Origin of the sequence: Bradyrhizobium sp. WBAH42, from assembly GCF_024585265.1 — a bacterium.
In the GTDB taxonomy this organism is placed as follows: Bacteria; Pseudomonadota; Alphaproteobacteria; order Rhizobiales; family Xanthobacteraceae; genus Bradyrhizobium.
In genome coordinates this window covers 1,410,813-1,523,483 of sequence record NZ_CP036533.1, presented here as the reverse complement: position 1 = coordinate 1,523,483, position 112,671 = coordinate 1,410,813, and the positions used below count along the sequence as shown (strand labels likewise).

Genomic DNA, 112,671 nt, shown 5'->3' with positions numbered 1-112,671 from the left:
GCGGTGCCGAACTGCGCCAGCATGTGGGTGAAGATCGAGATCGTCAGCACTGATTGCAGCGGCGAGAAGCAGGCGATGGCGCCGACCTTCAGGATGTCGAAGAACATCGCCCATTGGATGCGCAGGCCGCGCAGCTTCAACGTGATCCGCGCGCGGCCGGAGAACAGGTACCAACTCATGATGCCGATATTCATGGTGTAGGCGATCAGCGCGCCGGCGGCGACGCCGCGCATGCCGAGCTGCGGCACCGGCCCGAGCCCGAGGCCGAGCGTGCCGCCGAGCACGATCTGCCAGGCCGCGGAGTTGAGGATCAGGAACGACGGCAGCTTCATGTTGCCGGTGCCGCGCAGGATCCCCGCCATGGTGTTGAGCAGCCAGGGCAGCACGGCGCCGCCGAAGAACACCTGCGTGTAGGCGATCGCATGCGTCAGCACATCGCCGCGGCCGCCGAGCATCTCGAGCAGTTTTGGCCCGAAGACCAGCATGCCCAGCATGAAGACGAGGCCGAAGCCGATGCCGATCAGCATCGCGTGCACGGCGAGGATACCGGCGCGCTCGCGGTTGCCGGCACCGAGCGCACGCGCGATGGCCGACGCCACCGCGCCGCCCATGGCGCCGCCGGACATCGTCATGGTCAGAATGATCGTCGGAAACACCAGCGCCATCGCCGCCAGCGCCTCGACGCCGAGCCGGCCGACATAGGAGGTCTCGGCGATCACGACACAGATGCCGGCCGACAGGCCGATCACGTTCGGCCAGGCGAGCGAGAGCAGCGTGCGCAGGATCGGCCCGTCGGTCAGCGCGCTTCTGATCGGCGGTGGAGGCGGCGGCAGCGGGCGCTCTTGCTCATCGACCGGGATTTCGGCGATGTCGGACATGTCCTCTCCCGGGCGCAGCCGCCGTTTGCGGCGCGGCAAATTACTTGGTGTGCCAAATGACTTCGTTCGCGCGAAAGGCGCGGCTGAGGCTTGTTAGCACGGCGAGCCCCGATTCCGCCTGCGCCGGATGCAGGCGTGCCCTGCGGCAGCGCATTTCAAGCGGTGGAATTACGGCACTTCTCCTCTTCTCCCTCTCCCCGTTCCTACGGGGCCGCGACGAGCTTCGCTCGCGCTGAGAGGGTTGGGGTGAGGGGCCGCTTCCGCAACAACGGTGACAGCCGGACTCGCGGAGACTCCCCCTCACCCGGAATTTGCTGTCGCAAATTCCGGCCTCTCCCCGCACGCGGGGAGAGGCGAAGCGCGGCGACACTGTCGCTCACTCAATCGTCCAGACCAATGGCGGACGGCCGCCTGCAGCGGCGCGCATCTGCACGCCGATATGCCGGCCGCAGCCTGCAGCGAGACCCTCGAACAATCCTTCCAGCACCTTGGCGCAGGCGCGGTGAGTGTCGGCGACGTTGTCCATCAGCTTCCAGCTTTGCTGCCGGATCTCAAAGGTGCCTTCCGATCGTGTCATCTCGGCTGCATCATCCTGCGTGGCGAGCAGCGCGCTCAGGAAGGATGCGAACTCTCGCGCGCCGCCGCGGGTCATCGCCAGCGCCGCGGCAACCTCGTCGAAATATTGCATGCCGATCAGCTTGCCGGTGAGGTGCAGCAGATAGCCGGCATCCTCGGGGCCGAACAGTTGCACCATCACGGGCGCGGCGGTGCGGACATATTCCATCGCGTAATTGCGATAGGCCTTTTCCAACCGCGGTCTTGGCCAGCTCGCGATCGGCAATGCCGGCGCCGTCTTCGCATCGAACAGCGGCGCTTCCAGGTGCCGCGCGAACACCAGGCGCTGGTCGAGCTCGAGCGGATGGTCGTAGAGATGATAATAGCCTTCGAGCCCGTCCTGGCCGTCGACGCTCTGCTTGGTGCAGACGAAGCCGAGCCTGAGATCGCCGAGCGCAACGCCGTTGTTGGCGTGCCAGCCGCGCAGCATTGCGCGGGAGACTTCGCCCGGCACGCCGCAGATCGCGGTGCCCTTCCAGATCCAGCGCGGCGGCGGATAGCGGATCCAGGCCTTGCTGTCGCTCTCATACATATATTCGACATGCACGCCGCCGATCCAGTTGGAGAGATAGTGATATTGCGCAGCCGCGACCGCCGGCGGCAGATGGTCGATTCCGAGCTTTTTGAGCCCCGGCAGGAAGCGCTCCTGCTGCTGGCGGCGGAACACGCGGAAGACGAACTCGGCGGCATCCGCCGTGCCGCGGCGCGTGACGACGGTGAGGATGAGGCCGGTGAAATAGGCGTGGTAGAGATCTGCGACTGCGCGCCAGCGCTTCCATTGCGCTTCCTGCGCGAGGTCTGGTGCGGCGGTCATGTAGGCTCCCCGATCATGGTTTTGATCGAGTGTGTCACCGCGGCCGGTGACAGGCAACATGACCCGCGTGCAGGCCTCCCTGCACGGCGTTCCGTCAATTCCGCATCACGAATTTTGCGCCGCCTTGGCCGCCCGTTCGCGCTCGACGCGCTCCGTGACGTCGCGCGCCATCGCCACCGATCCCTGCACGGCACCATCTCTGTCCCGCACCAGCGCGAAGGTCATCTCGATGTAGAGCTTGCGCCCGCTCTTGTGCAGCGCGCGGGTCAGCGTCGGCCTGCCCGCAAGCTTCATGGTGCCGCTCGTGAGCGCGGCGTCGAAGGCTTTCCAGTGCGCGGCGCGCAGATGTTCGGGAATGATCAGATCGAGATTCTGGCCGAGCGCTTCGTCGGCGGAGAAGCCGAACAGCGCGGTCGATGCGCGATTCCAGCGCGTGATCGTGCCGGAGCGATCGGAATAGATCAGCGCGTCCGCGGCGTCGTTGATGATGCTTGCATCGAGTTGGAACTGATCGGTCATGTCGCCACCTCGCATGTAGCTGGTCTTGCGCATCGTGACACACATTCGGTGTCATCGCCCGACTTGATCGGGCGATCCAGTACTCCGAGGCAGAAGTGATCAAATCGGGAGGCCGCGGCGTACTGGATGCCCCGGTCCCTGCTCCGCTAGGCTACGCCGGGCCAGAGGGTGCTCGGCCGGCGAAGCTTCAGCGAAGTCGGCAAGCCGGGGCATGACAGTAGAGTGTGCAGCTACACCCGAAAATGCTTCGATAGTTTGAGGCCTTGCGCCTGGTAGTTGGAACCGATGCGCTGGCCGTACATCGCGTCGGGGCGCGCCAGCATCTTCTCGTAGACGAGGCGGCCGACGATCTGGCCGTGCTCGAGGATGAACGGCACCTCGCGCGAGCGCACTTCGAGCACCGCGCGGGCGCCCTGCCCCCCAGCGCCGGCATAGCCGAAGCCGGGATCGAAGAAGCCGGCATAGTGCACGCGGAATTCGCCGACCAAGGGATCGAACGGCACCATCTCCGCGGCGTAGTCGGGCGGCACCTGCACCGCTTCCTTGGAGGCGAGGATGTAGAACTCGCCGGGGTCGAGGATCAGGCTGCCGTCGGGGCGCGCCGAGATCGGCTCCCAGAAATCCTCCACCGCGTAGCCGGCGCGGCGGTCGACGTCGACGACGCCGGTGTGGCGCTTGGCGCGGTAGCCGACGAAGCCGCTCGCCTTCTCGCCCGACAGATCGACCGAGACGGCAACGCCGCCGGACAGGTCCGCATCGTCGATGTCGACGAGGCGCTCGCTAGCATGGAGCGCATCGAGCTCGTCGGGATTGAGGATGGCATCGCCGGTGCGGAAGCGCACCTGGCTGAGGCGCGAGCCCTCGCGCACCAAGACCGGAAACGTTTTCGGACTGATCTCGGCATAGAGCGGGCCGTGATAGCCGGCGCCGATCATGTCGAAGCGGCGGGTGCCGTCGGCGATCACGCGGGTGAAGACGTCGAGCCGGCCGGTCGAGCTCTTCGGATTGGCGGCAGCGACGATCTCCGGCGGCAGCGCGAGGCTTTCGAGCAGCGGCACGATGTAGACGCAATTGGTCTCGAGCACCGCGCCGTCGGCGAGGCTGAACTCGTGCAGCTTCAACTCGTCGATGCGCTCGGCCACCGTGGCGCCGGGCCCGGGGAGGAAGCTGGCACGGACGCGATAGGCGATGTCGCCAAGGCGCAGATCGAGGCTCGCCGGCTGGATCTGGCTCTCGACGAAGTCGTAGGCGGGCAGGATGAGACCTTCTTCCGCCATCGCCGCGATCATGCGGTCGGGCAGGATACCATTGGCGTCGGCGGCGACCGTGAACGTCAACCGGGGGTCCTCATCAGGGGTCAAACGCATCCGGACATGCCGGAAATACAAGTCTTTTACGGCTATCCGATGGACGCCTTGACGGAAAGGGCATTGCGGAATATGAGCATCACTTATCCCGTGGTGATTTGAGCCGGCCGGCTTGCAGCCACGTTAAATAAGTCGCTAAACAGGCCGGGGACCTCTGTGATCCCGGCCCGTGGAGATATCCAGGCCGGTTTTTTTGTGACCGTTTTCGCCTCGACGGTCATGTCGGAGAGGGTCCTATGTCGAAGTCGTCTGCCACTTACCGCCCCGAAACCCGCCTGGTCCATTCCGGCACCCTTCGCTCGCAATATGGCGAGACGTCGGAGGCGCTGTTCCTGACGCAAGGCTATGTCTACGCCAGCGCGGAGGAGTGCGAGGCGCGGTTCAAGGGCGAGGATCCCGGCTTCATCTATTCGCGCTATTCCAACCCGACCATTGCGATGTTCGAGCGCCGCATGATCGAGCTCGAAGGCGCCGAGGCCGCGCGCTCGGCGGCAACCGGCATGGCGGCGGTGACGACCGCGATCCTGGCACCGCTCAAGGCCGGCGATCACGTCGTCGCCTCCCGCGCGTTGTTCGGCTCGTGCCTCTACGTCGTCCAGGACCTGCTGCCGCGCTATGGCATCGAGACCACGCTGGTCGACGGTGCCAATCTCGATGAATGGCAGCGCGCGCTCCGGCCCAACACCAAGACGTTCTTCCTGGAGAGCCCGACCAACCCGACGCTGGACGTACTCGACATTCCCTCGATTGCCGAGATCGCGCACAAGGGTGGCGCGCGGCTCGTCGTCGACAACGTGTTTGCGACGCCGATCTGGCAGAGCCCGCTCGCGCTCGGCGCCGACGTCGTCGTCTACTCCGCGACCAAGCACATCGACGGCCAGGGCCGCTGTCTCGGCGGCATCATCCTGTCCTCGGAAGCCTTCATCGCCGAGCACATCCACAATTTCATGCGCCAGACCGGCCCGTCGATCTCGCCGTTCAATGCCTGGGTCCTGCTCAAGGGCCTGGAGACGCTCGGCGTGCGCGTGCGCGCGCAGACCGACACGGCCGCGCGCATCGCCGAGGTGCTGGCGAGCCATCCCAAGATCTCGCGGCTGGTCTATCCCGGCCGCGCCGATCATCCGCAGGCGGCGCTGGTGAAGAAGCAGATGCGCGGCGGCTCGACGCTGGTCGGCTTCGAGGTGAAGGGCGGCAAGGCGGCGGCGTTCCGCGTGCTCAACGAATTGAAGCTTGCCAAGATCTCGAACAATCTCGGCGACGCCAAGAGCCTCGTCACGCATCCGGCGACCACGACGCATCAGCGCCTGAAGCCGGAAGACCGCGCCGCGCTCGGCATCAGCGAGGGTTTCATTCGCTTCTCGGCGGGGCTCGAGCACGCCGATGACCTGATCGAAGATCTCACCGCGGCGCTGGAGAAGGCGTGAGGAAAGCTTCGTAGGGTGGGCAAAGCGAAGCGTGCCCACCATTCTCGACTACAATGACGAGATGGTGGGCACGGCGCTGCGCGCCTTTGCCCACCCTACGGCTACGCAGCCTCTCACATCGGCCGATACGTTCTCACATCGGCGGGCACGTTCACCCCGAGCTTGATCTGGCCGACGGAGCGGATGATGTCGTCGCCGAGCAGCTGGGCGAAGCAGGCATAGCCCCAATCGTTCATGTGCAGGCCGTCGGCGATGACGAAGCTCTCGACCGGGATCGACTGGTTCTCGTGCCAGTCGCGCATCACCTCGAAGCGCGGGAAGATGCCGACCTTGCGCAGCTCGGCGACGTTGCCGAGCAGCTTGATCATCTTGCCGGCGCTCTCCTTGCGCTGGTTGACGGCCGGCGAATATTGCGGGTCGACCAGCACGATGTCGGTGCCACCGGCGGCCTGAATGCGGCTGATGCCGTCCTCGACCAGCTTGGCCGTATCGGCGGGATCGAGGTTGCGCAGCACGGCGTTGGTGCCGACCTGCCAGATCACGAGATCCGGATGCACGTCGATCACCTGCGTCTGCAGGCGCTTCATCATCTCGGGCGCATCCTCGCCGCCGACGCCGGCGTTGACGACCGTGATGTCGGCGCTCGGATAGTGACGCCGCAGCTGCGCGGCGAGGCGATTGGGGTAGTTGAACTCCGGCGAGCTCGCGCCGAAGCCCGCGGTCGACGACGAACCGAACGCGACGATGACGACGGGCTGTCCGGCGACGAGCTTGCTCGCGACATGCGGCAGCGAGCCCATCGCCTTGGAGCCGCCCTTCGGCGGCAGGCAAGGCACGCGGCTGAAGATGTCGGCGGCGGACTTCGCGACCTCCTTCACCTTGTCGATGGCGCGCGAGGTGACGCCGCGCGGCTCGGACGACCTCGCGGCGACGGTGGTCTGGGACGGCGCAGCGGGCGCTGGATCAGGTGACTGGGCGGGTGCGGGGGCAGGTTGCGCGGGCGTCTGCGCATGCGAGGCGGGCGTCAGCCATAACAGCGCCGCCGCCGCGGGCACGGCCAGCCATGACGTCAGGCAAAAAGGGCGGAGAGAACTCATTAACGCTAGACCTCAATTTTGCTGCTGGGCCGGCTCCAGGTGAGCAGCGTCAATCACGAACTGTGCCAACGCCCGGCCCAGGCAATCATGGACCTGCTTCGCCAGCTCAGGCCCGCGGGACGGGCTGAACAGGTCGAACTGGCCCTGCTCATTCCACTGCCGCATGATCGCGAAACGATCGAACAGCGGAATGTCGTGCTCCTGCGCAACGACGCGCATGTTGTCGAGAAAAGGCTGCGCCGAGATCATGGTCTCGGTGCGCGGGCTGTATTGCAAATTCATCAAGACGACGTCAGCCCCTGCCTTTTGCAGCGCAACAACCCCGTCGGTCACCGCGCCACGAAATTCGTCGGGATCGATGGATCGGATAGCATCCACGGTCCCGGTCTGCCAGATGACCAAAGTAGGCGTTTTTGCTTCCATCAGCTTAACGAAGCTGGACGCGGTCTCCTCTGCCGTTTTCTTGCTCTGTATTTCTACGGAGACGTGCACGACCTCGGACGGCGGCAGCTTCTCCTTGAGGATCGCCTCCATGCGCGCCGGATAGGAGCTGCCCTCCGAGGAAGGAATCGTGGTCGAGCGGCTGCCGATGACCAGGATATCGAGCGGCTTGCCGGCCTTGACCGCCTCGGCGACCTTGGGCAGCTGGCTTTCGCTGGTCAGCAAATAGGACGGCAATTCGCAGGCCGCAGGCACAGGGGACGCGGCAGACGCGGCATCGCCCGCGCGCGCCGTGGGCGCGGCGAGGCTACCGCATAGCAGGATCAGGCTCAGGAGAACCTTCGCCTTCATCAGCCCCCTCCCGCCAGATCGGCGTTGCCGACGGCGTTTTTGGTTTTCGCACCGCTCTTGTCAGCCACACGCTTGTACCACGAAATGACCCAGGCAACCCCCCACATGATCAGGATTCCGGAGAGGCTAATCAACGCATGCATGGCCGGCCCGCCGGAGACTTCGGCGAGGACGAAATGGCCGGCAAAGGCCAGGAAGACGCCGAGGCAGAAGATCTCGAGCGAATGCTGGCCACATAGAATCAATGGTCGCAGCCAGCGCGATTTCAAGCCCGGCCAATCCCGGGGCAGGAAACGCACGGTGAGCGCGGCCAGCGCCAGGAAATGCGTGAAGCGCAGCACGTCGAGGTCGGTCTTGTCGATCGGATACATCCACTGCTCGATCCGCTTCGGCATGAACTGGGACAGCTGCGGCACGTACCAGGTCAGCGTCACGTAGAACGCCGCGACGAGATAGGCGATCGAGATCCACATCGTCACGGGCGAGGCCAGGATGCGCGACATGCGACGCGCACCTCCGAGCGCGCACCATGCACCGAACACGAACAGCAATTGCCAGGCGAAGGGATTGAAGGCCCAGAACCCGTTCGGATAAGCCGAGAGATAAAGATCGTACTCCCAGGTCACCGCGTAGAGCACGACCGAAAGCCCGAGCGTGACGTCCGGCCGCCATTTCATCGACCACAGGATCAGAGGCAGCGCCAGCATCAGCACGATGTAGAGCGGCAGCACGTCCATGTTGACGGGACGGAAGCGCAGCAGCAGCGCCTGCACGATGGTGACGTCGGGCTGCTTGAGGAAGTCCATGATGCCCATCTCTTCGGTGTAGAGCGGGTTCTCGAACCTGGTCGCCACATAGGAGATCTCGGCGAGAAAGATCGTGAACAGGAAGACGTGGGCGACGTAGATCTGCCAGACCCGGCGCAGGATGCGCGCGGTGGCGATGAGAACGCCGCTCTCGAGCATGGCCCGGCCATAGACGAAGGCAGCGGTGTAGCCGGAGATGAAGATGAAGATCTCGGTGGCGTCGCTGAGGCCGTAATTGCGGATTGTGAACCAGGTCAGCAGACTGGGCGGCAGATGGTCGATGAAGATCAGCCATAGCGCGAGTCCGCGGAACAGATCGAGCCGGAGTTCGCGCTCGCCGATGGCGGGCAGCGTGATGGCTGGCGCAGCGGCGCGCGGCTTGGCGCCCGCGGTTCCTGCGATGGTCGATCCCGTCACTCGGTCGGCAATGGTCATCGGGGCCTGGAAACCGTTCCGCAAATCGCGACGTTGAAGCAGTGTAATGGTCCGGCCGTCGTCTCGCAAAGCGCCCGGATCACATAAGGGTGTCTCCCTCGGTGGTGTGCTTTTCCTCCAATTCTGGCGGGACGATGTCGCCAAGGCCGCCCGTAGGGGGTTTGGTTCCCGGGGCGGATTTCGCTATGATGGCAGCCATGTACCGCGCCGTGACCCGCCAGATCGAAGTGACCGTCGAGCCGAACTTTGTTCCGGAGCAATCGTCGGCCGACCGCTCGCGCTACTTCTGGTCCTACACCATCGTCATCACCAATTCGGGCGAGGAGACCGTGCAGCTCAAGACGCGGCACTGGATCATCACCGATGCCTCCGGCCGCCAGCAGGAGGTGAAGGGCGAGGGCGTGGTCGGCGAGCAGCCGATCCTCGCCCCCGGCGAGCGCTTCGAATACACCTCCGGCGTGCCGCTCTCGACCGCCTCCGGCTTCATGACCGGCCGCTACCAGATGGTCAGCGAAACCGGCGAGCGCTTCGAGATCGACGTGCCCACGTTTTCGCTCGACAGCCCGGACAACAAGCGGGTGTTGAACTAGGGGGCGGACTTCGGTGCCGTAGGGTGGGTTAGCCGAAGGCGTAACCCACCATTGTTTGTATCCGCAGAACCAGAAGAGGTGGGTTACGCTACGCTAACCCACCCTACGATGTCCGAGCGCTTGGCGAATAGCCTCTCCAGCCTCGTCATTGCGAGCGCAGCGAAGCAATCCAGACTGCCACCGCGGAAAGGCTCTGGATTGCTTCGCTGCGCTCGCAATGACGAAGGCGACGCTACGCGTCCTCCGCGCCCGCCTCGTGCGGCGTGAACTGGTACATCGACGAGCAGAACTCGCAGGTGACGACGACCTTGTCGTCCTTGACCATGGCGGCGCGGTCGTCGGGCGAAAAGCTCTTGAGCATCGCGGCGACCGCATCGCGCGAGCAGGAGCACCGCGCCTCGAGCACCTGCGGATTGAACACGCGCACGCCGCGCTCGTGGAAGAGGCGATAGAGCAGCCGCTCGCCGGAGAGCTCGGGATCGATCAGCTCGACGTCTTCGACGGTTTCGATCAGCGAGCGCGCCTCGACCCAGGCATCGTCTTCGGTGACGCTGTGCACCTCGGTGCCGTCGGGGGCATCGCCGGGATGCAAGTCCGCCTGCCGCGCGCGCTCCGGCGCCTTCGGCAGAAACTGCATCAGCATGCCGCCGGCGCGCCAGCGATGCTTGCCGCCGTCGCTCGAGCGCCACTCCTCGCCGACCGCGAGTCGCACACGCGTCGGGATCTGCTCGGAGCGCAGGAAATATTCATGAGCAGCATCTTCCAGGCTGCCGCCATCGAGCGCAACCAAGCCCTGGTAGCGGCTCATGTCGGGGCCCTGGTCGATGGTCATGGCGAGATGGCCGCGACCGAGCAGCGTGCCGGAATCTTTTGCCGTGCCCAGGCGCGAGGCATCAAACCGCGCATAGGCGCGCAGACGGTCCGGGGTCTTGTAGTCGACCACCAGGAACGACACCGGGCCATCAGTCTGGGCCTGAAGAATGAAGCGGCCTTCGAATTTGAGCGCCGAGCCGAGCAGCGTGGTCAGCACGATAGCCTCGCCGAGCAGCTTGCCGACCGGCGCGGGATAATCGTGCTTGGTGAGGATGTCGTCGAGCGCAGGGCCAAGCCGCACCAGGCGCCCGCGCACGTCGAGCGCGTCGACCTCGTAAGGCAGCACGGCGTCATCGACCGGAACCGATGATGGCGCGCGAACCGGGCCTTCAGGCCCGGTATTCATGTCAGGAGATTGGAAAACCATGGCGCATTATCTGGGGTCGGTGGGCGGAAATGGAAGGGGAACGGCCGCATTCCGTCGTCCTCAGAACGACGGGCCGCGCAGCCCGGATGGAGCGCAGCGTAATCCGGGGAGATCATTCCGCACGCTGAGAACCCCGGATTTCGCTGCGCTCCATCCGGGCTTCAGAAAGGCTACTTCACCGCGTCGAAGCACCAGGCCAGAATTCCCTTCTGCGCGTGCAGGCGGTTTTCGGCCTCGTCGAACACGACCGATTGCGGGCCGTCGATCACTTCATCCGTGACCTCCTCGCCGCGATGGGCCGGCAGGCAGTGCATGAACAATGCATCCGCCTTGGCCAGCGACATCAGCTTGGCATTGACCTGGTAGGGCTTGAGCACGTTGTGACGGTGCTCGCCCTCCTTGTCGCCCATCGACACCCAGGTGTCGGTGACGACGCAATCGGCGCCGCGCACCGCGGCCTCGGGATCGGTGCCGAGCACGATCGGCGCGCCCGTCGCCTTGATCCAGTCCCGCATGACCTTTTTCGGTGCGAGCTCCGGCGGCGTTGCGACATTGAGCTGGAATTTGAAGCGCTCGGCGGCATGGGCCCAGGACGCCAGCACGTTGTTGTCGTCGCCGGTCCAGGCCACCGTCTTGCCCTCGATCGGGCCGCGATGCTCCTCATAGGTCATGAGGTCGGCCATCACCTGGCAGGGATGCGAACGCCGCGTCAGGCCGTTGATGACGGGCACCGTGGCGTTGGCCGCAAGCTCCAGCAGCGCATCGTGATTGAGGATGCGGATCATGATGGCGTCGACATAGCGCGACAGCACCCGCGCGGTGTCGGCGATGGTCTCGCCGCGTCCGAGCTGCATCTCGGCGCCGGTGAGCATGATCGCCTCGCCGCCGAGCTGGCGCATGCCGACGTCGAACGAGACGCGGGTGCGGGTGGAGGGACGCTCGAAGATCATCGCCAGCGTCTTGCCTTCGAGCGGCCTGACCGGCTGCTGCGCCTTCTGCTTCGCCTTCATGGCGGAAGAGGCGGCGAGCATGCTCTTGAGCTCCGACAGCGGCAGCTCGTTGATGTCCAGGAAGTGCTTTGGAGCTTTGTTGGGCGTCGTGCTCATCAGCTTGCCGCCCGCTTGGTCTGACTGGAGGAGATCGCCGTGCAGGCGCGTTCGAGCCGGCCGACGCTGTCCTCGATCTCCGCTTCGGTGACGATCAAGGGCGGCAGGAAGCGCACGACATTGTCGCCGGCCCCGACGGTGAGCAGCTTTTCGGCGCGCAGCGCCGCGACGAGATCGCCCGAGGGCACCACGGCCTTGATGCCGATCAGGAGGCCCTCGCCGCGCACCTCGCTGACGACATCGGGGTGACGATCGATCACGGAGGCGAGCTTCTGCTTGAGCAGCAGCGACATCTTCTGCACGCGGTCGAAGAAGCCGGGCTTGAGCATGACGTCGAGCACGGCGTTGGCAGCCGAGATCGCGAGCGGATTGCCGCCGAAGGTGGAGCCGTGCGAGCCGGGCCCCATGCCGGCGGCCGCATCAGCGGTCGCCAGCACCGCGCCGATCGGGAAGCCGCCGCCGAGCGCCTTGGCGAGCGACATCACGTCCGGTGTGACGCCGGTGCGCTTGTAGGCAAAGAGCTCGCCGGTGCGGCCCATGCCGGTCTGCACCTCGTCGAAGGCGAGCAACAGGCCGCGCTCGTTGCAGAGCTCGCGCAGCGCCTTCAGGAAGGCCGGAGGTGCAGCACGAACGCCACCCTCGCCCTGGATCGGCTCGATGAGAATGCCGGCGGTGTGCGGGCCGATCGCCTTCTTCACGGCGTCGAGGTCGCCGTGCGGCACCTGATCGAAGCCGTCCATCGGCGGACCGAAGCCCTCGAGATATTTCGCAGACCCGGTGGCGGCGAGCGTCGCCAGCGTGCGGCCATGGAAGGCGCCTTCGAAGGTGATGATGCGATAACGCTCCGGATGGCCCTTGGAGAAGTGATGATGGCGGACGAGCTTGACCACACCTTCCAGCGCCTCGGCGCCGGAATTGCAGAAGAACACGAAGTCCGCGAAGCTCTCATTGCAGAGGCGGCTTGCGAGCTTCTCGCCATCGGGGCTCTGGAACAGGTTCGACATGTGCCAGAGCTTCGTCGCCTGCTCCTGCAACGCCTTGACCAGCGCGGGATGAACGTGGCCGAGCGCATTCACCGCCACGCCCGAGGTGAAATCGAGATAGCGATCGCCATTGGCCGCGATCAGCCAGCAGCCTTCGCCGCGCTCGAAACCGAGGTCGGCCCTGGCGAAAACGGGGAGCAAATGCGGCGCGGCGCTGTTAGTCATGACGTCACTTGAATGTTGCGGACGGTGTGAGGCACGCATTGCGCAACGCACCATTGACCGGCCCCGGAAAACGAAACGTGCCGCCTTTTAAGGGCGGCACGTGGCACTATCTTATGCCTGGAAAGACGGGTGTCAATGCCGCCCGGAAAGCCTCGCGAAACGCTGAATCCGTAGTCTTGCGGTGCCGATTTTGCGGGTTTTTCACCACGGAACATGTGGAAGCGAGTCGGCGGACTCTTGCGCGGGAGTCACGCCATATTGTAGCGTTTGGACTGTCAGATACGACATCTCGTGCAGCAGTTCTGATCCCAAAAGTCCTCATGTACCGGCGTAAACGTTCGGGCGTCTTGAGCGCGCCCGGCGAGCCTTAAGGGATTCTGGCGGCACGGGTTTTTCAAGGCTTTAGGCAATCGCGGCGAAGGCTCCAGGATGGCAGGCGCGCTGCGAGGGAAAGGGTGCAATGACGGTTTTGACCTGGTCCGATGATCGCGTCGAGCAGCTGAAGAAGCTCTGGGAGGCCGGACTTTCGGCCAGCCAGATCGCGGCGGAGCTCGGCAATGTGACCCGCAATGCCGTGATCGGCAAGGTGCACCGGCTCGGCCTGTCCGGCCGCGCCAAGAGCCCTTCATCGGCAGCGCCGCGGCCGCGCAAGGCACGGCCCGCGCAGCACATGATGCGCGTGACGCGACCCGTTGCGCGCGGCAACACCGCGCTGGCGCAGGCCTTCGAGGTCGAGGTGGAAGCCGAGCCGGTCACCTACGACAACGTGGTGCCGATGAGCCAGCGCCTGTCGCTGCTGGAATTGAACGAGGCGACGTGCCACTGGCCGGTCGGCGATCCATCGAGCCCGGATTTCTTCTTCTGCGGCGGCAAGGCGCTCTCGGGCCTGCCCTACTGCGCCCAGCATTCGCGCGTGGCCTATCAGCCCGCAGCGGACCGCCGTCGCGCACCGGCGAAGCCGAGCACGCGCTGAGCTTGCGGAATTAGTTGATCGCCGAGATTACAGCCGTCACACGATGACGGCGCCACCTACTCAGTGTCATCCCCGCGAAGGCGGGGATCCATAACCACAGGGCGCGATCGTTGCGCGAGATGGTCACGCCGAGTCATCGTCAAACCACGTCCCGTGGTTGATCGCGACGAGCGCAAGCGCTCGCGCTGAGATCCCGGGCTCGCGCTGCGCGCGCCCCGGGATGACGGTTGAGGGTGTAGCCGCAGCTCACCACACCAACAGCTCGCAGATCTTACGTCTGCTCGGCCTTCGCGAAGCGATCATCCAGCGCGTAGCCGGCGCCGCGGACGGTGCGGATCGGGTCCTGCTCGCGGCCGAGATTGAGCAGCTTGCGCAGGCGGCCGATATGGACGTCGACGGTACGCTCATCGATATAGATGTCGCGGCCCCAGACGCTATCGAGCAGCTGCTCGCGCGAGAACACGCGGCCGGGATGCTCCAGGAAGAACTCCAGCAGGCGATATTCGGTCGGGCCGAGATCGATCGGCCGACCCGAGCGCGCCACGCGGCGCTTGTCGCGGTCGAGCTCGATGTCGCCATAGGCGAGCACGGTGGCGAGCCGCTCGGGGCTGGCGCGCCTGAGCAGACCCTTCACGCGCGCGAGCAGCTCCGGCACCGAGAACGGCTTGACGATGTAATCGTCGGCGCCGGTTGCGAGGCCCCGTACCCGCTCGCTCTCCTCGCCGCGCGCGGTGAGCATGATGATCGGCAGCTGCTTGGTCTCGGGACGGGTCCGAAGCCGCCGGCACAGCTCGATGCCCGACAGGCCCGGCAGCATCCAGTCGAGCACGATCAGATCGGGAATGTGCTCCTTGAGGCGGGTGTCGGCGTCGTCGCCGCGCATCACCGTCTCGACGTCATAGCCGTCGCCTTCGAGGTTGTAGCGGAGAAGCTCGGTGAGAGCTTCCTCGTCCTCTACCACCATAATGCGTGCGCCCATGTTGTCGTCGCTCCTTAGGTATTCGGCACCGTCGTGGCGAAGGTCGTCATGTCGCCCTTCGGCCGCTTGTCGGTGATCGCCTGGCCCTCGATCATGTAGAACACGGTCTCGGCGATGTTGGTGGCATGGTCGCCGATCCGCTCGATGTTCTTGGCACAGAACATCAGGTGGATGCAGAACGAGATATTGCGCGGATCCTCCATCATGTAGGTGAGGAGCTCGCGGAACAGCGAGGTGCAGATGGCGTCGACCTCCTCGTCGCCCTTCCACACCGCCATCGCCGCCGGCAGATCGTGCGCGGCATAGGCGTCGAGCACGCTCTTGACCTGCTGCTGCACGAGGTCGGTCATGTGCTCCAGGCCGCGGAACAGCTTGAGCGGATGGAAATCCGTCTCCAGCGCCGCGACGCGCTTGCCCATGTTCTTGGCAAGATCGCCGATGCGCTCGAGATCGGTCGCAACGCGCATGGCGCCGACGATCTCGCGCAGGTCGACGGCCATCGGCTGGCGGCGGGCGATGGTGAGCACGGCGCGCTCCTCGATGCGCTTCTGCAGCGCGTCGAGATCGGCGTCGGTGGTGACGACGCGCTGGCCGAGTGCCACGTCGCGGCGGATCAGCGCGTCGACGGAATCGACGATCATGCGCTCGGCGATGCCGCCCATCTCGGCGACCAGGCGAGTGAGCTCCTGAAGGTCGCTGTCAAAGGCCTTTACGGTATGTTCAGAACCCATATTCCGTCTCCTCAGCCGAACCGGCCGGTGATGTAATCCTGCGTGCGCCGATCGCTCGGCGACGTGAAGATCTTGCTGGTGTCGTCGAACTCGATCAGCTCGCCGAGATACATGAAGGCGGTCTTGTCGGAGACGCGCGCCGCCTGCTGCATGTTGTGGGTGACGATCGCGATCGTGTAGTTCTCGGACAATTCCTGGATCAGTTCCTCGACCTTGGCGGTCGAGATCGGGTCGAGCGCCGAGCAGGGCTCGTCGAACAGGATCACCTCGGGCCGCACCGCGACGGTGCGGGCGATGCAGAGGCGCTGCTGCTGGCCGCCGGAGAGCGACAGGCCGGAGGCATTGAGCTTGTCCTTGACCTCGTTCCACAGCGCGCCGCCGCGCAGAGCCTTCTCAACGCGGTCGTCCATCTCCGACTTCGAGATCTTCTCGTACAGACGAATGCCGAAGGCGATGTTCTCGTAGATCGTCATCGGGAACGGCGTCGGCTTCTGGAACACCATGCCGACCCGGGCCCGCAACAGGTTGAGGTCCAGCTTGGCGTCGAGGATGTTGGTCTGGTCGAGCAGCAGCTGGCCGGTGGCGCGCTGGCCCGGATAGAGGTCGTACATCCGGTTGAAGATGCGCAGCAGGGTCGACTTGCCGCAGCCCGACGGGCCGATGAACGCCGTGACGCGGTTGGTGCCGAGCGTCAGATTGATGTTCTTCAGCGCGTGGTGCTCACCGTAGTAGAAATTCAGGTTGCGCGCGGTGACCTTGGCGGGCGCCTCGGGCAGCGGCTGCGAGCCGGGATGAACGGTCGGCGCGCTGACGGAAACAGACATTTCACTCATTTTGCAGTCCTCTCGGCGCCAAGGATGCGCGCGCCAATGTTCAGGGCAAGCACGGTCAGGGTGATGAGCAGCGCGCCGCTCCAGGCGAGTTGCTTCCAATATTCGTAGGGGCTCTGCACGAAGTTGTTGATGGTGACAGGTAGGTTCGCCATCGTCTTGTTCAGGCCGAGGCTGAAGAACTGGTTCGACAGCGCCGTGAACAACAGCGGTGCGGTCTCGCCCGCGACGCGGGCGGTCGCCAGCAGCACGCCGGTGATGAGGCCGGAACGCGCGGCACGATAGGCGATGCGCTTGATCACCAGCGAGCGCGGCAGACCGAGCGCAGAGGCCGCCTCGCGCAGCGGATTCGGCACCAGCAGCAGCATGTCCTCGGTGGTGCGCACGACGACCGGGATCACGATGACGGCGAGCGCGAGGCTGCCCGCGATCGCCGAGAAGCCGCGCATCGGCACCACCACCGCCCCGTAGATGAACAGGCCGATGATGATCGAGGGCGCCGACAGGAGAATGTCGTTGATGAAACGGATCACCGAGGTCAGCTTGTCGTTGCGGCCGTATTCGGCAAGATAGGTGCCGGCGAACAGGCCGAGCGGCGCGCCGATGCCGACGCCGATCACGGTCATGATCAGTGAGCCGACGATGGCGTTGAGCAGACCGCCTTCGTTCGATCCGGGCGGCGGCGTGTTCTCGGTGAAGACCTGGAGGTTGAGCCCGGCCAGGCCGTTGTAGAGCAACGTCATCAGGATCAGCGCGAGCCAGGTGACGCCGAACGCAGCGGCTGCGATGCAGAGTCCGCGAATGACGATGTCCCAGCGGCGGCGGCGCGAATAGATCGGGTTCATGGCTTCACTTCCCCGCCTTGGTTTCCAGGCGCAGCAGCATCAACCGGGCGGCCGCGAGCACGAAGAACGTCAGCACGAACAGCAGGAGGCCGAGCAGGATCAGGCCGGACTGGTGCAGGCCGTCGCTCTCGGCGAACTCGGATGCGATCGCGGCCGAGATCGTGGTGCCCGGGGCGAAGATCGACGAGGAGATCCGGAACGAATTGCCGATGATGAAGGTCACCGCCATGGTCTCGCCCAGCGCGCGGCCCAGCGCCAGCATGACGCCGCCGATGATGCCGACGCGGGTGTAGGGGATCACGACGCTGCGGACGACTTCCCAGGTGGTGCAGCCGACGCCATAGGCGGCTTCCTTCAGCACCGGCGGCACCGTCTTGAACACATCGACCGAGATCGAGGTGATGAAGGGCAGCACCATGATGGCGAGGATCAGGGCGGCGTTGAACAGGCTGAGATAGGACGGGGGACCCGCGAAGATCGCGCCCAGCACGGGAACACCGTCGAACACCCTGATCATGAAGGGCTGGAAGGTGTTGGCTAGGAACGGGCCGAGCACGAAGAAGCCCCACATGCCGTAGATGATCGAGGGGATGCCGGCGAGCAGCTCCACCGCCATGCCGATCGGGCGGCGCAGCCATTGCGGGCAGAGCTCGGTGAGGAAGATCGCAATGCCGAGACCGACGGGAATGGCGATCAGCATCGCGATGAAGGAGGTGACGAGCGTGCCGTAGATCGGCCCGAGCGCGCCGAGCACCGGCGGATCGGCGGAGGGCGCCCAGCGCTGCGTCCACAGGAAGGAGATGCCGTATTCCTTGATCGCCGGGAACGCACCGACGATCAGCGAGATGATGATGCCGCCGAGGATCAGCAGCACCGAGATCGCGGACAACCGCGTGATCCAGTAGAAGGTGACGTCGCCGAGCTTGAACGCGCTCAAGGCCTTGGCGCGATCATATGGACCGGCAGCATCAATCACATTGCTCTCGACAGCCATCTCAGCCACGCCGATCCCCTGTGCCCGTTTTATATACGCTTGTTGTTGGTGGCGGTCCCGTGCCCCGGATGCGGTGCAGCGCGAAGCGGTGCGCCGCTGATCCGGGGCCTGGTGCTTGTGGGTCCCGGCTCTGCGGAGCGGCACACTGGACGATGCTTCGCATCGCCAGGGCCGCACCGCGTCCGGGACACGAGAGCTCTACTTAGCTCTTGATCTCGGCAGCCCAGGTCTTCTCGATCAGCTGGACGACGCTGTCCGGCATCGGGATATAATCGAGCTCTTCAGCCGCCTTGCCGCCGTTCTTGAAGGCCCAGCGGAAGAACTTGATGGCTTCCTGCGAGGCCGCCTTGTCGGTGGCGGACTTGTGCATGAGGATGAAGGTCGCCGCCGTGATCGGCCAGGACTTCTCGCCGGGCTGGTCGGTCAGGATGACGTAATAGCCGGGTGCCTTGGCCCAGTCGGCGTTGGAGGCGGCCGCCTGGAAGGCCTCGACGGTCGGCTGCACCGGCTTGCCGGCCTTGTTGACGAGACCGGTGTAGGTCAGCTTGTTCTGCTTGGCATAGGCGTACTCGACGTAACCGATCGAGTTCTTGGTCTGGCTGATGTTGCCCGACACGCCTTCGTTGCCCTTGGCGCCGACGCCGACCGGCCACTCGACCGCGGTGCCCTCACCGACCTTGCTCTTCCAGTCCGCGCTGGCCTTGGAGAGGTAGTTGGTGAAGTTGAAGGTGGTGCCCGAACCGTCCGAACGGCGGACTACGGTGATCGCCTCCGAGGGCAGCTTCGCGTTCGGATTGAGCTTCTTGATCGCGGCATCGTCCCACTTGGTGATCTTGCCGAGATAGATGTTGGCCAGGGTCTCGCCGTCGAACACCAGCTCGCCGGGCTTCACGCCCTCGAGGTTGACGACAGGGACGATGGCGCCCATCACCATCGGCCACTGGACGAGGCCGTCCTTCTCGAGCTGCTCGGCCTTGAGCGGCGCGTCGCTGGCGCCGAAGGTCACGGTCTTGGCCTGGATCTGCTTGATGCCGCCGCCGGAGCCGATCGACTGATAGTTCAGACCGTTGCCGGTCTCCTTTTTGTAGGCGTCAGCCCACTTCGAATAGATCGGGAACGGGAACGTCGCGCCGGCACCCGTGATGTCGGCAGCAAAGGCTGCCGTCGCCGATGCGGCGACCAAGCCAGCAGCGACGAGAGTTTTGAGGAAATTCATGCTGGTCTCCATACAGGGGAGCGAAGCGCCATCCGCGCCCGATCGCGCTCCCCGTGCCGCCCGTTTAGGAGCGGTCGGCTGTGCTTTTACGAAGGTTTCGTGACAGCTGGATGACACAGTCAACCGACTGAAATCGCTTGATTTTTGGGTCTAAGCCGGCGTCTTGGCCTGGGGAAAACAGGCGGTAAAAGTGGCGCCCTGCCGGGGCACGCTTTCGATCAGAAGCCGACCGCGATGACGGTTAAGAATATGTTTCACCAGCGATAATCCGAGCCCGGTGCCGCCCTGCGAGCGGCTGTCGCCGACATCCACCCGGTAGAAGCGCTCGGTCAGCCGGGGCAGGTGCTCGGGCGCGATGCCAGGGCCGAAATCGCGGACCATGACCCGGATTTCCTGAGTTCCATCAGTGGCCGCGCTCGATGTCAGCGACACGATGACGCGTCCGCCCGAGGCGCCATATTTGAGCGCGTTCTCGATCAGGTTCTCGAACAGGCGGAGCAGTTCCTCCCGGTCGCCCGCGATCATCACCGGCGGCTCCGGCAGGTGGATGTCCACCTCGACCTGACGCTCGCGCGCCAGCGGCTCGAGCCCGTCGGCGACCTGGCGGATGATCGGGACGAGATCGACCAGGGTGTCCGGCCGGACATGGGCCGACAGCTCGACCCGCGACAGCGACAAGAGATCGTCGATCAGGCGCGCCATGCGCGTCGCCTGATTGTGCATGATGCCGAGGAAGCGCTCGCGCGCCTTGGGATCGTCCTTGGCCTGACCCTGGAGCGTATCGATGAAGCCCGACAGCGCCGCCAGCGGCGTGCGCAGCTCGTGGCTGGCATTGGCGACGAAATCGGCCCGCATCTCCTCGACCCGCCGCAACGGCGTCTGGTCGTGGAAGGTCATCAGCATGCATTTGTCAGTGCCGCCGAAGCTGGTCGGCACCGGTACCGGCGTGATGATCAGCTCCATCCAGCGATCGACCGGAACATGATCGAGATAGGTCGCGCGCCGCGGCTCGGTGGTCGCGATGGCCTCGCGCAGCGCGGTGATGATCTCCGGCGAGCGCAGCGCGAACTGGGCGAGCTCGTTCCGGCGCAGCGCCGGCGCGAGCTGGGCGGCCGCGGCATTGAGGTGGACGACGCGGCCGGCGCGGTCGAGCAGCACCGCCGGATCCGGCATGCCGGCAACCACCGCGGCCACCGCCGCGCTCTCAACCGGGTTGATGCGCCTGACGTCGTCGCGGGAGGCGGCGGGATCGTGCAGCCGCCACGGGATCAAGGCGGCCGCCGCGATGCAGAGAAACACGATTGCGGCGTGCAGCGCCGACAATTCGCCGAGCGAGACCACGACGGACAGCGCCAGCGCCGCGGCGATCAGAATGATGGTCGAGTGCCGCAGCCGGTCGGACCAGGGCTGGGCGGAGGGAGAAGAGGGGGCGTCGATCGCCATCGGGGCGGGCTTCTCCTGGGGGCTGTCCTTAAGGACCTGACACCGGTCAGGCGCCGCTGTCGCTGCGCTCTCTCACATAGGCGGCTTCAGGCGCAGGACCAGGGTCCAGCTTGAGCGCCGCCTGTTGCAACCGCTTCGATCGGGCGCCGATGATAACTTCTCGAAACGTCAGCAAGATTACAGATAGGACGAACGGAGACAGATAATAGAGGACGCGGAACAGCAGCATGCCGCCCAGGAGCTCCTCCCGGTCCATCTGCCAGAGGCCGACCAGCATGGCGGCGTCGAACACCCCCAAGCCCCCGGGCGAATGGCTGGCGAAGCCGAGCAGGGTCGCCGAGACGAAGATCACCGCGACCACGACGAAGCCGAGATTGGGCTCGTCCGGGACCAGCACGTACATCGCCAGCGCGCAGAAGCCGAGATCGACGATGCCGATCGCGATCTGGAGCAGCGTCAGCGGGCCGCCCGGCAGCACCACGGTCCAGGGGCCGCGGCCGACCACCCGCGGCTGGGTCCAGACCCAGACCACATAGCCGATCAGCGCCACGATGATCATCAGCGCCAGCGTCCGGTTCAGCCAGGCCGGCAGCTGGTCGATCGAGGCCGCCGCCTCCGGATGGTAGGAGATGCCGAGGCCGAGCACGGCGGCATTGCCCAGCCAGAACGTCAGGCCGGCGAGAAAGCAGATCTTTGCGACGTCGATCGCGTTCAGCCCGTAGGCCGAATAGATGCGGTAGCGCACCGCACCGCCAGTGAAGACGGATGCGCCGACATTGTGGCCGATCGAATAGCTGGTGAAGGCCGCGAGCGCGTTGATGCGATAGGGCACGTGGGCATGGCCGATCGCGCGCGTGGCGAAGAGGTCGTAGAAGGTCAGCGTGAAATAGCCCGCAGCGACGAACAGCGCCGCCATCGCAATCTGGCTCGGCTCGGTACTCTTGATCGCTTCGAGGACCTCGTTGAAATCGATGCCCCGCAGCATGTGGTAGAGCACATAGCAAGCGATGCCGATGACCGCGATGCTGATCACAACTCCAAGCTTATGCAGGATTTGCTTCTGGCGCAGAAACGTCGTCACCCTGCGTATGGCTTCCAGCATCTAGACCTCGAACAACGCTTCAACGGCCAGGGTGGCCGGCGGACAGGCGGACGCGCAGGCATTCAACGAACCCGCGCTGCCGGCGCCGGCATCGCGCATGCCCCCCGCCCCTCCACTAGCGCGTTTTCGGCCGAAGTGGAATTCGGCAATTCGAACAAAAACGCGTGCCTTCAATATTTTAGGCAGGGTTGCGGCTCCCGGTGCAGGGGTTGGCGCTTTCGGCGGCAAGGCCTGGCGCGAATCTCCATGGCGATCCTGCGCAGGGGCCATGAAGTTTTGATGATTTCGGCCGCACAATGTTCCGTCACGCCTTAAGCCGACGTCAATCTATGGGGCCCGCCCGCCTGTTGAAAGAGGGGGCAATCCCGGCATCGTTCCCGGATTTTCCGATGCGCCGGAACGTCGCGGGCTCCAGACCGCACTCAAGGCGCGGTCAAATAGCCGCGGCCATAGGCGCTGGCCTGATCCTCGAAGATCGCCATGGCCGTGGTCATCCGCCTGAAGCCCAGGCGTTCGTAAAAGCCTTCCTTGCCCGGCACGGCGTAGAGGATGATCTTGCGATGGCCGCGGCAACGCGCAAGCAGACGTTCGATCATGTCGCGGCCGAGACCCCGCCCCTGATGGTCCGGGTGCACTGCGACATCACAGAGATAGGCGCAGTCGCGGCCATCGGCGAGTACGCGGCCTGCGCCGACGAGGCGCCCCTGCTCATAAGCGAAGGTTCGAAACATGCTGTTGCCAAACACGAGCGCGAGATCGGCCGGTGTCTTGGTGCCGAGCGGTGCGATGCGGTAGAGCGCGGACAGCTCATCCCAGTCGACACCGGCGAGATCGTCGGACCAGACAATCGACATCGCAAAAGCCTCCCCGGCTCAGTCCCGGGCGGCATTGACGGCCGCCACGATTTCGTCGCCGTCAGGAAAATGACCTTTGCTGCGGCTGGCGACAATCCGGTCGCCGAGCTTCACCTGGAAAACGCCGCCCTTGCCGGGGACGAGATCCGATTCCAGCCCCAGCTGCCGGCGCAACGCCGCGGCCGCCTCCTTGGCGCGCTTCTCATATCCACACGGCCGGCAATAGATGATGGTCACGTCGGACATATCATCCTCCTTCAGGCCGCAAGCTGCGGACGCACCGCTTCGATGCCGGCGATCCAGCCGCCGACCGATCGGCCGATCGCATCGGGGTGATCCTCCTGGAGGTAGTGTCGACCGGGCCCGAGGCGGACGAGCGCGCAGTGCTGCAGCGAGGCCGCGAACGTCTCGGCAAATGCGGGAGTGACGACGGCTCCCGGCTCGCCCGCGAACAGTAGCTTTGGATAGGCGGACGCTTTCAGCGACGCATGAGCCGATTGCAGCGCGTAATAGACATCGGCGGGCTCGCCGGCGATCGGCAATTCACGCGGGAATGCAAGAACGGGACGACGGCTGTCCGGCGTCGGAAAAGGCTCGCGATAAGGCGCCATCTCGTCTTCGCTCAAACTTCGCATGATGCCGCCGGGCAGCACGCGTTCGACGAAGGCGTTCGCCTCGAGGACCATGGCCTCCCCCTCGCCTTGCGTCCTGAATTTTCGGAAAGTTTCGCGCGCAGCTTCCGCCTGGTGAAAATCCTGCCAGGTCGGCATCGGCCGGATGAACTCCATGAAGGCGAGCCCGCGCACGAACGCCGGCCGACGCGCCGCAAGATGAAATGAAAGGGCCGTGCCCCAGTCCTGCGCAACGAGATAGGCCGAATTGATTCCGAGCTCTTCGATCAACGCGTCGAGATAGCGGACGTGGTCGAAGAAGCGATAGGCGATATCGGGTTTGCCGGACCGGCCGAAGCCGATGAGATCGGGCGCGATGCAATGCGCCACCGGCGCCACCAGCGGCAGGATGTTTCGCCAGATATGGGACGACGTCGGATTGCCGTGAAGAAAGAGCGCGACCGGCGCATCCTTCGCGCCCGTCTCGCGATAAGCCATCGTGCTTCCCAGCACGGAGGCGCTGCGGATCTGAATCTCGGCTTGCTGGCTCATGTCGGCTCCTTGAAGACGGTCTTGAAGGCGATGGTCTTGAATCGCTCGAGCGCGCGGGGCGTGCGGTCGACCTTCATGCGCAGGATCGCGCCCTGCCAGGACGCGAGCAGGAAGTCGGCAAGCTCCTCGGGCTCGAATTCGGAATCGATCTCGCCGCTTTCCTGCGCCTCGCTGATGCAGGCCGCGAACGGCATGCGCCACTCGGCAAATATTTCGGCGAGGCGGGTGCGCAGCAGTTCGCTGCTGCCGGCCGCTTCCAGACTGAGATCGCCGATGAGGCAGCCGCGTCCGTATCCGTCGGCTTCGAGGCGGCCGGTGATGATGTCGAGATAGCGTTTGAGCCGCGCCCGCGGCGTCAGCGAGGCGTCTTCAAGGGCCTCCGCCACCAATTCCTTCGTGATCTCGAAATAGCGGTCGAGCACCTCCGAAGCGAACGCTTCCTTGGAGCGAAAATGATTGGTGAAGGACCCCTGCGGGGCGCCCGCCGCGGCGGTGACATCGCGCACGCTGGTGCCGTGATAGCCGGTCCGGAACATGACCTTGAGGCCGGCGTCGAGGATGGCGTCTTTGAGCGAGGGCTTGGGCATGAGCAAATAATACGTACGTACGTATTATTGTCAAGTGCAGCTTTTCCCGGCTCTTCATGACCTCGCTGGGGGAGAAAGCGGGCTCGGCGGCGCGGCTTCAGCCTGCCCGCATGCTGCGCGCGACCACGCGATCGCGCAGCCAGGCGCCGATGGTGCAGCCGACGAGGTAACAGGCGAACATGATCAGGCCGAGGTCGAGCCAGTAACCGAAGCGGCCGGGGACCACATGGGCGAGGGAGGCCGCGACCAGGACGGCGGCAAGCACGGCGAGCCAGCGCGCGGTCACCTTCGAAGTGCCGTTGCCGCGCTGGACCACCGAGATCCAGCCCATGCAGAAGCCCAGCAGCAGCGAGCCGATCAGCCAGCCCAGATGGAACGAGACGAGATAGGGCATCGTCACCTCACCAGAAATTCGATGCGGCGGTTCTGCGCCTTGCCTTCATCGGTGTCGTTGCCGGCGACGGGCTGCGTGCTGCCATGGCCGACCGCGGTGAAACGGCTGGCCGGCAGGCCCGCTCTGACCAGATAGTCGATCACTGCTTGAGCGCGCTTTTCCGAGAGAGCCTGGTTGAAGGAATCCTCGCCATCGGCGTCGGTATGTCCGGCGACCTCGATATTGGTGGTGGGGCAGCGCAGCGCCGTCTCGATGAGACGATCGAGGATGCCGGCCGAATCGGGATCGATGTCCGCGCGCTTGTTGGCGAAGCGGATCTTGCCCTTGGTCAGAAGCTCCGAGAACAATTGCTGGCACACGGTACCGTCGACCGGGCCTGCGGCGGGCTTCACCGTGATCTCCGGCTTGTATTGCCAGTTCTTCGGGAAGTCCTTGCCGAGGCCTGCGCGGATCTCGTTGGCGGCGCCTTCGTAGAGCGCATCGCCCGAGAGCTTCACCTCGCGGTCGGAGACGACGAGCGTGCCGGTCGACAGCCGCGACAGCGCGCCGAGCGCGGCGACGACGGCCGTGTTGAAGGAGCCGGGTGCGCCGATGCTGGCCTTGAGATTGTCGACGACCTTTTCGGTGAAGAACTTTCGCGAGGCGCTGGTGGCAATTGCGGCGTGGACGTTGTTGTCAGGAACGTAGCCGGTGAGCGTCACCGTCGCAGCTACCGGATCCTTGTAGGCCTGGAAGATGTAGGGCGGCGCCTTGATCTCGTTGGCGGCGATCGAAAAGCCCTCGGGCAGGTTCTTCAGCGCAGCCGCGATTGCCTCGCGGCCGCCGAGCTCGCGCGCCATGCCCGACAGGTTGACCTTGGTGTCCGTGATCGTGATCTTGCCGTCCTTCAGCTTGCCGATCTGATCGAGCAGCAGCATCGCGGCGGCCTCGAACCGCGGTGGCGCCCCGCGCGCCAGCCCCATCTGGTCGGCGACTTCGACGCCGCCGACTTCCTTTCGGGCCGCCTCGGTCAGCCGACCCTTCATCGACGGCAGCGGCGCGGAGCCCGACAGCGTCACCCGCACCACGTCGCGCTCGGCGTTCCAGACGAAGGGCTTGGCCTCAGGAACGAGACGGGTCCGGTCGTCGACCAGCCGCACGCCGGGCACGGTTTCGACAGCCATCACCGCGTCGCGGCGCCCCTCCTCGGAGAAGGCGTCCGCGGCCAGGCTGACGTCGCGGCCGTCAACCGCGATCCGGGTCTTGTCCAGAACGGTGTCCTTCAGCGCAGCCGAGCTGCGGGCCGACAGATCGGCCTCGACCGGTAAGGTGTTATTCCAGGCCGCAAATCCCCACATGACGGCAAGGGGGATGAGCCCCGGCCACCATTTACCGGCCCACGAGAAAAGCTTCTGCATTCGACGACCCGAACTCTGGAAACGGAGACAAAACAAACCCTTGGCAGGCTGTCAAACCGGAAATGGCACTGTTCCGAAGGCCCGGGTGGGACAATTGGAATAACTTTTTCTTCAAGGGTTCTTCCGTAAGTTGAGGGCGGAATGCCAAAGTCCCCCACCCGGTCATGAAACAACTGCGTAACAACGTCATCCGCGCCGGGCTGGGAGCTCTCTATTTCAGCGGGGCGCACCACCTGTTGCGCCCGCTTTTGTCGGGCGTCGGCGCCATTTTCATGCTGCACCACGTGCGGCCGGCGCGCGAGGCCGCGTTCCAGCCGAACCGGCATCTCGAGGTCACCCCAGAATTCCTGCGCGCCACGCTGTGCCATTTGCGCTCGCGCGACATCGACATCGTCAGCATGGACGAGCTGCATGAGCGGCTGGTGGAAGGCCGGTTCGACCGCCGCTTCGCCGCCTTCACCCTCGACGACGGTTATCGCGACAATCTGCATTACGCCCTGCCGGTGCTGCGCGAATTTGACGCGCCGCTGGCGGTCTATGTCGCAAGCGATTTTGCCGACGGGACCGGGCGATTGTGGTGGACGGCGCTGGAGGCCGTGATCGCCAAGACCGACCAGATCGACGTCCAGATCGGCAATTCCGCGCTGCGGCTCGATGCGACCACGATTGCGGCGAAGCAGGCGGCGTTCGACCGCCTGCACGACTGGCTGCGCGCGCTGCCGGGCGAGCACGATCTTGCGCGCGAGATCGGGGCGCTGTGCACGGCCTACGGCGTCGACATGGAAGCGCTGTGCCGCAGCTTCTGCCTGTCCTGGGCCGAGCTCAAGTCCTTTGCCGCCGATCCGCTGGTCACGATCGGCGCGCACAGCGTCAGCCATTGCAATCTCGCCAAGCAGGCGGAAGACATCGCCGCGCAGGAGATGGCCACGAGCCGCGCGCGGATCGAGCAGGTGCTGGAGCGCCCCGTGCTGCACCTCGCCTATCCCTATGGCGACCGCGACGCCGCGGGCGCGCGCGAATTCGCCCTTGCCGCATCCGCCGGCTTCAAGACCGCGGTGACGACACGGCCCGGCATGCTGTTCGCGGAGAGCGCCGACTACATGACCGCGCTGCCCCGCGTCTCGCTCAACGGCAATTATCAGGACGCGCGGATCTTGCCGGTGCTGACCTCGGGCGCCGCGACAGCGATGTGGAACGGCTTCCGTCGCATCGCGGCGGCGTAGGCCTCATTCTGCACACGTGAGGGCAAGCGCGCCCTTCCTTGACTCCCCTCCCCGCTCCGCCCACAACCAGCGGCAACCAAGGGAGGAACACATGTTCAACGATCTGTTCTCGCTCCAAGGGCGCATCGCGCTGGTGACCGGCGGCTCGCGCGGCATCGGCAGGATGATCGCGGCGGGATTTCTCAGCGCCGGCGCGGCGAAGGTCTACATCACCGCGCGCAAGGCCGGACCGTGCGAGGAGACCGCCAAGGAGCTCAGCGCGCAATATGACGGCGAATGCATCGCGCTGCCGATCGACATTTCGAGCATCGAAGGCTGCAACAGGCTCGCCGGCGAGATCATCAGGCTGGAGCCCAGACTCGACATCCTCGTCAACAATGCCGGCGCGGCCTGGGGCGCCGAGTTCGACGAATTCCCGGAGAGCGGCTGGGACAAGGTGATGAACCTCAACGTCAAGGCGCCGTTCTTCCTGACCAAGGCGCTGGCCGGCCCGTTGCGCGCGGCGGCAAGCGCAGAGCGGCCGGCGAAAGTGATCAACATCGCCTCGATCGACGGTATCTTCGTCAATCCGATGGAGACCTACTCCTACGCCGCGAGCAAGGCCGGGCTGATCCATCTGACCCGGCGCATGGCGGTGAAGCTGATCCCCGACCATGTCGTGGTCAGCGCCATCGCCCCGGGGCCATTCAAATCCGACATGAACCGCGCCGCGCGCGATCACGGCGACGAGGTCGCAACGCGCGTGCCCGCGGGTCGCATCGGCACCGATGAAGACATGGCGGGCGCTGCGATCTATCTCGCCTCGCGCGCGGGCGACTACGTTGTCGGCAACACCATCGCGGTGGACGGCGGCATCGTCTATGCGAATGCGGGGATCAAGGGCAGCGGATGGGATAGCTGAAGGAGGCGATCGGTACTCCGCTCTCGCCTCATACTCCGCTGTCATGCCCCGGCTTGACCGGGGCATCCAGTACGCCGCGGCCTCGCGGCTCTATGACGACAGTCTCTGGAATACTGGATCGCCCGGTCAAGGCCGGGCGATGACAGTGAGTGCGTGGCGCGGCCATCGCATCTCGCTAGCAGCCGTTACGACTCGATCTTCACGTACTCGAAATCGCCGGGCTTGTTGTCGATGCCGACTTTCGGCGGCGAGATCCAGGAGGCGAACTGGCCGGTCTCGGTGACGGGCTGCATCAATGACGTGATGAAGTCACCGTCGCTGGCCGACGGCAGCCATTCGTCCTTGCGCTTGGCCCAGGTGGCATCGTCGATCAGAATGCCGTCGGGCGTCGCATGCACGTCCTTGAACTCGCCGATGTGGCGATGGAAGGCGACATTGGGCAAGGTCAGCTTGAAGTCGTAGCCCGCGGTCGAGATCACCTTGTTCCAGCGCAGCATACCCTTGACGCAATCCTGGCTGTAATCGTCGCGCAGGCGCATGTTGAGCGCGGTCAGCGCCGGCTCGTCAACCAGCTTGACCTCGCCGTTGATCAGCTTGAGCACCGGATAGGTGGAGTTCTTGAGCTGATGATCGTCGTCGATCTGGGTCTCGTGATAGCGGCCCTTGATGCCGGCGTTGAAGGCGTTGGCCGCGTTGGTCGAGACCTCCGAGCCGAACAGGTCGAGCGAGAGCGTATAGTGCAGGTTCAGCTTCTTCTGGATGGTCGGGAGATCGATGACGCCGAGCGCGCGGACCTTCGCGATGTCCGTGGGATCGGTGATGCCGGCCGCCTTCATCGCATCGCAAGTGCGCTGCACGACGCGGGTGATGCCGGTCTCGCCGACGAACATGTGGTGCGCTTCCTCCGTCAGCATGAAGCGGCAGGTGCGCGACAGCGGATCGAAGCCGGACTGCGCCAGTGAGTGTAGCTGCATCTTGCCGTCGCGGTCGGTGAAATAGGTGAACATGAAGAAGGACAGCCAGTCCGGCGTCGCCTCGTTGAAGGCGCCCAGCATGCGCGGCGCGTCGGCGTCGCCGGAGCGGCGGCGCAAGAGATCGTCGGCTTCCTCGCGGCCGTCGCGGCCGAAATATTTCTGCAGCAGGTAGACCATCGCCCAGAGATGGCGGCCTTCCTCGACATTGACCTGGAACAAATTGCGCATGTCGTAGAGCGAGGGCGCGGTCTTGCCGAGATGGCGCTGCTGCTCGACCGAGGCCGGCTCGGTGTCGCCCTGGATCACGATCAGGCGGCGCAGCATGGCGCGATGCTCGCCCGGGACTTCCTGCCAGGCCGGCTCGCCATAATGCTCGCCGAACGGCACGACGCGGTTCTCTTCCTGCGGCGCAAGGAGAATGCCCCAGCGATATTCGGGCATGCGGACGTAATCAAACTTGGCCCAGCCACGCGGATCGACCGAGTACGCCGTGCGCAAATAGACCAGCGATTCCTGGAAACCCTCAGGCCCCATGTCGCTCCACCAGTCCATGTAGCCGGGATGCCAGCCTTCCAGCGCTTTCAGCACCTGGCGGTCTTCGGCGAGATTGACGTTGTTGGGTATCTTGGTCGAGTAGTCGACGTTCATGATGTTCATGTTCATGGCCGTGCTCCTTGGTCTGTCCCGTGTCCCGGACGCTGCGAGCGCGAAGCGGTGCGCTGCAGAGCCGGGACCCATCGTCTGGTCGCTCTGGGTCCCGGTTCTGCGCAGCGGCATTGCATGCCGCAGCGCGCCCGGGACAGGATCGTCATTAAACCCGCGTCATATCGAATTTCGGCTTCTGGCCGCTGCCGTAGCGGCGCAGCGCGCCTTCCTCGCCGACGGCGTTCGGGCGCTGGAAGATCCAGTTCTGCCAGGCGGTGAGGCGGGCGAAGATCTTCGATTCCATCGTCTCGGGGCCGACGAAGCGCAGGCTCGCTTCCATGCCGGTGAGGCTGTCGGGCGAGAAGCTGGCGCGCTCCTCGAGAAACACGCGGACCTCGTCGTCCCAATCGATGTCGTCGAGCGCGAAGGTGACGAGGCCGAGCTCTTCGGCCTGCTCGGCATCGAGGCTGGTGCCGAGCGTCGCTTCCGCGCGCTCCAGATCGGACGGGTCGGCCTGGAAGCGCGATTGCAGCCGCGTCAGGCCATGGCTCATCGGATACGGGCCGAAATTCATCGCGGACAGTTCGATCGAGGGCGGCGGGCGGTTGTCGCCCTGGCGCGTGCCGATCAACATGTAGGAGCGGTCGGCGGCGAAGACGAGCTCGGCGAGCGTGCCGGCAAAGCAGGAGCCGGGCTCGACCAGCGTCACCAGCGTGCGCGAGGTGACGTCGACGCGCTTGAGCACGCGCTTCCAGTAATGCCTGATCTCGTTGACCAGCCAATGCGCCTTGTTGGCTTCGAGGAAAGCATCGCTGGCGAGCACATGGGCGCGGTCGCCATGGCTCTTGAAGACGAGCATGGCGATCTCGAGCTCGTTGATGCGTAAGTGCAGGATGGCGTCGTCGAGCTCGCGCGCCACCTGCAGCGGCCAGAACGAGGCGCCTTGCGCCATCATGCCGTCGATGTCGGCGGGCGGCGCGGTCTCCGGCGCCTTGATGGAGATGGTGGCGATGCGGGCGGTGCGATCGATGTCGACGGTGACGAGGCCGTAGCGGATGCTGTTTTGGTCGATCAGACGCTTGAGCGGCGTCAGCGCGATGCCCTTGCCGCTGCCCTTGCGGGTCGAGGCCGCCGCAAACTCCTCGGCGCGCTCGGCGATCTTGGCCTCGAGCTTGGAGTTCGGCGCGATCTCGTCGACGAGGCGCCATTGCACGGCGCGCTTGCCCTTCACGCCTTCCTCGATGGTGCAGAAGACATCGGCGTGATCGCGGCGCACCTTGCGCTTGTCGACGACGCGCGTCAGACCGCCGGTGCCCGGCAGCACCGCGAGCAGCGGCACTTCGGGCAGCGCTACGGCGGACGAGCCGTCGTCGGCGAGGATGATGTGATCGGTCGCGAGCGCCAGCTCATAGCCGCCGCCGGCGGCGGAGCCGTTCACGACGGTGATGAAACGCTGGCCGGAATTCTCCGAAGAATCTTCCATGCCGTTGCGGGTCTCGTTGGTGAACTTGCAGAAGTTCACCTTGTGGGCATGCGTGGAGCCCGCGAGCATGCGGATGTTGGCCCCGGCGCAGAACACGCGGTTCTTGGCCGAGCGCAGCAGGACGACCTTCACCTCGGGATGCTCGAAGCGCAGGCGCTGGACCGCGTCGGCCAGCTCGATGTCGACGCCGAGATCGTAGGAATTGAGCTTGAGCAAATAGCCCTCGAACAGGCCGCCATTCTCGTCGACGTCCATGGTCAACGTCGCGACGTCGCCCTCGACCGCGAGCTTCCAATGCTTGTAGCGGGACGGTTCGGTCTGGAAATCGATGAATGTCGCGCCGCCTGCGAGGCGCCGATCTTCCCCGGCCATGAGCCACCCTTAAGCTTGGTTATGCATTTCGAGCGTTAGATGCACAATAGTGCATCTAGCCCAGTCAGTCTAGCCCGAATCTCGGACTCACATGCACTTTGCTTCATCTCGATCGCATGCGCCTCATGCGGCCTGAAGCCCTGGATCGTCCCGCAAGGCGGCCTTTGCGAACTGCGTGATGGCATCGAGGGTGGGTCCCGGGGCCTCGCGATGGGGGGAATGCGCCGCGCCGGCAAAGACATTCAGGTCGACCGGGCAGTAACATTCCTCCTGCGCGATCTCGGCCTGGCGCAGCGTCCCATATTGATCGTCCGCGCCCTGCACGATCATGACGGGCACGCGGATGTAGGCGAGGTATTCGGAGATATCCCAATCGCGGAATTTCGGATCGAGCCAGGCGTCGTTCCAGCCCTGGAAGGCGTTGTCGACGTCCTTGTGCCAGCGCGCGAGCTTTGACCTGAGGTCCGTGGTCTCGAACGTCGTCTTGATCGTGGCGATCGATTTGACCGAGATGTCCTCGACGATGAAGTGCGGCGCGATCAGCACGAGGCCGTTGAGGCGATGATCCTGATGCGCCCCGGCATAGATGGTGGCGATCGAGGCACCATCGGAATGGCCGAGCAGGAGGCCGCGCTTGAACTGAATCGCATCGAGCAGCTTCGGCAGCACGTCCAGCGCCTCGCGGTGCATGTAGTCGAGTGGCCGCGGCAGCGCGACCGGGCTGGACTGGCCATAGCCTGCGCGCGAATAGGCGAAGATGCCCGCGCCCGTGGCCTGCTGGAGCTTCTCCGGGAAATCGCCCCAGAGGCCGACGGAGCCGAGGCCTTCATGCAGCATGACGATGGTAGGGGCGTCGGGGACCAGCGGCGCGAGCCATTTGTATTCGAGGCTGGCGCCGCCGATGCCGAGGAAGCCGGTGGGGGTGAGTTGGGTCATGGTCGAATTCCCATTCCTAGCCAAATGCCGAGATGCTCACCCTCCCCTGGAGGGGGAGGGTCGATTCACAGCGAGCGCAGCGAGATGTGAAGCGGGGTGGGGTGATCTCTCCGCAGATGCAGTGCCCGTGTGGAGAGATCACCCCACCCCGTCACGCGTCTCGCTACGCTCGATCGCGTGCCGACCCTCCCCCTCCAGGGGAGGGTAAGCAAGCGCCACACGCTCAATGCGCCCCTTCCCGCAGCTTGAACCGCTGGATCTTGCCGGTCGCCGTTTTCGGCAGCGAGTCCACCACGTCGATCCAGCGCGGATATTTCCAGGGGCCTATCTTCTGCTTGACGTGCTCCTTGAGCATCTCCTGCAAATCCGTCGTCTTGGCGCCAGGGCGCAGCACGACGAAGGCCTTGGGCTTTAGGAGTCCTTCCGGATCGGCCTCGGGCACGACGGCAGCTTCCAGCACCGCCGGATGCGTGATCAGCGCGCTCTCCACTTCGAACGGCGAGACCCAGATGCCGGAGACCTTGAACATGTCGTCGGCGCGGCCGCAGAAGGTGTAGCGGCCATCCGCGTCACGGACATATTTGTCGCCGGTGCGGGTCCACGGTCCCTCGAAGGTTCGGCGGCTCTTGTGACGCTGGTTCCAGTAGCCTTCGCCGGCCGAGGGCGCATCGACCAGGAGCTCGCCGACTTCGCCGTCGGCAACATCCTGCCCGGCTTCGTTGACGAGCCGCACCGCATAGCCCGGCACCGGCTTGCCGGACGAGCCGTATTTGATGTCGCCGGGCGCGTTCGAGAGAAAAATGTGCAACAGCTCGGTCGAGCCGACGCCGTCGAGGATGTCGACGTTAAAGCGTGCCTTCCAACTGTTGCCGACCGATTCCGGCAGCGCCTCGCCCGCGGAGGTGCAGATGCGCAACGCCTTGCCGCCGCGCTCGCTCTTCATCGTCTCGTCATTGAGCATCGCCGCGAACAGCGTCGGCACGCCGTAGAAGATCGAGGGATTGTAGCGGTTCATCAGGTCGAACATGCGCGCCGGGGTCGGCCGCTCGCTGTTGAGGATCACGCTGGCGCCGACCGACATCGGAAAGGTCAGCGCATTGCCGAGGCCATAGGCGAAGAACAATTTCGCCGCGGAGAGACACACGTCGCTCTCGCGAATGCCGAGCACCTGTTTTGCGTAGGTGTCGGCGGTCGCCTGCAAATTGGAATGGATGTGGCGCACGCCCTTGGGCATGCCCGTTGATCCCGACGAATACAGCCAGAACGCCGGCTCGTCCGGATGCGTCGCGGCGGTGGTGAACTGGTCGCTCTCGGCGGCCAGCTCTTCGGCAAGCTGCTTGTGGCCGTTCTGCTTGGCGCCGGAGACCACGACGTGCTCGAGGTCGGGCATGCGGCCGACGACGTCCTTGATGACGGGATAGAGCGCTTCGGACACGAACAGCACGCGCGCGCGGCAGTCGGCGAGGATGTAGGCGTATTGGTCCGCGGTCAGCAGCGTGTTGAGCGGCACCGGCACGATGCCGGCGCGGATCGCGCCCAGGAACACGATCGGGAAATCGACCGTATCGAGCATGATCATCGCCACGCGCTCCTCGCGGCGGACGCCGAGCCGGCGCAGCATGTTGGCGGCGCGCCGGGTCTGTTGCTGGAGCTCGCCATAGGTGAGCCGCGAGACGGTGTCATCGAAGGCCAGCTTGCTGCCCCTGCCCTCCTCGACGTTACGGTCGAGCAGCCAGGTCACCGCGTTGTAGGATCCCTCGCTCACGGACATCTCTCCCGAATATAGAATTATAATTCATAGAAAGACACCACGGCGGCTTGCTGTCAATGCCAGCAGGCACTATGTTTCATTAAAACGCGCCGCAGGACACCTGTAAAGAAGACTCATGACCGAAAGTCCCGACGCCGAATCCCACTTCCTCGAACAGCTCGGCCAGCGTGTGCGCACCATGCGCGCGCTGCGCGGCATGTCGCGCAAAGTGCTCGCGAAGGTGTCGGGAATCTCGGAGCGCTACATCGCGCAGCTCGAAAGCGGCAAGGGCAATGTCTCGATCGTGCTGCTGCGCCGCGTCTCCGACGCGATGGGCGCGCATCTCGAAGACCTGCTGCCAAGCGCCGATCCGACGCCGGACTGGCAGATGTTTCGCGACCTCTTGCGCAAGGCGACTCCCGGCCAGATCGCGCAAGCAAAGGATCTGCTCACTGGGGGCAGCGCCTCCGCGCCGCGGCGCGCGCCATTCTGCGGCATCGCGCTGATCGGCCTGCGCGGCGCCGGCAAGTCGACGCTTGGGCGGATGCTGGCGAAGAAGATCGGCTGGAGCTTTGTCGAGCTCAACAAGGAGGTCGAGCAGCAGAACGGCCTTTCGGTCGCGGAGATCATCGCGCTCTACGGCCAGGAAGGCTTTCGCCGCATGGAGCAGGCGGCGCTGCAACAGCTGCTGGCGCGCAACGAGCTGATGGTGCTGGCAACCGGCGGCGGCATCGTCTCCGAGCCCCTGACCTTCGACAAGGTCCTGAGCTCGTTCTACACGATCTGGCTGAAGGCCGAGCCGGAGGAGCACATGGCGCGCGTGCGTCGCCAGGGCGATCTGCGCCCGATGGCGGATGATCGCTCGGCGATGACGGAGCTGCGCAACATCCTGCTCAGCCGCGAGCCGCTGTATTCGCGCGCAACCGCGGTGGTGGATACGGCGGGACTGTCGGTCGACGCCGCCGCCGCGCGCCTGATCGATGCGGTGCGGCCGGTGCTGCAGAACGAGGCCCGCAGCTTCGGCCTACGCAGCGTGGCGCTGTAGAGAATGACCGACACGACCACCGCAATCTCCATGTTCGAGCGGATCGGCGGCCGCGCCACGATCGACGCCCTCGTCGACCGCTTCTACGACCGCATGGACACGCTGCCGGAGGCGAAGATCATCCGCGCCATGCATGCGGACGACCTCGGCCTGATCAGGGACGTGCTGAAGCGCTATCTCACCGAATGGACCGGCGGCCCGCGGCTCTATACGCCCGAGAGAGGCCATCCGCGGCTGCGCCAGCGCCATTTCGGCTTTTCCATTGGAGACGCCGAGCGCGACGCGTGGATGCTGTGCATGCGCGGCGCGATGGAGCAGACGATCACCGATGCCATCGCACGGGAGGATCTCGACAAGGCACTGTCGAACCTTGCGGATTGGATGCGCAACCGGCCGTGACAGGGCCGCCTTTGGCGCAGTCCGACGGCGTATCACGTGCCCTGCACCGGGTCATTTGAGTTCCGCCGCGATCGCCTGCTAAGCTCCAGACATGACCGAGATCCTCCGTGACACCGTGCGCGCGGACGCGAGCACACGCGAGATGGCAGCCGTGCTCTACAAGGCGGTGGAGCGCGAGGCGGACGAAAGGTAGCGTGCGATGGACGCGCCTCCCGATGTCGTTCGTCGACCGCCCTCGCCGCGCCTTGCGCGCCTGGTCTCCAGCATTTCGTTCTACCGCGAGCGCGGCATCGGCCTGGCCGCCTTCCGGCACGCCGCGCCGCTTACACTGCCTCTGCTGGTGAATTTGGGAACGCCCTTCCGTATTGCACTCGGACACCAACCTGACACCGCCGATGCGCGGCCGAGTTTCGCGGCGGGTCTGTTTCCCGGACCGGTCGTTATCGAATCCGACGGACACGCCGAATGCGTTCAGGTCGATTTCACGCCGCTCGGGGCGTATCGCTTCTTCGGAGGAGCCGTGCCCGATCTGACCGCACGGATCGTCGGACTCGACGACATTTGGGGGCGGCACGGTAGCGACCTCCGCGCGAGGGTGGCCGAGGCGGCCGGCTGGCAGCGACGATTCGAGATCGTGGAAGACTTCGTGCTTCGCCACGCCGTGCATGAGCCCTCGCCTGAGATCGCTTTCGCGTTGCAGACGCTCTGGCGAGGCGCGGGCGCGGTCAGAATCGCCGACATTGCCTCCGACATCGGCTGGAGCCGCAAGCATCTCACGCGCCGCTTCCACCACGAGATCGGTGTTCCGCCAAAGACGTTGGCCCAGATGCTGCGCTTTCATCGAGCTTGCATCCTGGCCCGGACGGACGGCACAGGCGGCTGGGCGGCCATTGCCGCGGAGGCCGGCTATGCCGACCAGGCACATCTTGCGCGCGATTTCCGCATCTTCAGCGGAGAGACACCGACCGGATGGGCCGCGCGGCTCGATGTCATCGATCCACGACTGATGCGCGACGGCGGCGGCTAGCGCCACGGGGGCGAGACACGGCTAGGTCCCATTTGTTCAAGCCGGCTGGCTTGATCCGGACTAGGGTCGGTTTCGCAACAGACAAGGACTTGCACCGGACTTGGAACGAGCTTGGAGAGTGTCATGAACCCGCCGAACGCTTATGAAGCGCCGCGCCTCTTCCACACCATGCGCTGCAAGGATACGGAGGCGATGATCGCCTGGCTGAAGAACGTTCTCGGCTTCACCGAACGCGTGGTGTACCGCAAGGAGGGCACGGTCGTTCACGTCGAGCTGGCGTTCGGATCGTCGATCCTCATGCTGGGCGCGCATCGCGACGACGCCTACGGCAGACAGGTTGGCGACATCGGCGGCCGGCGGACGGATGCCGTCTATCTCGCTGTTGATGAGCCCGACGCGCTCTATCAAAAGGTCAAGGCCGCCGGGGCGCAGATCGAGATGGAGCCCTACACGACCGATTATGGCAGCCGCGATTTCGCCGCGCGCGATCCGGAGGGCGGGCTCTGGAGCTTTGGCACCTATTGGCCCAAAGTCGGCGAGCAGCCGCTTCCCGGCTAGCGGGCGCTCGCGTCGGACAACGCTCGGGCGCTGCTTGAGCCAGCCGCATCCGCGCCGAGAATGCGCGCTGGCCGACCGTTTCCCCGCTAGATCGACCAGTAATTCGGATGCGGGTAGGGCCGCGAGCGGTCGCCCCAGTCGAACGCGTCGCCATCGAACTCGCACGGGCCGCTGCTGAGTTCGTCCAGCGTCTGCTCGATCTGGAACGCCTGCCGTGCCGGATCGTATTTCAGCGCGCTCCACTGCAGCGGATAATGGTGACGTGTACCGAGCAGCCCGCCGGTCTTGATCACGGCATAGGCGACCGTTCCGCTCATCTTGTCGAGCATCAGTCGCTCGATCGTGCCGAGCTTCGTGCCGTCGCGTCCGTAGACGGCGACGTGCTCCACGCGATCACTGGGAACCATGGTGTGTTGCATGGCGTGCTCCCTGGTCTTGTGTGGAGCGCATTATAGCTGAGTAGGGTGGGTTAGCGAAGCGTAACCCACCTCTTTAGTTTCCGCGTGGACGGAAGTGGTGGGTTACACCTTCGGCTAACCCACCCTACACGCTTACAGCAACTGCGAACGCACCGCCTCCGCACCGTCCCGCAACAGCGGCAGGAAGCGGTCGATCAGCTCCTGCGCCGGCACGCGGTCGACATGCGCGCCCATGTTGATGGCGGCGACGATCACGCCGTCGTAGCGGCGGACGGGGACCGAGATCGAGCGGAAGTGCGGCTCGGCCTCGCGGTCGACCAGCGAATAGCCCTGGGCCCGGTCGGCAGCGATGCGCGCGAGCAGCGCCTTCGGATCGGTCACCGTCTGCGGCGTCAGCGCCTCCCGTTTCATCGTCTTCAGCCGGGCAGCGAGATCGGCGTCGTCGAGTTGGCCGAGCATGGCGCGGCCGACCGAGGTGCAGAAGGACGGCAGGCGGTAGCCGATCTCGAGGCCGCCGGAGAACATGCGCGCCGGACTGCTGCGGGCGATGAACACGACCTCGTCGCGGTCGAGCACGGCCAGCGAGGAGATTTCATTCGCCGCCGTCGCAACGCGATCGAGCACCGGTTGCAGCACCGCGACGAGCTGGTTGGATCGCAAATAGGACGCGGCCAGCGTCAGCACATGCGGCGTCAGCGAGAACAGTTTCCCATCGCCGCTGACGAAGCCGCCGCGCTGGAGCGTGAACAGCATGCGCCGCGCCGTCGCGCGCGGCAGATCGGCAGTGCGGGCGAGATCGCTCAGCGTCATCGGGCCGGCATTTGTGCCGAAGCACTGCAGCAGGCGCAGCCCGCGGTCGAGGGCCTCGACGAAATCCGTTGCGCGCTCGTCAGTCTCAGTCCGCTTCAGCTTGGGCATGTCAGGGGAAAATCCTGCAAAATAGTACTTGCTGGCGCTCCAGCTCATGTCATAATTCGCCCATTCGTTCAATAGGCGAACAGAACGCTTCTCCAGAAAAGGACGCGACCGCCATGATGAGCCAGGAGCAGAACGACCTGATCACCCGCACCGGGCCGAAGGATCCGTGCGGGAAGCTGATGCGGAGCTACTGGCAGCCGGCGGCGCTGGTGGACGAGCTGGAGGGTGCGCGGCCGATCCGTCCGGTGAAACTGCTCGGCGAGAATCTGGTGCTGTTCCGCGATGAGACCGGGCGCTATGGGCTGATCGACCGCCACTGCGCCCATCGCGGCGCCGACCTCGCCTTCGGACGGCTCGAGCATGGTGGCCTGCGCTGCGCCTTCCATGGCTGGCTGTTCGACGCCACCGGCCAGTGCATCGAGACGCCGGCCGAGCCGAAGGATTCCAAGCTTTGCCAGAACATCCGCCAGCGCTCCTACCCCGTCGTCGAGAAGAGCGGCATCCTATGGGCCTATCTCGGCGAGGGTGAGCCGCCGGCGTTCCCGGAGCTCGACTGCTTCATTGCACCAAGCAGCCATACCTTCGCGTTCAAGGGGCACATGGCCTGCAACTGGCTGCAGGCGCTGGAGGTCGGCATCGATCCCGCCCACGCCTCCTATCTGCACCGCTTCTTCGAGGACGAGGACACCTCCACCGCCTATGGCAAGCAGTTTCGCGGCGCCTCCGCCGGCAGCGATCTGCCGATGACGAAGATCCTGCGCGAATACGATCGCCCGATCATCAATGTCGAGCACACCGAATACGGCCTGCGCCTGATCGCGCTGCGCGAGATCGACGAGGAGCGCACCCATGTGCGTGTCACCAACCAGCTGTTCCCGCACGGCTTCGTCATCCCCATGAGCACGGAGATGACGATCACGCAGTGGCACGTGCCTGTCGATGACGAGAACTGCTATTGGTACGCGATCTTCACCAGCTATTCGAACCCGGTCGACAAGCAGAAGATGCGCGACCAGCGGCTCGAGCTCTACGAGCTGCCCGACTACAAATCGCGCAAGAACCGAGCTAACGATTACGGTTTCGATCCGCACGAGCAGCAGACCGCGACCTATACCGGCATGGGCAACGACATCAACGTCCACGACCAGTGGGCGGTGGAATCGATGGGCGCGATCCAGGATCGTACCAAGGAGCATCTCGGACAGAGCGACAAGGCGATCGTGCAGTATCGCCGCCTGCTGCGGCAGGAGATCGAGAAGGTCTCCGGCGGCGAGAGGCCGATGCTGTTTCTGGACGCGGCCAACGCGCGCAGCATTCAGGGGCCAGCGACGATGGACGGCATCGGACCGACGCGGGGCTGGGAGACCTATTGGATGGAAGTCGACGTCAAGCGCCGCCGCGGCGCGCCATGGACCGCGCCGGTGCCGAAGGAGATCGCGGACAACGTGCACCGGCTGACGGCGGCCGAGTGACGTCTATCCTCGTCATTGCGAGCGAAGCGAAGCAATCCAGTCTGTCACCGCGGATGCATTTCTGGATTGCTTCGTCGCAAGAGCTCCTCGCAATGACGGAGAATGTGGCGCATGCTTCGCGCCTCACGACTGGAGGAGTAGCAAAGTGACTTTCGTCGCGCGACATGCGCTGTGGTCGGATGAGCAGAGGGACGCAGCCCAGCGCATGCGCCGCATCGCCGAGGAGAAGAACCTCGAGGTCATCCGCCTCGCCTTCCCCGACCAGCACGGCATCCTGCGCGGCAAGACCATCGTCGCATCCGAGGCGATCGCCTCGCTGGAGAGCGGCTGCTCCATCACCACCACCATGCTGGCCAAGGATACCTCGCATCGCACGGTATTCCCCGTGTTCACGGCAGGCGGCGGCTTCGGCATGAAGGAGATGGAGGGCGCGGCCGACGTGCTGATGGTGCCTGATCCCACCACGTTTCGCGTGCTGCCGTGGGCGCCCACCACGGGCTGGGTGCTGTGCGACCTTTATTTCAACGACGGCCGTCCCGTGCCTTTCGCGACGCGCGGGCTCTACAAGCGCGTCCTCGGTGAGCTCGGCACGCGCGGCCACGATTTCGTCGCGGGGCTCGAAGTGGAATTCCACATCTTCAGGCTCGACGATCCGCATATGCGCGCGGAAGACGCAGGCCAGCCCGGCACGCCGCCCTCGGTCAGCCTGCTCAGCCACGGCTATCAATATCTCACCGAGCAACGCTTCGATCAGATGGAGCCGGTGCTGGAGATCCTGCGCCGCGACATCGTCGCGCTGGGGCTGCCGTTGCGCTCGGTCGAGGTGGAGTTCGGCCCCAGCCAGTGCGAATTCACGTTCCAGCCGAAGAAGGGCGTGGAGCCCGCCGACAACATGGTGCTGTTCCGCAGCGCGGTGAAGCAGATCGCGCGCCGCCATGGTTATCACGCCACCTTCATGTGCCGGCCGAAGCTGCCGAACGTGTTCGCGAGCGGCTGGCACCTGCATCAGTCGATCGTCTCGCGCGCGAGCGGCGACAATCTGTTCATGGCCCAGGAAGCGGCGAAGGATGGCGGCGAGCCGCTCAGCGCGTTCGGCAAATCCTACCTCGCCGGCCTGCTCGATCACGCCCGCGCCTCGACATTGTTCACCACGCCCACCATCAACGGCTACAAGCGCTATCGCTCCTATTCGCTGGCGCCCGACCGTGCGATCTGGGGCCGCGACAATCGCGGCGTGATGATCCGCGTGCTCGGCGGCGCCGGTGATGCCTCAACGCGCCTGGAGAACCGCATCGGTGAGCCCGCGGCCAATCCCTATCTCTACATGGCCTCGCAGATTCTCTCCGGCCTCGACGGCGTCGACCGCAAGCTCGATCCCGGCCCCTCGGCCGACACGCCCTACGAGACCAAGGCGCCGCCATTGCCGAAAAGCTTGCGCGATGCGGTCTCAGCGCTCAAGGACGACCCGTTCTTCCGCGAGAAGCTCGGGGCGGAGTTCGTCGACTACTACACCCACATCAAGAACGCCGAGATCGACCGCTTCCTGTCGGAAGTGACCGACTGGGAGCATCGCGAATATTTCGAGGTGTTTTGAGCAGGTCGGGCTCGCCGGCGCCGGCGCCTCACTTCAGCCGAATCGTGTCCACCCGGCGGCACTGGACGCAAAAATAAACGTGCTCCGCAGGCAGCGTGACTATTCCAGGTAGTGTCGCCAGGAACTTCATCGGGCGCCTGCATTTTGAGCAGATGAGGATCGGCGGCTCGTCTTCGCGATCGGAACTCATACAACAACCGGGGTCTGAAAGCCGCCCGCACGATACTGCCGCGCTGCGCACGCTTCATCTCGGGACAACTACCGGCCTCTATCGGAATCCGGTCAGGCCTTGATCGGCACGCTGCTTCACGCCGGCGTGAGGCGACTTCTTCCGGAATGTTCCGACGACATCGCGCCGGCCCCGGACGAAGCCATTTTCCTCATCCGGCGAAAAACGCCGGAAAGGCAGGCGGCGTACAACGCCTTCCAATGATCAACAACGGAGTTCGGTCATGTGGAGTCAGCTTTTCAGCCTGATCTATCGCCTGTCCTGCCGGACCACCCTGGTCGAGATCGGCGTGCACCGTCTCGCGCGTTGAGCCCCACGGGAATTAGGTAAGATCGATTGACCAGATGACGGGGATTTCCATGCGCAAGCTGATCCTGATCGCTGCGATGTCGCTGCTCGCAAGCCAAGCCCACGCCGGAGGCTCGCGGAGCCTCAGCCTGGCGGCGGCCAATCCGAACCAGCCGGCCACCGAGCAGCCGGCCGCCACGCCGCCGCAGGCGACGCAAGCCTCACCGGCAAACGTCCAGACGCCGGCCGCGCCCGCCGCGACGACACCGACAGCCGCAGCTCCGGCGCAATCAACCACCACGCCGGCGGCAAAGACGACCGAAACGCCAAAGCCGAAACGCCGGCAGCCGTCCGTGGAAGCCCGTGTGATCCGCGAACTGCACCGCCACGGGATCTATTGGTAATCGTCCGGCCGCATCCGCCCGGCAGCTACGCTCACCAGCGATAGCCGAGCGTGGCGATGACGGTGAGCGGCGCACCCCGGTAGCAATAACCGACCTGACAGGTCGTGTAGTGCACATTGAACAGGTTCTTGGCGTTGACCTGGAACTGAAGCCCTTTCAGCTCCTTCGCCGCCTGGCCGAAATCGTATTTCAGCGCCGCGTCGACCAGCGTCACCGAGCTGTTCCTGAACGTGTTCAGATCATCGCCATAGCTCCAGGACATGTAGCGCGCGCCGGCACCGACGCTCAGGCCCGCGAAGGGGCCAGCCAGCGGCAGGGCATAATTCCCCCACAGTGTCACGGTGTGCGGAGGATTGCCGGACGGAAACTTGCCGACCAGCGCGCTGTCGCCGGCCTGCTTGGTGACCATGTCGAGATAGGTGTAGGACGAGGTGATATCGAAACCGTTGCCGAGGCTTGCGAGCCCCTGCAATTCGAAGCCGCGGCTTTGAATCTCGCCGCGCTGGATCGTCACGCCCGCGCCCGTCGTCACCAGGCCGCCATCCTGGGTCAGGTCGAACAGCGCGGCGGTGATGAAGCTCCGCGTCCCCAGCGGCTGATACTTCACGCCGATCTCGGTCTGCTTGCCGGTGGTCGGCTTGAAGAAGGCGCCCGACGGATCGACGCCGAGATTGGGAAAGAACGACGTCGAATAGGCGACGTAGGGCGCCACACCGGAATCGAACACATAGGTCAGTCCTGCCCGCCCGCTATAGGCCTGATCGGACTGCGCCTGTCTCGTCAGCGCGAACAGGTCCTCGCTCGTGGTGCGGACCCAGTCGCTGCGGCCGCTAAGCGTCAGGATCCAGTGGTCCAGCTTGGCCTGATCCTGAATGTAGACGCCGGACTGGGTTTGCCGCTGCGCCGTGGAGGACGAGATCGCGGGATCCGGAATGGATTCCGGCGCATAGACCGGCGCAGCCAGATTGAGATCGGACACGCCGAAGCCGAACCCCTGCTTGTCGGTGAACCTCGACGACGTATAGTCGGTGCCGACCAGGAGCGTGTGCTGCACGGGGCCAGTGGAGAGCCTTGCCTCGACCTGGTTGTCCATGATGGCCGATTGCAGCGTGTCGTGGACGTAGCCGGTATAACGCGACACGACATTGCCGACGGGAACACCGAGAAAGCCGACGTAGCGCGTAACCGCGTCGAGATCGACGTAGCGGAATTTCTGGCGAACGGTCACGGCGTTGTTGAACGCGTGCTCGAACAGATAGCCGACCCGCCCCTGCTCCTGATCGAGCGAATTGTAAGACGGGCTGCCCGTGAAGATATCCGTGGTGGTGCCGGTCCCCGCCGAATAGGTGAACATCGAGCCCGGCGTCTTCGATCTCTGATAGGCGCCGAGAAGCGTGAGGGTTGTCGATTGATCCGGTCGCCAGGTGACGGCCGGAGCGACATAGGTGCGATTGTCCTTGCCTCCCGGCACGAAGACGTCGGCGTCGCGCACCACGCCGGTCAGCCGATAAGAGAATTGGCCGTTGGGATCGATCGGCCCCGAGACATCGAAATTGCCCTGGACGCGATCGCGGTCGCCGAACAGCGTCTGCACCTCGTGGAACGGCTGGCTGGTCGGCAGCTTGCTTTGCAGATCGATCAGTCCGCCTGGCGAGCCGAGGCCATAGAGCGCCGAGCTCGGGCCGCGGACCACGGTGATGCTGTCGACCCCATAAGGCTCCGTCTTGAACACGCCAAGGCCGGCGCCGACGAGACGCAGGCCGTCGAGATAGATGCCGTTATAGGTGATGTCGAAGCCCCGGATCGAGATGGCGTCGAAGCGCGGATCGTAGCCCGAGGCATCGATGCGCACGCCCGGCTCATAGCCGACTGCTTCCGTCAGCGTCTGCACGGCGCGGTCGTTGAGCTCCTTGCGCGTCACGACCGAGATCGACTGCGGTGTCTCCAGCAGGGGCGTGTTCGTCTTGGTGCCTGCGGAGCTGCCGTTCGCGACGTAGCTGTTCTCGCTCGACATCGTGGCGCGACTGCCACCTGCCTCGCGCGCATCCCGGCTTCCGGCTTGCCTGGAGGCGGCATCGCGTTGCGCCGCGACACGGCCGCGCTGCGATGGTGAATTGCGCTGGGTAGACGGGGCGCGCGGACGCACCTGGCTCGGCGCCTCCACGGTGACGGGCGGCAATGTCGCGGCCGTTGATCCCGAATTGGTCCCGGAGACCTGTGCGAGGCTCGGCGTCGACTGCAAAACCGCGCCCAGACCGGCCACACCCAGACCAGCCTTCATCACCCGTTCCCAACCGAACGTTTGCCCGTCGCCACGCCTCATCGTCTTCCCCAAGCTCCGTCTTTGGACAACCCGGGAGTAACCAGATCGAGGCGCACGGCGCCTTTGCGACCGCGCAAATCGCCTTTGATTCCACGTGGAGGCTTTCAAGACTGAGGCCTGAGGCCGCGCATCGCGTGCTGCTGTTACTGGCAGCGGCTCGGCGAATGACCGAAGCGCCTGCGAAAGGCCGTCGCGAAGTTCGCCGGATGGGTGTAGCCGACCCGATAGGCCGCCTCGGTGACCGACAAGCGCTGGTGTATCAGAAGGGATCGTGCGGTATCGAGCCGGCGGGCCCTCAGATAATCGATGGAGCTCTCGCCATAGGCGATCTGGAATTTCTGATTGAAAGATCGTCGGCTCAGGCCTGCGTTGCGCGCCAGCTCGTCGATGCTCCAGGGATAGGCAAGGTCGGCGTCCATCCGCTCCTTGGCCGATTGCAGTCGAATGCGCTGGAGATCTGTCGCCGGATCAACCGCGATCCGGCCGCACTCACCGAACAAGACATGGACGACGATCTCGGCGGCATGCGCCGACAACAACAATCGCGCCGCGTTTCCGGCGACCGGCGGCGAGAACATTTCCGCCGCGACCGCCCGCACCCGCGCTGGTGCGGTCCGCGAGACGATGACCGCACCAGATCTCTCGTCCTTGAACAGCGCCCGAAACGCGGCGCCGAGTCCGAGCTGATCGATGGAAGCTTCGGGCAACGCGAGGCCGATGGCGGGCCGCTCCCCACACCGCACTGAGCGTTTCACGGCGAGGGACTCGCGCACGGCCATCACGCCCATCCGCCTCTCGCCGATTGAGCGCGTCAGAGTGCCGCGGCCAGTGTCGGCTTCATCGAACGCTACCGAGATGAACAGGCCCGGCGCCGCGATTGCAGGCCCCTCGGCGTCTGCTCGAAACTCACCTTTGACGAACACACAGCCCGGATAATCCAGCCATTGGGCGGCCCCTCGCTGTGCGGAACCGATGTCGTCCTGAGGCAACCCGACAATTTGCTCGTAAAAGTCCCGCATCGAATCCACAACGCCGCGCCTTCTTTGACGGCTGACGGCGGCGCGCTCAAGAGCTCAGCGCGCAGTTTGGAGGATTTCGAAATTGGATTTGCTCGAAGGAAGCTTGCGTTGCGCCGGGAAGGCAACGAACGCGTCAGATTCCCAGATATTTGTGCTGCAAGTCCGGCGCGGCCATCAGTTCGTCGGAGGTGCCGCTCCACACCGTCTTGCCGCGCTCGATGATGTAGTGGCGATCGCAGATGCGGGCGAGATGATCGACGTTCTTGTCGACGACCAGGATCGACTGGCCCCGGCTCTTGAGCAACGACAGGCAGTTCCAGATTTCTTCGCGGATCAGCGGCGCGAGGCCCTCGGTCGCTTCGTCCAGGATCAGGAGTTTGGGATTCGTCATCAGCGCGCGGCCGATTGCGAGCATCTGCTGCTCGCCGCCGGAGAGCTGGTTGCCCATGTTGGACGCACGCTCGGCCAGGCGCGGGAACAGCACGTAGATGGCCGCGAGCGTCCAGGGATTATCGCTGTTGAAGCGATCGGCCGCAGCCGCGACCAGGTTTTCGCGCACGGTGAGGTTCGGGAAGATCTGGCGTCCCTCGGGAACGAGACCGACGCCCAGCTTGGCGATTCTGTAGGACGGAAGCTGCCGCACCTCAGCGCCCGCGAAACGAATGGTGCCTGCGCGCGCCGGCGTCAGGCCCATGATGGAGCGGATGGTGGTGGTCTTGCCCATGCCGTTGCGGCCCATCAGCGAGACCATCTCGCCCGGCTTGATCGACAGCGACAGGCCGAACAGCACCTGGGACAGGCCGTAACAGGTCTCGATGCCGTCGACGTCGAGCAGCGTGTCAGTCATGATGCGTCACCACGTGCTGATCGCCGAGATAGGCGCGCTTGACGTCTTCGTTGGCCCGGATCGCGGCCGGATCGCCGGAGGCGATGACGCGGCCATAGACCAGCACCGAGATGCGGTCGGCGAGCGCGAACACCGCCGGCATGTCATGCTCGACCAGCACGATCGAGACCTCCTTCCGCAGCTCCTGGAGCAGCTTCACCATGCGCTGGGATTCGGTGACACCGAGGCCGGCCATCGGCTCGTCCAGCAGCAGCAGCTTCGGCTTGCTGGCGAGCGCAACGGCAAGCTCGAGCTCGCGACGCTCGCCATGGCTGAGCCTGTTCACCACGACATCGGCCCGATGGCCGAGACCGACGCGGTCGAGCGCGGCGTGTGCGGCATCGCGCAAGGGTCGCTCCTTGCGCGCGTTGGCGAAGAAGCGAAACGAGGTGCCGGCATGCGCCTGCGCCGCCAGCGCGACATTGTCGGCGGCGGTGAAGTCGAGCAGCAGCGAGGTGATCTGGAACGAACGCGCAAGACCGAGCGCGCAGCGGCGATATGCCGGCAAGTGGGTAATGTCCCGCCCCGCCAGCGAGACGCTGCCGGAATGCGGCGCGAGATGTCCGGTGAGCTGGCTGATCAGCGTGGTCTTGCCGGCACCGTTCGGGCCGATGATGGCGTGCAGCTCGCCGGATGCGACGTCGAGCGAGACGTTGTCGGTCGCGATGATGCCGCCGAAGCGGCGCACCAGCTTTTCGACGCGGAGCAAGGGTTCAGCCACGGCCAGCCCTCCCGAGCACGCCCATGATGCCGCCGCGGCCGAACAGCACGATGAGCAGCAGCAGCGGCCCCATGATCAGCGCCCAATATTCGGTGATCTGCGACAGGAACTCCTCCAGCAGCAGGAACACCACCGCACCCATGATCGGGCCGAACAACGTGCCCATACCGCCGAGGATCACCATCACCATGAGGTCGCCGGAGCGGGTCCAGTACATCACGGCCGGGCTGACGAAATCGGTGTTGTTGGCGAGCAGCGCGCCGGCCAAGCCACACATGGTACCCGATATGACGAAGCAGACCAGCTTGTAGCGCTTGGCCGGGAAGCCGATCGCCTGCATGCGCTGCTCGTTGGAGCGCAGGCCCTGCACCACGAGACCGAAGCGCGAATTGACGATGCGCCAGATCAGGAAGACGACGCCGAACAGGCAGGCGAGGCAGAGATAGTAGAACTGCACGCGATTGCCGAGATTGATGAGACCGGAGAAGTCGCTGCGATTGTAGATCGTGAGGCCGTCGTCGCCGCCGTAACGCGCCAGCCCCGAGGCGACGTAATAGGCCATCTGCGCGAAGGCCAGCGTAATCATGATGAAGTAGACGCCGCGGGTGCGAAGCGAGAGCGCGCCGATCACGAGCGCATAGATCGCAGACGCGGCGAGCGCGACCGGAAACTGGATGAAGCCGGAACCTAAGCCTTCCTGCGCGAGCATGCCGACGGCGTAGCCGCCGATGCCGAGATAGGCGGCATGGCCGAAGCTCATCATGCCGCCAAACCCCATGATCAGGTTGAGGCTCGCGGCCGCCAGCGCCAGGATGATGATGCGGGTGAACAGCGTCAGGATGAAGATGTTGCCGGACAGCTGCGAATAGAGCGGCAGCAGCACGAGGCCCGCCAGCATCAGGGCCGTGACGGCCTTGCTCACGCTCAAACCCTTCATCGACGGTTGGCCGGAAACAGCCCCTCCGGCCTTACCACCAGCACGATCGCCATCAGGAGATAGATCAGCATGGAGGACAGCGCGGGTGCGGCGGTGGACGCGGCGGCGCCGCTCAGCACCTGGCGGAGCAGGTTCGGCAGGAAGGCGCGGCCGAGCGTGTCGATCATGCCGACGAAGATCGCGGCGAGGAAGGCGCCGCGGATCGAGCCGATGCCGCCGATGACGATGATGACGAAGGCGAGGATCAGGATGTTCTCGCCCATGCCGATCTGCACGGTGAGGATCGGCGCCTGCATCAGGCCGGCGAGGCCCGCGAGCGCGGCGCCCAGGCCGAACACCAGCGTGTAGAGCAGCTTGATGTTGATGCCGAGCGCACCGATCATCTCGCGGTTGGAGGCGCCGGCGCGGATCAGCATGCCGATGCGGGTGCGCATCACGCCGAGATAGAGCAGGAGCGCGACCAGCAGCGCCACCGCGATGATGGCGAGCCGATAGGCGGGATAATGAATGCCGGGCAGGATTGGCACCGGCACCGTGAGCCAGGCCGGCAGCGGCAACGCCAGGCCCGCCGGGCCCCAGATCAGCCGCACGGCTTCATTGAAGAACAGGATCAGGCCGAAGGTCGCGAGCACGTGGTCGAGATGGTCGCGGCCGTAGAGATGCCGCAGCGCCGTCACCTCCAGCACGATGCCGAGCACGAGCGTGGCTCCCAGCGCCATCAGCGCGCCGAGCAGGAAGCTGCCGGTCCACGCCGCGAAGGTCGCGGCGAAATAGGCGCCCATCATGTAGAGCGAGCCGTGCGCAAGGTTGACGAGATCCATGATCCCGAACACCAGCGTCAGGCCGGCGGCGAGCAGGAACAGCAGCAGGCCGAACTGCAGCCCATTCAAGAATTGTTCGACGACGAGCAGCATCAAGACTCTTTCAGGCGCGCGCAGCGTTGCGCCGATGTTCGAACACAGTCGCCATCAGTGAAAGAGCTCCCCCTGCCTCTTCAAGGCCGAAAAATGGGTAATGGCAGTATCGTTCCTAGGCAAGAGCGATTCGACACCAGACATGCACTTTGTTGCATCTCGGCACATGCGGATTGCACCCGGCAGCACGATCTAGAAAACATTTTAGGCTTAAAACAATTCGGAGCAATAGAGGATTTTAGGCATCCGGCGCTTCTTCGTGCAGCAAAGGGGCGCCGATATGCGCCTTGCAATGCAAAAAGGCTGCCGCCCGCCGTGAGGCAACCTGCCGCACTCAAATGACATCACCCTCTCACCGGCTGGCGATGAGAGGGTGCGATCATGTTGCGCCTAGTGCGACGTCATCTGCCGGGGGAGCTCCTCCGGCTCGGTGAGGACGCTGTTGGCCGTCGATGCCTCCAGGGCCGCCATCCGAAACAGATAGGCGAGCGTCGTCAATCCGGTGTCTTCCGCCATCTGCGCCAGCTCGAGCGCCATGTCGGACATGTAGCCGAGATCCTCGTCCCGGATTTGCGCCATGATCTGGCTGTCCCGCATCACGTTCGACATTTCAGGCGCTCTTTCGTTGCGCGGCAGCATGACCGCGGAGGTTGGCACGGGCGATGCAGTCGATCCGCGGACCGTCCTGCTGGACGATGCTCGTCATCCCAATACGGTCGCGCACGACATCGAGCGACTCCTGGCGCATCTCGATGGTCGCCGCCATGGTCCAGGAATTCTCCACCAGCGCCGGCAATCCCAACGGCGTCACGACAAATCCGATGTCGTGGAACCGCGGCAACCACCACGTCTCCATGACGAGGCAGAGCCGTTCGATGCCCTGATCGAGACAGAATTCCTGCGCGGCCGCCATCAATTGTAAATTGAACTCGCCATCGCGGCGCTCGCGCGTGACGAAGAAGCGCGACCACTCCCAGACCAGCGGGTCCGCAGGGCAACCGCGCACCGCGGCGAGATGCGGGAAAACCTCGCTCATCATCGTCGGCCGGGTGGTCGGATACAGGCGGGAGCCGCCGAGCACACGGCGGTTTTCGAGAGCCAGCAGGTAGACCGCGTCCTCGTTGTCGTAGGTGTCGATCTCGCGGCCATCGGGCTTGCGAAGCGCCTCCCATTTCCGCTCCTCGACGAAAATCTCGTGACGAATTCGGAAATGCTGTTCGAGAACGTCCTCGTATAGGTGCCGATTGACGCAAGAAATCACATGAATCATGAAGTCCCCCATGGCTTGAAATGGGGGCAGCCTCAGCGAAAAAGGAAAAATCGACTATTGGGAAATTTCCCAGTAGGCGAAGATTTCAGGGAGTGATGATTCTGTGGCGGATCGCGATGGCGACCGCATGCGTCCGGTTGACGGCGCCGAGCTTGCGCGCAGCAGTTGCAAGATGCTCTTCGGCGGTGCGTTGCGTGATGTGCAGGATCTCGCCGATTTCCCAGGCAGACTTGCCTTGCGAGGCCCAGGCGATCACCTCGCGCTCGCGGGGGGTAAGACGCGTGGACGGATGCGGCACCGGCTCCAGCAAACGGCGGATGTGATCGAAGCCGTACATCCCGATCAGGTGCAGCGCCGGCTTGCTGCGCGCATTGAGATCGAGGTGGACGCCGCCGAGCGAGACGCCGGCCTCATAGCCAGTCAAGCCGTGGATCGGCACGACGAAGCCGCGCGACATGCGAAAATCGGCTGCGCGCCGCATCACCTCGACCGCACCGGGCTCCAGCTCCGGATCGTACGGCGCTTCGGACCATTCGAAAGGGTTCACCGTCTGCCGGCATTTGCGAACCACGGGATCGACCCGGTCGTAGCTCTTTTCGGTATAGAGGCTGAACCACTCCGCCGGCCACTTCTTGGCAAGCACCATCTGGGAAAAGCGCTGCTCGGGATTCGGCAAGCCCGTCACGATGATATGTTCGAAACCGTAGCGACCGAACGCGGTTGCAAGCGCGTCCATGGCGTCCGAAACCTTGGTATGGGCTGCGAGCCCTTCGATGAAATCGAGCGCCTCCCGGCCATAATCAACGGCGGACATCGTAAGTTTCCTGACCCTCGCCGCTCCCGTATAGCACGTATTCGCAGACTGCCTCAATTCGCTATGGCAGTAGTTTCCCGGTGCTCATCCGTTCTGAAGATTTAAACTACTTGTGGCAGAATTGACGCCACGATACACCTGAAGGCGTCGAAGCGGGAAACCAACGATGGAAGACGAGGATATCGCCCTCAACAGTGTGCTCGGCCTGGAATTGAACCGCGTGTTTTTTGCCGTCCGCGAAACCGCAAACAAGCAGAAGATCATCGAGTTTGCGCGCGAGGTGCTGCAGAGCGAGCGCGCGGAGCTGGCCGGGAGCGTGTTGCCGGAAGGGCCAGCGAGCTAGAGTGCCGTTGCAACAGCCGAAGCAACAGATCGCGCCACGAGAACGCCTCTCCATCTGAACGCGCGGATTTTAGTCGAACACTCTGACCGGGAAGTTGCTTCGTCATCATCCGCAACGAGCCTGCTGCGCTCTTACCCTCCCCTGGAGGGGTCCGGGACGAGCGTAGCTCGCCCGAGGGTCGTCTCATATTGAGCGCAGCGAAATGTGAGACGGGGTGGGGTGACGGTCCCTCCGCGACGAACAGTGCCCGAGTGGAGAGATCACCCCACCCCGCTCGCGCTTCGCGCGATCGACCCTCCCCCTCCAGGGGAGGGTAAAGCACCGCGCCTCCGTCCACATCGACACACACTTGCCGCTGGATGACATCGCATCTCTCGTGAGATGATCGCCGCCACGATCTCTTGTCGATGCCAGGGACATTTCAAGGCCATGATGACGCTGCGCCAGGTCGAAGTGATCCGTGCCGTGATGGTGACGGGCACCATTGGCGGTGCGGCGAAGCTGCTCAACGTCTCGGCGCCGGGGATCAGCCGCCTCGTCAAATACACCGAGCGCTCGCTCGGCATCCGCTTCTTCCAGCGCCAGAATGGGCGCTACTTCCCGACGCCGGAAGCCGAGAACATTTTCGAGCAGATCAACGGCGTCTACAAGAAGGTCGACGACCTCTCCGAGATCATCTCCAAGATCGGCCGCGGCGGCCTCTCGGAATTACGCATCGGCTCGGTGCCGAGCATCTCGCAGGTGATGGTGCCGCGCGCGATCGAGCGCGTCCGCCGCCGCTATCCCGATCTCGGCATCGACATCAACATCCTCAAGCTCGAGGAAGCCATCGACTACCTGATGCTCGGCCGCGGCGAGTGCGTGGCGATGAGCTATCGGCTCGAGCATTCCGGGCTCGACTTCATGCCGCTCGCCTCGGGCGAGCTCTATTGCATCGTGCCGCCGGGCCACGAGCTCTCCGGCCGCAAGCAGGTCTCGGCCGCCGAGATCACGCGCTATCCACTGATCGGCATCGATCCCAACGATCCCTATGGCCGCATCATGGCCGAGATCTTCGCGCGCCATCGGCTCGACTACAACATCACCATCCGCGCGCGCTTCGGCACCACCGTCTGCGCGCTGGTGAAGGCGGGGCTCGGCATCGCCATCATCGACCAGTTCACGGTGGCCCATGGCGGCTATCCCGGCATCGAGCTCTTGAAGATCGCCGAGCCGACGCGGTTCGACACCTATGTTGCGGTCAAGCGCGGCACGCCGCTGTCTCTGCACGCCGAATACTTCATCGAGGCGCTGCGCACCGAGATGCGCGCGGTCGAGCCGTCCCGCGGCAGTGGCAAGGCCGCCCCGGCCCGCGGACGAAGGAAGTAACATGATGTTAGGTTTGCAGGACAAAAGGGTAATTGTGTTAGGCGGGGGAAAGACTATCGTCGCAGCTGGAATTGCACAGATTTCCCCGCTAATGGCCGGGGCCGGATGCTCCCAACGAAACGATCGCGAACCATGTCGAAACGCGGATACGCCGCCAGCAAGAAGCTCCTCACCGGCCTGATCGGCGCGCCGATCGCGCATTCCGCGTCCCCCGCCATGCACGAGCGCGCCGCCGAGGCGCTCGGCCTGCGCGGCCATTACCAGCTCATCGAGGTCGCCGGCGCCGATGCGGCCGGGCTGCGCATGATGCTGGAGGGCGTCCGGCGGCTCGGCTTTGCCGGCGTCAATGTCACCTACCCCTATAAGGAAGCGGTCGTGCCGCTGCTCGACGCACTGGCGCCAGGCGCGGCCAGCATGGGCGCGGTCAACACCGTCGTCGTCCGGGATGGCCGGCTGACCGGCCACAACACCGACACCACGGGTTTTGCGCGGGCGGTGATGCCGTTGCTGGCGTCGTCCGGCAACGCCGTCGCCGTGATCGGCGCCGGCGGCGTCGGCAAGGCCATCGCGTTTGCGCTGGCGAGCCTGAAAGTAGCCGACATCCGCATTCTCGACAGCGAGCCGGCGCGCGCCGAGAAACTGGCCGCCCTGCTCGCCTCGCGCGGCGCCCGCGTCGCCACCAGCGTCGAGGACGCCCTCGAGGGCGCGACCGGTCTCGTCAACGGCACGCCGGTCGGCATGCTGCCGAACCGTGACACGCCGGTTCCGGTGGGGCTGCTCAGGGCGGACCTTTGGGTCGCCGACGCCGTCTATTCGCCCTTGATCACGCCGCTGCTGGCCGCAGCGCGAGAGAAAGGCGCCCGGATCATGACCGGCCGCGAGCTCGCGATTTACCAGGCCGCCGACGCCTTCGAACTGTTCACAGGCCTTGCCCCATCGACCGAGATCATGGGAGAGGCTTTTGACGCCGTGATGGCTGCGCGCAGCGCGGCCTATCAGGCAGCTTGAGGCGAAGCGGCCGGATACAAGGCCGCTTGCAAGATTTGAAACGGGAGGAGAGGACGATGAAATCAACGCTAGTGGTGGGCGCATTGCTCACCGTCATCACTGCAACGGGCGCCTTTGGCCAAGCGATCAAGCTCGCCAATGTCGCGGAGCTCTCGGGCGGCGGCGCCACCGTCGGCACGAACTGGAAGAACGGCATCGATCTCGCGATCGAGGAGATCAACGCCAAGGGCGGCGTGCTCGGCCGCAAGCTCGAGGTCAGCCACGCCGACTCGCAGTCCAACCCGGGGGTGGCGCGCGCCCAGGTGCAGAAGGCGCTCGACGCCGAGCCCTATGTGCTGCTCGGACCCGGCTATTCCGGCTCGGTGAAGGTGACCGCGCCGCTCGCGGCCGAAGCCGGCATCGCGCAGATCATGGGCGGCGAAGCCGCCGAGCTGACGCAAGGCGGCAACAAGTTCCTGTTCCGCACTTCGTTCGGCCAGCAATCCTCGATGCCGAAGGTCGCAAAGTACATCCACGACGAGATGAAGGCCAAGACGGTCGCGGTGGTCTGGGTCAACAACGACTTCGGCCGCGGCGGGCGCGACGTGATGATCAAGGAGCTCGACCGGCTCGGCTCCAAGGTCGTCGCCGATCTCTCCACCGAGGCGGGCCAGGCCGACTTCGCCGCCGACGTCGGCAAGATCAAGGCCGCCAATCCCGATGCCGTGTTCGTCTACCTGAATGAAGAAGAGAGCGCGCGCATCCTGAAGGAGCTGAAGCGCCAGGGCGTCACCGCGCCGCTGATGGGCGAGACCACGCTGATCGGCCAGAAGGTGATCGAGCTCGCCGGCGATGCCGCCAACGGCGCGCGCGGCCATGTCGGCCTCACCACCGACGCGCCGGTCGACCTGATCAAGGCGTTCCGCGAGAAGTTCTCCAAGAAGTACAATTACGTCCCTGATCATAACGGCCTGAAGGGCTACCTCGCCGTCTACATGGTGAAGGCCACCACCGAGAAGATGGGCAAGGTCGACCCGAAGAAGTTCGCCGACACGCTGCACGGTCTCACCATCAAGGCCGCGGACGAGCCGGGCATCCTGATGGACGTCACCTTCAGCGACACCGGCGACATCGACCGCCAGAGCTTCCTGGTCGAGGTGGTCGAGGGCAAGCAGGTGGTGAAGCAGGTGCTGCCCAAGGTGAAGTGAGGGTGTTCGCCTCTCCCCGCGTGCGGGGAGAGGCCGGAATTTGCGCGAGCAAATTCCGGGTGAGGGGGAGCCTCCACGAGTCCGACTGTCAGCGACCTCGCGGAGACTCCCCCTCACCCCAACCCTCTCCCCGCAAGCGGGGAGAGGGAGAAGAGAGAGGGGAAAATGTCCAGTCTATTCGATCTTCTGGTCGCGGGACTCGCCACCGGCGCGATCTACGCGCTGGTTGCGGTCGGCTTCACGCTGCTGTGGCAGACCTCGCAGACCATCAATTTCGCGCAAGGCGAGTTCGTGATGCTGCCGGCGTTCCTGATGCTCGCGGCGATGCATGTCGGCGCGCCGTTCTGGCTCGCGATCATTCTCGGCATCCTCTTGTCGATGATCCTGCTCGGCCTCGCCTTCAAGCTGCTGCTGGTGGATCCGATGATGCGCCACGGCGTGCTGCCGCTCGCGATCGCGACCATGGCGCTCGCGATCGGCATCAAGGAGGCCGTCAAGCAGTTCTTCAGCGCCGAGGCTTCGCCGTTCCCCTCGATCGTGCCGACCGGCGACGTCTCCATCCTCGGCCATGCCGTGTCGCTGCAGAGCATCGGCGTGCTCGCGGTCGCCATTCTCGCCGTTCTCGGCCTGACCACGCTGCTGAACCGCACCTCGCTCGGCCACCAGATGCAGGCGGCGGCGCAGAACCCGACGGTGGCGCGCATCATCGGCGTGCCGGTCGAGCGCATGATCCTGCTGACCTTCCTGATCAACGCCTTCCTCGTCGCGCTGGCCTCGCTGCTGATCACGCCGATCTACCTCGCAAAATTCTCGTCCGGTGAGGTGCTGGGCCAGGCCGCCTTCATCGCCGCGATCGTCGGCGGCTTCAACCAGGTGCGCGGCGCGATCGTCGGCGGCCTCTTGATCGGCGTGCTCGACAATCTCGCGGCGGCCTATGTCTCGACGCAGTACCGCGCCGCCGTGCCGATGATCTTCCTGATCGCCGTCATCCTGTTCCGGCCGCAGGGCTTGCTCGGCCGTGCCGAGGAGCGCACCGTATGAGCGGCTTCGCCAGACCCCTGAAGATCGCGCTCGGCCTCGCCATCATCGCCGCGCTGATCATCGTCCCCATGAACTTCAACCGCTACGGCCTGTTCATCCTCAGCCAATGGGCGGTGATGAGCATCGCCGCGATGGGGCTCAATCTCACGCTCGGCTATGCCGGCCAGGTCTCGCTGGCGCAGGGCGCCTTCGTCGGCATCGGCGCCTATGCGGCCGCGATCATGACCACGCATGGCTGGCCGCTGCCGGCGGCGATCCTGGTCGCGATCGGCTTGAGCTTTGCGATCGGCTGGGTGCTCGGCTATCCCGCGCTGCGCGTGCAGCACCATTACCTCGCCTTTGTCACCCTGGCCTTCTCCACCCTGGCCTTCCTGGTGTTCCGCAACGAGAGCTGGCTCACCGGGGGCATCTACGGCATCTCCAACATCCCGCGCCCGCACATCTTCGGCATCGCGACCAACAAGCCGCTGCCGTTCTACTATGTCTGCCTCGGCTCGCTCGCGATCGTCTCATTGGCGGTGTGGTGGCTGATCCGTTCGCCCTGGGGCCGCGCCTTCATGGCGCTGCGGGAAAATCCCTTGCGCGCGCAATCGCTCGGCGTCGACACCCGCCGCTACACGCTGATGGCCTTCGCGATCGGCTCGGCGCTCGGCGGCGCCGCCGGCGCGCTCTACGCGCCCTTGACGCAATATATCGATCCGGTGCCGTTCAACCTGTCGCTCTCGCTCGACCTCCTGCTGATGGTGATCGTCGGCGGCGCCGGCTTCTATTTCGGTCCGTTCCTCGGCGCGATGATCGCGGTGCTGCTACCGGAATGGCTGCGCTTCACGGAAGGCTATTACCTGATGCTCTACGCGGTCGCCGTGATGCTGCTGCTGATCTGGTCGCCGACGGGCATTCTCGGAATCCTCGATCGCTATCTCGCCGAACGCCGCACCAAGGCGGCCTCCGCGCTGCGCGCCGTCGCAAAGTCGCGCCTGGAGACGGTGCAATGAGCGCGGTTCTCGAAGTCACCGACATCAAGAAGAGCTTTGGCGGCATTCACGCCGTCAACGGGGTCTCGTTCGACGTGCGCGAGGGCGAGATCCTCGGCCTGATCGGGCCGAACGGCTGCGGCAAGTCCACGCTGTTCAACTGCATCCTCGGCCAGCTCACGCCGACAGGCGGCGAGGTCAAGCTCGACGGGCAGGTCGTCACGGGCCTGCGCCCCTCCGAGCTCAACAAGCTCGGCGTCAGCCGCACCTTCCAGCTGCTGCAGGTGTTCCCAAAGCTGTCGGTGCGCGAGAACCTGATCCTCGCCGGACAGGAGCACCAGGGCAACATGGCCTCGCGCCTGATCGGCCGCTCCGATGCCGGGCTGACCGAGGCCGCCAACCAGATGATCGGCTTCTTCAAGCTCGACCATCTCGCCGACGAGCCAGCCGGTGGTCTCTCCTACGGTCAGCAAAAGCTGCTCGATGCCGCCATGGCCTTCATGGGCGGCCCGCGCCTGGTGCTGCTCGACGAGCCCGCCGGCGGCGTCAACCCGTCGATGCTGGCGGACCTCAGGGAGCGTCTGGTCGCGATCAACCGCGAGAAGAACGCCACCTTCGTCGTGATCGAGCACAACATGGAGTTCGTGATGTCGCTGTGCTCGCGCGTGATGGTGATGGCGGAAGGCAAGGTGCTGGCGATGGGCCGGCCCGACGAGGTCCGCAAGAACTCCGCCGTGATCGAAGCCTATCTCGGACACTAAAGCGCGATGGAGATTACAATGAATTGTCATCGCGCTTTGGTTTTATTGTTTGAGCATGATCTTGTCGGAAAACCGCTGCGCACTTTTCCGGATCATGCTGTAGGGAGCGAGCGATGAGCGACCCGATCCTCTCTGTCCACAATCTCGTCGGCGGCTACGGCAAGATGACGATCTTGAACGGCACGACGTTTGCCGTTCCTTCAGCCACGATCACGACGATCATCGGCCCGAACGGCGCCGGCAAGTCGACCGTGTTCAAGGCGATCTTCGGCCTGCTCAAGCTGCGTGAGGGCAAGATCAGCTTCGCCGGCCGCGATGTCACCAGTTTGAGCCAGCGCGCGCTGCTCAATGCCGGCATCTGCTATGTGCCCCAGGGCCGCAACATCTTCCCCGAGCTGTCGGTGCGCCACAACATCGAGCTCGGCGGCGTCGCGGCCGACAAGGGCCTCGACCTGCCCAAACGGATCGAGGCGGCGCTCGACCTGTTTCCGGCATTGCGGCGCAAGTCCGCGCAGCAGGCCTCGACGCTTTCCGGCGGTGAGCAGAAGCAGCTCGAGATCGCCCGCTCCCTGCTGCTCGAGCCGAAGCTGGTGCTGGTCGACGAGCCTTCGATCGGCCTGTCACCGCTGATGGTGCAGCAGACCTTCGACATCCTCAAGAGCTTGCGCGACCGCGGCGTCACCATCCTGATGATCGAGCAGAACGCACGCTCGGCGCTGGAGATCTCCGACATCGGCATCGTGCTCGAGCTTGGCCAGACCCGCATGGTCGACGACGCCAGGCGCATTTTGAATGATCCGCGCATCGGGCAGCTCTTCCTCGGTGGCGCCATGGAGGAGAGTGCAGCATGAGCGCGAAAATGCGGATCGCCGTGGCCGGCGCCGGCCTGATCGGCCGTCGCCATATCGAGGTGATCGCGGCATCAAAGGACTGCGAGCTCGCTGGCATCGCCGACCCCTCGCCCGCCGCGACGGATTTGGCCCTGGCGCACAACGTGCCCTGCTATCCCGATCATCGTGCGCTGCTCGGACAAGCGAAGCCCGACGGCCTCATCATCGCCTCGCCCAACACGCTGCACTTGCCGATGGCGCTCGATTGCGCCGAAGGCGGCGTGCCGGCTTTGATCGAGAAGCCGGTGACCGAGACGGTCGCCACCGCACAGCGCCTGTGCGCAGCGGTGAGACGCACCGGCGTGCCGATGCTGGTCGGCCACCACCGCCGGCATAATCCCATCATCAAGTCGGCGCGCGAAACGGTGGCGGGCGGCAAGCTCGGCCAACTCACGGCCGTGGTCGGGCTGTGGCTCCTCAAGAAGCCCGATGATTATTTCAAGGTCGCCTGGCGACGCGAAGCAGGCGGCGGGCCGCTGCTGCTCAATCTCATTCACGACATCGACAATCTCCGCTTCATCTGCGGCGAGATCGTCGAGGTGCAGGCGCTGACCTCGAACAAGGTGCGCGGCTTCGCGGTCGAGGACACTGCCGCGCTGCTGCTGCGCTTCGCGAGCGGCGCGCTGGGAACGGTGACCGTGTCGGATGCGACGCCGGCGCCGTGGAGCTGGGAGCTCGCCTCGGGCGAGAACCGGGATTATCCCAAGCAGGACCAGCCCTGCTACATCTTCTCAGGCACCGCGGGTTCGCTCTCCGTGCCGAACATGGAGCTGTGGTCCTACGCACAGCAACCCGGCTGGTACGCGCCGCTGTCGCGCGCGACCATCGCGCCGCCCGGGTTCGATCCGCTGGTCGAGCAGCTCCGGCATTTCTGCGCAATGATCGCCGGCCGCGAGCAGCCGCTGATCTCGGTCGAGGATGCGATGGGAACGCTTGCCGTCGTCGAAGCCGTCAGCGAGGCCGCGCGCACCGGGCAAACGATCTCGCCGGGGCAGATCATGGAGCAGGCCGCATGAACAAGCGCTCGATCGCCACCGTCTCCCTCTCCGGCGCGCTCGACGAAAAGCTCCGCGCCATCGCCGCCGCCGGCTTCGATGCGGTCGAGATCTTCGAGAACGATCTGCTGTCATTCGGCGCCGGCCCGCGCGACATCGCGAAGATGTGCGCGGACCTCGATCTCGAGATCTGTGCGTTCCAGCCGTTCCGCGATTTCGAGGGCATGCCGGAGCCGCAGCGCGCGCGCAACTTCGCCCGCGCGGAGCGCAAGTTCGATCTGATGCAGGAGCTCGGTACCGATCTCCTGCTGATCTGCTCCAACGTCTCGCCCGCCTCGCTCGGCGGCATTGACCGCGCTGCTGACGATTTTCGCGAGCTCGGCGAGCGCGCCGCCAGACGCGGCTTGCGCGTCGGCTACGAGGCGCTGGCCTGGGGCCGCCACGTCAACGATTATCGCGACGCCTGGGAGATCGTGCGCCGCGCCGATCATCCCGCGATCGGCGTCATCCTCGACAGCTTCCACGCGCTGGCCCCTAGCTTTCCGACCCGCGCCATGGCCTCGATCCCCGGCGATAAGATCTTCCTGGTGCAGCTTGCCGACGCGCCGAGGCTCGAGCTTGACATCCTGTCGTGGAGCCGGCACTTCCGCTCCTTTCCCGGCCAGGGCGACCTGCCGGTCGGCGAGTTCATGGCGGCGGTTGCGGCGACCGGCTATGCCGGGCCGCTGTCGCTGGAAATCTTCAACGACCAGTTCCGCGCCGGCTCGGCCGCACAGACCGCGGTCGACGGCCTGCGCTCGCTGATCCTGCTGGAGGACCAGCTCGCACCGGATTGGCCGAATTTTGCCGGCAAGCCGCTGGCCCCGAAGGCGAAGAGCCGCGGCACCGGCTTCATCGAGTTTGCCGTCAACGAGAGCAAGGCCGGCGAGCTTGCCCGCCTGTTCTCACAGCTCGGCTTCCGCAAGAGCGGCCAGCACCGCAGCAAGGCGGTGGAGCGCTGGTCGCAGGGCAAGGTCGAGCTCGTCGTCAATTGCGAGACCGACGGCTTTGCGCATTCCCACTATGTCACCCACGGTCCCGGCGTCTGCGCCATCGCGCTCGACGTCGACGATGCCGGCCGCGGCATGCAGCGCGCCGAGACGCTGAAGGCGCGCACCTTCTACCAGCCGGTCGGGCCGGGCGAGCTTGAGATCCCCGCGATCCACGGCGTCGGCGGCAGCCTGCTCTATTTTCTCGACCAGGCCGGCAAGAACTGGGACACCGATTTCGAGCCAGTTGCAAGTGACGCAAGCGCCGATGCCCTGCTCGCCGTCGACCATATCGCGCAGTCGATGCCCTATGACGAGATGCTGTCATGGCTGCTGTTCTACACCGGCATCCTCGACCTGAAGCGCCTGCCGCAGATGGAGATCGCCGACCCCAGAGGCCTCGTGCAGAGCCAGGCCGTCATCAACGGCGACCAGAGCTTGCGCTTCGTGCTCAACGGCTCCTCCGCCAACCGCACCCTGCCGGCGCGCTTCATCTCGGAGTTCTTCGGCTCGGGCGTGCAGCATGTCGCCTTCGCATGTCAGGATATTTTTGCGACCGTCGCCGCGATGCGCCAGCGCGGCGCGGGTTTCCTGGACATCCCCGACAACTACTACGACGACATCGAAGCCAAATACGATCTTTCGCCCGAACTGATGGCGCAGCTGCGCGCCAACCACATCCTCTACGACCGCGAGGGCGACGGCGAGTTCTTCCAGGTCTACACCCACATCTTCGACGAGCGCTTCTTTTTCGAGATTGTCGAACGCAGGGATTATCAGGGCTTTGGTGCGGCCAACGCCGGCATCAGGCTCGCAGCGCAGGCGCGCGAGGTGCGCCCGGCCAGCATGCCGAGGGTGTAGGACACTCTCTCCACGCCGTCATTGCGAGGAGCTCTTGCGACGAAGCAATCCAGAATCTCTCCGCGGAAAAATTCTGGATTGCTTCGCTGCGCTCGCAATGACGGAGGAGATAGTTAGGAGGCCCTCTCCCCGCTTGCGAGGAGAGGGAGAGGCAAAGCCTCACTTCATCTTGCACTTGTCGTGGAAACGATCCTGGTCGTTCTCGACAATGGTGGCGACGGTCTTCAGGGCGAGCTGGCCTTCGGAATCCTTGACCACGTCCTGCAGGTAGAAGTTCTGGATCGGAATGTGGTTGTTGCCGAACTTGAACGCGCCGCGCACCGATTTGAAGTTGGCCTTCTCCATTTCGGCCTTCATCGCGTCCTTCTTGGAGGTGTCGCCCTTCACGGCGACGACGGCGCTGTTGATCAGATTCGCGGCGTCGTAGGACTGCGCGCCGTAGAAGGTAGGCCGCAAGCCGGGATACTTCTTGCGGTAGTCGGCGACGAAGCGCTTGTTCTGCTCGTTGGGGAGGTCGTTGACCCATTGCTGCGCGCCGGGCACCCCGAGCGCGTTCTCCTTCTGGAGCGGCAGCGAGAGCTCGTCGATGGTGAAGGCGGTGTAGAGCGGCATCGTGCTCTTCAGCCCAGCCTGCGCATATTGGTTCAGGAATTGCACGCCCGCAGCACCTGGATAGAACACGAAGATCGACTCGGCGCCAGAGGCGCGCGCCTTGGAGAGCTCGGCGGAGAAGTCGAGCTGGCTCGGCCATACCGTGTATTCCTCACCCACGACCTGCCCCTTGAAGGTGCTCTTGACGCCCGCCAGCATGTCCTTGCCGGCGGCGTAGTTCGGGCCGATCAGGAACACCGATTTGACGCCCTTCTGGTTCATATAGGTGCCGACCGCCTGCGGCGTCTGGTCGTTCTGCCAGGAGGTCGAGAACACGTAAGGCGAGCATAGCTCGCCCGCGAGCTGCGACGGACCGGCATTGGCCGAGATCAGGAAGGTCTGCGAGTCCACTACGGTCTTGAGCGAGGCCAAGAGCACGTTCGACCAGATGTAGCCGACGATGAAATCGACCTTGTCGGATTGCACCAGCTTCTCGGTCTTCTGCTTGCCGACGTCGGGCTTCTGGCCGTCGTCCTCGTAGATCACCTCGACCGGCTTGCCGTCCATCTTGCGGCCGAGATGATCGAGCGCGAGCTCGAAGGAATTGCGCATGTCGTTGCCGATCACGGCGGTCGGGCCGCTGAAGGTCGAGACGAAACCGATCTTGATGGTGTCGCCGGCGGATGCCGGGCCTGCCAGCACCAGCGCCGCTGCGCCCGCCAGCCAGAATGCCGTCCTCATAACAACTCCCCTCCTTATTATCGGTCCCGGAAGCGGGGTGATCGCCGCTCCAGGCCTGTCTCTATTGAAACGCAAAATCTGTCGCGCCGCCAATGGCTCAGCGCCTGCCTTTGCACCATATTTCGCCCCGATCGGAGATGGCAAGAAATATAATTCTACCCACTTGGACGGAGGCTGCGGCGCTTTTTCGCGCCGGATCGATACATCAGGCCTATGCGACGATTGATGACCTCTATTGGACCGCGGGGCCCAATCCGCACTTAAATGAAGAGGCGCAGCAGCGAGATTCGAGGGTTAAATCATGGCCGCAAATCCCCACCGCGTCGTCATCGTCGGAGCCGGCTTCGGCGGGCTGGAGGCGACTTACCGGCTTGCGGGCGCGCCGGTGGAGATCACGCTGATCGACCGCCGCAATCACCATCTGTTCCAGCCGCTGCTCTACCAGGTCGCGACCGCCTCGCTCGCGACCAGCGAGATCGCCTGGCCGATCCGCCATCTCATGCGCGACCGACGCGAGGTGACGACGCTGTTTGCGACCGTGAGCGGCGTCGATGCCGAGCGACGCCGCGTGCTGATCGATGACGGCAGCGAGGTGCCTTACGACACGCTGGTGCTGGCCACCGGCGCGCGGCATGCTTATTTCGGCCACGACGAATGGGAGGCATGGGCGCCGGGCCTGAAGACGCTGGAGGATGCGACCACCTTGCGCCGTCACATCCTGGTGGCGTTCGAGCGCGCCGAGCGCGAGACGGATCCCGCGCGACGCGCGGCGCGGCTGACCTTTGTCATCGTCGGCGCCGGCCCGACCGGCGTCGAGCTCGCTGGCACCATCGCCGAGATGGCGCATCACACCCTGCCCGGCGACTTCCGCAACATCGACACGCACAAGGCACGCGTCGTGCTGATCGAGGCGGGTCCGCGCGTGCTCGCCGGCTTTCCCGACGAGCTCTCGGCCTATGCGCAGGCCTCGCTGGAAAGGATCGGCGTCGAGGTCGTGCTCGGCCAAGCCGTCACCGAGATCAACCGCGAGGGCGTCGTGTTCGGTGGCAAGCTGCTCGAGGCGAAGACACGGATCTGGGCCGCCGGCGTGCGCGCCTCGCCCGCCGCCGAATGGCTCGGCGCGCCCAGCGATCGCGCCGGGCGCGTGCTGGTCGAGGCCGACCTCACCATTCCAGGCCATCCCGAGATCTTCGCGATCGGCGATACCGTCAGCATCAATGCCTGGGACGGCAAGCCGGTGCCCGGCATCGCGCCGGCCGCCAAGCAGCAGGGTCGTCATGTCGCGGAGACCATCAGAGCGCGCCTGCGCGGCGCTGCGACCGGTCCGTTCCGTTACAAGCACGCCGGCAGCCTCGCCCAGATCGGCAAGCGGCTCGCCGTGATCGATTTCGGCCGGGTCAAGCTGCGCGGCGCCATCGCATGGTGGATCTGGGGCATCGCCCACATCTACTTCCTGATCGGCCTGCGCCACCGCCTCAGCGTCGCGCTGAGCTGGCTCTGGATCTACGCGCGAGACCAGCGCGCGGCGCGGTTGATCACGCAGGGGTCGAGCAAGGTGGTGTAGGCTTCTCGTGTCCCGGACGCGGCGCGGCATGAAATGACGCGACGCAGAGCCGGGACCCACAACCATGGGCCCCGGCTCTGCAGCGCAGCGCTACGCGCCGCACTTGGTCCGGGGCAAGCGCCTGCCGACGCGTGACGAGCTAGGGCGCCTTGCAAACGAAATTCGCGGCGTCCTCGCTGTCGCCCTGGCCGGAATACGCGGCGTAGCTCGGATACGGGCAGAGCGGCCGCGTGCGGCCCGGGCTCCAGGACGCAGGGACTTCCTTGTTGGCGGGACTGGCCGACGCGATGATGCGGTCGGGCGCCTTGCCGTTCTCCACCCAGTCGGTTAGCGCGGCCAGCGCATCGAACTTGTCCAGGGTGACGCCGCCACCGCAATGCGTTTCGCCGGGAATCGCGAACAGGCGCGCGACCGTGTCGGCGTGCCCCTGCAGGTTCTTGTTCAGCCGATCGTACCAGCGGATGGTGTCGTTCACCGAGAACACAGGATCGGCCTGGCCGTGATAGATCAGCATCTTGCCGCCGTACCTCTGGAGCGATGCGAGCTTGGGATCATCGATGTCGGGCGGCGTCATGAAGTCCATGGCCGATTCCGTGAAGGTCGCGTCCTTGGCGAAAATCTTCGGCGCGTCCTTGTCGAAGTCATAGGCCTTCAGTGCCTCGACCAGCTTCTCATTGCTGCCTTCGACCACGACTGGCGGTGTCGAGAAGATGTAGTTCAGCGACGCTGCGCCCATGGTGGCGATGATCGGATAGTTATTCCAGGGCGCGACGGGGCTCTCGACCTTCCAGGTGCGCCAATTGCCCGTGCCGATGCCACCATCGAGAGGCCAGTCGGAATAGAGCGCCTCACCTTTCGAATTCTTCGGTCCGGCGAGGCTCATCTTCAGGGCGTCGACCTTGGCTTCGGACAAGCAGGTGCTGTTCTGCCCAGGCGCGCAGATCAGACTCTTGAGATCGAACGCCTTCTGACAGGCCGCGAGATTGGCCGTCAGCCCATCCTTGACGCCGTCGAGCGCATCGCAGGCCTCCGTAATGCGCGAGGAAACGAGCTGAGCGTCCTCCTTGGTGATGGACTTGCGCAGATCGGGGTCAGCTTTCAGGAAGGCCTGCACGTCCCAGGCGTGCTGGATCGCAGCGCGCGGGAGGTCGAAGCCAGGATTGCCGACGAGGAACCCGTCGTAATTTTCCGGCATGCGCGACGCCGCCACCATGGCATGACGCCCACCGTTCGAGCATCCCGCCATATAGGAGCGATCCGGCTTGCGCCCGTAGTGAAGGGCAATGATTTGCTTTGCGACCGGCGACAGCGTCATGTCGGCGGCATAGCCATAGTCGCGCCGCGCCTGCGGATCGAGGCCGAACGCCGCGCCGGCAGTCAGGCCCAGCGACTTGTTCGCGGGGTCCGAGCCGGAATGACCACTGTCCGACGACAGCACGGCAAAGCCGCGCGCCAGTGGCACTTTGCCACCGAAGGCTAACCCCTCGGGCAGGCTGCCAAGAGCGGGCACGATCACGCCGTCATTGCCGCCATTCACCTGATGCAGGAAGCGGCCGTTCCACTCGGCCGGCAATCGCAATTCGAACCCGATCGCGTAGGATTTCCCATCGACGCCGGTGCGCTGGTTGGCAAGGCCCGTCACGATGCAATGCTTCGGGAGACCGTTGGCCGCGTCCTGCGTTTTGGACCCGGTGATCTCGACACCGGAGATGCCGAGCGAAGCGGTTGCGACCGGCGAGCAGGCCTCGCCCTCGGCCCGAGCCAGCGCTGTCGATGCCAGAAGCGCGGCCAGCGCGACGGTTGATATCAAGCCAGTCCTCATGGCGAACCTCCCTATTTAGTTATATCTTATAATTATTACCTCCATTTCCTAGTTTGACAAGTACCGCCGAACGGCGTCGGAGGTACAACACCTTTTACTTCACCAGCTCGCATCCGCCTTCCGCCAGCGGGCGGAACGCCTGATCGGCGGGAATGGTCGAGACCAACTTGTAATAATCGTACGGATATTTCGACTCCTCCGGCTTCTTCACCTCGAACAGGTACATCGGATGCACGACGCGACCGTCCTGGCGGATCGTGGTGTCGCCGAACAGCTTGTCCTTGCCCTTGAACTTCTTCATCTCGGGCACGACCTGCTTGGCATTGTCGCTGCCGGTGGCCGCGACGGCGTTGAGATAAGCGAGCGTGGAAGCATAGACGCCGGCCTGGTTGCCGCTCGGCATCTTGCCGTTCATGCCGGGCCGCGCGGCAAAACGTTTTGCAAATGCGCGGGTGTCGTCGTTCATGTCCCAGTAGAAGGCTTCCATGAGCTGGAGGCCCTGCGCCACCTTGATGCCCATGCCGTGAACATCGTTGATGAAGAGCAGGAAGGCGACGAGCTTCTGCCCGCTCTGCTGGATGCCGAACTCGGCGGCCTGCTTCACCGCGTTGATGGTATCACCCCCTGCATTGGCGAGCCCAATCACCTGCGCCTTCGAGCTTTGCGCCTGCAGCAGGAAGGAGGCGAAATCGGAGGTGCCGAGCGGATGCTTGGACGAGCCCAGCACCTTGCCGCCGTGTCCCTCGATGTATTTCTGCGCCTCCGCCTCGATGCCCTTGCCGAGCGCGTAATCGACCGTGAGGAAATACCAGTCCTTGCCGCCGCGCGACATCATCGCGGCCGCCGTGGTGTTGCCAGTTGCCCAGGCGTCGTTGACCCATTGGATGGTGTTGGGCGAGCACGCCTTGCCTGTGAGATCCGAACTTGCGGTCGAGGACGCAAGGAAGGTCATGCGGCTGTCGCGCAGGAGTGCGTTGATGGAGAGGCCGACGGCCGAGTTCGGCACATCGACGATGGCATCGACGCCCTCGACATCGAGCCATTTGCGCGCGATCGCGTTGCCGACATCGGCCTTGTTCTGGTGATCGGCATAGACGATCTCGACCTTGATGCCCTTAGCCCCGCCGTTGAAATCTTCCGCGGCCATGCGCGCGGCCTCGACCGAGCCCATGCCGTTGGTGTCCTGGAAGATGCCCGAGATGTCGTTGAGCACGCCGATGCGCACGACGTTGTCCGATATTTCCGCGCTCGCCGCGCCGGTCACCAGGCTCGCGGCCAGCGCGAGCGTCCAGTTCAGATGCTTCATCATTCCCTCCCCTGTGTTGGTTGCCGGCCGTTGCCGGCGAATCGAGAATCAGATCTGCCGCTCGGGCAGTCTCAGCACGAGCCCGTCGAGCTCGGACGTAACGGTGATCTGGCAGGACAAGCGGCTATTCGGCCGCCGCTCGGCGGCGGTGCCGTCGAGCAGCGCGTCCTCATCGTCGGCCATCGCCGGGAGGCGCGCGAGCCAGCTCTCATCGACATAGACGTGGCAGGTTGCACACATCGCATTGCCGCCGCATTCGGCCAAAATGCCCTCGACGCCGTGACGGGTCGCGGCCTGCATGGCGCTCTCGCCGCCAGAGGTCTCGACGCGGTCGGGCTTGCCGTCGGCATGGATAAAGATGATGGCGGGCATCAAGACTCCTCGTCAGGCCGGGGTGATGGTGACCGGCAGGCTGTCGAGCCCGCGCAGCGTGTTGTTGAAGCGGCGCTTCGGCTCGCCGGTGATCTCGATCTTCGCGATGCGGCGCGCCAGCGCCGTCAGCATCACCTCGCCCTCGAGGCGGGCGACGAGCTGGCCGACGCACATGTGGATGCCGGAGCCGAAGCCGACATGGCCGGAGGTGCGGCGGGTGATGTCGTAGCGGTCGGGGTCGTCCCAGCGCCTGGGATCGCGATTGGCGGCGGCGAGGAACATCAGCACCTTCTCGCCCTCGCCGATCTTCGCGCCGGACAACTCGACCTCCCGCGTCGTGGTGCGGAAGAAGGTCTGCACCGGGCTCTCGAAACGCACCGCCTCCTCGAAGGCCCCACGGGCCAGCGAGAGATCCTCGCGTAGGCGCTGCCACTGATCGGGGAAGCGCGCGAGGCAATAGACGGCGGCCCCGATGCCGTTGACGGTGGTGTCGAGTCCGGCCGACAGCAGCGAGCGCACCAGCAGCGGCGCTTCGGTGGGCGTGATAGCACCCTCGTCGACCTGCGCATGAATGCAGGCCCCGAAGCCGCCGGGTGTCAGATTCTCGCGCTGGCACTGCTCGGCGACATAGGCCTGGTGCGGCATCGAACGTTCGATCGCCTCCTGGCGCAACTGGTTGGGTGGACCAAAGGCGTTGAACACAACGCTGGCATAGGGAATCAGATGCTCGCGCCCCTCCGCCTTCAGGCCGAGCGCATCGGGGAAAATCGACAGCGGATAGGCTTCGGCAAGATCGGTGATCGCGTCGAAGCTGCGCTTGTCGAGCAGCGCGTCGACCCGTTCTTCCGCCGCCGCGGCAAAACGATCGCGCACCTGCTTCATCACCGTCGGCGACAGCACCTTGGACAGCACGGCGCGGGTACGGGTGTGCGCGGGCGCGTCGGCCTCCAGGATCAGGCTCGGCGGCCGCCACGGCGTTTCCTTCTTGAAGTCGGACAGCCCGACGCCGCGGCTGGAGCAGAACGTCGCCGGATCGTTCAGCACCGCGTGGACCTCGGCATAGCGCGCCACGCCATAGACCTTCCATTTGTCGAGATAAACCACCGGACCGGCCTCCCGCAGCAGCTCATGGGCGGGATAGGGATCGGCAAAGAACGTCATGTCGAAGGGATCGACGTCGAGATGCGGGACGCCCGATCCCGCGGAGCCGGATGCGGTCATGGAAGACCTCCCTCATTTTGATCTTGTGAAAGGGCAGCGCATGCCCTTAGGTCTTTGGGCCCGCCGCGAGTCAGAAGCCCGATATGCCGCCGTCCTCGACCAGAGCCCGCCAAAAGCCCGCGCCCAATGATGCGGGACCGACGCTCGATCTCGACCGTTACGTCCCGGCGTTCATCACCTTCATCGCCAACAAGCTCTCGAACAGCGCGACCGCATTCTATCAGCGCGAGTTCGGCGTCAACGTCACCGAATGGCGCATCATGTCGCTGCTGGCGATCGAACCCGGCATTCCCGCCTCGCGCATTTGCCATGTCATCGGCTTCGACAAGGGGCCGGTGAGCCGGACCTTGGCCGGCCTCGAAAAGCGAGGGCTGGTGTCGATCCGCACCGACCCGAATGACGGCCGCACCCATTCGATCGCGCTGACGGCAAGGGGCCGCGCTACCCACGACAAGGTGATCGTGGCGGCGTTCGAGCGCGAGCGGCGACTGTTGTCCTGCCTGAGCAAGGACGAGCGCGAGGTGCTGATCGACCTCCTCCGCCGGCTGCATGAAAATCTCGGCACTGTGACGGACAGCAGCCACAGCTGACGCGCCGCGTGGCGGACACGCCCTGTCTTCAGACATGGGTCGGCATTTGCCGACGGCACCATCTCTGCCGCGCATTGTTTCCTCCAGAAAAGAACGCAGCGGTTCGCCCGCCGTCAACTTCGTCCGAAAGGGTTCGCACAAATTAGTTGCTTAAGCAACAAAAGAATCGGCAGGATAATGCGGCAGGGTGGCTGGCGTATCCCACCCGTCATTCCGGGGCGCGCGTAGCGCGAACCCGGAATCCATCGTGCAACACCCCTGCGGTGAAATGGATTCCGGGCTCGCGCCAAGAGGCGCGCCCCGGAATGACAGCGGAATGTGGCATCTAACTCGGCCTTTACAACCCGATCCACGCCCCCGACGCATCGTCGTTCAGCCGTGCCACCGCCTCCGCACGGCGCGTCAGCACGGCGCGCTGGTTGATGTAGCCCTTGTCGGTGATCTCGCCGCCGTCGACCGACGGCGGCTCGGCGAGCAGCAGCGCGCGGGTGGCGTGACCGGAGGAGTTGGCGCTCTGCTGTTTCAGCTTCGCCAGACCCTGCGCGATGGCACTGCGGACCTTGTCCTGCGCCAGCACCTCGCTCACGTCCGCCGTCTCGGGCAGGCCGGCATGGGCGCGGCAGGCCGCAAGATTCGGGAATACCAGGAAGCGCACCTCGTCACCGCCGTGACCGGCGACGACGATGTCCTGCGCCAGCGGTGCCAGCGCGGCGATGCCGGCAACGCGCAAGCCGCCGACGCTGACCCATGTGCCTGAGTTGAGCTTGAAGTCTTCGGCAACGCGGCCGTCGAAGAACAGGCCGCGCTCGGGCCGCGCGCTGTCGGCAAGCTTCACGGCATCTCCGATCAAATAGAAGCCCTCCGCGTCGAACGCCTGCTTCGTCAGATCCGGCGCCTTCCAATAGCCGGGCGTGACGTTGGGTCCGCGCACCCGCACCTCGAGCTTGTCGCCGGAGGTGACGAGCTTCAGCTCGGTGCCGGGAATGGGCACGCCGATGTTGCCGGAGCGTTCGGCAAGGAAATGACAGTCGGTGGCGAGCGGTGAGGTTTCCGTCGAGCCCCAGGCCGAGACCATTGGCAGCGCGCGGCCGACCGTCTGATGCGAGAGCTCTTCGAGCGCATCCCACAAATTCTGCGGCAGCGCGGCACCGGCGTAGAAGGCGAATTTCACCTCGCCGAAGAAGCGGCGGCGCAACTCCTCGTCGCTGCGCAGCGCCGCGATCAGCATGTCGAAGCCGCGCGGCACGTTGAAATAGACCGTCGGCATCACGCTTTTCAGATTGGCGAGCGAGGTCGCGAACAGGCCGGGCGCGGGCTTGCCGCCGTCGATGTAGAGCGAGCCGCCGTTGCGCAGCACGAGATTGAAATTGTGGTTGGCGCCGAAGGTGTGGCTCCAGGGCAGCCAATCGAGAATGACGAGATCGCGGCTTTGTTCGACGAAGGTCCAGGTCTGCGCCTTGGCCTGCTGGCTCGACGTCAGCATGCGCTGGGTGTTGATGACCGCCTTGGGCGTGCCGGTCGAGCCCGAGGTGAACAGGAATTTTGCAATCGTGTCCGGCGTGAGTGCAGCGAAGGCTCTTGCGACGTCGGGCGTCTCGGGCGTTGCCGCAATGGCGCGGAACGCCAGCGCGTCGGCATCATCGGCGTTGCCGCTGATGATCTGCGCGTTGTGCAGCGGCTTGATGGCGGCCAGCGCTGGTGCAAACGGCTGGAGCGCAGAGACGTAGATTGCGCCGGGATCGAGCAGCGCAACCATGCTCTTGAGCTTGTCGAAATCTTTCGACATCAGCGAATAGGCCGGCGAGATCGCCGCCGAGGGCACGCCGACATGCTGGGCGGCGAGCGCGAGCAGCGCATGATCGATGCTGTTGTCGGAGAGGATCGCGAGCGGGCGGTCCACGCTGAGCCCTTCTGCCAGGATCCAGGACGCGGCGGCGCGCACCTTCCGCAGCGCCTGCGCATAGGTAACGGTGGTCCATGGCATTTCGACCTTGCCGCGTTCGGCCAGGAAGATCGTATCCGGCCTTTGCTGCGCCCATTGCTCCAGCCAATCGCCGGTGCAGCGCGCAAACTCGCCGAGAGGCTCGGGCGAGCGCAGAACGATGCTGCCGTCGGGCCGATGCTCTGCGACGGTCCTGGGCGTTGCGAACAGGCCTGCAACGTCACCATGTGAGGCGACTGTCATGTGCTTCCTCCTCCATCCCGGTTTTCAGGATCGGCCGCAGCCTCGTTCCGGGCCGCTTTGGCCTATAATGTTGGGCACGCCAATTGTTGTCGTCAACAACAATCTTTCGCTTGTGACCGAGGGGCGCTAGGGTTGCGCGCGACAGGAGACATCGACGTGCCACCCACAGCAGCCCGGTCCGACAGCCGCCACTCCCCACGCAAGCGCGCCGGCAACGGCGCAGCACCACGCGATGTCGCCGACGACGTTGGTCTCGACGCATTGATCGGCCACGCCGGCTATGCGGTGCGGCGCTTCCAGATCTGGATCTTTCAGGACTTCATCAAGACGCTCGGCGAAGTCGATATCAGGCCGACACAATATTCGGTGCTGACCGTGATCGGCGCCAATCCGGGCCTGTCGCAAATGGCGGTGGCAAAACGCCTCGGCATCGAGCGCGCCCGGCTGGTGCACCTGCTCGATGCCCTCGAACAGCGCAAGCTGGTGAAGCGGATCAAGTCGAAGGAGGACCGGCGCTCGCATGCACTGCACCTCACCGCGCAGGGCGAGACGTCGCTCGAGAAGTTCAAGCGGCTCGCGGCCGAGCACGAGCGAAACGTCGAGGCGAAGATCGGCAAGGAGAACCGGGCGCAGCTGCTCCGGATCCTGTCCGGCTTCACCTGATCTCGACTGCCCATCATTTGGGCAGATGCACGCAAGAGGTCGCCGGAGCGAGCGGCCGCACACCGACCGAAATATCCCGCAAGCCACTGATCGCACGATAAGATCCGGCACAATCATCCTGCCCGGATTCTGTACACAATGGCACATCGCTTGCTTCACTCCGGGCGAAGACGATTTGCCGGAGTTTTGCCGCCATGGGGGCCGAGCAGCCTGAAACGATCGCCGCGATTGTGGCCGCGCACCGCGCGGGCGCGCTGACGCCGGCAGAGACGGTCGCGCGGACCTATCAGCGCATCCGCGATCACAACGATCCCGCCGTGTTCATCAGCCTGCGCGACGAGAAGGACGCGATCGCGGAGGCCGACAAGCTCGCGGCCCGGACGGATGCGGCCAGCCTGCCGCTTTACGGCGTGCCGGTCGCGGTGAAGGACAATATCGACGCGCTGGGCTTTCCGACCACCGCGGCCTGCCCGGCTTTCTCCTATACGCCCACACACGACTCGACCGCCGTCGAGCGCCTGCGCGCGGCCGGGGCGATCATCATCGGCAAGACCAATCTCGACCAGTTCGCGACCGGCCTCGTCGGCGTCCGTTCGCCTTACGGCATTCCCCGAAATTCGATCCGCGAGGATCTCATTCCCGGCGGCTCGAGCTCGGGCTCGGCCACCGCGGTCGGCGCCGGGCTTGTGCCGCTGTCGCTCGGCACCGACACCGCCGGCTCGGGCCGCGTGCCGGCGATGCTCAACAATATCGTCGGGCTGAAGCCGAGCCTCGGCATGATCTCGACCGCCGGCCTGGTGCCGGCCTGCCGCACGCTCGACTGCATCTCGGTGTTCGCACTCACGGTGGACGATGCCGCGCTCGCGCTGTCGGTGATGGCCGGCCCCGACCAGGCCGATCCATTCTCGCGCGACCGGCCGCTCGGTGCGATCACGCCGATACCAGCAAAGCTGCGGCTGGGCGTGCCGCGCAACGGGCAGCTGATCTTTTTCGGCGACAGGAAAGCGGAAGCCGCCTACGGCGATGCGCTGAAGCGATGGACCGCGCTCGGGGCAACGCTGGTCGAGTTCGACCTCGAGCCGTTCTACGAGACGGCGCGGCTGCTCTATGAGGGGCCCTGGGTTGCCGAGCGTTACCTCGTGATCAAGAACCTGCTGGCGTCCGCGCCAGACACGATCCACCCCGTCACGCGGGAGATCACCGCGGCCGGCGCGCGGCTCACCGCGGCGGAAACCTTCTCGGCGCTCTATCGCCTGCAGGGCCTGCGCAAGATCGCCGAGCGAACGTTCGCCAACATCGACGCGCTGGTGCTGCCGACGGCGCCGACGGCCTATACGACCGCTCAGGTGCTGGCCAATCCGATCGAGCTCAACAGCCGGCTCGGCACCTATACAAACTTCGTCAACCTGCTCGATCTCTGCGGCCTCGCCGTGCCGGCTTCGATGCGCAGCGACGGCATTCCGTTCGGCATCACGCTGCTGGCGCCTGCAGGGCGCGACGCGCTGCTCGCGAGCATCGGCCGCGTGTTCCATGCCGATACGAAACTGACGGTCGGCGCGAAGGGGGTGGCGCAGGCCCCGCTCGCGCCACTCCCGACCAGCAGCGACGACGAGATTCCGATCGCGGTGGTCGGCGCGCATCTCTCCGGCATGACGCTGAACGGCGAGCTGACGGCGCTGAACGCACGCTTGATCGAGGCCACCAGGACGGCCGCCGACTACAAGCTCTATGCGCTTCAGACCACGCCGCCGAAGCCGGGCATGCTGCGCGTCGAGACCGGCAAGGGCGCTGCGATCGAGCTGGAGATCTGGTCGTTGTCGTCGTCCGCCTTCGGCAAGTTCGTCAACGCGATTCCTGCACCGATGGCGATCGGCACCGTGCGGCTTGCGGATGGACGGAGCGTGAAGGGATTTTTGGTCGAGCCGGAAGTGCTGGGCGATGCGCGGGATATCACCGCCTACGGCGGCTGGCGCGCGTATATGAAGGAAGCTGCGGCAAAGCAGGTCTCGTAGGGTGGGCAAAGGCGCGCTCTTCGCGCGCCGTGCCCACCATCACCATAAGGTGGGCACGGCGCTTCGCGCCTTTGCCCACCCTACGGCACCGCGTGCGCGTCTACACCGACACCGCGTAAATCTCGTACTCCCCACGCACCAGCTCGATATGCGCGCGCATGGCGGCGGCGGCGCCCTGCTTGTCGCCACGCATGATGGCGACGACGACGCGGTCGTGCTCGGCTTGCGACTTGGCGAGGCGGCCGAGGTTGCGGAACTGGGCGCGGCGGAACGGCTGCACGCGGACGCGGGTCGCAAGCGTGATCTCGGCGATGTAGCCGTTCTGCGAGCCGGCATAGATCGCATTGTGGAAGCGCTCGTTGACCTCGTGGAAGCGCTCGGGATTGCCGGCGTAGCTCAGCACCCGCAGCTCCTCGTGGATGGCCTCCAGCCCGTGACGCTCGGCCGCCGACATGCGCTCGGCGGCAAGGCCCGCGCACAAGGCCTCGAGCTCCGCCATCGCCTCGAACATGCCCTTCAGCCGCTCGATGGAAGGCTGCGCCACCACGGCGCCGCGATGCGGTCGCGCCTCGACGAGGCCGCTCGCCACCAGCTGGCGCAACGCCTCGCGCACCGGCGTGCGCGAGACGTTGAAGCGCCGCGCGATGTCGGTCTCGTCCAGCGGCGAGCCCGGCGCCAGAGTTCCCCGCACGATCTCGTCGGCAAGCTGCAGCCGCAGCTCCTCGGCGCGCGTGACCTTCAGCAGCGACGGCGATGCACGGTCGACGCGCGGCACCACCGGCTCGGCCGGCAACGTGCCCTGCGGAAGATCATCAAGCGTCATACGGTCTCTTTCGGCTCGTCGATGATGCTGACATGAGCGGCGACGACGCGCCAGCCCTCCGGGAAACGTATCCACGTCTGCATCTGCCGGCCGACCTTGCCGGGAGCCGTATCGCGATAGAACAAGGTGGACGCCACGGCCGTGTCGCGGCCGTAGCTGGTGATCACGGTCTTGGCGGTGCGGCGGTTCAGGCCGACCGGCGAACGGCCGGCGCGGAAGCCGGAGATTGCCTCGTAGCCATAGAGGTTCTCGCCGATGCCGTAGCGCAAGGTGCGCGGATCGTTGCGGAACAGCTCGCCGAGCACGGCGACGTCGTTGCTGACGAGAGCCTGCTCATAGCGCTCGAACGCGGCTTTCACTTCCGCGATCACCTCGGGGAGATCGATCTGCATCTTAAAACCCTCTCGGCGCGGGCGCGGCGACGACGCCCATCTTTTCCAATGCGTGCGCGACGCGCAGCGCGATGTCCTCGCGCCAGGGCGCGCAAATGATCTGCACGCCGATCGGCAGCGGCTCGATCGGCACGGGGACCGCGACCACGGGCAGGCCGATGAAGGAGATCGGCTGGGTGTGGATGCCGATATTGGCGCGCACCGGCAGCTCGACGCCGTCGAGATTGAAATTGACCTGGCCGAGCTTTGGCGCGGTGCAGGGCGTCGCCGGCGCCAGCAGAACGTCGACCGATCCAAATATCCCGGCGAGTTGCGCGCGATACCAGCGGCGGAATTTTTGCGCGCGATCGACCAGCGCGGCGGGGACCATGGCGCCCGCGATCAGCCGGTCGCGCACCGCCGGGTCAAAGTCGGTCGGGCGCTTGCGCAGGCGATCGAGATGCAGCGAAGCGCCTTCGGTGGTGGTGATGACATAGGCGGCGGCGCGGGCGCGCGATGCTTCGGGGATATCGACCACTTGCGTTGCGCCCAGCGCCTTGGCGACGCGGCTGACGGCTTCGACCGCTTCCGGAAACACGTTCTTCTGGAAGTGCCCGCCGGCGATCGCAAAGCGCAGACCAGAGATGGACTCATCGAGCAGCGGCGTCACGGGCTCCAACCCGCGCGTGGTGCAGGCGCCGTCGTCTGCGTCCGGACCCTGCATCGCGTCGTAGGCGAGCGCGAGATCGGCGACCGAGCGCGCGAACGGGCCGAGATGATCGAGGCTCGCCACGAACGGGAACGAGCGCGCGCGCGACAGCCGGCCGTAGGTCGGCTTCAGGCCGAAGATGCCGCAGAAGGACGACGGCACGCGGATCGAGCCGTTGGTGTCGGAGCCGAGCGCGATCGGCACCAGCGCGCCGCCGACGGCGCTGCCCGAGCCGCCCGAGGAGCCGCCGCTCATCCGCGTGGTGTCGTGCGGATTGCGCGAGGGACCGTCATGGATGTTCTCGCCTGTAAAATCGTAGGCGTATTCGCCCATGTTGAGCGCGCCGACGAGAACGGCGCCGGCCGCTTCCATCCGCTCGATCAGCGTCGCGTCGCGCCTCGCGGGCGCGAGGTCCCGGTTGATCTTCGAGCCGGCGCGCGTTGGCAGGCCGGCAACATCGAACAGGTTCTTGACGGCGAAGGGTACGCCGGCGAGTGGACCGACTTTCTTGCCCGCAGCGATGTCGGCATCGATCGCGCGCGCTTTCGCGCGGGCGCGTTCGGCGGTGACGTCGGTGAAGGAGTTGAGAATGCGGTCATGCTGCTCGATGCGCGCGAGCGCAGCTTCGGTGGCGGCGAGTGCGGACATCTCGCCGCCCGCAACCGCACTTGCGATGTCGGAGGCCGTCATCTCTGGCTTAGCGGACATGGTGTCAGGCCGTGAAGATCGGTGCCGGCTCGGTCTCGTCCGGCAGCGCGAAGTCGTCGACCAGACGGCCAAGCCGCAGCGAGACCTCGAGGTTGGCGCGCACGGCGGGCCGCCAGCCCTCCTCGATCGGCAGCGCCAGCGCCTTCGATACGGCGTCGATATAGTCGTCCAGGGGTTCGGCCATCACGCTCTCAAGCAATCAGTGCAGTCTTAGTGTATCGGCAACGGCGGATGCGGGATCGCCGTCAGCAGCTCCTTGGTGTAGTCGTCCTTGGGATCGCCGAGCACCTGCTCGGAAGAGCCCTCCTCGACGATCCGTCCCGTCCGCATCACAATGACACGATCGCACAACAAGCGCACCACATTCAAATCATGCGAGACGAACAGATAGCTCATACCTAGCCGCGCCTTGAGGTCCTGCAGCAGGTTGAGGACGACGGCCTGCACGGAGACGTCCAGCGCGGCGGTCGGCTCGTCCAGGATGACGAGCTTGGGATGCAGGGCGATCGCCCGGGCGATGCCGACGCGGGCCTTCTGGCCGCCGGACAATTGGTGCGGGAAGCGGTCGAGCAGATTGTGCGGCAGGCCGACCATGGTGGCGAACTCCTCGCAGCGGGCGCGCAGCGCGTTGCGTCCCCGGATGTCGCCCAAGTGCATGATCGGGTCGGCGATGGCGCGCGCGGCGGTGAAGCGCGGATTGAGGCTGTCGGTGGGGTCCTGGAACACCATCTGGATGCGGCTGCGCTGCGGCAGCCGGGCGAAGGCGGCAGGAGCAATGCCGCCGATGTCCTCGCCGTCGAACTGGATCAGGCCGGAGGTCTGGTCGAGCAGACGCATCACCATCATCGACGTGGTCGATTTGCCGCAGCCGGATTCGCCGACGAGACCGACGCTCTCGCCATGGCCGATCGCAAAACTGATGCCGTCGACGGCGCGGAACACGTCCGGCTCCACCGGCGGCTTGCGGCCGAACAGTTTGCCGAGCGTGGCGGTCGCGCCCTGGCGGGGATATTCCTTGACGAGTTTTTCGATGCGGAGGAGGGGCTGGTCGCTCTTCCCCTCCCTTTGAGAAACGTGCTGGTCAGGCGCGGCGACAACGGATGCAGATGAGGTTGCGCCCTCCTCTTCCGGCAGCAGATCCCGCAAGCTCACTCCGAGCCGCGGCGTCGCGCGCATCAGCTTCTTCGTATACGGGTGCTGCGGGTTCGCAAAAATATCGGCGGCCGTAGCGGTCTCGACGACGCGGCCCTTCTCCATCACGACGACGCGGTCGCAATAGGCGGCGGCCAAGCCGAGATCGTGCGTGATCAGGATGGTCGACATCGCGCGGCGTTTCGTCAACTCGACGATCAGGTCCATCACCGCCTTCTGCGTGGTGACATCCAATCCAGTCGTGGGCTCGTCCGCGATGAGGAGCTGCGGATTGCAGGCGAGCGCGAGCGCGATGACGACGCGCTGGCACATGCCGCCCGAGAGCTCGAACGGATAGGCGTGATAGCGCTCGCGCGGGCGGGCGATCTTGACCTGCTCCAGCGCCTCGATCGCCTTCTCGCCGTGATCGGCAACCTGGGCCTGCTGCACATGGGTGCGCAGCACGTCCTCGATCTGGTCGCCGACTTTCCGGATCGGATTGAGCGCAGCACGCGGGTTCTGGAAGATCATCGAGACTTCGCGGCCGCGCAAATCGCGCATCTGGTCTTCGGTCGCTGCCTTGACGTCGATGCCGGAGAACATCACCGAGCCCTCGGCGATCTTTCCGGCGCGATCGAGGATGCGCATCACCGCGTAGGACGTCACCGACTTGCCGGAACCGGACTCGCCGACGATGGCCAGCGTCTCGCCCTTGGCCACGGAGATGTTGACGTTCTGCACCGCCTTGACGATGCCGCGGCGGGTGGTGAATTCGACCGTGAGGTCCTGGACGTCGAGCAGCGGCTGGGAGGTCATGGACGGCTCCCGTCACTCAAACAATCGAAAACAACCCCATGCACAGTAGAAGCACCATTGGAATCATTGGAGAATTTTTCCCGGAGGTTGGGCATCACGTCCTCCGCTGGGGATCGACGATGTCGCGCAGGCCGTCGCCGAGGAGGTTGAAGCAGAACACGGCAATCATCAGCGCAAGGCCGGGGAAGAGCGCGATCCACCATTCGCCCGACACCATGAAGCCGGCGCCTTCGGCGACCATGATGCCCCATTCGGCGGTCGGCGGGCGGACGCCGAGGCCGATGAAGGAGAGGCCGGCGGCGTTGAGGATGGCATAGCCCATGGTCAGCGACATCTGCACGATCATGATCGGCATGATGTTCGGCAGGATGTGCACCAGCAGGATGCGGAACTCGCCGTTGCCGGACAAGCGCGCGGCCTGGACGAAGCCGGCGTTGCGGCGGACATTGGCTTCGGCGCGCGCGACGCGGGCATAGAGCGGGAAGTTGACGATGGCGGTGGCCAGGATGATGTTCTGCACGGTGTTGCCGAGTGCGGCGACGATGCCCATCGCGAGCACGAACAGCGGGAAGGCCATGATGGTGTCGGCGATGCGGCCGACGATGCGGTCGGTCCAGCCGCCGAAATAGCCGGCCGCGATGCCGGCAAGGCCGCCCATCAGGAACACCAGCGCCACCGAGGCGATCGCGATGAAGAAGTCGAGGCGCGTGGCGACGATGACGCGGCTGAAAATGTCGCGCCCGAGCTGGTCGGTGCCGAACCAGTGCGCCGCCGACGGCGCCTTCAGTGCAGCGGCGGTGTCGGAGGCGAGCGGGTCGTAGGGCACGACATAGGGACCGAACAGCGCGGCGAACACGATGATCAGGAGCAGCGCAAAGGCGAAGCCCGTGACCTTGTTCTCGCCGAGGACGTAACGGGTCTGCTCGAGGATGGCGACGAGGCCTGACGTACGGGCGGGGCCGACAGGTTCAACAGCAGGCGCAACGGAGCTCATTGTTCGACGCCCTCTTTTCGCGTGATCGTGTTCGGAAGCCGTCTCTCCGTCGTCATTGCGAGCGAAGCGAAGCAATCCAGGCTGCGCATCGCGGCAATAGCCTGGATTGCTTCGTCGCTTCGCTCCTCGCAATGACGAGCTGGGGCACCGATTTTCCGGATCATGCGCTACCCCTCCAACCTGACGCGCGGATCGATCACGCCGTAGAGAATGTCGATGATCAGATTGAGCAGCACGTACATCACCGCCATGGTCAGCACGAAACCCTGCACCGGCGCGAAGTCCGAGGAGATCAGCGCTTCCACCGCGTAGGAGCCGATGCCGGGCCAGGCGAACACCTTCTCCACCAGCACGTTGGCCCCCAGCAGGAACGAGAACACCATGCTGAGCGTGGTGATGACTGGCAGCATCGCGTTGCGGAAGGCGTAGGTGACGATGACGGTTGCGGGCGACAGGCCGCTGGCGCGCGCGGTGCGGACGAATTCGGATGCGAGCACCGCGAGCATGGAGGCGCGGGTCATGCGCGCGATCGGCGCCAGCGAGAAGATCGCGAGCGTCGTTGCGGGCAGGATGAGCTGGCTCAGCGCCGAGCGGAACGCCTCGACATCGCGCGCGATCAGCGTGTCGACCAGATAGAAGCCGGTGACCGTCGGCGGCGCGCTGTAGAACACGTCGAGACGGCCGAGCGGCGCCGGCGACCAGCCGAGCCGGAAATAGAAGACGTAGACCAGCACGAGGCCGGTGAAGAACACTGGCAGCGACACGCCGGCTGTTGTTGTCACCCGGCATAAGTGGTCGACCCATGATCCCGGTCGTGTTGCCGCCAGCACGCCGAGCGGAATGGCGATGACGACCGAGACGATGAGGCCGAGCAGCGTGAGCTCGGCGGACGCTGGCAGACGGTTGCGGATCTCGGTGGCAACCGGCTGGCCCGTCGTCAGCGAGTTGCCGAAATCGCCGTGCGCGAGATCGTTGGCATAGCGGAAGAACTGCTCGATCAGCGGCTTGTCGAAGCCGAGCTTTTTGCGGATCTGCTCGACGGCTTCCTTGGTCGCGGCGGGACCTGCGAAGTAGGCCGCGGGATCACCCGGCAGCGCGCGCGTCAGCAGGAAGGTGACGATGACAACGCCGATCAGCGAGGGGATCGCGAACATCAGGCGCTTGCCGATCATGGTCAGCATGGGGTGCGCTCCGCGCTGGTGAATAGCGAATGGCGAATGGCGAATGGCCGTTCGCAGCTGACGATCATGATCCCTGCTCCATATTCGCTATTCGCCACTCCCTATTCGCCCACCTTCACCCCTTCGCCATCGCGCGATAGTCGAGCCGCCGGTGGAACCAGTATTGATAGCCCGAGATGTTCTTCTGCATCGCGACGTTGACGAAGGGCTGGTAGAGCGGGATGCGCGGGACGTCGGCGAAGGCGAGATCGACGAAGCCTTTCACGTCCTTGTCGTAGGCCGCAGTGTCGCCGGTCGCAGCCGCCGTGCGCGCGCCGTCGATGAACTTGTCCATCTCCGCCGACTTGTAGCTCATGGTGTTGAAGACGGAATTGTTGCCGTGATAGCACCAATAGAAGAAGTACTCGGGGTAATCGAGCCAGCCCGAGAACACGTTGGTGAACAGCGGCATCTCCTTCTTGTTGAGCTCGGTGCGCCAGTTGGCGCCGGGCACCTTGTTGATGGTGGTCTTGATGCCGAGCTGGGCGAGACTCTCCTGCACCAGCACGCAGAGCGGCTCGTTGACACCGGCGAAATTGAGATCGAACGAGATCGTGGTCTCGAAGCCGTTGGCGTAACCGGCCTCTGCCAGCAGCGCCTTCGCCTTTTCCATGTCGGTGTTGTACTTGTGCGGCTGCGGCCAGGCGACTTCGGTGGCCTTGTCCTTTGCGCCGAACATGGGATTGCCGAGGCCGAACAGCACCGCGTCCATGATCTTCTGATACGGCAGCGCATAGGCGATGGCCTGCCGCACCTTCACATTGTCGAAAGGCGGCTTGGTGACGTTCATGCCGATATATTGGATGCCGTTGGAGAACGGCAGCGACACCACGTTGAGCTTGCCGTTCGCCTTCATCTCCTGGAAATCCTTGAACGGCAGCTCATAGGAGATGTCGGCGTCGCCGCGCTCGAGCAGCGCACGGCGGTTGCCCGCCTGCGGCACCATGCGCCAGATCACGCGCTTGATCTTGGGGAGCGGACCGCCGACCCAATCCTCGTTGCGCTCCATGATGACTTCGGTGCCGGCGGTCCACTTCGTCACCTTGTAGGCGCCGGAGCCCGCGGTCTGCTGTTTTGTAAACTCGAGACCCCACGGATCCTTTTCGCTCGCGTTCTTCTTCACGAGCTCGGAATTGACGATGCAGGGCACGATCACCGCGAGGTCCGGGATCGTCAGCCGATCCTTCTTGGCGAAATCGACGCGCACGGTGGCATCGTCGACCACGACGAACTGCTCGGCCTTGGTCAGCGAGCCCGCGCTCATCTGGAAGGTCGGGAAGCCGCCGACGCTGACGGCGCGATCGAGCGACCATTTGACGTCTTTCGCCGTGACCGGCGCGCCGTCGTGGAACTTGGCGTTCTTCTTCAGCTTGAAGGTGACCGACATGTCGTCGATCTTGAAGTCGTCGGCGAGCTCGCCCTTGAACTTGTCGCGGTCGTAATAGGGCACGCCGCCGGGGCCGCTCTTCATCTCGTGGCTGATCAGGCGATCGTAGCAATTCCAGGAGACTTCATAGCCGGGCACGTTGGTACCGACGCCATGGATGTCGAGATTGTTGGGGCCGCCTTCCGAGACGATCAGCAGCGTCTCCGACCGGGCATCGGCCTTGGCCGAGGAGATCACAGACGGCATGGCCGGAAGCGCCGCACCCGCGGCCAACCCGGAAACGGATTTGAGGAAATCGCGGCGCTTCATGAAATCGCTCCAACATAAAAAGTTTTTCGTTGGAGCTGGATTCGCAAGGTTCGTGCCAAGGCTTAACGGAAGCTGGCCTTATGCATAAGCGGTTGAGATTACTAATGAAAAATTGATGCCAGGGACCACGACCGCCGTGGAGACCGCCGACATTGCATACAAAGAGGCGTATTTGCCTAATAAATAGATCATACTCGATGAGAGCTCATTCGATGAGCTACTGGCAAAAATCCTCATTATTGACCCGCAGGCAGCGTGGCGCCGCGACCGTCTTCCGTCCGGCGCAGCCGTCCTTGCCATCCACCTTCTTGAGCGCGCGCAGCGCGGCCATGGTCGGCCGATACCAGAGGAAGTGTTCGTCGGAGAGTTGTGAGGCTCGCCGCAGGCCCTGGATCGTCGCGGCGTCGAATATCCCGCCCTGCTCACCGCCGAAGCAATCAAGCCGCACCAGTTGGGCCTGGATCAGCTGCACCAGCTCGCGGCCTTCATAGGTCGGCCCCGCGCTGTCGAGCACGGTGATCTCGCGCAGGCGCGAGGCCGCGGCCCGCGCCTCATCTGCCTCTGGTGTATCCGGAAACAGCGCGGCGACGAGATCATAGGCCTCGGGCGTCCGCGTCTGCCGCGCGCGATCGAGCACCAGCGAGGCAGAGGATGCGGCCGCGGGGGCCTTGGCGGCAGTACCCTTCCTCAGCTCGGCGGCTGCGGCGCGCGCATCGTTGGCCTCGGGGCTTGCCGGAAAGCGATCGATCAGGAGATCATAGAGCGCGACATTGCCGGTCTCCTTCGCCGCGGTGAGCAACTGCGCGGCCTGGCTCGGCGGAGGCGGCGGCGGCACGAAGAAGAAGTCGAGCTCGAGCGAGGTGGATTCCCAGGGGATCTGCTGCTCGCCGGTCGAAAGCCGCACCTGGCGGCGCACGCTCTTGAACACGTCCTCCAACCGCTCGCCGGGCACGGTTATCGCGTCCGCCAACGCCTTCGTATAAGGGCTGTGACCGTCCTCGCCGTCGAAGGCGACCTTTCCCGAGCCGGTCGCCGAGGCGATGAAGACTCCAAATACCGCGCCCATCGGCACCAGGCCGAGCGTCGCGCTGCCGGAAACGCCAGGCGGAAAAGGATTGTCGCGGCAGGCATCGACGATGAGGATGTTGAGCGCATTGCCGGAAGCGGCGAGGCGATCGGCAAGGCGTTTGACAGGAAGCGATTGCGGCACGATGTCGGCGCGTCGCTTGATGTCGGCATTGACGGGCACGAGGTAGTTGACGCCGTCACTCTCGACGCCATGACCGGCGTAATAGAGCACGGCAACGGTCGAAGGGCCGCGGGCCTTCACCTTCTGCGCAAACTCCTCGACGTCCTGCGAAAGGCTCTTCAGGTCGCGGTCGGCGACCAAGGTGACATCGAAGCCGGTCTGCCGCAACCGCTCCGCCATCAACTGCGCATCGTTTACGGGATTGGCAAGCGTGCCGAGTTTTGCGTAACGGGCGTTGCCGATCACCAGCGCGATCCGCGGCGCCGAATCGGCGACCGGTTTTCGCGTCTGTGGCGCGGCGCAGACGGCACTTGCGACCGGGACAATGATCGTCGCAGCCAGGATCATCGCTAGAGCAGTTATTCGCATTACCAGCACACCTGCATGTCCCATCAACGTTACGCAATTGATGTCACGCTGTCATGCCGGGCGCGTGGGATGGCCACCGCTCCTTCACTCCCCGCTACCCTGCCCGACGGGGTGACCGGCGCGCAGCGGAGACGTGGGGAGATTTGCACGACAATCGGGAGGGCTGCTCTCGACGAGGAGGCCGTGTCTATCTAGAATTGAACTTTTCAGGAAGCATTTTTTGCCGTCCATGCCGCCAAATCCCCTCTCCCGATCCACCCTGCGATTCATCGCGGCCGGGGTGCTGTTCACCCTTCAAGTGCTGCCGGGATCGGCCGGCGTGCTGAGCGGACGCGAATTCCAGAACCTGATCGCGGGCGGCCCCGAAGGCACAACCATCGTGTTTCAGGGCGGCACCGACAAGATCTTCTACTCGCCGAGTCTGAAGAACCGGCTGCGCCAGAGCAACGAACTCGGCCCCGAATTCCTCAAGCAGAAAATCCTGCAGAACACCGTGACCGAAGGCACGTTCATCGGCGCGACCACCGAGGGCGGCAAATGGCGCACCATCTCGGGAATCGCCGGCATCGCGGCCGATGCCGACAGCGGCCATGGCGTGCTGACGCTGCTGCAAACCTTTCCCGAAGACACCAGCATCAAGGCGTTCCAGAAGCGCGACCGGCTCTATGCCGTCGTGATCGTCGAGGACGCGCCGGGCGGTGTCGTGTGCCGCAGATCACAGTGGGAGCATTTGTTCGCGCTTAAGGGTGAACCGAGACTGACGACGGTGCCGTGCGAATTCACGGTCGGCAACGCGGTGACCCCAACGGCACCGCGATAAGGGGGACTTTCATGACGACACTGATTTCCGGAGCCCGCAGGGGCCTCCGACAGACCGGTACGCGCATGCTGGCGCTGGTCATGCTGGCGATTCTGGCCGTGCTGATCCCTAACCGGGACGCATCCGCTTCCACCGTGCTGAATGCTGCGGCGACCACCGCCAATTCCAGCCTCTCGGCCTGCAACGCCAGCCAAGGCAAGGCTCTCTACAATTGCGTCGCTGACGTGCTCGAGCGCATGGCCAACGACGTCAATTCGATCAGAGTCGGGGAGACTCAACGTGCGCTCTTGACGGCCGCCAGCCAGTTGCGCGCTGCGAGCAGCAAGGCGCAGGCGCTCTCCGCCATCACGCAATGCCAGGCCGCCATCGCAGGCGCGCTGCGGCAGGTGAAAGCGACGCCCGGCGGTAAGATGATGGTGCCCGGATGGGGCGACCATGGGCTCGCGTCGATAGCGGGCGTGTTGGCGCGAGCGGCGCGAATGATCCAGGCCAAGGGATAGGACTGACAGGATAGGACAAGGGATAGAACACAGAGAAGGACCACAATGATGGCCAGCGGCCATGACCTGATCAGTTCGACGAAGGCACGCCTTCGCACCATCTTGGTATTGCTGTTGGTTGGAGCTGCCGTGCCGGCGGCAGGCCCTGCCTACGCCGGAGGTGGAGCCTCCGCGGCCGCCGCCGTCGGCAGTGCCGGCCTGCAATCGTGCAGCGCCACCGCCGGCAAGGTGCTCTACGACTGCGTGGCAGGTGTCCTGGATCGCATGAGCGGGACGCTCAACAAGTGGGATCCTCCGGAGGCACGCAGCGCGCTCCAGACCGCGGCCTCGCAGCTGCGCGCCGCGAGCAACAAGGCTCAGGCGCTCTCAGCAATCTCTCAGTGTCGCTCCGTCTTCGCCAGTCTGGTCAAGCAGGCCACCGCTGGTCACGGCTCCGGTCTCAGCGCCATTGTCGGGGTCTTGACCAAGGCGGCCCAGCTGATCCAGTCCAAGGGCTAGCGGCGGACGCGCCAGGGGAGCCGTGCGGCGCCCCACGGACTCACTCCGCCCAAATCAATTCCTGCAGCTCGACCAAATCATCCGCCCGCTCCTGCCAGTCCTCGATGCAGATGTGGCTGTTGAGGTCGCTGGCGCGGTGCAGCAGCATCAGGGCCATCAGGCGGCGCTTGAGGGTGAAATCCAGCGTCGCATAGCCAAAGCCTTCGAGCAGGCTCTTCACCCGTCCCGGCCGGCCCGCCGCCATGAAGGCGCTGGGGCCGAGCAGATCGTAGTCGCGCCATCCTGTGAGCACGTCGCCGAAATCGAACAGACCTGCGAGCGACCATTGGCCGTCATCGCAGGCGAGCAGGAAGTTCTCTGGGATGTACTCGCCGATCAGGATCACCGGCGGCGCGTCCACCGGGATCAGCTTCGCGGCGTCGCGCAGGAGGTCGTCGAGACCGGCAAGGAATTTTGGTGCGAGGCCGAGACGCGTGTGCCGCGCGCGGCAGCCCTGCATCTGGGCGCGCATGAATGCGTCCCAGCGCGGCCCGATGGACGCGAGCTCTCCGAGCGGAACGCGCTGCACAGAAGCGATGGTTTCGCCGATCTGGCGCAGCAGCCGCTCCTTCTGCGGCTCCGGCAGTGAGGGCCAGACCTCCGAGCCGAGCGTGCCGGCAAGACGCGTCATGACGAGATAGGGCCAGCCGTCGCGCATCCCCTCCGCGACAATCTCGGGAATCGGCAGCTCGAGGCGGCCGGTGAGCTGCGTCAGCGAGGCGCGCTCCGAGACGAATTGGGCTGCGAGCAGTGGCGGGAAGATTTTCAGGATCAGCTTGTCGCCGAGGCCGACCACGAGATTGGTGCCGGTCGCAAATACATGCGGTGAGCCGGCATCGAGCCCATGGCCGCGCGCGATGTCGAGGGCGATTGGCAGCCATTGCGGGAACGCGGAGCGAAAGGTGCGGAAGCTTGCGGCGTCGACGAGGTGAGGCAGCTGTTGCAATGAGGCGGTGGTCATCTGCACTCGGTCATCGATACAAGTTTGATGGATTCAGTGCGAACCAAGCAGGCGGTGCAACCTCTCCCGCTTGCGGGGGAGGTCGACGCGAAGCGTCGGGTGGGAGCTCTCTCCTCTAGGGGATTGTCCCGTTGTGGAGACACCCTCTCCCCAGCCCTCCCTCGCAAGCGGGGGAGGGAGCGCATCTCGCTTGCGGCTATAGCGATATCCAATCGCGACACACCCCTACCGCTCGGGGCTCGCCCGCTCGAACTGGCGGAGCAGCTTGTTGCCGCGCTCAACGGCGGAATCGAGCGCTGATTGCGCGCTCTTTTGGCCGGCGAAGGCCTGCTCGAGCTCGTCCTCGATCACGCCGCGGATCAGGACGAAGGAGCCGAGCCGGATGCCCTTGGAGTTCTCGGTCGGCGGATTGAGCGTGATCTGCTCGAACGAGATCGCCGAGCCGGGATTGCGCTCGTAGAAGCCTTGCGCGCGCGTCAGCTCGAAGGCGGCGCGGGTGACGGGCAGATAGCCGGTGTTCTGGTGCCAGGCGGCCTGCACGCCGGGCTGGGACAGATAGGCGAAGAAGCGCGCCACGCCCTTGTATTCCTCGCGCGGACGGTCGCGCAGCACCCACAGCGTGGCGCCGCCGATGATCGAGTTCTGCGGCGCGCCCTTCACGTCGGGCCAATAGGGCATCATGCCATAGCCGATCTCGAACTTCGAATTGGCCTTGATGTCGGCGCGCGTCGCCGAGGAGCCGATGAAGATGCCGCACTCGCCCTTCTGGAAGCGCGGCTCGGCCGACTGCCCGCGGCCGCTGTAGTCGAACAGCTTGGTCTTCTGCCACTCGCTGAGCGCCGCGACGTGATGCACCAGCGTCGGATTGTTGATGGTCAATTCCGCATCCAGCCCGGCAAAGCCGTTCGCCCGGCTCGCGACCGCGAGGTTATGGAAGGCGGAAAAATTCTCGACATGGATCCAGGACGGCCAGGACGTGGTGAAGCCGCAGGGAGCGCCGCGGTCGCGCAGGCGCTTCGCGGCCGCTCCCAATTCGGCCCAGGTCTTCGGCGGTACCTCGGGATCGAGGCCCGCGTCGCGGAACATGGTCTTGTTGTAATAGAGGATCGGCGTCGAGGAATTGAACGGGAAGGACAATAGATTGCCGGCCGCATCGGTGTAGTAGCCGGAGACCGCGGGGAGGTAATCATTGAGCGAAAACGGCTCGCCCTGGTCCCGCATCAGGCTGAACACCGGGTAGATCGCGCCCTTGGCCGCGGTCATGGTGGCGGTGGCGACCTCGTTGACCTGGACGATGGCGGGCTGGCTGCGCGAGCGGAAGGCGAAGATCGCGGCCGTCACGGTCTCGGTGTAATTGCCCTTGTAGACGGGCACGATGCGGTAGCCGGATTGCGAGGCGTTGAAGTCGGCGGCGAGCTTTTCCAGCTGCCGGCCGAGCTCGCCGGACATGGCGTGCCACCACGCGATCTCGGTGGCGGCCCGCGCAGGGGCGGCCAATGAGAGGGCCGCAAAGGCGGCGACGAGCTGCAAAAGGCGCAAGGCTGACCTCACGATGGCTCTTCCCAGAACGCACGGCGACAGCCGGCTGCCCTGCTTAAGGCGCGACATAACCGGTTTCAACCGGGAATGAACGCCGGCCGCGCCGCACAATCGGTCTTGCGGAACCAGGCGGGATGGCCTTCCCTTAACCATCTGCTAGAGCCTCGTTCCGATCGGAACGGGTCTCTAGACCTTAATTTGACGCGTTTTCTTTACGCGAACCGGTATCCACTTCGCTTGAAAACGCTTTAGATTGCATTGAACCTTTTCCTTCCGCCATAGACTCCACCACTGAGGGGTTGAGTGTGCCAGTGTTGAGCCGTGCCGAACTCTCGCGGACCGGGGTGGTCTTCGTTGCGCTTCTGCTTGCCGCAGTCTCGTCGAGCATGTGCGCGACGGGCGCTGTTGCGCGCGAATTTCGCGCCGCCGATACCCAGACCGAGAATTACCCGACCGTCCAGGCGCTGCGCTACATGGGCGCCCTGATCGCCGAGCGCACCGGCGGCCGGCACGAGATCAAGGTGTTCCACTCCCGCCAGCTCGGGGAGGAAAAGGAGACCATCGAGCAGACCCGGGCCGGTGCGATCGACCTCAACCGGACCAACGTGGCGCTGATCGGCAATTTCGTCCCGGCCATGAACGTGCTGGCGATGCCGTTCCTGTTCCGGTCCATCGAGCACATGCAGAAGGTGCTGGACGGACCTGTCGGCAGCGAGATCCTCGGCAGCTTCGAGCCCTACGGCTTCGTCGGGCTCGCCTTCTACGATTCGGGCGCGCGGTCGATCTACAACGGGGTCCGCCCGGTAAAGACCATCGCGGATCTCAAGGGATTGCGGATCCGGGTGCAGCAGTCGGAGTTGATGAGCCAGATGATGCGCGCGCTCGGCGCCGAGCCGGTCGAGCTTCCCTACGGGCAGGTGATCACCGGGCTTGCCAACCATCTGATCGACGGCGCCGAGAACAATTGGCCATCCTTCGTGACCACGGACCATTACAAGCATGCCGGCTATTACTCGCTCACCGAGCACACGATGAGCCCGGAAGTGCTGGTGATCTCGCTGAAGGCCTGGAAGAGCCTGTCGGCAGAGGAGCAGACAATCTTCAAGGAGGCCGCGCAGCGCTCCAGCCGGTTCATGCGCGAGAAGTGGCGCGACCTCGAGGACCAGTCGCAGCGCAAGGCGCAGGAAGCCGGCGTGACCGTCGTCAAGGACATCGACCGCAAGCCGTTCGAGGAGGCGATGGCCGCAATCTACGCCAAGGCCGAACGCGACCCCGCGGCGGCCGCGCTGATCGAACGCATTCGCAAGGTGGAGTGAGGCCTGTTGGCTGCGCTTGGACATAGCGAACACGCGGACAAGCCGCCCGGCCCGATCGGGCAGCTGCGCGCGCGCATCGTCGGCCTGCTGCGGGCGGTGCCGATCCGCTGGCGCATCCTGTCGATCGCCGCGCTGAACTCCGCCGTGGTCGTGGTGCTGGTGGCGATGATCTGGAACGGCGCGCAGGTGCTCGGTTCGGCCTGGGACGACGTGCGCCAGGTGCGCGAGTCCGACCGGATCCTGGCGCTGCTTGAAAGCGAGACCGGACGGCTGCAGAACCTGATCCACCGCTACATCAACCAGCCGAGCCCGGACCTGTTCGCCGAGATCCTGTTGCTGCGCGAGGCGGTGCTGGGCACGCTGACGGGTCGCGCCGCCAAGGACCCGATGCTGTCGGGCTCGGTCGAGGAGCTGGAGCGCACCACCGACCGCTTCCTCAACGGCTTCGGCGAGCTGCGCAGCGTGCAGGCCACGATCGCCAAGACTTATGAAGAGCAGGTGCAGGGCCCGGCCAGGGACATGGCCGGGCTCTACTCCATCATCGAGGGCGCCACCGGCCATCGCGACGCGCTGATCTGGCCCTCGCTCGGCAAATCCCGCGAGGCCTTCACCGCGATGCTGGTTGCGGCCAATTCCTATTATCTGTCGCAGTCCTCGGGCGCCGCCGACGACGCACGCCGCAACACCGAGACGATCGAGCGGACCATCCCGGTCATGATCGATCTCGCCGACAACGACCTGCAGAGGATGGCGCTGCAGCGGCTCGGCGCCCGCACCGCCGCGCTGCGCGAGGGCTTTGCAAAGCTCTCCGAGCAGCTTGCGAGCCGCACCGAGCTGTTGCGCAACACCATCGACGCCAGCCAGGCCGAGGCGATCGGCGCCATCGACGACCTCTCGACCAAGATGCGCCAGCGCGAGCAGAAGGCGCAGGAGACGTTCGACCGCACGCTGGCGGACATCTCACGGCGCGTGCTGTCGATCGCGGTGATCTTCCTCGGCATCATCCTCACCGCGGGCGTCCTGATCGCGCTGTCGATCCGCCTGCCGCTGCAGCAGATCATGACGGCGATGCGCGCGATCACGCTCGGCGATCTCGACCGCGAGGTGCAGGGCACCAAGGCGCGCGACGAGGTCGGCGCCATGGCGCGCGCGGTGGAGGTGTTCCGCGAGAACGCGATCGCCAAGCGCCGGACCGAGGACGAGCTGCGCGCCTCGAAGGAGAAGGCCGAGAGCGCCCTGCTCGAGCTCAACGCCGCGCAGCAGAACCTGATCGACGCCGAGCGGCTGGCCGCGCTCGGCGGCCTGGTTGCCGGCGTCGCGCACGAGGTCAACAACCCGATCGGCATCAGCCTGACGGTGGCCTCGAGCTTTGCCCGGCGCACCGAAATCTTCGAAGCCCAGCTCAAGGGCGACGGCGGCCTGCGCCGCTCGCAGCTGGAGGAGTTCGTGCAATCCTCGCGCGACGCCTCGCAGCAGCTCGTCGCCAATCTCCAGCGCGCCGGCGAGCTGATCCAGTCGTTCAAGCAAGTCGCGGTCGACCGTTCCCATGCCGAGCGGCGGCAGTTCTCCCTGAGCGAAGCCACCGACCAGATCATCGCCAGCCTCAAGCCCGTGCTGAAGCGCTCGCCGATCACGCTGGAGGTCGACGTGCCCGAGGGGCTGCTGCTCGACGGCTATCCCGGCTCCTACGGCCAGATCCTGACCAACCTCTTCCTAAACGCCGCCAACCACGCCTTCGCCGACGGCCGCGCCGGCCGGATCGCGATCTCGGCGCGGCCGCGCGGGACCGAGGACATCGAGATCAGCTTCTCCGACGACGGGGCCGGCATGACCCCCGACGTGCAGCGCCAGGCCTTTGACCCTTTCTTTACCACCCGGCGCAATGAAGGCGGCACGGGACTTGGCCTTCATATCGTCTATAACCTCGTCACCCAACAGCTCGGCGGCCGCATGATGCTGGAATCCAAGCTGGGACAAGGCACTACTTTTCGCATTATCATGCCCCGCGTCGCCAAGGGCGGCGCGCAAAGCACAGAAAGTGACGGATCTTCTCAATGGCCGAACAGGACGATGTCCTCCACCTGATCGACGATACCGGTACCGCGTCGGAGGATAGCAACGCCCGGAAATGGAAGATCGCCGTCATCGATGACGATCCGGCCGTCCATGACGGCACGCGTTTTGCGCTGTCGGACTACAGTCTGAACGGCCAGAGCCTGGAGATCCTGTCGGCCTATTCCGCGGCGGAAGGCCGCAAGCTGATGGCCGAGCACCGCGACGTCGCCGCCGTGCTGCTCGACGTCATCATGGAGACCGACGTCGCCGGCCTCGAGCTGGTCGAGTTCATCCGCAACGAGATCCGGAACGAGACCGTGCGCATCATCCTGCGCACCGGCCAGCCCGGCCAGGCGCCGGAGCGGCGCGTGATCGTTCAGTACGACATCAACGACTACAAGGCCAAGACCGAGCTCACCGCCGACAAGCTGTTCACCTCGCTGACCGCGGCGCTGCGCTCCTATCAGCAGCTCGAGCGCATGGTGCAGACGCGGCGCGGGCTGGAGATCATCATCGACGCCGCATCCACGCTGTACGACTTCAAGTCGATGCAGCGGCTCGCCGAGGGCGTCCTGACCCAGCTCGCTTCGCTGCTCAACGTCGATTGCGCCGGCATCCTCGTGCTGCGCGACAATGGCGGCAACGATCCCGAGCTCTCCGTGCTCGCCGGCAGCGGCTGCTACAGCCGCTTCATCGGCACCACGTCGTCGAAGGCGCTCGACCCCGAGCTGCGCGAGATGGTGGAGGCCGCGTTCCAGCGCCGCAAGAACGAGTTCGCCGACCATCGCAGCGTGATCTATTTGCGCACCGGATCGGGGCGCGAGGTCGTGGTGCTGCTGCAGGCCGAGCGCGAGCTGTCGGAGACCGACCGCTCGCTGGTCGAGATCTTCTCGAGCCGGCTCTCGATCGCCTTCGACAACGTCATCCTCTATCAGCAGCTGCAGGACGCCAACACCCAGCTGGAGGACCGCGTCGCCCAGCGCACCCGCGCGCTGATGCAGGCCAACCGCCGGCTCTCGGCGCAATGGCTGCGCCTGCAGCGCGCCAACGGCTTCAAGAACGAGATTCTGGGCACCGTCGCGCACGACCTGAAGAACCCGCTCGGCGTCATTCTCGGCCGCACCGAGATGCTGAAGGAGCTGATCTCGACCGGCGCCTCGGAAAGCGGCGTGGTCGCCCAGGTCGACCACATCCGCGACGCCACCAAGCGCCTGACCACGATGGTCGATCATTTGATCTCGGACGCGATGGCGGATGCCTTCGACATCACCATCCGCCGCGAGCCGGTCGACGTCGCCGCCCTGGTCAAGGAGGTCGCCGAGGCCAACCAGCCGCTCGCCGTCAACAAGCAGCAGGCGATCAGCGTCACGGCGCCGGCCAACATCGTCACCATGTGCGACACCGACCGCATCCGCGAGGCGATCGACAATCTCATCAGCAACGCCATCAAATACTCGCCGATCGGCGGCAAGATCGAGGTGGCCGTCGTGCACGAAGGCAGCGACACCATGGTCCGTGTCAGCGACGAGGGCGCCGGCCTGTCGCCGGAGGATCTCGGCCGCCTGTTCGGCCGGTTCCAGCGGCTGTCGGCCAAACCGACCGCCGGCGAGAGCTCGACGGGACTTGGTCTGTCCATCGTCAAGCGTATCATCGACATGCACGGCGGCGAGGTGACCGCCGAAAGCGAGGGCCCCGGCAAGGGCTCGACCTTCACCATCACCCTCCCCGCGACCGAAATACCATGATGCAAAGACCATGACTCAAAGCCAGCACATCATGATCGTCGACGACGAGGCCCCGGCCCGGGAGATGGTCGGCGATTACCTCAAGATGCACGGCTTCACCGTGACGCTGTGCGACGGCGGCAAATCCTTGCGCGCCGCGATCCAGGGCAGCATGCCCGACCTCGTCGTGCTCGACCTCAACATGCCCGAGGAAGACGGGCTCTCGATCATCCGCGACCTCAAGAGCCGCATCAACGTGCCCGTGATCATGCTGACCGCGACCGCGAGCCCGATCGACCGCGTGGTCGGCCTCGAGCTCGGCGCCGACGATTACGTCGCAAAGCCCTGCGAGCTGCGCGAATTGATGGCGCGCATCCGCTCGGTGCTGCGCCGGAGCGGGCCGGCCAAGGCGGCGGACGCGCCGGCGGCGAAGTCGGACAAGGAGCAGCTGGTGCGCTTCGGCACCAAATGGCTCGACCTCGAAGCGCAGGCCTTGCGCGACGACGAGGGCAACGAGCATCCGCTGACGGCGTCCGAGTTCGGGCTCTTGAAGGTGTTCGCGGCCAACCCGAAGCGCGTGCTGTCGCGCGAGCGCCTGCTCGAGCTTGCCAACGCCCGCGATGCCGAAGCCTTCGACCGCGCGGTCGATCTGCGCATCATGCGCATCCGCCGCAAGATCGAGCCCGACCCGGCCAAGCCCGCCGTGATCCGCACCATCCGCGGCGGCGGCTATCTGTTCTCGCCGCAGGGCGAGAAGGCGTAAGGGCGAGCGGCACGCCAGATGCCGGTAGGGTGGGCAAAGCGAAGCGTGCCCACCATTCCTTCGATAATTGCGAGAGATCGTGGGCACGGCGCTTTGCGCCTTTGCCCACCCTACGAGACCGGCATCTTGAACGCTTCGCGCCCCGGGACGACGGCGGTGGGAGCGGCGCGACCAAACGCAATCCCCCGGGATTCGTTCCGCGGCGTCACTGTCCGCGTCCGATAACCTACCCCCGTATTTTCCGTATATTGAAATCACACGGTTTTTTGCCTCGAATGTTTCGTCGCGGCGGTTGCTACGAAACAATTTGACGGCGCACGAAACCATTTTCCGCTTTTCGTGCAGACGTCCCGAAACGTTGGCTGATTAACACTTTGACCCAAGGAAACGCCGCTCGGTTGCGGCGCTACGGGGAGCCAAGTCCATGCCGAACGTCATTGCCATCAACGCCCAAGCCAGCCAGAGCATCATTGCCGCTCAGGCGACCTCGGACGACATGCTCCTCGAAAGCATTGCCGGCGGCAACCGGACGGCCATGCACATCCTTTATTGCCGGCACAATGTGCGGGTGTACCGCTTCATCCTGCGCATCGTGCGCGACGCCACCACGGCGGAAGATCTGGTCAGCCAGGTGTTTCTGGACGTGTGGCGGACCGCCGGCCAGTTCCAGGGCCGCTCGCAGGTGTCCACCTGGCTGCTCTCGATCGCCCGCTTCAAGGCGCTGACCGCGATGCGCCAGCGCCGCTTCGAGGACATCGATCAGGAAGACGTGCGCCAGATTCCTGATGATTGCGACACGCCGGAGACCTCGCTCGACCGCAGCGACACCAGCGCCATCCTGCGCGCCTGCGTGCAGAAGCTGTCGCCGGCGCACCGCGAGATCATCAACCTCGTCTACTACCACGAGAAGTCGGTGGAGGAGGTCGGCCAGATCATCGGCATCCCCCAGAGCACGGTGAAGACGCGGATGTTCTATGCCCGCAAGCAACTCGCCGATTTGCTTAAGGGCGCCGGCGTCGACCGTTTCGCCGCGTAAGCGCAATGATTTCAAGGGGATAGGACATCAATGTTGGCCCTATTCCCGGACACGGAAGCGTTACCACTGATGAAACAATTGAAACAAACGACAACATCAGGCGGAAAAACTTCCGCTCTATAAAGCTCCCATACGGTTTCGTTAAACCTCCCAAGACCTCCAGCGACCCGGACGATGCCCCGTCCGGGTCGTTTTGTATTTGGGGCCCGCGGCGGCAGCTGCAGGCTCCGCCTCTCCCGCTTGCGGGAGAGGCCGACGCGCCCGGGCGATGCGCAGCATCGCCGGCGCGGCGGGTGAGGGTTCTTTCCTCTGGGGGAGTGTCCCGTTGTGGAGACACCCTCTCCCCAGCCCTCCCCCGCAAGCGGGGGAGGGAGCGCACCGATGGCGGAGCCGGCACCGTGCTCTGCAAAGCGATAGGCTCCGTCACGAAGGCGTGACGCTGCGTAACGACCGTCGCATCCATCCCGAACATCCCTCGCGACCACCATAACGAGTGCGCCATGCTCGAACTCCTCTTTGCTCTCCTCGCCGGAATCCTCACCATCGCCGCGCCCTGCACGTTGCCGATGCTGCCGATCCTGCTTGGCGCTTCGATCGGGCACTCCTCGCAACTGCGCCCCGCGATGATCGCGCTCGGCTTCGTCGTCTCGTTCTCGGCCGTCGCGCTGGCGCTCGGCGCGATCACGCGGATCTTCGATTTCGATCCGAACGTGCTGCGCGAAGCGGCGTCGATCCTGCTGCTCGGCTTCGGCCTGTTGATGCTGTGGCCGGCGCCGTTCGAGTGGCTGTCGATCCGGCTCAATGGCTGGCTCGCTCTCGGCAATTCGAGCAGCACGCAGCGCGAGGGCGCGCTCGGCGGGCTCATCCTCGGCACCACGCTGGGCCTGGTCTGGACGCCCTGCGCAGGGCCCGTGCTCGGCTCGATCCTGACGCTGGTGGCGACCTCGAAGAATCTCGGCTGGGCCGGCACGCTGCTGATCGCCTATGCGATTGGCGCGGCAATTCCGATGCTGGCGATCGCCTATGGCGGACAGGCGGCGACCACGCGCGTGCGCAGCCTGGCCCGGATCTCGCCGCGGCTGCAGCAGGGGTTTGGCCTGGTCGTGATCGGCTTCGCGGTCGCCGCCTATTTCCAATACGACACGCTGATCGTGGCGTGGCTCACCGGCTTCTACCCCACCGGCCAGATCGGCCTGTGATCACCCTCATCATCACCGAAAGGACGCTTTCCATGACTCTCAAGCTGCTCGCAACCTCTGCTGCACTGATCGGCATCACCGTCACCGGCGCCGTCATCCCCGGCATCTGCGACGAGGCCGCGCGCGCCGCGCCTCTCGTCACCGCCGCCGCGAACCAGCAGGCCGCGCCCGACTTCGCCGGCATCACCAACTGGTTCAACTCGAAGCCGCTGAGCATCGCCGACCTCCGCGGCAAGGTCGTGCTGGTCGACTTCTGGACCTATGGCTGCGTCAACTGCGTCAACACGCTGCCGCACGTCACCGAGCTCTACGCCAAGTACAAGGATCGGGGTCTCGTCGTGGTCGGCGTGCACACGCCGGAATTCCCGTTCGAGCGCTCGGCCGCCAACGTGCAGGCCGCGCTGAAGCGCCACGGCATCACCTATCCGGTGGCGCAGGACAATGAGTCCAAGACCTGGAACGCCTATCGCAACCAATATTGGCCGGCGCAATACATCGTCGACCAGAGCGGCAAAATCGTGTTCCAGCACGCCGGCGAAGGCCGCTATGACGAGATCGATCGCACGGTGGCCAGGCTGCTGAACGCGAGCAGCTGACGCCGCGGGGACCATCGCGCGGCGGGCTGCAATTGTCGCCCTTGTTGCTTGACTCCACGGAGCCGTCCGTGGAGTTTCGCAACCCGACGCAATCAGCCGCCCGCAATGGACGCGACCACCAGCACCGACATCCGCCTTCGTGAAGGGTCCTCGATCGCACAGCGGCTGGTCGTGGCCGGCTCGGCGGCGGCCGTCGCGCTCTGCTTTACGCCGGGACTGTTCACGCAGGACGTTCTGGAAATCCTGATATCGGCGGTGGCGCTGCTGGTGGGAGCCGGATTCGTCGTCGGCATCATGATGGCGCCGGCGGTGGTGTGGATCATCACGCCGGACGAGATCCTGATCGGCCGGCAGCGGCCGTTCGGAAAGCTCCAGACGCGCCTCGTCGGCAAGGACGAGATCACGGCGCTACAGGTCCCCGGCAGCAAGAGGGTGAAGGCCCGTTTCCAACTCGTCTTCACGCTTGCCTCGGGCGAGCGCCTGACCTCGCCGCCGATTCCCGATGTCACCCATGTTCGTGACACCGTGGCGTGGATCGCGGCGCATTTCGACGTTCCCAATGTCGAGACGCCGAGCAACCCGCTCGATGCCAGCAATCCCGAGATGCATCTCGGCGAGCCGCTCGAGGCGTTTTCGGCGCGGGACATCCGGATCGTCGCACTGATCGCGGTGGCTCTGTCCGCGGTCCCCTATGCCTATAAGCTGTGGCGCGGCCTGTCCCCCAGCCATGTCGATATCCTGCTGCTGCCGCTGGGCGCGATCGCGGCATTCGCGGTCTATCGCTATGCGAACCTCGCCACCGGCGCATTCTGGGTGATCGGAGCGAACGATATACGCGTCGAGCGCCTGTGGGGCGACGGCAGCTTGCGGGCCGACCATATCGCCGGGCCCGACGTCAAGTCGATCACGGTCGAGCGCCGCGGCCGCTCCGAGGACGAGCATTGCATCGTGGTGATCCGGCTGCATTCGGGCCGACGGTTTCGCAGCCCCCGCATCGGCTCGCGGCCCGAGGCCCGCGCCGTGGCGACGGAGATCGTGCGGCGGCTCGGGATCGCGGCGGAGAGCAACCGGATTTAGCTGGCGCCTCGTGCCCACTGTCAGCGCTGATCTCACCGCGGGTTCGGTCTGTGCCTCTCCCGCTTGCGGGAGAGGTCGCGCCGAAGGCGCGGGTGAGGGTTCTCTCCCCTGGGGGAGTGTCCCGTTGTGGAAGCACCCTCTCCCTGGCCCTCCCCCGCAAGCGGGGGAGGGAGCTCACCTCCCGAGCGGCAACACCTATGCTTTTCGCGCCATCCCCTGTTCGTGGCATTGCGCTGGGCCCGTCAAAAAACCAAAGCATTCTCGTGACATGCCAGGACGGCGCGCCATCAACTTGCCATGAACTTGCCCCTCAGGTTTGATGGTTCCGAATGATTTGCGCTGTGGCAGCGGGGAGAGCTTGATATGACGGATTTTCGTCGCCTGACCGGGATTTTCGTGGCTGCGATGGGACTGGTCCTGTCCACGCCGCACGCCTTCGCCCAGCAGCCGGACCGCGGCGACGAGCCGGGCCTGATCGCGGACGATGCCTACCAGCTCGAGCCGGAATGGCAGAAGCAGGTGGTGTACTTCCGAACCACGGAAGCGCCCGGCACCATCATCGTCGCGACCGCCGAGCGCCACCTCTACCTGGTGCAGCCGGGCGGGCGCGCCATCCGCTACGGGATCGGCGTCGGCCGCGACGGTTTTCAGTGGCAGGGACTGGTGACCATCACCAACAAGAAGGAGTGGCCGGACTGGACGCCGCCGCCGGAGATGATCCAGCGCCAGCCCTATCTGCCGCGTTTCATGGCCGGCGGCCCCGGCAATCCGCTGGGCGCCCGCGCCATGTATCTGGGCACCACGGTCTATCGTATCCACGGCACCAACCGCCCTGATACGATCGGCACCAAGGTGTCCTCAGGCTGCTTCCGTCTCGTCAACAACGACGTCGCCGATCTCTACGATCGCGTGCCTGTCGGCACCAAGGTCGTGATCCGGCAGAAGCCCGAGCTCTGAAGGCTCTTAGATTCGAGCATGATCCCTCGGGATCATGCTCCATCCCCTCCTCCGCTTCCTATTCCGATACTTTCGAGAGAGAGACATCATGCGCACTTTTCGTGGCGGCCTGCTGATCGGGCTCGCGGTCGCCGTGCTGGTCGGCGTCCTCGCCATCATCTATGAATTCTACGACACCCGCACCCTGAAGCGCACCGTGCGCCGCGGCGAAGTGCTGTGCGGCGTCAACAAGGGCCTGCCGGGCTTCTCGTATTCGGAAGACAACAAGAACTGGAGCGGCTTCGACGTCGATTTCTGCCGCGCGGTGGCTGCTGCGATCTTCAACGATCCCGGCAAGGCGAAGATGATTCCGCTCGACGCCAGCGAGCGCTTCAGGGAATTGCAGAGCCGGAAGATCGACATCCTGTCGCGCAACACGACCTGGAGCATGGCGCGCGAACTCGAGTATGACCTCTATTTCCCTGCCATCGCTTATTACGACGGCGCCGGCTTCATGCTGCCGCGCTCGCGCAACAAGGAGACGTCGCTGGATCTGACCGGCAGCAAAGTCTGCGTGCAGGCCAACACCACGACGGCGCTCAACGTCGCCGACTACTTCCGCGTCAACAACATGAAGTATGAAGAGGTGAAGTTCGACAACCTCGCCGACGTGGTCAAGGCCTACGACACCGGAAAATGCGACACGTTCTCCGCCGACGTTTCTCAGCTCTATGCTCTGCGGCTGAACCTGACGAAGCCCGGCGACCACATGATCCTGCCGGACATGATCTCCAAGGAGCCGCTCGCCCCCGTCGTGCGCCAGCGCGACGACGACTGGATGATGATCGTGAAGTGGACGCTGTACGCGATGATCAACGCCGAGGAGCTCGGCGTGTCCTCGGAGAACATCGACGAGGCCCTGAAGTCGAAGAAGCCGGAAGTGATGCGCCTCGTCGGCACCGATGGCAATTACGGCGAGCAGCTCGGCCTCACCAAGGACTGGGCCGCGCGCATCATCCGCCACGTCGGCAATTACGGCGAGATGTATGATCGCAACATCGGCGAGAAGTCGAAACTGAAGATCCCGCGCGGCATGAACCAGCTGTGGAACGCAGGCGGCGTGCAATACGCGCCGCCAATGCGGTAAGGCGGTCTAACCACCGTCATTGCGAGGAGCGCAGCGACGAAGCAATCCGGACTGTCTCCACGGCAAGATTCTGGATTGCTTCGCTGCGCTCGCAATGACGAGATTGGGGCAAGCGCTCTCTACACTCTCAACTGTCATCGCCCGGCTCGACCGGGCGATCCAGTATTCCAGAGACTTCAAACGTATGCGGAGAGGCCGCGGCGTACTGGGTCGCCCGGTCAAGCCGGGCGACGACGCCGAGGGTGTGGCGCGCCTCGCGCCCCAACCCCGCCTCAATACCCCCGCGACCGTGCCAGCTGCTCGGTGTGGTAGTTCGCGTCGCCGAACAGCTCCTCGCAGACCCGCGCGCGCTTCATGAAGAAGCCGATGTCGAACTGGTCGGTCATGCCCATGCCGCCGTGCATCTGCACGCCTTCCTGCACCGCGCGCGTGGCGGTGGTGCCTGCGCGCGCCTTGGCGACGGCGACGGCGGGCGTGGCCTTGACGACGTCGGCATCCAGCGCCTGCAGCGCCTTCATGGTGGCGGCGCGGGTGATCTCGATGTCGATATAGAGCTCGGCGGCGCGATGCTGCAGCGCCTGGAATTCGCCGATCAGCTTGCCGAATTGTTTGCGGCTCTTCAGATACTCGACGGTGCGGTTGAACACTTCATCGCTGAGGCCGACCATTTCGGCAGCGACCGCGCCGCGGCCGATATCGAGCACGCCATCGAGCAGGCCGGCCGCCTGGTCGACCTCGCCGAGCACGCTGTCGGCATCGACCTCGACATTGGCAAATTCGATCCGCGCCGCATTGTGCGCATCGACCATGATGGTGCGCTCGATCGCAACGCCCTTGGCTTTGGGATTGACCAGGAACAGCGTCAGGCCCTCGCGCTCGCCGGCGTCGCCCGCGGTGCGGGCAGCGACGATCAGGAGATCGGCGACGTGGCCGTCGACCACCAGCGCCTTGGCACCGGAGAGCTTGAAGCCGTTGCCGGCGCGCACGGCCTTAAGGCTGGTCTGCAGCGGGCGATGCTTGGCGCCCTCGTCGATCGCCAGCGTCGCGAGCAGCGAGCCGCTCGCGATCTCCGACAAATATTCCGATTTTTGCGCGGCATTGCCGCCGCGGGACAGCACTGATGCCGCCACCACTGACGTCGCAAGGAAGGGCGATGGCATCAAGGTGCGACCGATCTCCTCCATGATAATTCCGGCCTCGACGAAACCGAGACCGCTGCCGCCGAACTCTTCCGGCACCAGCAAGCCGGCGAAACCCATCTCGGCGAAGGAATGCCAAAGCTCCTTGGAGAAACCGGTGGGGTCCTTGCTGTCGCGCAAGTGCCGCAGGTGCGACACCGGCGCCTTGTCGCTGATCAGCCCGCGCGCGGAGTCGCGGAGCATAGATTGTTCTTCAGTGAGGACGAGGGGCATGTGCGTTTTTCCGATTCGTAATCTATTTGGTAGTTCGTCATTCCGGGATGGCCCGAAGGGCCAGGCCCGGAATCCATCGAGCGGCAGAGTTGGTGGATAGATGGATTCCGGGCTCGCGACTTCGTCGCGCCCCGGAATGACGGAAAGCCTTACGCCCCCGGCAGGTCCAGGATGCGCTTGGCGACGATGCCGAGCATGACCTCGCTCGTGCCGCCCTCGATCGAGTTGGCCTTGGTGCGCAGCCAGGCGCGCGGGCGGGCGCCCTGCCTGGAGCGCTCGCTTTCCCATTCCAGCGCATCGACGCCGCCGGCCGACATCAGGATCTCGTGGCGGCGCTTATTCAGCTCGGTGCCGTAATACTTCATCGCCGAGGAGAACGCCGGATGCGCCTGCCCCGCCTTGGCGAGATCGACCGCGCGCTCGGCGCAGGCAGCCAGCGCGGCCTCATCGACGTCGAAGCTGGCGATCTGGCCGCGTAGCATCGCATCGTCCAGCCTGCCTTGCCCATCGGTGCCGACCGAGTCGGCTGCGATCTGGCCGAGCGGCCGGCCGACGCCGCGCTCGCCCATCCCTGAGATCATCGCGCGCTCGTGCTGGAGTAGATATTTCGCAACGTCCCAGCCGCGGTTGATGGTGCCGACCACATGCGACTTCGGCACCCGGACATTGTCGAAGAAGGTCTCGCAGAACGGCGAATAGCCGGAGATCAAGAGGATCGGCTTGGTCGAGACGCCCTTCGAGGTCATGTCGAACAGGATGAAGCTGATGCCGTCATGCTTCTTCGCGGTCGGGTCGGTGCGGACCAGGCAGAAGATCCAGTCGGCGTAATTGGCGTAGGACGTCCAGATCTTCGAACCCGTGATGATGAAGTCGTCGCCGTCGCTCTCGGCGCGGGTCTGGAGCGAGGCGAGATCGGAGCCGGCGTTCGGCTCGGAATAGCCCTGGCACCAGCGGATCTCGCCGGCCGCGATCTTCGGCAGATGCTCCTTCTTCTGGGCGTCGTTGCCGTATTTGAGCAGCGCCGGCCCGAGCATCCAGATGCCGAAGCTCGACAGCGGCGGCCGCGCGCCGATCCGCGCCATCTCGGCACGCAGCACCTTGTGCTCGGCAGCGCTTAAGCCCCCGCCGCCATATTCCCTCGGCCAATCCGGTACGGTCCAGCCCTTGTCGCGCATGCGTTCGAACCAGATGCGCTGCGGCTCGGACGAGAATTTGGCGTTGCGCCCGCCCCAGAACACGTCGGCGTCCGAGGTTGCGGGCTTGCGCATCTCCGGCGGGCAATTGGCTTCCAGCCAGGCGCGTGTCTCGTTGCGGAATGTGTCGAGATCGGCGGCTTCAGTATCGCTGGCTTTGAGATCGCTCATGATCGTTTCCATCACCCAAAATTCGAATTGTTGTCGCCGAGTCTGGGCCAAGCCCCCGCGGAATTCAACCACTTATCGGTTATAGTCGCCGCTGCGGCGAGCCTTGAAAACAAAGAGGAAACCACAATGCGCCTAAAGCTTCTTTCGCCTGGCGAAATGAACGAGAGCCAGCGGCAGACCTATGACGAGTCGATCGCCGGCAAGCGCGGCAAGCCGCCGGCGCCGATGATGGCCTGGCTGAACAGCCCCGAGATGGCGCGACATGCCACGCGGCTCGGCGAGGTGCTGCGCTTCGACACGATCTTCCCGGCGAAGCTCTCGGAGATCGCGATCCTGGTGACGGCGCGGCACTGGGCCGCGCATTACGAATGGTATGCGCACAAGCGCCTGGCGCTTGCCGGCGGCATGAAGCCTGAGATCATCGCGGCGATCCGCGACCGCCGCACGCCCGACTTCGACGATCCCGAGGGGAAGATGATCTACGATCTCGCGAAGTCGCTGCATGAGGGCCACGGCGTCGAGAAGGGCCTCTACGACGAGGCGGTGAAGCTGCTCGGCGAACGCGGCGTGGTCGAGGTGATCGGGCTGTGCGGCTATTACACGCTGGTGTCGATGACGCTGAACACGTTCGAGTTCGGCCTGCCCGAGGGTGAAGTATCGGAGCTGGCATAGTTTCCCATTCGGAAACGGTGGGTTTCGCGTTTGGCCGTAGCACCGGCTCGGGGCCGGGCTTACGTGCATGTTTTCGATGGAGCATTCACATGTCGCAAAGCCCGACCATTCCTGCCGGCACCAGGATCGGCCATGTCCACCTCAAGGTCGCCGACCTCGATCGTGCGCTCGGCTTCTATTGCGGCGTGCTCGGCTTCGAGTTGATGCAGCGGATGGGCTCGGGCGCAGCCTTCATCTCGGCCGGCGGCTATCATCACCACATCGGGCTCAACACCTGGGAGAGCAAGGGCGGCTCGCCGCCACCGCCAGGCACGACCGGGCTCTATCACACCGCGATCCTGTTTCCGACGCGGCCTGCGCTGGCGGATGCGCTGCATCGGGTGCTCACGGCCGGCATTGCGCTCGATGGCGCCAGCGACCACGGCGTCAGCGAGGCGCTTTACCTGCGCGACCCCGACCAGAACGGCGTGGAGCTGTATTGGGACAAGCCGCGGGAGCAATGGCCGTTCGGGCCTGACGGGAAGCTCGCGATGGTCACCAAGCGGCTGGATGTCGAAGCGCTGCTGAGGCAGCGGCAGGGGTGAAATGCCTAGAGCGGAATGGCTTTAGGTTGAATCGATTGCCACGGGCTCGGTGCAACCTCTCCCGCTTGCGGGAGAGGTCGGCGCGTCCGGGCGATGCGAAGCATCGTCCCGCGCGCCGGGTGAGGGCTTTCTCCTCTTGGAGATTGTCCCATTGCGGAAGCACCCTCTCCCCAACCCTCTCCCGCAAGCGGGAGAGGGAGCGCACCTCCGCCATTGCGCGATCAAGCCTCATTTCGTCGCGCTGATGGGCACGGCGCGACGTGCGCCGTTGCCCACCCTGCATGCGCCGAGCGATCAGCGTCCGGCGTCCATGTCGCCCGCCTCGCGCTGGCCGCTGAGCCAGAGCGCGAGCAGGGTCCAGAACGCGCCCGACAACAGATACGCACCCGAGGCGATGACGCCGAGATTGGTGGCGAGCAGCAGCGCGACCAGCGGGGCGAAGCCGGCGCCGAACAGCCAGGCCATGTCGGAGGTCAGCGCTGACGCCGTGTAGCGGTACATCTGCCTGAAGTTCGAGGCGATCGCACCCGACGACTGGCCGAACGACAGCCCGAGCAGGATGAAGCCGATCACCATGTAGATGGTCTCGCCGAACGCGCCGGCATCGAGCAGCTGCGGCGCGAAGCCGCTGTAGACCGCGATCGCGATCGCCGATCCCATCAAGAGCGACTTGCGGCCGACGCGGTCGGCGATGATCCCGGAGGCCACGATGGCGGCGACGCCGAACACGGCGGCGACGATCTCGATGATCAAAAAGCGCACCGGGCTTTCGCGGGTGAACAGGAACACCCAGGACAGCGGAAACACCGTGACCATATGGAACAGCGCAAAGCTCGCCAGCGGCGCGAAGGCCCCCAGCATGATGTTCTGGCCTTCGCGCGCAACCGTCTCGGAGATGCGCGCGGGCTGCAATTCGCGGCTCTCGAACAGCGAGGCGTATTCTTCCGTCGTCACCATGCGCAGGCGCGCGAACAGCGCCACGACGTTGATGGCAAAGGCAACGAAGAACGGATAGCGCCAGCCCCAGTCGAAGAAATCATCGGCCGAGAGCAGACCGGCAAAATAGGCGAACAGCGCGCTCGCCACGATCAGCCCGAGCGGCGCCCCGAGCTGCGGCACCATCGCGTACCAGCCGCGCTGGGAGGCCGGCGCATTCAGCGCCAGCAGCGAAGCCATGCCGTCCCAGGCGCCGCCCCAGGCCAGACCCTGCGCGATGCGCGCCAGCGCCAGCAGCCAGATCGCGGCGACGCCGATCTCGTGATAGCCGGGCAGGAATGCGAGCGCGACGGTAGCGGTGCCGAGCAGGAACAGCGCCGACACCAGCTTGGCCGTCTTGCCGTATTCCCGGTCGATGGTCATGAAAATGACGGTGCCGATCGGACGGGCCATGAAGGCCAGCGCGAACACCATGAATGAATAAAGCGTGCCGGTCAGCTCGCTCGCGAACGGGAACACCAGGCGCGGAAACACGATCACCGAGGCGATCGCGAAGACGAAGAAGTCGAAGAATTCCGAGGTACGGCCGATGATGACGCCGATGGCGATCTCGCCGGGACTGGCCTGGTCGTGGCCGTGCTCGCCCGTGTGGAGGTCTGCCATTGCGGGGGTCTGTGCCGTCGCCATTCGTGCGCCCTTAACGTCCTGAAAACCAAAGCCGACCGCCCGGCGGGACGCCAGGCAATCTGCCCCTGTCTGACCCAACCTCCCGCACTGCAACATTGGACAAATTGTCCAATGTCCGGATTGTTGCGCCGCAGCTACCCGTTGGCCCCGCAAAGGAAACTCATTCTCATAAGGCTCGGCCCGTGTCTCGTCTCAAGATCCTGGCGCTACTACCTCTGGCTGCCGCGCTCAGCGGCTGCGACTACGTCGTGCTGGCGCCAGCCGGCGATATCGCCGCGCAGCAGCGCGACCTCGTCATCATCTCCACCGTCCTGATGCTCCTGATCGTCGTGCCCGTGATGGCGTTGACGGTGCTGTTCGCCTGGCGCTACCGCCAGTCCAACACCGAGGCCCGCTACGAGCCGGACTGGGATCACTCGACCAAGCTCGAGCTGGTGATCTGGTCGGCGCCGCTCTTGATCATCGTTTGCCTCGGCGCGCTGACCTGGATGGGCACGCATCTGCTCGACCCCTATCGCACGCTCGGCCGCATTCATGCCGAGCGCGCCGTGGACCAGTCCAAGGCCCCGCTCGAGGTCGACGTGGTCGCGCTCGACTGGAAGTGGCTCTTCATCTATCCGGACTACGGCATCGCCACGGTCAATGAACTCGCAGCTCCGGTCGACCGCCCGATCACCTTCCGCATCACCGCGTCCTCGGTGATGAACTCGTTCTACATTCCCGCGCTCGCCGGCCAGATCTACGCGATGCCGGGCATGGAGACCAAGCTCCACGCCGTCGTCAACCACGCCGGCACCTACAGGGGCTTTTCGGCGAACTATAGCGGCGCCGGCTTCTCCGGCATGCACTTCAACTTTAGGGGACTCGACGACAAGGGTTTTGACGCCTGGATCGCGAGCGCCAAGTCCGCCGGCGGATCGCTCGGCCGCGCCGAATATCTCCAGCTGGAGAAGCCCAGCCAGAACGAGCCGGTGCGGCGCTGGGGCACCGTCGATGCCGATCTCTACCGCCTGATCCTCAACATGTGCGTCGAGACCGGCAAGATGTGCCAGAGCGAGATGATGGCCATCGACGCCAAGGGCGGCAACGGCCATCAGGGCCTGAACAACACGCTGCCGCTCACCTACGACAAGTATGCCCGCCGCGGCGCCCCGCTCGGGCCCGAGCCGAGCTTCGTCGCCGGCACCTGCACGCCGGATGCGCCGCAGGGCAAGACCACCGCGTCGATCACGGCGCCCGTGGACACCGCGCCGTTGCTCGGCGCCGGCCTGAAGCGGCCGACCTTCACGCCGCTGAAGTCCTCGTCCTTCTTCCTCGGACAGCGTCCGAAGTCTGATTCCTAAAGAGAACGCGCATGTCTCCTGATCTTCTCAAGCTCATCTTCGGCCGGCTCGGCCTCGAATCGCTGCCGCTGCACGAGCCGATCGTCGTCGGCACCTTCGTGGTGGTCGCGCTCGGCGGCGCGGCACTGCTCGGCGGCCTCACTTATTTCCGCCTCTGGGGCTATCTCTGGCGCGAATGGTTCACCACGGTGGACCACAAGCGCATCGGCATCATGTACATGATCCTCGGCATCGTGATGCTGCTGCGCGGCTTTGCCGACGCGCTGATGATGCGCGGCCAGCAGATGCTCGCCTTTGGCGGCTCCGAAGGCTATCTCAACGCCCATCACTACGACCAGGTCTTCACCGCCCACGGCGTGATCATGATCTTCTTCGTGGCGATGCCGCTGGTCACGGGCTTGATGAACTACGTCGTGCCGCTGCAGATCGGCGCGCGCGACGTCTCGTTCCCGTTCCTGAACAATTTCAGCTTCTGGATGACGGTCGGCGGCGCGGTGCTGGTGATGGCCTCGCTGTTCATCGGCGAATTCGCCCGCACCGGCTGGCTGGCTTATCCGCCGCTGTCGAACATCGGCTACAGTCCCGACGTCGGTGTCGACTATTACATCTGGGCGCTGCAGGTCGCCGGCGTCGGCACGACGCTATCAGGCATCAACCTGATCTGCACCATCGTCAAGCTGCGCTGCCCCGGCATGACCATGATGAAGATGCCGGTGTTCACCTGGACCTCGCTCTGCACCAACGTGCTGATCGTCGCCTCCTTCCCGGTCCTGACCGTGGTGCTCGCGCTGCTGTCGCTCGACCGCTATGTCGGCACCAACTTCTTCACCAACGATTTCGGCGGCAGCCCGATGATGTACGTGAACCTGATCTGGATCTGGGGCCACCCCGAGGTCTACATCCTGGTTCTCCCGGCGTTCGGCATCTTCTCCGAGGTCACCTCGACCTTCTCGGGCAAGCGGCTGTTCGGCTACACCTCGATGGTCTATGCCACCGTCGTCATCACCATCCTGTCGTACCTGGTTTGGCTGCACCACTTCTTCACGATGGGCTCGGGCGCCAGCGTCAACTCGTTCTTCGGCATCACCACGATGATCATTTCGATCCCGACGGGCGCGAAGATGTTCAACTGGCTGTTCACGATGTATCGCGGCCGCATCCGCTACGAACTGCCGATGATGTGGACCATCGCCTTCATGCTGACCTTCGTGATCGGCGGCATGACCGGCGTTTTGCTCGCGGTGCCGCCGGCCGACTTCGTGCTGCACAACAGCCTGTTCCTGATCGCCCACTTCCACAACGTGATCATCGGCGGCGTGGTGTTCGGCGCGTTCGCCGGCATCAATTACTGGTTCCCGAAGGCGTTCGGCTTCAAGCTCGATCCGTTCTGGGGCAAGATGTCGTTCTGGTTCTGGGTCACCGGCTTCTACCTGGCCTTCATGCCGCTCTACGTGCTCGGCCTGATGGGCGTGACCCGTCGCCTGCGCGTGTTCGACGATCCGTCCTTGCAGATCTGGTTCGTCATCGCCGCGATCGGTGCCGTGTTCGTCTTCATCGGCATTCTCTCGATGCTGATGCAGTTTGCGGTCAGCCTGCTCAAGCGCGAGCAGCTCAAGGACGTCACCGGCGATCCCTGGGATGCCCGCACGCTGGAATGGGCGACCTCCTCGCCGCCGCCGGACTACAACTTCGCGTTCACCCCCGTCGTTCACGACAATGACGCGTGGTGGGACATGAAGCGGCGCGGCTATCAGCGTCCGCTCACCGGGTTCAGGCCGATCCATATGCCCAGCAGCACCGGCACCGGCGTCATCCTCGCCGGCCTCACCACCGCGATGGGTTTCGGCCTGATCTGGTACATCTGGTGGCTGGCGGCCGTGAGCTTCATCGCGATGCTCGCCGTCGGGATCGGCCACACCTTCAACTATCACCGCGACTTCGACATTCCGGCTGAAGACGTCATCCGGACCGAGGACGCGCGCACCAAACTGCTCGCCGGAGCCAAGTAAATGACCGTTGCCGTCAATCCCTCGCAGACCGGCGAGCCGGTCTTCTACCTCGCCGACGAGCATCCGCATCCGGAAGGCTGGAGCACGTCGCTCGGCTTCTGGATCTACCTGATGAGCGACTGTCTCATCTTCGCGATCCTGTTCGCCACCTTCGGCGTGCTCGGCGGCAATTACGCCGCCGGGCCCGCGCCGAAGGACCTATTCGACCTGAACCTGGTCGCGGTGAACACCTCGATGCTGTTGCTGTCGTCGATCACCTACGGCTTTGCGATGCTGACCATGCAGCAGAACAAGGTCGCGCAGACGCAAGTTTGGCTCGCGATCACCGGTCTGTTCGGGGCCGCGTTCATCGGCATCGAGCTCTTCGAGTTCGCCCACATGATCCACGAGGGAGCCACGCCGCAGCGCAGCGCCTTCCTCTCCGCCTTCTTCACCCTGGTCGGCACCCACGGCCTGCACGTCACCTGCGGCCTGATCTGGCTGGTGACGCTGATGGTGCAGGTCGGAAAGTTCGGCCTGATCGAGGCCAACCGCCGCCGCCTGATGTGCCTGTCGATGTTCTGGCACTTCCTCGACGTGGTCTGGATCGGCGTCTTCACCTTCGTCTATCTCCTGGGAGTTCTGCGATGAACACCGATACCCACGCAGCCGGCGCGCACGACCATCACCACGAGGGCGGCCACGCCCACAGCACGTTCTCGGGCTACATGCTCGGCTTCGTGCTCTCGGTCGTGCTCACCGCGATCCCGTTCTGGCTGGTGATGAGCGGCGTACTGCCGAGCAAGCAGATCACCGCGCTGGTGATCATGGCCTTCGCGGTCGTGCAGATCGTCGTGCACATGGTCTACTTCCTGCACATGAACACGACATCCGAGAACGGCTGGACCATGATGGCGCTGATCTTCACTATCGTGATGGTGGTGATCGCACTGTCGGGTTCGCTGTGGGTGATGAGCCACCTCAACAGCAACATGATGCCCATCCACCAGATGAGCGGCATGAAGTGAACGATATCGGGACCGTGACGGGCAAGGATGTAGATGCGCGCAGCGAGGCTGCGCGATCCCCGTCCTTGTGGCTCACGGTCCTCTCGCTCGTTGCTTTTGTGATTCTGATCGCGCTGGGCGTCTGGCAGGTCGAGCGCCGCGCGTGGAAGCTGGCGCTGATCGACCGGGTCGAGCAGCGCGTCCACGCGCCGGCGCAGCCGATCCCCTCGCCCGCGGCGTGGCCCGCCGTCAGTGCCGCAAGCGACGAATACAGGCACGTCAGCCTCAGCGGGCGCTTTCTGCATGAAGGCGAGACACTGGTTCAGGCCGTCACCGAGGAAGGCCCCGGCTATTGGGTGCTGACGCCGCTTCAGCGCGACGACGGCACGCTGGTGCTGATCAACCGCGGCTTCGTGCCGTCCGAGCGGCGCGACGCATCGACGCGCCGGGACGGCAATCCCGAAGGTCGGGTGGAGATCACCGGCCTCCTGCGCGTCACCGAGCCGAAGGGCGGCTTTCTCCGGAATAACGTGCCCCAGCACAACCGCTGGTACTCGCGGGACGTCGCCGCCATCGCGGCGGCACGCGGCCTTCGCGAGGTCGCGCCCTTCTTCGTGGATGCCGACGCCGGATCACAAATTGCCGGCGGCCCAATCGGCGGATTGACCGTGATCCGCTTTCCCAATAACCACCTGATCTACGCGCTGACGTGGTTTGCCCTGGCTTTCATGCTGACCGGCAGACTTTTCGTCACATTCGGCGGCGGGCTGTTCCGCCGCAGGCGCTTCGTCCACGACAAGGCCGGCGGCTCGGATGCCGTCGCCCGCAGGACGGGATCAGATGCTGGAACGATCGTCGAGCCGACCTGACGACGGGAAAACGCTTTCCCAGACGCTTGGGCGTGACGGGCAAGCCGTCACGCTGCAATCGAAGGCCGACGCGC

At 65.0% G+C, this 112,671-nt stretch carries 107 protein-coding genes and 1 riboswitch (2 of these 108 running past the window's edge); of the genes, 47 read left to right on the top strand and 60 right to left on the bottom strand.

Annotated features, from left to right (window positions below; genetic code table 11):
• From DCG74_RS07090 to DCG74_RS07075, 4 genes are all read right to left on the bottom strand, one after another.
• Positions 1 to 878: the 5' portion of an MATE family efflux transporter gene (locus DCG74_RS07090; RefSeq protein ID WP_172786109.1), read on the bottom strand. 565 nt of this gene lie to the left of the window's left edge; only the first 878 of its 1,443 coding nucleotides appear in the window; it begins with the start codon at positions 876 to 878; the stop codon falls past the left edge of the window.
• A gap of 376 nt (positions 879 to 1,254) precedes the next feature.
• The gene (locus DCG74_RS07085; RefSeq protein WP_172786110.1) at positions 1,255 to 2,307 is read right to left on the bottom strand and encodes a hypothetical protein; all 1,053 of its coding nucleotides are present in this window, start codon (positions 2,305 to 2,307) and stop codon (positions 1,255 to 1,257) included.
• A 105-nt stretch (positions 2,308 to 2,412) separates the two neighbouring features.
• Positions 2,413 to 2,826 (bottom strand): PAS domain S-box protein, encoded by a 414-nt coding sequence (locus DCG74_RS07080; protein ID WP_172786111.1) that lies wholly within the window; start codon positions 2,824 to 2,826, stop codon positions 2,413 to 2,415.
• 230 nt (positions 2,827 to 3,056) lie between these two features.
• Positions 3,057 to 4,193, bottom strand: a complete 1,137-nt coding sequence (locus tag DCG74_RS07075) for a 2'-deoxycytidine 5'-triphosphate deaminase (RefSeq protein WP_373569513.1) — start codon at positions 4,191 to 4,193, stop codon at positions 3,057 to 3,059.
• A gap of 80 nt (positions 4,194 to 4,273) precedes the next feature.
• A riboswitch (SAM riboswitch) is annotated at positions 4,274 to 4,353 on the top strand.
• 76 nt (positions 4,354 to 4,429) lie between these two features.
• On the opposite strand from DCG74_RS07075, the gene DCG74_RS07070 reads away from it, so the two are divergent.
• Positions 4,430 to 5,617 carry an O-succinylhomoserine sulfhydrylase gene (locus DCG74_RS07070; protein ID WP_172786113.1) on the top strand — a complete coding sequence of 396 codons (1,188 nt, stop codon included), beginning with the start codon at positions 4,430 to 4,432 and terminating at the stop codon, positions 5,615 to 5,617.
• Between the two features lie 113 nt (positions 5,618 to 5,730).
• Here DCG74_RS07070 and DCG74_RS07065 read toward each other — a convergent pair whose 3' ends face one another.
• From DCG74_RS07065 to DCG74_RS07055, 3 genes are read right to left on the bottom strand one after another with little or no spacing between them, the layout of a single operon-like run.
• Positions 5,731 to 6,714 (bottom strand): SGNH/GDSL hydrolase family protein, encoded by a 984-nt coding sequence (locus DCG74_RS07065; RefSeq protein ID WP_172786114.1) that lies wholly within the window; start codon positions 6,712 to 6,714, stop codon positions 5,731 to 5,733.
• A 12-nt stretch (positions 6,715 to 6,726) separates the two neighbouring features.
• Positions 6,727 to 7,506, bottom strand: a complete 780-nt coding sequence (locus tag DCG74_RS07060) for an SGNH/GDSL hydrolase family protein (protein WP_172786115.1) — start codon at positions 7,504 to 7,506, stop codon at positions 6,727 to 6,729.
• The gene (locus tag DCG74_RS07055; RefSeq protein WP_172786116.1) at positions 7,506 to 8,747 is read right to left on the bottom strand and encodes an OpgC domain-containing protein; all 1,242 of its coding nucleotides are present in this window, start codon (positions 8,745 to 8,747) and stop codon (positions 7,506 to 7,508) included. The genes DCG74_RS07060 and DCG74_RS07055 overlap by 1 nt, the downstream gene beginning before the upstream one ends.
• A 197-nt stretch (positions 8,748 to 8,944) precedes the next feature.
• Between DCG74_RS07055 and apaG the strand changes: the two genes are divergently transcribed.
• Complete coding sequence (gene apaG / locus DCG74_RS07050) at positions 8,945 to 9,337, top strand: Co2+/Mg2+ efflux protein ApaG (protein WP_024337101.1); 393 nt, start codon at positions 8,945 to 8,947, stop codon at positions 9,335 to 9,337.
• A 232-nt stretch (positions 9,338 to 9,569) separates the two neighbouring features.
• On the opposite strand, the gene DCG74_RS07045 is transcribed toward apaG, so the two are convergent.
• The 3 genes from DCG74_RS07045 to DCG74_RS07035 form a co-directional block, all read right to left on the bottom strand.
• A complete protein-coding gene (locus tag DCG74_RS07045) occupies positions 9,570 to 10,577 on the bottom strand; it encodes an Hsp33 family molecular chaperone (RefSeq protein WP_172786117.1) in 1,008 nt (335 codons plus the stop codon).
• A 170-nt stretch (positions 10,578 to 10,747) separates the two neighbouring features.
• Positions 10,748 to 11,683 (bottom strand): ornithine carbamoyltransferase, encoded by a 936-nt coding sequence (gene argF, locus DCG74_RS07040; protein WP_172786118.1) that lies wholly within the window; start codon positions 11,681 to 11,683, stop codon positions 10,748 to 10,750.
• Positions 11,683 to 12,891, bottom strand: a complete 1,209-nt coding sequence (locus tag DCG74_RS07035; protein WP_172786119.1) for an aspartate aminotransferase family protein — start codon at positions 12,889 to 12,891, stop codon at positions 11,683 to 11,685. Before DCG74_RS07035 ends, argF begins: the two co-directional genes overlap by 1 nt.
• Positions 12,892 to 13,351: 460 nt before the next feature.
• Between DCG74_RS07035 and DCG74_RS07030 the strand changes: the two genes are divergently transcribed.
• Positions 13,352 to 13,864: a GcrA family cell cycle regulator gene (locus tag DCG74_RS07030; RefSeq protein ID WP_025033426.1), complete on the top strand. Its 513-nt coding sequence runs from the start codon at positions 13,352 to 13,354 to the stop codon at positions 13,862 to 13,864.
• Between the two features lie 271 nt (positions 13,865 to 14,135).
• Here DCG74_RS07030 and phoB read toward each other — a convergent pair whose 3' ends face one another.
• The 14 genes from phoB to DCG74_RS06960 all read right to left on the bottom strand — a co-directional run bounded on the left by phoB (position 14,136) and on the right by DCG74_RS06960 (position 26,399).
• Positions 14,136 to 14,843, bottom strand: coding sequence for a phosphate regulon transcriptional regulator PhoB (gene phoB, locus DCG74_RS07025; RefSeq protein WP_008143479.1), 708 nt, complete (start codon positions 14,841 to 14,843; stop codon positions 14,136 to 14,138).
• A gap of 14 nt (positions 14,844 to 14,857) precedes the next feature.
• Entirely contained in the window at positions 14,858 to 15,574 is a 717-nt protein-coding gene (gene phoU, locus DCG74_RS07020) for a phosphate signaling complex protein PhoU (RefSeq protein ID WP_025033425.1), read from the bottom strand.
• An 11-nt stretch (positions 15,575 to 15,585) separates the two neighbouring features.
• A complete protein-coding gene (gene pstB, locus DCG74_RS07015; protein WP_172786120.1) occupies positions 15,586 to 16,407 on the bottom strand; it encodes a phosphate ABC transporter ATP-binding protein PstB in 822 nt (273 codons plus the stop codon).
• On the bottom strand, positions 16,404 to 17,249 hold the full coding sequence (pstA, locus tag DCG74_RS07010) for a phosphate ABC transporter permease PstA (protein ID WP_172786121.1): 846 nt from the start codon (positions 17,247 to 17,249) through the stop codon (positions 16,404 to 16,406). The genes pstB and pstA overlap by 4 nt, the downstream gene beginning before the upstream one ends.
• Positions 17,250 to 17,253: 4 nt before the next feature.
• Complete coding sequence (gene pstC / locus DCG74_RS07005) at positions 17,254 to 18,243, bottom strand: phosphate ABC transporter permease subunit PstC (protein WP_172786229.1); 990 nt, start codon at positions 18,241 to 18,243, stop codon at positions 17,254 to 17,256.
• A 202-nt stretch (positions 18,244 to 18,445) separates the two neighbouring features.
• The gene (gene pstS / locus DCG74_RS07000) at positions 18,446 to 19,459 is read right to left on the bottom strand and encodes a phosphate ABC transporter substrate-binding protein PstS (protein WP_172786122.1); all 1,014 of its coding nucleotides are present in this window, start codon (positions 19,457 to 19,459) and stop codon (positions 18,446 to 18,448) included.
• A 150-nt stretch (positions 19,460 to 19,609) separates the two neighbouring features.
• Positions 19,610 to 20,902, bottom strand: a complete 1,293-nt coding sequence (locus tag DCG74_RS06995; protein WP_172786123.1) for an ATP-binding protein — start codon at positions 20,900 to 20,902, stop codon at positions 19,610 to 19,612.
• 46 nt (positions 20,903 to 20,948) lie between these two features.
• Positions 20,949 to 22,004 (bottom strand): lysylphosphatidylglycerol synthase domain-containing protein, encoded by a 1,056-nt coding sequence (locus DCG74_RS06990; protein ID WP_172786124.1) that lies wholly within the window; start codon positions 22,002 to 22,004, stop codon positions 20,949 to 20,951.
• 422 nt (positions 22,005 to 22,426) lie between these two features.
• The gene (locus DCG74_RS06985) at positions 22,427 to 22,858 is read right to left on the bottom strand and encodes a GNAT family N-acetyltransferase (protein ID WP_172786125.1); all 432 of its coding nucleotides are present in this window, start codon (positions 22,856 to 22,858) and stop codon (positions 22,427 to 22,429) included.
• Between the two features lie 18 nt (positions 22,859 to 22,876).
• Complete coding sequence (locus tag DCG74_RS06980) at positions 22,877 to 23,104, bottom strand: SelT/SelW/SelH family protein (RefSeq protein ID WP_172786126.1); 228 nt, start codon at positions 23,102 to 23,104, stop codon at positions 22,877 to 22,879.
• Between the two features lie 11 nt (positions 23,105 to 23,115).
• Entirely contained in the window at positions 23,116 to 24,021 is a 906-nt protein-coding gene (locus DCG74_RS06975) for a haloalkane dehalogenase (RefSeq protein ID WP_172786127.1), read from the bottom strand.
• A complete protein-coding gene (locus tag DCG74_RS06970) occupies positions 24,018 to 24,608 on the bottom strand; it encodes a TetR/AcrR family transcriptional regulator (RefSeq protein WP_172786128.1) in 591 nt (196 codons plus the stop codon). Before DCG74_RS06970 ends, DCG74_RS06975 begins: the two co-directional genes overlap by 4 nt.
• Positions 24,609 to 24,705: 97 nt before the next feature.
• Positions 24,706 to 25,002 carry a hypothetical protein gene (locus DCG74_RS06965; RefSeq protein WP_172786129.1) on the bottom strand — a complete coding sequence of 99 codons (297 nt, stop codon included), beginning with the start codon at positions 25,000 to 25,002 and terminating at the stop codon, positions 24,706 to 24,708.
• 2 nt (positions 25,003 to 25,004) lie between these two features.
• A complete protein-coding gene (locus tag DCG74_RS06960) occupies positions 25,005 to 26,399 on the bottom strand; it encodes an OmpA family protein (protein WP_172786130.1) in 1,395 nt (464 codons plus the stop codon).
• A 164-nt stretch (positions 26,400 to 26,563) separates the two neighbouring features.
• On the opposite strand from DCG74_RS06960, the gene DCG74_RS06955 reads away from it, so the two are divergent.
• Together DCG74_RS06955 and DCG74_RS06950 are read left to right on the top strand one after the other, a co-directional pair.
• Positions 26,564 to 27,622: a polysaccharide deacetylase family protein gene (locus DCG74_RS06955; RefSeq protein ID WP_172786131.1), complete on the top strand. Its 1,059-nt coding sequence runs from the start codon at positions 26,564 to 26,566 to the stop codon at positions 27,620 to 27,622.
• Positions 27,623 to 27,713: 91 nt separating this feature from the next.
• Entirely contained in the window at positions 27,714 to 28,523 is an 810-nt protein-coding gene (locus DCG74_RS06950; RefSeq protein WP_172786132.1) for an SDR family oxidoreductase, read from the top strand.
• 185 nt (positions 28,524 to 28,708) lie between these two features.
• Here the strand turns inward: DCG74_RS06950 and boxB are convergent, their stop codons facing one another.
• The 4 genes from boxB to DCG74_RS06930 all read right to left on the bottom strand — a co-directional run bounded on the left by boxB (position 28,709) and on the right by DCG74_RS06930 (position 34,698).
• Complete coding sequence (boxB, locus tag DCG74_RS06945) at positions 28,709 to 30,160, bottom strand: benzoyl-CoA 2,3-epoxidase subunit BoxB (protein ID WP_172786133.1); 1,452 nt, start codon at positions 30,158 to 30,160, stop codon at positions 28,709 to 28,711.
• A gap of 148 nt (positions 30,161 to 30,308) precedes the next feature.
• Positions 30,309 to 31,997: a 2,3-epoxybenzoyl-CoA dihydrolase gene (gene boxC / locus DCG74_RS06940; protein WP_172786134.1), complete on the bottom strand. Its 1,689-nt coding sequence runs from the start codon at positions 31,995 to 31,997 to the stop codon at positions 30,309 to 30,311.
• A 123-nt stretch (positions 31,998 to 32,120) separates the two neighbouring features.
• Positions 32,121 to 32,933, bottom strand: coding sequence for an alpha/beta fold hydrolase (locus tag DCG74_RS06935; RefSeq protein ID WP_172786135.1), 813 nt, complete (start codon positions 32,931 to 32,933; stop codon positions 32,121 to 32,123).
• A 223-nt stretch (positions 32,934 to 33,156) separates the two neighbouring features.
• Positions 33,157 to 34,698: a benzoate-CoA ligase family protein gene (locus DCG74_RS06930; protein WP_172786136.1), complete on the bottom strand. Its 1,542-nt coding sequence runs from the start codon at positions 34,696 to 34,698 to the stop codon at positions 33,157 to 33,159.
• Positions 34,699 to 34,819: 121 nt separating this feature from the next.
• On the opposite strand from DCG74_RS06930, the gene DCG74_RS06925 reads away from it, so the two are divergent.
• The 4 genes from DCG74_RS06925 to DCG74_RS06910 all read left to right on the top strand — a co-directional run bounded on the left by DCG74_RS06925 (position 34,820) and on the right by DCG74_RS06910 (position 37,712).
• Positions 34,820 to 35,728 carry a helix-turn-helix transcriptional regulator gene (locus DCG74_RS06925; RefSeq protein ID WP_172786137.1) on the top strand — a complete coding sequence of 303 codons (909 nt, stop codon included), beginning with the start codon at positions 34,820 to 34,822 and terminating at the stop codon, positions 35,726 to 35,728.
• Positions 35,729 to 35,731: 3 nt separating this feature from the next.
• The gene (locus DCG74_RS06920) at positions 35,732 to 36,127 is read left to right on the top strand and encodes a group II truncated hemoglobin (protein ID WP_172786138.1); all 396 of its coding nucleotides are present in this window, start codon (positions 35,732 to 35,734) and stop codon (positions 36,125 to 36,127) included.
• 199 nt (positions 36,128 to 36,326) lie between these two features.
• Positions 36,327 to 37,154, top strand: a complete 828-nt coding sequence (locus DCG74_RS06915) for an AraC family transcriptional regulator (RefSeq protein ID WP_172786139.1) — start codon at positions 36,327 to 36,329, stop codon at positions 37,152 to 37,154.
• 123 nt (positions 37,155 to 37,277) lie between these two features.
• Positions 37,278 to 37,712 (top strand): VOC family protein, encoded by a 435-nt coding sequence (locus DCG74_RS06910; RefSeq protein WP_172786140.1) that lies wholly within the window; start codon positions 37,278 to 37,280, stop codon positions 37,710 to 37,712.
• An 86-nt stretch (positions 37,713 to 37,798) separates the two neighbouring features.
• On the opposite strand, the gene DCG74_RS06905 is transcribed toward DCG74_RS06910, so the two are convergent.
• Both DCG74_RS06905 and DCG74_RS06900 read right to left on the bottom strand, forming a co-directional pair.
• Positions 37,799 to 38,131 (bottom strand): PRC-barrel domain-containing protein, encoded by a 333-nt coding sequence (locus tag DCG74_RS06905; RefSeq protein WP_172786141.1) that lies wholly within the window; start codon positions 38,129 to 38,131, stop codon positions 37,799 to 37,801.
• Positions 38,132 to 38,263: 132 nt separating this feature from the next.
• A complete protein-coding gene (locus DCG74_RS06900; protein ID WP_172786230.1) occupies positions 38,264 to 39,049 on the bottom strand; it encodes an IclR family transcriptional regulator C-terminal domain-containing protein in 786 nt (261 codons plus the stop codon).
• Between the two features lie 113 nt (positions 39,050 to 39,162).
• Between DCG74_RS06900 and DCG74_RS06895 the strand changes: the two genes are divergently transcribed.
• The 3 genes from DCG74_RS06895 (at position 39,163) to DCG74_RS06885 (ending at position 43,036) form a co-directional block, all read left to right on the top strand.
• A complete protein-coding gene (locus DCG74_RS06895) occupies positions 39,163 to 40,521 on the top strand; it encodes an aromatic ring-hydroxylating dioxygenase subunit alpha (protein ID WP_172786142.1) in 1,359 nt (452 codons plus the stop codon).
• Positions 40,522 to 40,666: 145 nt separating this feature from the next.
• Complete coding sequence (locus DCG74_RS06890) at positions 40,667 to 42,115, top strand: glutamine synthetase family protein (protein WP_172786143.1); 1,449 nt, start codon at positions 40,667 to 40,669, stop codon at positions 42,113 to 42,115.
• Positions 42,116 to 42,703: 588 nt separating this feature from the next.
• Complete coding sequence (locus DCG74_RS06885) at positions 42,704 to 43,036, top strand: hypothetical protein (RefSeq protein WP_172786231.1); 333 nt, start codon at positions 42,704 to 42,706, stop codon at positions 43,034 to 43,036.
• 31 nt (positions 43,037 to 43,067) lie between these two features.
• Here the strand turns inward: DCG74_RS06885 and DCG74_RS06880 are convergent, their stop codons facing one another.
• From DCG74_RS06880 to DCG74_RS06840, 9 genes are all read right to left on the bottom strand, one after another.
• On the bottom strand, positions 43,068 to 45,317 hold the full coding sequence (locus tag DCG74_RS06880; RefSeq protein ID WP_246708860.1) for a TonB-dependent siderophore receptor: 2,250 nt from the start codon (positions 45,315 to 45,317) through the stop codon (positions 43,068 to 43,070).
• A gap of 185 nt (positions 45,318 to 45,502) precedes the next feature.
• Positions 45,503 to 46,378 carry an AraC family transcriptional regulator gene (locus DCG74_RS06875; RefSeq protein WP_172786232.1) on the bottom strand — a complete coding sequence of 292 codons (876 nt, stop codon included), beginning with the start codon at positions 46,376 to 46,378 and terminating at the stop codon, positions 45,503 to 45,505.
• Positions 46,379 to 46,511: 133 nt separating this feature from the next.
• On the bottom strand, positions 46,512 to 47,225 hold the full coding sequence (locus tag DCG74_RS06870) for an ABC transporter ATP-binding protein (protein WP_172786145.1): 714 nt from the start codon (positions 47,223 to 47,225) through the stop codon (positions 46,512 to 46,514).
• Entirely contained in the window at positions 47,218 to 47,985 is a 768-nt protein-coding gene (locus DCG74_RS06865) for an ABC transporter ATP-binding protein (RefSeq protein ID WP_172786146.1), read from the bottom strand. Before DCG74_RS06865 ends, DCG74_RS06870 begins: the two co-directional genes overlap by 8 nt.
• On the bottom strand, positions 47,978 to 48,922 hold the full coding sequence (locus tag DCG74_RS06860; RefSeq protein WP_172786147.1) for a branched-chain amino acid ABC transporter permease: 945 nt from the start codon (positions 48,920 to 48,922) through the stop codon (positions 47,978 to 47,980). Before DCG74_RS06860 ends, DCG74_RS06865 begins: the two co-directional genes overlap by 8 nt.
• Entirely contained in the window at positions 48,919 to 49,836 is a 918-nt protein-coding gene (locus DCG74_RS06855; protein WP_018644491.1) for a branched-chain amino acid ABC transporter permease, read from the bottom strand. The genes DCG74_RS06860 and DCG74_RS06855 overlap by 4 nt, the downstream gene beginning before the upstream one ends.
• Before the next feature lie 390 nt (positions 49,837 to 50,226).
• Positions 50,227 to 50,445: a hypothetical protein gene (locus DCG74_RS06850; RefSeq protein WP_172786148.1), complete on the bottom strand. Its 219-nt coding sequence runs from the start codon at positions 50,443 to 50,445 to the stop codon at positions 50,227 to 50,229.
• Position 50,446: 1 nt separating this feature from the next.
• On the bottom strand, positions 50,447 to 51,106 hold the full coding sequence (locus DCG74_RS06845; protein WP_172786149.1) for an acyl-homoserine-lactone synthase: 660 nt from the start codon (positions 51,104 to 51,106) through the stop codon (positions 50,447 to 50,449).
• An 85-nt stretch (positions 51,107 to 51,191) separates the two neighbouring features.
• Positions 51,192 to 51,920, bottom strand: a complete 729-nt coding sequence (locus DCG74_RS06840; RefSeq protein WP_172786150.1) for a LuxR family transcriptional regulator — start codon at positions 51,918 to 51,920, stop codon at positions 51,192 to 51,194.
• A gap of 166 nt (positions 51,921 to 52,086) precedes the next feature.
• Here DCG74_RS06840 and DCG74_RS06835 point away from each other — a divergent pair, with 166 nt between their 5' ends.
• From DCG74_RS06835 to DCG74_RS06790, 10 genes are all read left to right on the top strand, one after another.
• Positions 52,087 to 52,263 carry a hypothetical protein gene (locus tag DCG74_RS06835; protein WP_172786151.1) on the top strand — a complete coding sequence of 59 codons (177 nt, stop codon included), beginning with the start codon at positions 52,087 to 52,089 and terminating at the stop codon, positions 52,261 to 52,263.
• Between the two features lie 429 nt (positions 52,264 to 52,692).
• Positions 52,693 to 53,631, top strand: coding sequence for a LysR family transcriptional regulator (locus tag DCG74_RS06830; protein ID WP_172786152.1), 939 nt, complete (start codon positions 52,693 to 52,695; stop codon positions 53,629 to 53,631).
• Positions 53,632 to 53,763: 132 nt separating this feature from the next.
• A complete protein-coding gene (locus tag DCG74_RS06825) occupies positions 53,764 to 54,639 on the top strand; it encodes a shikimate dehydrogenase (RefSeq protein ID WP_172786153.1) in 876 nt (291 codons plus the stop codon).
• Between the two features lie 56 nt (positions 54,640 to 54,695).
• A complete protein-coding gene (locus tag DCG74_RS06820) occupies positions 54,696 to 55,826 on the top strand; it encodes an ABC transporter substrate-binding protein (RefSeq protein ID WP_172786154.1) in 1,131 nt (376 codons plus the stop codon).
• 165 nt (positions 55,827 to 55,991) lie between these two features.
• Positions 55,992 to 56,867, top strand: a complete 876-nt coding sequence (locus DCG74_RS06815) for a branched-chain amino acid ABC transporter permease (protein WP_172786155.1) — start codon at positions 55,992 to 55,994, stop codon at positions 56,865 to 56,867.
• Complete coding sequence (locus DCG74_RS06810) at positions 56,864 to 57,862, top strand: branched-chain amino acid ABC transporter permease (RefSeq protein WP_172786156.1); 999 nt, start codon at positions 56,864 to 56,866, stop codon at positions 57,860 to 57,862. Before DCG74_RS06815 ends, DCG74_RS06810 begins: the two co-directional genes overlap by 4 nt.
• Positions 57,859 to 58,602: an ABC transporter ATP-binding protein gene (locus tag DCG74_RS06805; RefSeq protein ID WP_172786157.1), complete on the top strand. Its 744-nt coding sequence runs from the start codon at positions 57,859 to 57,861 to the stop codon at positions 58,600 to 58,602. Before DCG74_RS06810 ends, DCG74_RS06805 begins: the two co-directional genes overlap by 4 nt.
• 113 nt (positions 58,603 to 58,715) lie before the next feature.
• Complete coding sequence (locus DCG74_RS06800; RefSeq protein ID WP_172786158.1) at positions 58,716 to 59,453, top strand: ABC transporter ATP-binding protein; 738 nt, start codon at positions 58,716 to 58,718, stop codon at positions 59,451 to 59,453.
• Entirely contained in the window at positions 59,450 to 60,508 is a 1,059-nt protein-coding gene (locus DCG74_RS06795) for a Gfo/Idh/MocA family protein (RefSeq protein ID WP_172786159.1), read from the top strand. Before DCG74_RS06800 ends, DCG74_RS06795 begins: the two co-directional genes overlap by 4 nt.
• Positions 60,505 to 62,376: a bifunctional sugar phosphate isomerase/epimerase/4-hydroxyphenylpyruvate dioxygenase family protein gene (locus DCG74_RS06790; protein WP_172786160.1), complete on the top strand. Its 1,872-nt coding sequence runs from the start codon at positions 60,505 to 60,507 to the stop codon at positions 62,374 to 62,376. The genes DCG74_RS06795 and DCG74_RS06790 overlap by 4 nt, the downstream gene beginning before the upstream one ends.
• 159 nt (positions 62,377 to 62,535) lie before the next feature.
• On the opposite strand, the gene DCG74_RS06785 is transcribed toward DCG74_RS06790, so the two are convergent.
• Positions 62,536 to 63,708: an ABC transporter substrate-binding protein gene (locus tag DCG74_RS06785; RefSeq protein ID WP_172786161.1), complete on the bottom strand. Its 1,173-nt coding sequence runs from the start codon at positions 63,706 to 63,708 to the stop codon at positions 62,536 to 62,538.
• A 301-nt stretch (positions 63,709 to 64,009) separates the two neighbouring features.
• Here DCG74_RS06785 and DCG74_RS06780 point away from each other — a divergent pair, with 301 nt between their 5' ends.
• Entirely contained in the window at positions 64,010 to 65,272 is a 1,263-nt protein-coding gene (locus tag DCG74_RS06780) for an NAD(P)/FAD-dependent oxidoreductase (RefSeq protein ID WP_172786162.1), read from the top strand.
• Positions 65,273 to 65,411: 139 nt separating this feature from the next.
• Here the strand turns inward: DCG74_RS06780 and DCG74_RS06775 are convergent, their stop codons facing one another.
• From DCG74_RS06775 to DCG74_RS06760, 4 genes are all read right to left on the bottom strand, one after another.
• A complete protein-coding gene (locus DCG74_RS06775; RefSeq protein ID WP_172786163.1) occupies positions 65,412 to 67,094 on the bottom strand; it encodes a tannase/feruloyl esterase family alpha/beta hydrolase in 1,683 nt (560 codons plus the stop codon).
• A gap of 94 nt (positions 67,095 to 67,188) precedes the next feature.
• Positions 67,189 to 68,400, bottom strand: coding sequence for an ABC transporter substrate-binding protein (locus DCG74_RS06770; protein ID WP_172786233.1), 1,212 nt, complete (start codon positions 68,398 to 68,400; stop codon positions 67,189 to 67,191).
• Between the two features lie 48 nt (positions 68,401 to 68,448).
• Positions 68,449 to 68,772: a 2Fe-2S iron-sulfur cluster-binding protein gene (locus DCG74_RS06765; protein ID WP_172786164.1), complete on the bottom strand. Its 324-nt coding sequence runs from the start codon at positions 68,770 to 68,772 to the stop codon at positions 68,449 to 68,451.
• Between the two features lie 12 nt (positions 68,773 to 68,784).
• Positions 68,785 to 69,993 carry a cytochrome P450 gene (locus tag DCG74_RS06760; RefSeq protein ID WP_172786165.1) on the bottom strand — a complete coding sequence of 403 codons (1,209 nt, stop codon included), beginning with the start codon at positions 69,991 to 69,993 and terminating at the stop codon, positions 68,785 to 68,787.
• A gap of 83 nt (positions 69,994 to 70,076) precedes the next feature.
• Between DCG74_RS06760 and DCG74_RS06755 the strand changes: the two genes are divergently transcribed.
• On the top strand, positions 70,077 to 70,583 hold the full coding sequence (locus DCG74_RS06755) for a MarR family winged helix-turn-helix transcriptional regulator (protein ID WP_172786166.1): 507 nt from the start codon (positions 70,077 to 70,079) through the stop codon (positions 70,581 to 70,583).
• 337 nt (positions 70,584 to 70,920) lie between these two features.
• Here the strand turns inward: DCG74_RS06755 and DCG74_RS06750 are convergent, their stop codons facing one another.
• Positions 70,921 to 72,768 carry a feruloyl-CoA synthase gene (locus DCG74_RS06750; protein ID WP_172786167.1) on the bottom strand — a complete coding sequence of 616 codons (1,848 nt, stop codon included), beginning with the start codon at positions 72,766 to 72,768 and terminating at the stop codon, positions 70,921 to 70,923.
• A 156-nt stretch (positions 72,769 to 72,924) separates the two neighbouring features.
• Between DCG74_RS06750 and DCG74_RS06745 the strand changes: the two genes are divergently transcribed.
• Entirely contained in the window at positions 72,925 to 73,431 is a 507-nt protein-coding gene (locus tag DCG74_RS06745) for a MarR family winged helix-turn-helix transcriptional regulator (RefSeq protein ID WP_172786168.1), read from the top strand.
• A 194-nt stretch (positions 73,432 to 73,625) separates the two neighbouring features.
• A complete protein-coding gene (gene atzF / locus DCG74_RS06740) occupies positions 73,626 to 75,443 on the top strand; it encodes an allophanate hydrolase (RefSeq protein ID WP_172786169.1) in 1,818 nt (605 codons plus the stop codon).
• 100 nt (positions 75,444 to 75,543) lie between these two features.
• Here atzF and DCG74_RS06735 read toward each other — a convergent pair whose 3' ends face one another.
• The 10 genes from DCG74_RS06735 to DCG74_RS06690 all read right to left on the bottom strand — a co-directional run bounded on the left by DCG74_RS06735 (position 75,544) and on the right by DCG74_RS06690 (position 85,529).
• The gene (locus DCG74_RS06735; RefSeq protein ID WP_172786170.1) at positions 75,544 to 76,266 is read right to left on the bottom strand and encodes a GntR family transcriptional regulator; all 723 of its coding nucleotides are present in this window, start codon (positions 76,264 to 76,266) and stop codon (positions 75,544 to 75,546) included.
• Entirely contained in the window at positions 76,263 to 76,658 is a 396-nt protein-coding gene (gene hpxZ, locus DCG74_RS06730) for an oxalurate catabolism protein HpxZ (RefSeq protein ID WP_109142158.1), read from the bottom strand. Before hpxZ ends, DCG74_RS06735 begins: the two co-directional genes overlap by 4 nt.
• Position 76,659: 1 nt before the next feature.
• Positions 76,660 to 78,054: an AtzE family amidohydrolase gene (locus DCG74_RS06725; RefSeq protein WP_172786171.1), complete on the bottom strand. Its 1,395-nt coding sequence runs from the start codon at positions 78,052 to 78,054 to the stop codon at positions 76,660 to 76,662.
• A 4-nt stretch (positions 78,055 to 78,058) separates the two neighbouring features.
• On the bottom strand, positions 78,059 to 78,238 hold the full coding sequence (locus tag DCG74_RS06720; RefSeq protein ID WP_172786172.1) for a DUF4089 domain-containing protein: 180 nt from the start codon (positions 78,236 to 78,238) through the stop codon (positions 78,059 to 78,061).
• Between the two features lie 26 nt (positions 78,239 to 78,264).
• A complete protein-coding gene (locus tag DCG74_RS06715) occupies positions 78,265 to 80,001 on the bottom strand; it encodes an ABC transporter ATP-binding protein (RefSeq protein ID WP_172786173.1) in 1,737 nt (578 codons plus the stop codon).
• A gap of 94 nt (positions 80,002 to 80,095) precedes the next feature.
• Positions 80,096 to 80,995: an ABC transporter permease gene (locus DCG74_RS06710; RefSeq protein WP_172786174.1), complete on the bottom strand. Its 900-nt coding sequence runs from the start codon at positions 80,993 to 80,995 to the stop codon at positions 80,096 to 80,098.
• A complete protein-coding gene (locus DCG74_RS06705) occupies positions 80,992 to 81,159 on the bottom strand; it encodes a hypothetical protein (RefSeq protein WP_172786175.1) in 168 nt (55 codons plus the stop codon). Before DCG74_RS06705 ends, DCG74_RS06710 begins: the two co-directional genes overlap by 4 nt.
• A gap of 3 nt (positions 81,160 to 81,162) precedes the next feature.
• Complete coding sequence (locus tag DCG74_RS06700) at positions 81,163 to 82,176, bottom strand: ABC transporter permease (RefSeq protein WP_172786176.1); 1,014 nt, start codon at positions 82,174 to 82,176, stop codon at positions 81,163 to 81,165.
• 115 nt (positions 82,177 to 82,291) lie between these two features.
• Positions 82,292 to 83,911, bottom strand: a complete 1,620-nt coding sequence (locus DCG74_RS06695) for an ABC transporter substrate-binding protein (protein WP_172786177.1) — start codon at positions 83,909 to 83,911, stop codon at positions 82,292 to 82,294.
• A 217-nt stretch (positions 83,912 to 84,128) separates the two neighbouring features.
• A complete protein-coding gene (locus tag DCG74_RS06690; RefSeq protein ID WP_172786178.1) occupies positions 84,129 to 85,529 on the bottom strand; it encodes a caspase family protein in 1,401 nt (466 codons plus the stop codon).
• A 280-nt stretch (positions 85,530 to 85,809) separates the two neighbouring features.
• On the opposite strand from DCG74_RS06690, the gene DCG74_RS06685 reads away from it, so the two are divergent.
• The 3 genes from DCG74_RS06685 to DCG74_RS06675 all read left to right on the top strand — a co-directional run bounded on the left by DCG74_RS06685 (position 85,810) and on the right by DCG74_RS06675 (position 87,347).
• Positions 85,810 to 86,349 (top strand): hypothetical protein, encoded by a 540-nt coding sequence (locus DCG74_RS06685; RefSeq protein WP_172786179.1) that lies wholly within the window; start codon positions 85,810 to 85,812, stop codon positions 86,347 to 86,349.
• 65 nt (positions 86,350 to 86,414) lie between these two features.
• Positions 86,415 to 86,849, top strand: a complete 435-nt coding sequence (locus DCG74_RS06680) for a hypothetical protein (RefSeq protein ID WP_172786180.1) — start codon at positions 86,415 to 86,417, stop codon at positions 86,847 to 86,849.
• 45 nt (positions 86,850 to 86,894) lie between these two features.
• Positions 86,895 to 87,347 carry a hypothetical protein gene (locus tag DCG74_RS06675; protein WP_172786181.1) on the top strand — a complete coding sequence of 151 codons (453 nt, stop codon included), beginning with the start codon at positions 86,895 to 86,897 and terminating at the stop codon, positions 87,345 to 87,347.
• A gap of 40 nt (positions 87,348 to 87,387) precedes the next feature.
• Here the strand turns inward: DCG74_RS06675 and DCG74_RS06670 are convergent, their stop codons facing one another.
• Positions 87,388 to 88,347, bottom strand: coding sequence for a phosphotransferase (locus DCG74_RS06670; RefSeq protein ID WP_172786182.1), 960 nt, complete (start codon positions 88,345 to 88,347; stop codon positions 87,388 to 87,390).
• A 225-nt stretch (positions 88,348 to 88,572) separates the two neighbouring features.
• On the bottom strand, positions 88,573 to 89,913 hold the full coding sequence (ugpB, locus tag DCG74_RS06665; protein WP_172786234.1) for a sn-glycerol-3-phosphate ABC transporter substrate-binding protein UgpB: 1,341 nt from the start codon (positions 89,911 to 89,913) through the stop codon (positions 88,573 to 88,575).
• 278 nt (positions 89,914 to 90,191) lie between these two features.
• On the opposite strand from ugpB, the gene DCG74_RS06660 reads away from it, so the two are divergent.
• The 10 genes from DCG74_RS06660 (at position 90,192) to DCG74_RS06615 (ending at position 101,735) form a co-directional block, all read left to right on the top strand.
• Complete coding sequence (locus DCG74_RS06660; protein ID WP_172786183.1) at positions 90,192 to 91,202, top strand: TRAP transporter substrate-binding protein; 1,011 nt, start codon at positions 90,192 to 90,194, stop codon at positions 91,200 to 91,202.
• Between the two features lie 6 nt (positions 91,203 to 91,208).
• Complete coding sequence (locus tag DCG74_RS06655) at positions 91,209 to 93,287, top strand: ATP-binding protein (RefSeq protein WP_210268314.1); 2,079 nt, start codon at positions 91,209 to 91,211, stop codon at positions 93,285 to 93,287.
• A complete protein-coding gene (locus tag DCG74_RS06650; RefSeq protein WP_172786184.1) occupies positions 93,257 to 95,002 on the top strand; it encodes a DUF3369 domain-containing protein in 1,746 nt (581 codons plus the stop codon). The genes DCG74_RS06655 and DCG74_RS06650 overlap by 31 nt, the downstream gene beginning before the upstream one ends.
• A 10-nt stretch (positions 95,003 to 95,012) precedes the next feature.
• Complete coding sequence (locus DCG74_RS06645) at positions 95,013 to 95,744, top strand: response regulator (RefSeq protein ID WP_036020286.1); 732 nt, start codon at positions 95,013 to 95,015, stop codon at positions 95,742 to 95,744.
• Positions 95,745 to 96,168: 424 nt separating this feature from the next.
• Positions 96,169 to 96,780, top strand: a complete 612-nt coding sequence (locus tag DCG74_RS06640; protein ID WP_172786185.1) for a sigma-70 family RNA polymerase sigma factor — start codon at positions 96,169 to 96,171, stop codon at positions 96,778 to 96,780.
• A 500-nt stretch (positions 96,781 to 97,280) separates the two neighbouring features.
• Positions 97,281 to 97,979: a cytochrome c biogenesis CcdA family protein gene (locus DCG74_RS06635; RefSeq protein WP_172786186.1), complete on the top strand. Its 699-nt coding sequence runs from the start codon at positions 97,281 to 97,283 to the stop codon at positions 97,977 to 97,979.
• 32 nt (positions 97,980 to 98,011) lie between these two features.
• Positions 98,012 to 98,575: a thioredoxin family protein gene (locus DCG74_RS06630; RefSeq protein WP_172786187.1), complete on the top strand. Its 564-nt coding sequence runs from the start codon at positions 98,012 to 98,014 to the stop codon at positions 98,573 to 98,575.
• Positions 98,576 to 98,680: 105 nt separating this feature from the next.
• Positions 98,681 to 99,652: a hypothetical protein gene (locus DCG74_RS06625; protein WP_172786188.1), complete on the top strand. Its 972-nt coding sequence runs from the start codon at positions 98,681 to 98,683 to the stop codon at positions 99,650 to 99,652.
• 363 nt (positions 99,653 to 100,015) lie between these two features.
• The gene (locus DCG74_RS06620; protein WP_172786189.1) at positions 100,016 to 100,609 is read left to right on the top strand and encodes a L,D-transpeptidase; all 594 of its coding nucleotides are present in this window, start codon (positions 100,016 to 100,018) and stop codon (positions 100,607 to 100,609) included.
• A gap of 88 nt (positions 100,610 to 100,697) precedes the next feature.
• Positions 100,698 to 101,735, top strand: coding sequence for an amino acid ABC transporter substrate-binding protein (locus DCG74_RS06615; RefSeq protein WP_172786190.1), 1,038 nt, complete (start codon positions 100,698 to 100,700; stop codon positions 101,733 to 101,735).
• 272 nt (positions 101,736 to 102,007) lie between these two features.
• Here DCG74_RS06615 and DCG74_RS06610 read toward each other — a convergent pair whose 3' ends face one another.
• Both DCG74_RS06610 and DCG74_RS06605 read right to left on the bottom strand, forming a co-directional pair.
• Positions 102,008 to 103,147: an acyl-CoA dehydrogenase family protein gene (locus DCG74_RS06610; RefSeq protein WP_172786191.1), complete on the bottom strand. Its 1,140-nt coding sequence runs from the start codon at positions 103,145 to 103,147 to the stop codon at positions 102,008 to 102,010.
• 149 nt (positions 103,148 to 103,296) lie between these two features.
• Positions 103,297 to 104,511 (bottom strand): acyl-CoA dehydrogenase family protein, encoded by a 1,215-nt coding sequence (locus DCG74_RS06605; RefSeq protein WP_172786192.1) that lies wholly within the window; start codon positions 104,509 to 104,511, stop codon positions 103,297 to 103,299.
• Between the two features lie 126 nt (positions 104,512 to 104,637).
• Here DCG74_RS06605 and DCG74_RS06600 point away from each other — a divergent pair, with 126 nt between their 5' ends.
• The gene (locus DCG74_RS06600; protein WP_172786193.1) at positions 104,638 to 105,183 is read left to right on the top strand and encodes a carboxymuconolactone decarboxylase family protein; all 546 of its coding nucleotides are present in this window, start codon (positions 104,638 to 104,640) and stop codon (positions 105,181 to 105,183) included.
• An 89-nt stretch (positions 105,184 to 105,272) separates the two neighbouring features.
• On the top strand, positions 105,273 to 105,767 hold the full coding sequence (locus DCG74_RS06595; RefSeq protein ID WP_172786194.1) for a VOC family protein: 495 nt from the start codon (positions 105,273 to 105,275) through the stop codon (positions 105,765 to 105,767).
• Positions 105,768 to 106,061: 294 nt separating this feature from the next.
• On the opposite strand, the gene DCG74_RS06590 is transcribed toward DCG74_RS06595, so the two are convergent.
• Positions 106,062 to 107,390, bottom strand: a complete 1,329-nt coding sequence (locus DCG74_RS06590; protein WP_172786195.1) for an MFS transporter — start codon at positions 107,388 to 107,390, stop codon at positions 106,062 to 106,064.
• Between the two features lie 182 nt (positions 107,391 to 107,572).
• Here DCG74_RS06590 and cyoA point away from each other — a divergent pair, with 182 nt between their 5' ends.
• The 6 genes in view from cyoA to DCG74_RS06560 are tightly spaced (at most 11 nt apart) and all read left to right on the top strand, a layout consistent with a single transcriptional unit that may run on beyond the window.
• A complete protein-coding gene (gene cyoA / locus DCG74_RS06585; RefSeq protein ID WP_172786196.1) occupies positions 107,573 to 108,733 on the top strand; it encodes a ubiquinol oxidase subunit II in 1,161 nt (386 codons plus the stop codon).
• Positions 108,734 to 108,744: 11 nt separating this feature from the next.
• Positions 108,745 to 110,742, top strand: coding sequence for a cytochrome o ubiquinol oxidase subunit I (gene cyoB, locus DCG74_RS06580; protein ID WP_172786197.1), 1,998 nt, complete (start codon positions 108,745 to 108,747; stop codon positions 110,740 to 110,742).
• Entirely contained in the window at positions 110,743 to 111,372 is a 630-nt protein-coding gene (gene cyoC, locus DCG74_RS06575; RefSeq protein ID WP_172786198.1) for a cytochrome o ubiquinol oxidase subunit III, read from the top strand.
• On the top strand, positions 111,369 to 111,749 hold the full coding sequence (cyoD, locus tag DCG74_RS06570) for a cytochrome o ubiquinol oxidase subunit IV (RefSeq protein WP_172786199.1): 381 nt from the start codon (positions 111,369 to 111,371) through the stop codon (positions 111,747 to 111,749). Before cyoC ends, cyoD begins: the two co-directional genes overlap by 4 nt.
• Entirely contained in the window at positions 111,746 to 112,597 is an 852-nt protein-coding gene (locus tag DCG74_RS06565) for an SURF1 family protein (protein WP_172786200.1), read from the top strand. The genes cyoD and DCG74_RS06565 overlap by 4 nt, the downstream gene beginning before the upstream one ends.
• Positions 112,569 to 112,671: the start of an ATP-binding protein gene (locus DCG74_RS06560; RefSeq protein WP_172786201.1), read on the top strand. Its footprint extends 1,301 nt past the window's final position; 103 of the gene's 1,404 nt are visible here — the first part of the coding sequence; the start codon lies at positions 112,569 to 112,571; its stop codon lies off the right edge, out of view. The genes DCG74_RS06565 and DCG74_RS06560 overlap by 29 nt, the downstream gene beginning before the upstream one ends.

Coding starts and splice junctions, on each gene's coding strand:
- DCG74_RS07085 (WP_172786110.1), bottom strand. CDS start 2,307: ATGACCGCCGCACCAGACCTCGCGCAGGAAGCGCAATGGAAGCGCTGG.
- DCG74_RS07080 (WP_172786111.1), bottom strand. CDS start 2,826: ATGACCGATCAGTTCCAACTCGATGCAAGCATCATCAACGACGCCGCG.
- DCG74_RS07075 (WP_373569513.1), bottom strand. CDS start 4,193: ATGCGTTTGACCCCTGATGAGGACCCCCGGTTGACGTTCACGGTCGCC.
- DCG74_RS07070 (WP_172786113.1), top strand. CDS start 4,430: ATGTCGAAGTCGTCTGCCACTTACCGCCCCGAAACCCGCCTGGTCCAT.
- DCG74_RS07065 (WP_172786114.1), bottom strand. CDS start 6,714: ATGAGTTCTCTCCGCCCTTTTTGCCTGACGTCATGGCTGGCCGTGCCC.
- DCG74_RS07060 (WP_172786115.1), bottom strand. CDS start 7,506: ATGAAGGCGAAGGTTCTCCTGAGCCTGATCCTGCTATGCGGTAGCCTC.
- DCG74_RS07055 (WP_172786116.1), bottom strand. CDS start 8,747: ATGACCATTGCCGACCGAGTGACGGGATCGACCATCGCAGGAACCGCG.
- apaG (WP_024337101.1), top strand. CDS start 8,945: ATGTACCGCGCCGTGACCCGCCAGATCGAAGTGACCGTCGAGCCGAAC.
- DCG74_RS07045 (WP_172786117.1), bottom strand. CDS start 10,577: ATGGTTTTCCAATCTCCTGACATGAATACCGGGCCTGAAGGCCCGGTT.
- argF (WP_172786118.1), bottom strand. CDS start 11,683: ATGAGCACGACGCCCAACAAAGCTCCAAAGCACTTCCTGGACATCAAC.
- DCG74_RS07035 (WP_172786119.1), bottom strand. CDS start 12,891: ATGACTAACAGCGCCGCGCCGCATTTGCTCCCCGTTTTCGCCAGGGCC.
- DCG74_RS07030 (WP_025033426.1), top strand. CDS start 13,352: ATGACGGTTTTGACCTGGTCCGATGATCGCGTCGAGCAGCTGAAGAAG.
- phoB (WP_008143479.1), bottom strand. CDS start 14,843: ATGGGCGCACGCATTATGGTGGTAGAGGACGAGGAAGCTCTCACCGAG.
- phoU (WP_025033425.1), bottom strand. CDS start 15,574: ATGGGTTCTGAACATACCGTAAAGGCCTTTGACAGCGACCTTCAGGAG.
- pstB (WP_172786120.1), bottom strand. CDS start 16,407: ATGAGTGAAATGTCTGTTTCCGTCAGCGCGCCGACCGTTCATCCCGGC.
- pstA (WP_172786121.1), bottom strand. CDS start 17,249: ATGAACCCGATCTATTCGCGCCGCCGCCGCTGGGACATCGTCATTCGC.
- pstC (WP_172786229.1), bottom strand. CDS start 18,243: ATGGCTGTCGAGAGCAATGTGATTGATGCTGCCGGTCCATATGATCGC.
- pstS (WP_172786122.1), bottom strand. CDS start 19,459: ATGAATTTCCTCAAAACTCTCGTCGCTGCTGGCTTGGTCGCCGCATCG.
- DCG74_RS06995 (WP_172786123.1), bottom strand. CDS start 20,902: ATGGCGATCGACGCCCCCTCTTCTCCCTCCGCCCAGCCCTGGTCCGAC.
- DCG74_RS06990 (WP_172786124.1), bottom strand. CDS start 22,004: ATGCTGGAAGCCATACGCAGGGTGACGACGTTTCTGCGCCAGAAGCAA.
- DCG74_RS06985 (WP_172786125.1), bottom strand. CDS start 22,858: ATGTCGATTGTCTGGTCCGACGATCTCGCCGGTGTCGACTGGGATGAG.
- DCG74_RS06980 (WP_172786126.1), bottom strand. CDS start 23,104: ATGTCCGACGTGACCATCATCTATTGCCGGCCGTGTGGATATGAGAAG.
- DCG74_RS06975 (WP_172786127.1), bottom strand. CDS start 24,021: ATGAGCCAGCAAGCCGAGATTCAGATCCGCAGCGCCTCCGTGCTGGGA.
- DCG74_RS06970 (WP_172786128.1), bottom strand. CDS start 24,608: ATGCCCAAGCCCTCGCTCAAAGACGCCATCCTCGACGCCGGCCTCAAG.
- DCG74_RS06965 (WP_172786129.1), bottom strand. CDS start 25,002: ATGCCCTATCTCGTCTCGTTCCATCTGGGCTGGCTGATCGGCTCGCTG.
- DCG74_RS06960 (WP_172786130.1), bottom strand. CDS start 26,399: ATGCAGAAGCTTTTCTCGTGGGCCGGTAAATGGTGGCCGGGGCTCATC.
- DCG74_RS06955 (WP_172786131.1), top strand. CDS start 26,564: ATGAAACAACTGCGTAACAACGTCATCCGCGCCGGGCTGGGAGCTCTC.
- DCG74_RS06950 (WP_172786132.1), top strand. CDS start 27,714: ATGTTCAACGATCTGTTCTCGCTCCAAGGGCGCATCGCGCTGGTGACC.
- boxB (WP_172786133.1), bottom strand. CDS start 30,160: ATGAACATGAACATCATGAACGTCGACTACTCGACCAAGATACCCAAC.
- boxC (WP_172786134.1), bottom strand. CDS start 31,997: ATGGCCGGGGAAGATCGGCGCCTCGCAGGCGGCGCGACATTCATCGAT.
- DCG74_RS06935 (WP_172786135.1), bottom strand. CDS start 32,933: ATGACCCAACTCACCCCCACCGGCTTCCTCGGCATCGGCGGCGCCAGC.
- DCG74_RS06925 (WP_172786137.1), top strand. CDS start 34,820: ATGACCGAAAGTCCCGACGCCGAATCCCACTTCCTCGAACAGCTCGGC.
- DCG74_RS06920 (WP_172786138.1), top strand. CDS start 35,732: ATGACCGACACGACCACCGCAATCTCCATGTTCGAGCGGATCGGCGGC.
- DCG74_RS06915 (WP_172786139.1), top strand. CDS start 36,327: ATGGACGCGCCTCCCGATGTCGTTCGTCGACCGCCCTCGCCGCGCCTT.
- DCG74_RS06910 (WP_172786140.1), top strand. CDS start 37,278: ATGAACCCGCCGAACGCTTATGAAGCGCCGCGCCTCTTCCACACCATG.
- DCG74_RS06905 (WP_172786141.1), bottom strand. CDS start 38,131: ATGCAACACACCATGGTTCCCAGTGATCGCGTGGAGCACGTCGCCGTC.
- DCG74_RS06900 (WP_172786230.1), bottom strand. CDS start 39,049: ATGCCCAAGCTGAAGCGGACTGAGACTGACGAGCGCGCAACGGATTTC.
- DCG74_RS06895 (WP_172786142.1), top strand. CDS start 39,163: ATGATGAGCCAGGAGCAGAACGACCTGATCACCCGCACCGGGCCGAAG.
- DCG74_RS06885 (WP_172786231.1), top strand. CDS start 42,704: ATGCGCAAGCTGATCCTGATCGCTGCGATGTCGCTGCTCGCAAGCCAA.
- DCG74_RS06880 (WP_246708860.1), bottom strand. CDS start 45,317: ATGAAGGCTGGTCTGGGTGTGGCCGGTCTGGGCGCGGTTTTGCAGTCG.
- DCG74_RS06875 (WP_172786232.1), bottom strand. CDS start 46,378: ATGCGGGACTTTTACGAGCAAATTGTCGGGTTGCCTCAGGACGACATC.
- DCG74_RS06870 (WP_172786145.1), bottom strand. CDS start 47,225: ATGACTGACACGCTGCTCGACGTCGACGGCATCGAGACCTGTTACGGC.
- DCG74_RS06860 (WP_172786147.1), bottom strand. CDS start 48,922: ATGAAGGGTTTGAGCGTGAGCAAGGCCGTCACGGCCCTGATGCTGGCG.
- DCG74_RS06855 (WP_018644491.1), bottom strand. CDS start 49,836: ATGCTGCTCGTCGTCGAACAATTCTTGAATGGGCTGCAGTTCGGCCTG.
- DCG74_RS06850 (WP_172786148.1), bottom strand. CDS start 50,445: ATGTCGAACGTGATGCGGGACAGCCAGATCATGGCGCAAATCCGGGAC.
- DCG74_RS06845 (WP_172786149.1), bottom strand. CDS start 51,106: ATGATTCATGTGATTTCTTGCGTCAATCGGCACCTATACGAGGACGTT.
- DCG74_RS06840 (WP_172786150.1), bottom strand. CDS start 51,920: ATGTCCGCCGTTGATTATGGCCGGGAGGCGCTCGATTTCATCGAAGGG.
- DCG74_RS06835 (WP_172786151.1), top strand. CDS start 52,087: ATGGAAGACGAGGATATCGCCCTCAACAGTGTGCTCGGCCTGGAATTG.
- DCG74_RS06830 (WP_172786152.1), top strand. CDS start 52,693: ATGATGACGCTGCGCCAGGTCGAAGTGATCCGTGCCGTGATGGTGACG.
- DCG74_RS06825 (WP_172786153.1), top strand. CDS start 53,764: ATGTCGAAACGCGGATACGCCGCCAGCAAGAAGCTCCTCACCGGCCTG.
- DCG74_RS06820 (WP_172786154.1), top strand. CDS start 54,696: ATGAAATCAACGCTAGTGGTGGGCGCATTGCTCACCGTCATCACTGCA.
- DCG74_RS06815 (WP_172786155.1), top strand. CDS start 55,992: ATGTCCAGTCTATTCGATCTTCTGGTCGCGGGACTCGCCACCGGCGCG.
- DCG74_RS06810 (WP_172786156.1), top strand. CDS start 56,864: ATGAGCGGCTTCGCCAGACCCCTGAAGATCGCGCTCGGCCTCGCCATC.
- DCG74_RS06805 (WP_172786157.1), top strand. CDS start 57,859: ATGAGCGCGGTTCTCGAAGTCACCGACATCAAGAAGAGCTTTGGCGGC.
- DCG74_RS06800 (WP_172786158.1), top strand. CDS start 58,716: ATGAGCGACCCGATCCTCTCTGTCCACAATCTCGTCGGCGGCTACGGC.
- DCG74_RS06795 (WP_172786159.1), top strand. CDS start 59,450: ATGAGCGCGAAAATGCGGATCGCCGTGGCCGGCGCCGGCCTGATCGGC.
- DCG74_RS06790 (WP_172786160.1), top strand. CDS start 60,505: ATGAACAAGCGCTCGATCGCCACCGTCTCCCTCTCCGGCGCGCTCGAC.
- DCG74_RS06785 (WP_172786161.1), bottom strand. CDS start 63,708: ATGAGGACGGCATTCTGGCTGGCGGGCGCAGCGGCGCTGGTGCTGGCA.
- DCG74_RS06780 (WP_172786162.1), top strand. CDS start 64,010: ATGGCCGCAAATCCCCACCGCGTCGTCATCGTCGGAGCCGGCTTCGGC.
- DCG74_RS06775 (WP_172786163.1), bottom strand. CDS start 67,094: ATGAGGACTGGCTTGATATCAACCGTCGCGCTGGCCGCGCTTCTGGCA.
- DCG74_RS06770 (WP_172786233.1), bottom strand. CDS start 68,400: ATGAAGCATCTGAACTGGACGCTCGCGCTGGCCGCGAGCCTGGTGACC.
- DCG74_RS06765 (WP_172786164.1), bottom strand. CDS start 68,772: ATGCCCGCCATCATCTTTATCCATGCCGACGGCAAGCCCGACCGCGTC.
- DCG74_RS06760 (WP_172786165.1), bottom strand. CDS start 69,993: ATGACCGCATCCGGCTCCGCGGGATCGGGCGTCCCGCATCTCGACGTC.
- DCG74_RS06755 (WP_172786166.1), top strand. CDS start 70,077: ATGCCGCCGTCCTCGACCAGAGCCCGCCAAAAGCCCGCGCCCAATGAT.
- DCG74_RS06750 (WP_172786167.1), bottom strand. CDS start 72,768: ATGACAGTCGCCTCACATGGTGACGTTGCAGGCCTGTTCGCAACGCCC.
- atzF (WP_172786169.1), top strand. CDS start 73,626: ATGGGGGCCGAGCAGCCTGAAACGATCGCCGCGATTGTGGCCGCGCAC.
- DCG74_RS06735 (WP_172786170.1), bottom strand. CDS start 76,266: ATGACGCTTGATGATCTTCCGCAGGGCACGTTGCCGGCCGAGCCGGTG.
- hpxZ (WP_109142158.1), bottom strand. CDS start 76,658: ATGCAGATCGATCTCCCCGAGGTGATCGCGGAAGTGAAAGCCGCGTTC.
- DCG74_RS06725 (WP_172786171.1), bottom strand. CDS start 78,054: ATGTCCGCTAAGCCAGAGATGACGGCCTCCGACATCGCAAGTGCGGTT.
- DCG74_RS06720 (WP_172786172.1), bottom strand. CDS start 78,238: ATGGCCGAACCCCTGGACGACTATATCGACGCCGTATCGAAGGCGCTG.
- DCG74_RS06715 (WP_172786173.1), bottom strand. CDS start 80,001: ATGACCTCCCAGCCGCTGCTCGACGTCCAGGACCTCACGGTCGAATTC.
- DCG74_RS06710 (WP_172786174.1), bottom strand. CDS start 80,995: ATGAGCTCCGTTGCGCCTGCTGTTGAACCTGTCGGCCCCGCCCGTACG.
- DCG74_RS06705 (WP_172786175.1), bottom strand. CDS start 81,159: ATGATCCGGAAAATCGGTGCCCCAGCTCGTCATTGCGAGGAGCGAAGC.
- DCG74_RS06700 (WP_172786176.1), bottom strand. CDS start 82,176: ATGCTGACCATGATCGGCAAGCGCCTGATGTTCGCGATCCCCTCGCTG.
- DCG74_RS06695 (WP_172786177.1), bottom strand. CDS start 83,911: ATGAAGCGCCGCGATTTCCTCAAATCCGTTTCCGGGTTGGCCGCGGGT.
- DCG74_RS06690 (WP_172786178.1), bottom strand. CDS start 85,529: ATGCGAATAACTGCTCTAGCGATGATCCTGGCTGCGACGATCATTGTC.
- DCG74_RS06680 (WP_172786180.1), top strand. CDS start 86,415: ATGCTGGCGCTGGTCATGCTGGCGATTCTGGCCGTGCTGATCCCTAAC.
- DCG74_RS06675 (WP_172786181.1), top strand. CDS start 86,895: ATGATGGCCAGCGGCCATGACCTGATCAGTTCGACGAAGGCACGCCTT.
- DCG74_RS06670 (WP_172786182.1), bottom strand. CDS start 88,347: ATGACCACCGCCTCATTGCAACAGCTGCCTCACCTCGTCGACGCCGCA.
- DCG74_RS06650 (WP_172786184.1), top strand. CDS start 93,257: ATGGCCGAACAGGACGATGTCCTCCACCTGATCGACGATACCGGTACC.
- DCG74_RS06645 (WP_036020286.1), top strand. CDS start 95,013: ATGACTCAAAGCCAGCACATCATGATCGTCGACGACGAGGCCCCGGCC.
- DCG74_RS06640 (WP_172786185.1), top strand. CDS start 96,169: ATGCCGAACGTCATTGCCATCAACGCCCAAGCCAGCCAGAGCATCATT.
- DCG74_RS06635 (WP_172786186.1), top strand. CDS start 97,281: ATGCTCGAACTCCTCTTTGCTCTCCTCGCCGGAATCCTCACCATCGCC.
- DCG74_RS06630 (WP_172786187.1), top strand. CDS start 98,012: ATGACTCTCAAGCTGCTCGCAACCTCTGCTGCACTGATCGGCATCACC.
- DCG74_RS06625 (WP_172786188.1), top strand. CDS start 98,681: ATGGACGCGACCACCAGCACCGACATCCGCCTTCGTGAAGGGTCCTCG.
- DCG74_RS06620 (WP_172786189.1), top strand. CDS start 100,016: ATGACGGATTTTCGTCGCCTGACCGGGATTTTCGTGGCTGCGATGGGA.
- DCG74_RS06615 (WP_172786190.1), top strand. CDS start 100,698: ATGCGCACTTTTCGTGGCGGCCTGCTGATCGGGCTCGCGGTCGCCGTG.
- DCG74_RS06610 (WP_172786191.1), bottom strand. CDS start 103,147: ATGCCCCTCGTCCTCACTGAAGAACAATCTATGCTCCGCGACTCCGCG.
- DCG74_RS06605 (WP_172786192.1), bottom strand. CDS start 104,511: ATGAGCGATCTCAAAGCCAGCGATACTGAAGCCGCCGATCTCGACACA.
- DCG74_RS06600 (WP_172786193.1), top strand. CDS start 104,638: ATGCGCCTAAAGCTTCTTTCGCCTGGCGAAATGAACGAGAGCCAGCGG.
- DCG74_RS06595 (WP_172786194.1), top strand. CDS start 105,273: ATGTCGCAAAGCCCGACCATTCCTGCCGGCACCAGGATCGGCCATGTC.
- DCG74_RS06590 (WP_172786195.1), bottom strand. CDS start 107,390: ATGGCGACGGCACAGACCCCCGCAATGGCAGACCTCCACACGGGCGAG.
- cyoB (WP_172786197.1), top strand. CDS start 108,745: ATGTCTCCTGATCTTCTCAAGCTCATCTTCGGCCGGCTCGGCCTCGAA.
- cyoC (WP_172786198.1), top strand. CDS start 110,743: ATGACCGTTGCCGTCAATCCCTCGCAGACCGGCGAGCCGGTCTTCTAC.
- cyoD (WP_172786199.1), top strand. CDS start 111,369: ATGAACACCGATACCCACGCAGCCGGCGCGCACGACCATCACCACGAG.